This window comes from Pseudoxanthomonas beigongshangi, from assembly GCF_016820515.1.
GTDB lineage: Bacteria > Pseudomonadota > Gammaproteobacteria > Xanthomonadales > Xanthomonadaceae > Pseudoxanthomonas_A > Pseudoxanthomonas_A beigongshangi.
This window is the reverse complement of sequence record NZ_JADHDV010000001.1, coordinates 56910-170896: the sequence shown is the minus strand read 5'-3', so window position 1 is coordinate 170896 and position 113987 is coordinate 56910. Positions and strand designations below refer to the sequence as shown.

At 67.7% G+C, this 113987-nt stretch carries 101 protein-coding genes, 1 tRNA gene and 1 pseudogene (2 of these 103 cut by a window edge); 64 read left to right on the top strand and 39 right to left on the bottom strand.

Annotated features, from left to right (window positions below; genetic code table 11):
• Both uvrA and IQ458_RS00760 read left to right on the top strand, forming a co-directional pair.
• Nucleotides 1-2564, top strand: the 3' portion of a protein-coding gene (uvrA, locus tag IQ458_RS00765; RefSeq protein WP_183643028.1) for an excinuclease ABC subunit UvrA. Its footprint begins 361 nt before the window's first position; the window shows 2564 of its 2925 coding nt (coding positions 362-2925); its start codon lies off the left edge, out of view; it ends in the stop codon at nucleotides 2562-2564.
• Nucleotides 2561-2980 (top strand): acyl-CoA thioesterase, encoded by a 420-nt coding sequence (locus IQ458_RS00760; protein WP_203321603.1) that lies wholly within the window; start codon nucleotides 2561-2563, stop codon nucleotides 2978-2980. Before uvrA ends, IQ458_RS00760 begins: the two co-directional genes overlap by 4 nt.
• A 117-nt stretch (nucleotides 2981-3097) precedes the next feature.
• Here IQ458_RS00760 and IQ458_RS00755 read toward each other — a convergent pair whose 3' ends face one another.
• A complete protein-coding gene (locus tag IQ458_RS00755) occupies nucleotides 3098-3544 on the bottom strand; it encodes a copper chaperone PCu(A)C (protein ID WP_192197553.1) in 447 nt (148 codons plus the stop codon).
• A 38-nt stretch (nucleotides 3545-3582) separates the two neighbouring features.
• Here IQ458_RS00755 and IQ458_RS00750 point away from each other — a divergent pair, with 38 nt between their 5' ends.
• Nucleotides 3583-4359: an enoyl-CoA hydratase/isomerase family protein gene (locus tag IQ458_RS00750; protein ID WP_183643039.1), complete on the top strand. Its 777-nt coding sequence runs from the start codon at nucleotides 3583-3585 to the stop codon at nucleotides 4357-4359.
• A gap of 17 nt (nucleotides 4360-4376) precedes the next feature.
• On the top strand, nucleotides 4377-4679 hold the full coding sequence (locus IQ458_RS00745; RefSeq protein WP_203321602.1) for a YciI-like protein: 303 nt from the start codon (nucleotides 4377-4379) through the stop codon (nucleotides 4677-4679).
• A gap of 19 nt (nucleotides 4680-4698) precedes the next feature.
• Here IQ458_RS00745 and IQ458_RS00740 read toward each other — a convergent pair whose 3' ends face one another.
• From IQ458_RS00740 to IQ458_RS00725, 4 genes are all read right to left on the bottom strand, one after another.
• Complete coding sequence (locus IQ458_RS00740; protein WP_203321601.1) at nucleotides 4699-6036, bottom strand: substrate-binding domain-containing protein; 1338 nt, start codon at nucleotides 6034-6036, stop codon at nucleotides 4699-4701.
• A gap of 111 nt (nucleotides 6037-6147) precedes the next feature.
• The gene (locus tag IQ458_RS00735; RefSeq protein ID WP_203321600.1) at nucleotides 6148-7002 is read right to left on the bottom strand and encodes a sulfurtransferase; all 855 of its coding nucleotides are present in this window, start codon (nucleotides 7000-7002) and stop codon (nucleotides 6148-6150) included.
• Entirely contained in the window at nucleotides 7002-7802 is an 801-nt protein-coding gene (locus tag IQ458_RS00730; RefSeq protein ID WP_203321599.1) for a CoA pyrophosphatase, read from the bottom strand. The genes IQ458_RS00735 and IQ458_RS00730 overlap by 1 nt, the downstream gene beginning before the upstream one ends.
• A 114-nt stretch (nucleotides 7803-7916) precedes the next feature.
• Complete coding sequence (locus tag IQ458_RS00725; protein ID WP_183643050.1) at nucleotides 7917-8618, bottom strand: FKBP-type peptidyl-prolyl cis-trans isomerase N-terminal domain-containing protein; 702 nt, start codon at nucleotides 8616-8618, stop codon at nucleotides 7917-7919.
• Between the two features lie 171 nt (nucleotides 8619-8789).
• Between IQ458_RS00725 and IQ458_RS00720 the strand changes: the two genes are divergently transcribed.
• The 17 genes from IQ458_RS00720 (at nucleotide 8790) to IQ458_RS00640 (ending at nucleotide 23231) form a co-directional block, all read left to right on the top strand.
• Entirely contained in the window at nucleotides 8790-9572 is a 783-nt protein-coding gene (locus tag IQ458_RS00720; RefSeq protein ID WP_203321598.1) for an enoyl-CoA hydratase/isomerase family protein, read from the top strand.
• Between the two features lie 7 nt (nucleotides 9573-9579).
• On the top strand, nucleotides 9580-9954 hold the full coding sequence (locus tag IQ458_RS19815) for a hypothetical protein (RefSeq protein ID WP_203321597.1): 375 nt from the start codon (nucleotides 9580-9582) through the stop codon (nucleotides 9952-9954).
• Between the two features lie 27 nt (nucleotides 9955-9981).
• On the top strand, nucleotides 9982-10653 hold the full coding sequence (gene nth / locus IQ458_RS00710) for an endonuclease III (RefSeq protein WP_203321596.1): 672 nt from the start codon (nucleotides 9982-9984) through the stop codon (nucleotides 10651-10653).
• Between the two features lie 345 nt (nucleotides 10654-10998).
• Nucleotides 10999-12165, top strand: a complete 1167-nt coding sequence (locus tag IQ458_RS00705) for an OprO/OprP family phosphate-selective porin (protein WP_183643062.1) — start codon at nucleotides 10999-11001, stop codon at nucleotides 12163-12165.
• A 282-nt stretch (nucleotides 12166-12447) separates the two neighbouring features.
• Nucleotides 12448-13464, top strand: a complete 1017-nt coding sequence (gene pstS / locus IQ458_RS00700; protein WP_183643065.1) for a phosphate ABC transporter substrate-binding protein PstS — start codon at nucleotides 12448-12450, stop codon at nucleotides 13462-13464.
• A 382-nt stretch (nucleotides 13465-13846) separates the two neighbouring features.
• Nucleotides 13847-14944 carry a phosphate ABC transporter substrate-binding protein PstS gene (gene pstS, locus IQ458_RS00695; RefSeq protein ID WP_225562209.1) on the top strand — a complete coding sequence of 366 codons (1098 nt, stop codon included), beginning with the start codon at nucleotides 13847-13849 and terminating at the stop codon, nucleotides 14942-14944.
• A 76-nt stretch (nucleotides 14945-15020) separates the two neighbouring features.
• On the top strand, nucleotides 15021-15992 hold the full coding sequence (gene pstC / locus IQ458_RS00690; protein WP_183643071.1) for a phosphate ABC transporter permease subunit PstC: 972 nt from the start codon (nucleotides 15021-15023) through the stop codon (nucleotides 15990-15992).
• Between the two features lies 1 nt (nucleotide 15993).
• Entirely contained in the window at nucleotides 15994-16845 is an 852-nt protein-coding gene (pstA, locus tag IQ458_RS00685) for a phosphate ABC transporter permease PstA (RefSeq protein ID WP_183643074.1), read from the top strand.
• On the top strand, nucleotides 16838-17656 hold the full coding sequence (gene pstB, locus IQ458_RS00680) for a phosphate ABC transporter ATP-binding protein PstB (protein ID WP_183643077.1): 819 nt from the start codon (nucleotides 16838-16840) through the stop codon (nucleotides 17654-17656). The genes pstA and pstB overlap by 8 nt, the downstream gene beginning before the upstream one ends.
• A gap of 121 nt (nucleotides 17657-17777) precedes the next feature.
• Nucleotides 17778-18488 carry a phosphate signaling complex protein PhoU gene (phoU, locus tag IQ458_RS00675; protein ID WP_183643080.1) on the top strand — a complete coding sequence of 237 codons (711 nt, stop codon included), beginning with the start codon at nucleotides 17778-17780 and terminating at the stop codon, nucleotides 18486-18488.
• Nucleotides 18489-18620: 132 nt separating this feature from the next.
• On the top strand, nucleotides 18621-19157 hold the full coding sequence (locus tag IQ458_RS00670) for an RNA polymerase sigma factor (RefSeq protein ID WP_192197549.1): 537 nt from the start codon (nucleotides 18621-18623) through the stop codon (nucleotides 19155-19157).
• 66 nt (nucleotides 19158-19223) lie between these two features.
• A complete protein-coding gene (locus IQ458_RS00665) occupies nucleotides 19224-19670 on the top strand; it encodes an HvfA family oxazolone/thioamide-modified RiPP metallophore (RefSeq protein WP_183643086.1) in 447 nt (148 codons plus the stop codon).
• Nucleotides 19671-19747: 77 nt separating this feature from the next.
• Entirely contained in the window at nucleotides 19748-20602 is an 855-nt protein-coding gene (locus IQ458_RS00660) for an HvfB family MNIO-type RiPP peptide maturase (protein WP_425504621.1), read from the top strand.
• Complete coding sequence (locus tag IQ458_RS00655) at nucleotides 20595-21344, top strand: HvfC family RiPP maturation protein (protein ID WP_203321595.1); 750 nt, start codon at nucleotides 20595-20597, stop codon at nucleotides 21342-21344. The genes IQ458_RS00660 and IQ458_RS00655 overlap by 8 nt, the downstream gene beginning before the upstream one ends.
• A gap of 121 nt (nucleotides 21345-21465) precedes the next feature.
• The gene (gene rnt, locus IQ458_RS00650; protein ID WP_183643092.1) at nucleotides 21466-22089 is read left to right on the top strand and encodes a ribonuclease T; all 624 of its coding nucleotides are present in this window, start codon (nucleotides 21466-21468) and stop codon (nucleotides 22087-22089) included.
• Nucleotides 22090-22137: 48 nt separating this feature from the next.
• Nucleotides 22138-22719 (top strand): methyltransferase family protein, encoded by a 582-nt coding sequence (locus IQ458_RS00645; RefSeq protein ID WP_183643095.1) that lies wholly within the window; start codon nucleotides 22138-22140, stop codon nucleotides 22717-22719.
• Complete coding sequence (locus IQ458_RS00640) at nucleotides 22719-23231, top strand: O-acetyl-ADP-ribose deacetylase (RefSeq protein WP_183643098.1); 513 nt, start codon at nucleotides 22719-22721, stop codon at nucleotides 23229-23231. Before IQ458_RS00645 ends, IQ458_RS00640 begins: the two co-directional genes overlap by 1 nt.
• A gap of 21 nt (nucleotides 23232-23252) precedes the next feature.
• On the opposite strand, the gene rhtA is transcribed toward IQ458_RS00640, so the two are convergent.
• A complete protein-coding gene (gene rhtA / locus IQ458_RS00635) occupies nucleotides 23253-24143 on the bottom strand; it encodes a threonine/homoserine exporter RhtA (RefSeq protein WP_328805016.1) in 891 nt (296 codons plus the stop codon).
• A gap of 116 nt (nucleotides 24144-24259) precedes the next feature.
• Here rhtA and IQ458_RS00630 point away from each other — a divergent pair, with 116 nt between their 5' ends.
• Nucleotides 24260-24799, top strand: coding sequence for a helix-turn-helix domain-containing protein (locus tag IQ458_RS00630; RefSeq protein ID WP_183643104.1), 540 nt, complete (start codon nucleotides 24260-24262; stop codon nucleotides 24797-24799).
• A gap of 15 nt (nucleotides 24800-24814) precedes the next feature.
• Here the strand turns inward: IQ458_RS00630 and IQ458_RS00625 are convergent, their stop codons facing one another.
• From IQ458_RS00625 to rnr, 3 genes are all read right to left on the bottom strand, one after another.
• Entirely contained in the window at nucleotides 24815-26008 is a 1194-nt protein-coding gene (locus IQ458_RS00625; RefSeq protein WP_203321594.1) for a DmpA family aminopeptidase, read from the bottom strand.
• A gap of 35 nt (nucleotides 26009-26043) precedes the next feature.
• The gene (gene rlmB / locus IQ458_RS00620) at nucleotides 26044-26790 is read right to left on the bottom strand and encodes a 23S rRNA (guanosine(2251)-2'-O)-methyltransferase RlmB (protein ID WP_183643107.1); all 747 of its coding nucleotides are present in this window, start codon (nucleotides 26788-26790) and stop codon (nucleotides 26044-26046) included.
• Between the two features lie 102 nt (nucleotides 26791-26892).
• The gene (rnr, locus tag IQ458_RS00615) at nucleotides 26893-29322 is read right to left on the bottom strand and encodes a ribonuclease R (protein ID WP_203321593.1); all 2430 of its coding nucleotides are present in this window, start codon (nucleotides 29320-29322) and stop codon (nucleotides 26893-26895) included.
• A 96-nt stretch (nucleotides 29323-29418) separates the two neighbouring features.
• Between rnr and IQ458_RS00610 the strand changes: the two genes are divergently transcribed.
• The 4 genes from IQ458_RS00610 (at nucleotide 29419) to IQ458_RS00595 (ending at nucleotide 33035) form a co-directional block, all read left to right on the top strand.
• Nucleotides 29419-29503, top strand: a tRNA-Leu gene (locus IQ458_RS00610).
• Nucleotides 29504-29637: 134 nt separating this feature from the next.
• Nucleotides 29638-30015: a carboxypeptidase-like regulatory domain-containing protein gene (locus IQ458_RS00605; RefSeq protein ID WP_203321592.1), complete on the top strand. Its 378-nt coding sequence runs from the start codon at nucleotides 29638-29640 to the stop codon at nucleotides 30013-30015.
• A 117-nt stretch (nucleotides 30016-30132) separates the two neighbouring features.
• On the top strand, nucleotides 30133-32376 hold the full coding sequence (gene parC, locus IQ458_RS00600) for a DNA topoisomerase IV subunit A (protein WP_203321591.1): 2244 nt from the start codon (nucleotides 30133-30135) through the stop codon (nucleotides 32374-32376).
• Nucleotides 32376-33035, top strand: a complete 660-nt coding sequence (locus tag IQ458_RS00595; protein ID WP_203321590.1) for a thiopurine S-methyltransferase — start codon at nucleotides 32376-32378, stop codon at nucleotides 33033-33035. Before parC ends, IQ458_RS00595 begins: the two co-directional genes overlap by 1 nt.
• Nucleotides 33036-33084: 49 nt before the next feature.
• Here the strand turns inward: IQ458_RS00595 and bfr are convergent, their stop codons facing one another.
• From bfr to map, 7 genes are all read right to left on the bottom strand, one after another.
• Nucleotides 33085-33570: a bacterioferritin gene (bfr, locus tag IQ458_RS00590; protein ID WP_192197544.1), complete on the bottom strand. Its 486-nt coding sequence runs from the start codon at nucleotides 33568-33570 to the stop codon at nucleotides 33085-33087.
• 96 nt (nucleotides 33571-33666) lie between these two features.
• Nucleotides 33667-35340, bottom strand: coding sequence for an asparagine synthase B (gene asnB, locus IQ458_RS00585; RefSeq protein WP_203321589.1), 1674 nt, complete (start codon nucleotides 35338-35340; stop codon nucleotides 33667-33669).
• A gap of 294 nt (nucleotides 35341-35634) precedes the next feature.
• Nucleotides 35635-36771, bottom strand: coding sequence for a succinyl-diaminopimelate desuccinylase (gene dapE / locus IQ458_RS00580; protein ID WP_203321588.1), 1137 nt, complete (start codon nucleotides 36769-36771; stop codon nucleotides 35635-35637).
• Nucleotides 36768-37139 carry a Spx/MgsR family RNA polymerase-binding regulatory protein gene (locus IQ458_RS00575; RefSeq protein WP_203321587.1) on the bottom strand — a complete coding sequence of 124 codons (372 nt, stop codon included), beginning with the start codon at nucleotides 37137-37139 and terminating at the stop codon, nucleotides 36768-36770. Before IQ458_RS00575 ends, dapE begins: the two co-directional genes overlap by 4 nt.
• Nucleotides 37140-37242: 103 nt before the next feature.
• A complete protein-coding gene (gene dapD, locus IQ458_RS00570; protein WP_141453549.1) occupies nucleotides 37243-38097 on the bottom strand; it encodes a 2,3,4,5-tetrahydropyridine-2,6-dicarboxylate N-succinyltransferase in 855 nt (284 codons plus the stop codon).
• A 28-nt stretch (nucleotides 38098-38125) separates the two neighbouring features.
• A complete protein-coding gene (gene glnD / locus IQ458_RS00565) occupies nucleotides 38126-40732 on the bottom strand; it encodes a [protein-PII] uridylyltransferase (RefSeq protein WP_484573271.1) in 2607 nt (868 codons plus the stop codon).
• Nucleotides 40733-40758: 26 nt separating this feature from the next.
• The gene (map, locus tag IQ458_RS00560) at nucleotides 40759-41553 is read right to left on the bottom strand and encodes a type I methionyl aminopeptidase (protein ID WP_141453551.1); all 795 of its coding nucleotides are present in this window, start codon (nucleotides 41551-41553) and stop codon (nucleotides 40759-40761) included.
• Between the two features lie 319 nt (nucleotides 41554-41872).
• Here map and rpsB point away from each other — a divergent pair, with 319 nt between their 5' ends.
• The 21 genes and pseudogenes from rpsB to IQ458_RS00455 all read left to right on the top strand — a co-directional run bounded on the left by rpsB (nucleotide 41873) and on the right by IQ458_RS00455 (nucleotide 65774).
• Nucleotides 41873-42676 (top strand): 30S ribosomal protein S2, encoded by an 804-nt coding sequence (gene rpsB / locus IQ458_RS00555; RefSeq protein WP_183643140.1) that lies wholly within the window; start codon nucleotides 41873-41875, stop codon nucleotides 42674-42676.
• A 132-nt stretch (nucleotides 42677-42808) separates the two neighbouring features.
• Entirely contained in the window at nucleotides 42809-43687 is an 879-nt protein-coding gene (tsf, locus tag IQ458_RS00550; protein WP_183643143.1) for a translation elongation factor Ts, read from the top strand.
• Nucleotides 43688-43892: 205 nt separating this feature from the next.
• Nucleotides 43893-45383, top strand: a complete 1491-nt coding sequence (locus IQ458_RS00545; protein ID WP_203321585.1) for a sensor domain-containing diguanylate cyclase — start codon at nucleotides 43893-43895, stop codon at nucleotides 45381-45383.
• A gap of 110 nt (nucleotides 45384-45493) precedes the next feature.
• Nucleotides 45494-46219, top strand: coding sequence for a UMP kinase (gene pyrH, locus IQ458_RS00540; protein ID WP_183643147.1), 726 nt, complete (start codon nucleotides 45494-45496; stop codon nucleotides 46217-46219).
• Between the two features lie 77 nt (nucleotides 46220-46296).
• Nucleotides 46297-47214, top strand: coding sequence for a cation diffusion facilitator family transporter (locus IQ458_RS00535; RefSeq protein WP_183643150.1), 918 nt, complete (start codon nucleotides 46297-46299; stop codon nucleotides 47212-47214).
• 87 nt (nucleotides 47215-47301) lie between these two features.
• On the top strand, nucleotides 47302-47859 hold the full coding sequence (frr, locus tag IQ458_RS00530; RefSeq protein ID WP_183643153.1) for a ribosome recycling factor: 558 nt from the start codon (nucleotides 47302-47304) through the stop codon (nucleotides 47857-47859).
• An 8-nt stretch (nucleotides 47860-47867) separates the two neighbouring features.
• Nucleotides 47868-48623: a polyprenyl diphosphate synthase gene (gene uppS / locus IQ458_RS00525; RefSeq protein ID WP_203321584.1), complete on the top strand. Its 756-nt coding sequence runs from the start codon at nucleotides 47868-47870 to the stop codon at nucleotides 48621-48623.
• Nucleotides 48620-49477: a phosphatidate cytidylyltransferase gene (locus tag IQ458_RS00520; protein WP_183643159.1), complete on the top strand. Its 858-nt coding sequence runs from the start codon at nucleotides 48620-48622 to the stop codon at nucleotides 49475-49477. The genes uppS and IQ458_RS00520 overlap by 4 nt, the downstream gene beginning before the upstream one ends.
• A 1-nt stretch (nucleotide 49478) precedes the next feature.
• Nucleotides 49479-50672, top strand: a complete 1194-nt coding sequence (gene dxr, locus IQ458_RS00515; protein WP_203321583.1) for a 1-deoxy-D-xylulose-5-phosphate reductoisomerase — start codon at nucleotides 49479-49481, stop codon at nucleotides 50670-50672.
• A 30-nt stretch (nucleotides 50673-50702) separates the two neighbouring features.
• Entirely contained in the window at nucleotides 50703-52064 is a 1362-nt protein-coding gene (gene rseP, locus IQ458_RS00510) for an RIP metalloprotease RseP (RefSeq protein WP_203321582.1), read from the top strand.
• 107 nt (nucleotides 52065-52171) lie between these two features.
• Nucleotides 52172-54649, top strand: coding sequence for an outer membrane protein assembly factor BamA (bamA, locus tag IQ458_RS00505; RefSeq protein WP_183643168.1), 2478 nt, complete (start codon nucleotides 52172-52174; stop codon nucleotides 54647-54649).
• A gap of 113 nt (nucleotides 54650-54762) precedes the next feature.
• Nucleotides 54763-55779 carry a UDP-3-O-(3-hydroxymyristoyl)glucosamine N-acyltransferase gene (gene lpxD, locus IQ458_RS00500; RefSeq protein WP_203321581.1) on the top strand — a complete coding sequence of 339 codons (1017 nt, stop codon included), beginning with the start codon at nucleotides 54763-54765 and terminating at the stop codon, nucleotides 55777-55779.
• A gap of 2 nt (nucleotides 55780-55781) precedes the next feature.
• Nucleotides 55782-56240: a 3-hydroxyacyl-ACP dehydratase FabZ gene (gene fabZ, locus IQ458_RS00495; RefSeq protein ID WP_183643174.1), complete on the top strand. Its 459-nt coding sequence runs from the start codon at nucleotides 55782-55784 to the stop codon at nucleotides 56238-56240.
• On the top strand, nucleotides 56237-57019 hold the full coding sequence (lpxA, locus tag IQ458_RS00490) for an acyl-ACP--UDP-N-acetylglucosamine O-acyltransferase (protein ID WP_192197533.1): 783 nt from the start codon (nucleotides 56237-56239) through the stop codon (nucleotides 57017-57019). Before fabZ ends, lpxA begins: the two co-directional genes overlap by 4 nt.
• 8 nt (nucleotides 57020-57027) lie before the next feature.
• Nucleotides 57028-58203: pseudogene (lpxB, locus tag IQ458_RS00485) on the top strand (lipid-A-disaccharide synthase); the annotation flags it as partial.
• A 9-nt stretch (nucleotides 58204-58212) separates the two neighbouring features.
• Complete coding sequence (gene rnhB / locus IQ458_RS00480) at nucleotides 58213-58830, top strand: ribonuclease HII (RefSeq protein WP_192197531.1); 618 nt, start codon at nucleotides 58213-58215, stop codon at nucleotides 58828-58830.
• Between the two features lie 193 nt (nucleotides 58831-59023).
• Nucleotides 59024-59539, top strand: a complete 516-nt coding sequence (locus IQ458_RS00475) for a hypothetical protein (protein WP_203321579.1) — start codon at nucleotides 59024-59026, stop codon at nucleotides 59537-59539.
• Between the two features lie 131 nt (nucleotides 59540-59670).
• The gene (dnaE, locus tag IQ458_RS00470; RefSeq protein WP_203321578.1) at nucleotides 59671-63234 is read left to right on the top strand and encodes a DNA polymerase III subunit alpha; all 3564 of its coding nucleotides are present in this window, start codon (nucleotides 59671-59673) and stop codon (nucleotides 63232-63234) included.
• Nucleotides 63235-63328: 94 nt separating this feature from the next.
• Nucleotides 63329-64288 (top strand): acetyl-CoA carboxylase carboxyltransferase subunit alpha, encoded by a 960-nt coding sequence (locus tag IQ458_RS00465; RefSeq protein ID WP_141453570.1) that lies wholly within the window; start codon nucleotides 63329-63331, stop codon nucleotides 64286-64288.
• An 11-nt stretch (nucleotides 64289-64299) separates the two neighbouring features.
• Nucleotides 64300-65025 (top strand): transglycosylase domain-containing protein, encoded by a 726-nt coding sequence (locus tag IQ458_RS00460; protein ID WP_203321577.1) that lies wholly within the window; start codon nucleotides 64300-64302, stop codon nucleotides 65023-65025.
• Nucleotides 65022-65774 (top strand): tetratricopeptide repeat protein, encoded by a 753-nt coding sequence (locus tag IQ458_RS00455; protein ID WP_192197528.1) that lies wholly within the window; start codon nucleotides 65022-65024, stop codon nucleotides 65772-65774. The genes IQ458_RS00460 and IQ458_RS00455 overlap by 4 nt, the downstream gene beginning before the upstream one ends.
• Before the next feature lie 214 nt (nucleotides 65775-65988).
• On the opposite strand, the gene IQ458_RS19735 is transcribed toward IQ458_RS00455, so the two are convergent.
• On the bottom strand, nucleotides 65989-66117 hold the full coding sequence (locus IQ458_RS19735; protein WP_268963361.1) for a hypothetical protein: 129 nt from the start codon (nucleotides 66115-66117) through the stop codon (nucleotides 65989-65991).
• A 121-nt stretch (nucleotides 66118-66238) separates the two neighbouring features.
• Here IQ458_RS19735 and IQ458_RS00450 point away from each other — a divergent pair, with 121 nt between their 5' ends.
• Genes IQ458_RS00450 through IQ458_RS00435 form a run of 4 tightly spaced genes read left to right on the top strand, consistent with a single transcriptional unit; the run spans nucleotide 66239 to nucleotide 68914 of the window.
• Nucleotides 66239-66424: a hypothetical protein gene (locus IQ458_RS00450; RefSeq protein WP_183643201.1), complete on the top strand. Its 186-nt coding sequence runs from the start codon at nucleotides 66239-66241 to the stop codon at nucleotides 66422-66424.
• 30 nt (nucleotides 66425-66454) lie between these two features.
• Nucleotides 66455-67753, top strand: coding sequence for a tRNA lysidine(34) synthetase TilS (gene tilS, locus IQ458_RS00445; protein WP_203321576.1), 1299 nt, complete (start codon nucleotides 66455-66457; stop codon nucleotides 67751-67753).
• 32 nt (nucleotides 67754-67785) lie between these two features.
• Nucleotides 67786-68046, top strand: a complete 261-nt coding sequence (locus tag IQ458_RS00440) for an exodeoxyribonuclease VII small subunit (protein WP_183643207.1) — start codon at nucleotides 67786-67788, stop codon at nucleotides 68044-68046.
• The gene (locus tag IQ458_RS00435; protein ID WP_203321575.1) at nucleotides 68036-68914 is read left to right on the top strand and encodes a polyprenyl synthetase family protein; all 879 of its coding nucleotides are present in this window, start codon (nucleotides 68036-68038) and stop codon (nucleotides 68912-68914) included. Before IQ458_RS00440 ends, IQ458_RS00435 begins: the two co-directional genes overlap by 11 nt.
• A gap of 69 nt (nucleotides 68915-68983) precedes the next feature.
• On the opposite strand, the gene IQ458_RS00430 is transcribed toward IQ458_RS00435, so the two are convergent.
• Nucleotides 68984-69412, bottom strand: coding sequence for a DUF4870 domain-containing protein (locus IQ458_RS00430; RefSeq protein ID WP_183643213.1), 429 nt, complete (start codon nucleotides 69410-69412; stop codon nucleotides 68984-68986).
• Nucleotides 69413-69501: 89 nt separating this feature from the next.
• Nucleotides 69502-70860 carry a metalloprotease PmbA gene (pmbA, locus tag IQ458_RS00425; RefSeq protein WP_235996553.1) on the bottom strand — a complete coding sequence of 453 codons (1359 nt, stop codon included), beginning with the start codon at nucleotides 70858-70860 and terminating at the stop codon, nucleotides 69502-69504.
• Between the two features lie 109 nt (nucleotides 70861-70969).
• On the opposite strand from pmbA, the gene yjgA reads away from it, so the two are divergent.
• Nucleotides 70970-71527 (top strand): ribosome biogenesis factor YjgA, encoded by a 558-nt coding sequence (yjgA, locus tag IQ458_RS00420; RefSeq protein ID WP_203321573.1) that lies wholly within the window; start codon nucleotides 70970-70972, stop codon nucleotides 71525-71527.
• Between the two features lie 44 nt (nucleotides 71528-71571).
• Here the strand turns inward: yjgA and tldD are convergent, their stop codons facing one another.
• From tldD to IQ458_RS00400, 4 genes are all read right to left on the bottom strand, one after another.
• Nucleotides 71572-73014: a metalloprotease TldD gene (tldD, locus tag IQ458_RS00415; RefSeq protein WP_183643220.1), complete on the bottom strand. Its 1443-nt coding sequence runs from the start codon at nucleotides 73012-73014 to the stop codon at nucleotides 71572-71574.
• Nucleotides 73015-73069: 55 nt separating this feature from the next.
• Nucleotides 73070-76954 (bottom strand): YhdP family protein, encoded by a 3885-nt coding sequence (locus tag IQ458_RS00410; protein ID WP_203321572.1) that lies wholly within the window; start codon nucleotides 76952-76954, stop codon nucleotides 73070-73072.
• Between the two features lie 75 nt (nucleotides 76955-77029).
• Entirely contained in the window at nucleotides 77030-78517 is a 1488-nt protein-coding gene (gene rng, locus IQ458_RS00405; protein WP_183643226.1) for a ribonuclease G, read from the bottom strand.
• A gap of 63 nt (nucleotides 78518-78580) precedes the next feature.
• On the bottom strand, nucleotides 78581-79150 hold the full coding sequence (locus IQ458_RS00400; RefSeq protein WP_183643229.1) for a Maf family protein: 570 nt from the start codon (nucleotides 79148-79150) through the stop codon (nucleotides 78581-78583).
• A 151-nt stretch (nucleotides 79151-79301) separates the two neighbouring features.
• Here IQ458_RS00400 and IQ458_RS00395 point away from each other — a divergent pair, with 151 nt between their 5' ends.
• Both IQ458_RS00395 and IQ458_RS00390 read left to right on the top strand, forming a co-directional pair.
• The gene (locus tag IQ458_RS00395; protein WP_183643231.1) at nucleotides 79302-80042 is read left to right on the top strand and encodes an SIMPL domain-containing protein; all 741 of its coding nucleotides are present in this window, start codon (nucleotides 79302-79304) and stop codon (nucleotides 80040-80042) included.
• 173 nt (nucleotides 80043-80215) lie between these two features.
• A complete protein-coding gene (locus IQ458_RS00390; RefSeq protein WP_235996552.1) occupies nucleotides 80216-80914 on the top strand; it encodes an energy transducer TonB in 699 nt (232 codons plus the stop codon).
• Nucleotides 80915-81073: 159 nt separating this feature from the next.
• Here the strand turns inward: IQ458_RS00390 and rlmH are convergent, their stop codons facing one another.
• Complete coding sequence (rlmH, locus tag IQ458_RS00385) at nucleotides 81074-81544, bottom strand: 23S rRNA (pseudouridine(1915)-N(3))-methyltransferase RlmH (RefSeq protein WP_183643237.1); 471 nt, start codon at nucleotides 81542-81544, stop codon at nucleotides 81074-81076.
• 119 nt (nucleotides 81545-81663) lie between these two features.
• On the opposite strand from rlmH, the gene IQ458_RS00380 reads away from it, so the two are divergent.
• On the top strand, nucleotides 81664-83214 hold the full coding sequence (locus IQ458_RS00380; RefSeq protein WP_203321571.1) for an alkaline phosphatase PhoX: 1551 nt from the start codon (nucleotides 81664-81666) through the stop codon (nucleotides 83212-83214).
• A 73-nt stretch (nucleotides 83215-83287) separates the two neighbouring features.
• Here the strand turns inward: IQ458_RS00380 and rsfS are convergent, their stop codons facing one another.
• The 5 genes from rsfS to leuS all read right to left on the bottom strand — a co-directional run bounded on the left by rsfS (nucleotide 83288) and on the right by leuS (nucleotide 89053).
• Nucleotides 83288-83710 carry a ribosome silencing factor gene (gene rsfS, locus IQ458_RS00375; protein WP_203321570.1) on the bottom strand — a complete coding sequence of 141 codons (423 nt, stop codon included), beginning with the start codon at nucleotides 83708-83710 and terminating at the stop codon, nucleotides 83288-83290.
• 31 nt (nucleotides 83711-83741) lie between these two features.
• A complete protein-coding gene (gene nadD / locus IQ458_RS00370) occupies nucleotides 83742-84419 on the bottom strand; it encodes a nicotinate-nucleotide adenylyltransferase (protein WP_183643247.1) in 678 nt (225 codons plus the stop codon).
• Nucleotides 84420-84487: 68 nt separating this feature from the next.
• Nucleotides 84488-85519, bottom strand: coding sequence for a DNA polymerase III subunit delta (holA, locus tag IQ458_RS00365; protein WP_183643250.1), 1032 nt, complete (start codon nucleotides 85517-85519; stop codon nucleotides 84488-84490).
• Nucleotides 85509-86084, bottom strand: a complete 576-nt coding sequence (locus tag IQ458_RS00360) for an LPS-assembly lipoprotein LptE (protein ID WP_203321569.1) — start codon at nucleotides 86082-86084, stop codon at nucleotides 85509-85511. Before IQ458_RS00360 ends, holA begins: the two co-directional genes overlap by 11 nt.
• A gap of 338 nt (nucleotides 86085-86422) precedes the next feature.
• Nucleotides 86423-89053, bottom strand: coding sequence for a leucine--tRNA ligase (gene leuS, locus IQ458_RS00355; RefSeq protein WP_192197522.1), 2631 nt, complete (start codon nucleotides 89051-89053; stop codon nucleotides 86423-86425).
• 148 nt (nucleotides 89054-89201) lie between these two features.
• Between leuS and IQ458_RS00350 the strand changes: the two genes are divergently transcribed.
• A complete protein-coding gene (locus tag IQ458_RS00350) occupies nucleotides 89202-90491 on the top strand; it encodes a metal-dependent hydrolase family protein (RefSeq protein ID WP_203321568.1) in 1290 nt (429 codons plus the stop codon).
• 4 nt (nucleotides 90492-90495) lie between these two features.
• Here IQ458_RS00350 and IQ458_RS00345 read toward each other — a convergent pair whose 3' ends face one another.
• The 4 genes from IQ458_RS00345 to IQ458_RS00330 form a co-directional block, all read right to left on the bottom strand.
• Nucleotides 90496-91104 carry a DUF998 domain-containing protein gene (locus IQ458_RS00345; protein WP_203321567.1) on the bottom strand — a complete coding sequence of 203 codons (609 nt, stop codon included), beginning with the start codon at nucleotides 91102-91104 and terminating at the stop codon, nucleotides 90496-90498.
• Nucleotides 91101-91316 carry a helix-turn-helix transcriptional regulator gene (locus tag IQ458_RS19495; RefSeq protein WP_425504620.1) on the bottom strand — a complete coding sequence of 72 codons (216 nt, stop codon included), beginning with the start codon at nucleotides 91314-91316 and terminating at the stop codon, nucleotides 91101-91103. The genes IQ458_RS00345 and IQ458_RS19495 overlap by 4 nt, the downstream gene beginning before the upstream one ends.
• A complete protein-coding gene (locus tag IQ458_RS00335) occupies nucleotides 91313-91951 on the bottom strand; it encodes a hypothetical protein (protein ID WP_203321565.1) in 639 nt (212 codons plus the stop codon). The genes IQ458_RS19495 and IQ458_RS00335 overlap by 4 nt, the downstream gene beginning before the upstream one ends.
• Before the next feature lie 94 nt (nucleotides 91952-92045).
• A complete protein-coding gene (locus tag IQ458_RS00330; RefSeq protein WP_203321564.1) occupies nucleotides 92046-92633 on the bottom strand; it encodes a hypothetical protein in 588 nt (195 codons plus the stop codon).
• A 115-nt stretch (nucleotides 92634-92748) separates the two neighbouring features.
• Between IQ458_RS00330 and trxA the strand changes: the two genes are divergently transcribed.
• Nucleotides 92749-93606 carry a thioredoxin gene (gene trxA, locus IQ458_RS00325; RefSeq protein WP_203321563.1) on the top strand — a complete coding sequence of 286 codons (858 nt, stop codon included), beginning with the start codon at nucleotides 92749-92751 and terminating at the stop codon, nucleotides 93604-93606.
• A gap of 116 nt (nucleotides 93607-93722) precedes the next feature.
• On the opposite strand, the gene IQ458_RS00320 is transcribed toward trxA, so the two are convergent.
• From IQ458_RS00320 to IQ458_RS00310, 3 genes are all read right to left on the bottom strand, one after another.
• A complete protein-coding gene (locus tag IQ458_RS00320) occupies nucleotides 93723-94790 on the bottom strand; it encodes a helix-turn-helix transcriptional regulator (protein ID WP_203321562.1) in 1068 nt (355 codons plus the stop codon).
• A 173-nt stretch (nucleotides 94791-94963) separates the two neighbouring features.
• Nucleotides 94964-98053, bottom strand: coding sequence for a TonB-dependent receptor (locus tag IQ458_RS00315; RefSeq protein ID WP_183643280.1), 3090 nt, complete (start codon nucleotides 98051-98053; stop codon nucleotides 94964-94966).
• Between the two features lie 513 nt (nucleotides 98054-98566).
• Nucleotides 98567-100726 (bottom strand): TonB-dependent receptor, encoded by a 2160-nt coding sequence (locus tag IQ458_RS00310; protein ID WP_203321561.1) that lies wholly within the window; start codon nucleotides 100724-100726, stop codon nucleotides 98567-98569.
• A 405-nt stretch (nucleotides 100727-101131) separates the two neighbouring features.
• On the opposite strand from IQ458_RS00310, the gene IQ458_RS00305 reads away from it, so the two are divergent.
• Complete coding sequence (locus IQ458_RS00305; RefSeq protein ID WP_203321560.1) at nucleotides 101132-101602, top strand: DUF4442 domain-containing protein; 471 nt, start codon at nucleotides 101132-101134, stop codon at nucleotides 101600-101602.
• A gap of 16 nt (nucleotides 101603-101618) precedes the next feature.
• Here IQ458_RS00305 and IQ458_RS00300 read toward each other — a convergent pair whose 3' ends face one another.
• A complete protein-coding gene (locus IQ458_RS00300; protein ID WP_203321559.1) occupies nucleotides 101619-102974 on the bottom strand; it encodes a hypothetical protein in 1356 nt (451 codons plus the stop codon).
• A gap of 77 nt (nucleotides 102975-103051) precedes the next feature.
• Between IQ458_RS00300 and IQ458_RS00295 the strand changes: the two genes are divergently transcribed.
• The 3 genes from IQ458_RS00295 to IQ458_RS00285 all read left to right on the top strand — a co-directional run bounded on the left by IQ458_RS00295 (nucleotide 103052) and on the right by IQ458_RS00285 (nucleotide 105769).
• On the top strand, nucleotides 103052-103720 hold the full coding sequence (locus IQ458_RS00295) for a DUF502 domain-containing protein (RefSeq protein WP_203321558.1): 669 nt from the start codon (nucleotides 103052-103054) through the stop codon (nucleotides 103718-103720).
• A 12-nt stretch (nucleotides 103721-103732) separates the two neighbouring features.
• Entirely contained in the window at nucleotides 103733-104506 is a 774-nt protein-coding gene (locus IQ458_RS00290; RefSeq protein ID WP_183643292.1) for a queuosine precursor transporter, read from the top strand.
• 231 nt (nucleotides 104507-104737) lie between these two features.
• The gene (locus tag IQ458_RS00285; RefSeq protein WP_203321689.1) at nucleotides 104738-105769 is read left to right on the top strand and encodes a serine hydrolase domain-containing protein; all 1032 of its coding nucleotides are present in this window, start codon (nucleotides 104738-104740) and stop codon (nucleotides 105767-105769) included.
• 3 nt (nucleotides 105770-105772) lie between these two features.
• Here IQ458_RS00285 and IQ458_RS00280 read toward each other — a convergent pair whose 3' ends face one another.
• Nucleotides 105773-107368 carry a phytoene desaturase family protein gene (locus tag IQ458_RS00280; RefSeq protein WP_203321557.1) on the bottom strand — a complete coding sequence of 532 codons (1596 nt, stop codon included), beginning with the start codon at nucleotides 107366-107368 and terminating at the stop codon, nucleotides 105773-105775.
• 165 nt (nucleotides 107369-107533) lie between these two features.
• On the opposite strand from IQ458_RS00280, the gene IQ458_RS00275 reads away from it, so the two are divergent.
• Nucleotides 107534-109141 (top strand): FecR domain-containing protein, encoded by a 1608-nt coding sequence (locus IQ458_RS00275; protein ID WP_203321556.1) that lies wholly within the window; start codon nucleotides 107534-107536, stop codon nucleotides 109139-109141.
• Entirely contained in the window at nucleotides 109138-110808 is a 1671-nt protein-coding gene (locus IQ458_RS00270; RefSeq protein ID WP_192197511.1) for a CHASE2 domain-containing protein, read from the top strand. The genes IQ458_RS00275 and IQ458_RS00270 overlap by 4 nt, the downstream gene beginning before the upstream one ends.
• A gap of 27 nt (nucleotides 110809-110835) precedes the next feature.
• On the opposite strand, the gene IQ458_RS00265 is transcribed toward IQ458_RS00270, so the two are convergent.
• Nucleotides 110836-112209, bottom strand: coding sequence for an MBL fold metallo-hydrolase RNA specificity domain-containing protein (locus IQ458_RS00265; RefSeq protein WP_203321555.1), 1374 nt, complete (start codon nucleotides 112207-112209; stop codon nucleotides 110836-110838).
• A 204-nt stretch (nucleotides 112210-112413) separates the two neighbouring features.
• On the opposite strand from IQ458_RS00265, the gene IQ458_RS00260 reads away from it, so the two are divergent.
• Nucleotides 112414-113987 carry the 5' portion of a M13 family metallopeptidase gene (locus tag IQ458_RS00260; protein WP_203321554.1) on the top strand. The gene runs 514 nt beyond the window's last position, so only the first 1574 of its 2088 coding nucleotides appear in the window; its start codon is at nucleotides 112414-112416; its stop codon lies beyond the right edge, outside the window.

Below are 113987 nucleotides of genomic sequence, written 5' to 3'. Positions count from 1 at the left end.
CGGACCACGGCTACCCGCTGGAGGCGCAGACGGTCAGCCAGATGGTCGACCAGGTCTTGGGCCTGGACGGCGAGCAGCGCTACATGCTGCTGGCACCGGTCATCCGCGAGCGCAAGGGCGAGCATGCGCAGGTGTTCGACCAGTTGCGCGCGCAGGGTTTCGTGCGCGTGCGGGTGGACGGCCAGTTGCATGAAATCGACGCGGTACCGCCGCTGGCGCTGCGCCAGAAGCACACCATCGAGGCGGTCATCGACCGCTTCCGGCCGCGCGATGACATCAAGCAGCGCCTGGCCGAGAGCTTCGAAACCGCGCTGAAGCTCGGCGACGGCATGGCTTCGGTGATGTCGCTGGACAAGCCGGAAACCGATCCGCTGCTGTTCTCGTCCAAGTACTCCTGCCCGGTCTGCGACTACTCGCTGCCGGAACTGGAACCGCGCCTGTTCTCGTTCAACTCGCCGGTCGGCGCCTGCCCGACCTGCGATGGCCTGGGCGTGGCCCAGTTCTTCGATCCGGCGCGGGTGGTGGTGCATCCGGAACTGTCGCTGGCCGCCGGCGCGGTGCGCGGCTGGGACCGCCGCAACGCCTACTATTTCCAGCTGATCGCCTCGCTCGCCAAGCACTATCGCTTCGACGTGGATGCGCCGTGGCAGTCGTTGTCGGAGAAGGCCCGCCAGGCGGTGCTGTACGGCAGCGGCGAGGAAGTCATCACCTTCACCTATCTCACCGAATCGGGCGGGCGCACCCAGCGCAAGCATCGCTTCGAGGGCATCGTGCCGAACCTGGAGCGCCGCTACCGCGAGACCGAATCACCGGCGGTGCGCGAGGAACTGGCCAAGTACATCAGCGAGCAGCCCTGCCCCGACTGCGGCGGCGCCCGCCTGAACAAGGCCGCGCGCAACGTGTTCGTCGCCGATCGGCCGCTGCCGGCGCTGGTGGTGATGCCGGTGGACGAGGCGCTGTCGTTCTTCCGCGGCCTGGCCCTGCCCGGCTGGCGCGGCGAGATCGCGGCCAAGATCGTCAAGGAAATCGGCGAGCGGCTGGGCTTCCTGGTCGATGTCGGCCTGGACTACCTGACCCTGGAACGCAAGGCCGATACCCTGTCCGGCGGCGAGGCGCAGCGCATCCGCCTGGCCTCGCAGATCGGCGCCGGCCTGGTCGGCGTGATGTACGTGCTGGACGAACCCAGCATCGGCCTGCACCAGCGCGACAACGAACGTCTGCTCGGCACCCTCACCCGCCTGCGCGATCTCGGCAACACCGTGATCGTGGTGGAACACGACGAGGACGCCATCCGCGCGGCCGACTACGTGCTGGACATCGGTCCCGGCGCGGGCGTGCATGGCGGCGAGATCGTCGGCGAAGGCAGCCTGCAGGACATCCTCAAGGCACCGCGCTCGCTGACCGGCCAGTACCTGTCCGGCAAGCGCAGCATCGAGGTGCCCAAGGCGCGCCACAAGGCCAACCCGAAGATGATGCTGCATCTGCGCGGCGCCAGCGGGAACAACCTGAAGGACGTGGACCTGGACATCGCCTCGGGCCTGTTCACCTGCGTTACCGGCGTGTCCGGTTCCGGCAAGTCCACCCTGATCAACGACACCCTGTACGCGCTGGCCGCCAATGAAATCAACGGCGCCTCGCACAAGCCGGCGCCGTACCGCGATGTGGTCGGCCTGGACCTGTTCGACAAGGTGGTCGACATCGACCAGTCGCCGATCGGCCGCACCCCGCGCTCCAACCCGGCCACCTACACCGGCCTGTTCACGCCGCTGCGCGAACTGTACGCGCAGGTGCCGGAAGCGCGTGCACGCGGCTATTCGCCGGGCCGCTTCAGCTTCAACGTGCGCGGCGGCCGCTGCGAAGCCTGCCAGGGCGATGGCCTGATCAAGGTCGAGATGCACTTCCTGCCGGACGTGTACGTGCCCTGCGACGTCTGCCACGGCAAGCGCTACAACCGCGAAACGCTGGAGATTCTCTACAAGGGCTTCAACATCAACGACGTGCTGGAGATGACCGTCGAGGACGCATTGAAGCTGTTCGAGCCCGTACCGGCGATCGCCCGCAAGCTGGAAACATTGATGGACGTGGGACTGAGCTACATCAAGCTGGGCCAGAGCGCGACCACGCTGTCCGGCGGCGAGGCGCAGCGCGTCAAGCTGTCCAAGGAACTGTCGCGCCGCGATACCGGCCGTACCCTGTACATCCTGGACGAGCCGACCACCGGCCTGCACTTCCACGACATCGAACACCTGCTGGCGGTGCTGCACAAGCTGCGCGACGAGGGCAACACCATCGTCGTCATCGAGCACAACCTGGACGTGATCAAGACCGCCGACTGGGTGGTGGATCTGGGTCCGGAGGGCGGCCATCGCGGGGGACGCATCCTCGCCAGCGGCACGCCGGAAGACATCGCCGCGCATCCGGATTCGCATACCGGCCGATTCCTGGCCAAGCTGCTGCCGGCCAGCAAGGCACCCAAGGCCAGCAAGCCGGCCGCGGTCGCCAAGCCCGACGTGCTGCCGCCGCGCAAGTCCGAGAAGAAAAAGAAAGCGGTGAAAGCCAAATGACCTCGACGCCCGAGAGTTCCCCCGACCGCAAGATGCTGGCGGCGATTCCGATCAGCGTGCGCTGGCGCGACATGGACAGCATGGGTCACGTCAACAACGCCAAGTACGTGTCCTATCTGGAAGAAGCGCGCGTACGCTGGATCCTCGACATTCCGGGCGTCTCGATGACCGATCGCATCGCGCCCGTGGTCGCCGCCAACAACATCAACTACCGCCGTCCGTTGACCTGGCCGAACGACATCCTGGTAGAACTGTACGTGGATCGGCTGGGCACTAGCAGCGTCACCATCGGTCATCGCATCGTCGACCAGAACGGCGCGCTGTACTGCGACGGCAACGTCGTGGTGGTGTGGATGGATACCCACACAGGCAAGAGCGCGCCGCTGCCGGACGCCGTGCGCAACGCGTCCGTTTGACGACGTCAGGTTCGTCCCTGTGGGAGCGACGTCAGTCGCGAATGCTCTTTGCCGGATCGGAAAGCATCGCGACTGACGTCGCTCCCACAAGCTGCCCTTGGCTTCGAAACGGACAGGCTACGGCGCCGTCCTGCGCACCTCGAAGGTCACCGGCAGGCTGCGGCCGTCCTTCAGCTTGAGCGTGATCACCGGCTTGTCGCCTTCCTTCACCGGGGCGTAGGGCTTGTACAGCATCAGGTGCAGGCCACCGGGCTTGAACTCGACCGATTTGCCGGCGGCGACCGGCAGGGTTTCCAGTTCGCGCATCTTGTTGACGCCATCGACCTGCCGCGATTCATGCAGCGACACCTCGGCGAAGGCCAGGCTGTCGGCGCCGGCGACTTCCACCGCCTTGGCGCAGGTGTTATCGATGCGAAGGAAGCCGGCCATCATCGGCATGGCCGGCGATGGCGGCAGCCGTATCCACGCCTGGCGGGCCGTGGGCAGGCACTCGGCGGCATGGGCGGAGACGCTGCCGGCCAGCAGCGCGACGGGGACGAGAGCGGATACAAGGCGGCGATTCATGCGCCTATCATAGGCCCACACGCCCTTGGAGCAGATGAATGTCCTCGTTGATTGAAACCCGGGACCATGGCAGCGTCCGCGAGATCCGGCTGGCGCGTCCGCCGGTCAACGCCCTCAACACCGAACTGTGCCGCGCCCTGATCCACGCGGTCGATACCGCCGTGGGCGATGGCGTGCGCGGCATCGTGCTGGCCGGCAACCCGAAGATCTTCTCCGCCGGCATGGATGTGCCCTACCTGCTGTCGCTGGGCGAGAACCGGCACGCGCTGATGGACGCCTGGCAGGCGTTCTTCGGCGCGGCGCGCGCGCTGGCCGATTCGCGGGTGCCGGTGGTGGCGGCCATCGGCGGTCACGCGCCCGCGGGCGGCTGCGTGCTGGCGCTGTGCTGCGACTACCGGGTGATGGCCCGCAGCGTGGATCCCGCGCGTCCCTTCGGCATCGGCCTCAACGAAACCCAGGTCGGCCTGGTCGCGCCGGAAGGCATCCAGCGGCTGATGCGGCGACTGGTCGGCCCGCATCGCGCCGAACGCCTGCTGGTGGCCGGCGAGATGGTGCCGGCCGAGCGTGCGCTGGAACTGGGGCTGGTGGACGAACTGGCCGATCAGGAGCAGGTCGATGCGCGTGCGCTGGCCTGGCTGGAGAACCTGCTGCGCCTGCCCCACCACCCGATGCTGCAGACCCGTGCCATCGCCCGCCGCGACGTGGTGGAAGCGATGTCACCGGAGTTCATCCAGCTGGACCGCTTCATCGACGCCTGGGACGCGCCCGACACCCAGACCGCGCTGAAGGCGCTGGTGGACAAGCTGAAGAAGTAACGCCGCGCGAGGCGTCCATGCATTTCCTGCTCTGTTACGACTACGCGCCCGACTATGCACAGCGGCGCGGGCAGTTCCGAGACGAACATTTGCGCCTGGCCTGGGAATCCCAGGCGCGCGGGGAAATGCAGTTGGGCGGCGCGGTCGACGATCCACTGGACATGGCGGTGATGGTGTTCCGCTGCGACTCGTCCGCGCCGGTGGAAGCGTTCGTTGCCGCCGATCCCTATGTCCGCAACGGTATCGTCACGCGATGGCGCATCCGTCGCTGGCACACCGTGGTGGGCATCGAGGCGAGCGAGCCGACCCGGCCCGGTTGAGCCGGGGTCATCGGTTGGCTCATCTCACCCACACTTCCACGCGCTCGTTTCGATAACGCGTGCCGGCGTCGGCGCCGCCGCCCAGCGCACGGGTGGCGCCCATGCCGATGGATCGCTGCACCGGAATGCCCTGCTTGACCAGATGGTCGGCCACCGTGTCGGCATGCTGGTTGCTGCGCACGGTGGCGATCAGGCGGTTGCTGCCATCGTCGTGCGAGAAGCCCACCACCGTGACCTGGCGTCCCTGGTTCTGCGGTAGCCGCATGTAGGCGATCAGGCGTTCCAGATCATTCGCACCCCGGCTGTCGAAGAATGTGGTCAGCGACGCCGCGTTGAAGCGCAGGCTCAGCGGCAGGCGCTCGGTGCCGGCCACCGCCTGCCCGTAGGGTTGCGCGGCATCCGGCGCGCGCGGCTGGCTTGCCGGGCGCAGCGTCATCGCCAGGAATCCCGCCCGTTCCACCGCCTTCTGCGCTTCGCGGCCGACGCTGTACTGGGCGAAGCTGCGACCCAGCGCCGACATCAGCGGCCCCCCGTAGAGCCGGTAGCGCCGCACGAGCGGATAGTCCTCGCTCATCACGTTGATCCGGGTCGGCAGGATGGCCAGGCCGCCATCGGCGATGGCGAGCGTGCGGGTGCCGCGCGGGATCGCGCTGGCCACCCCAACCACCGCGACCGCATCCGGATCCGCCGCGACCGCGCGCGCGGCCTGCGCCAGGGTCGCATGCGTCTGCGCGTTCGCGGCCGCCGGCGCCGCCCCCAGCACACGCTCGCGCAGGAAATCGCGGTTGCCGCTGGGCGCGCGCGCCAGATGCAGGTGGATCGGCGCGTTGCGTCCCCCGAGCCCGGACCAGTCGCCGATGCGACCGGTGACCAGCTCGCGCAACTGCGCGACCGACAGGCGGCGGACCGGATTCCGCTCATTGACCACCACCGCCAGGCCGTCGACGGCGACGACGAATTCCTGATCCGGCGATTCGAGGTCCCCCAATTGCCAGGCGGCCTCGCGTTCCGCCGCGTCCGGCGCGCGCGCCAGCATCGCGATCTCGGCGTTCCCCTCGACCAGATCGCTGAACCCCGCCGCCGAGCCGCGCTTGCCGATTTCCACGATCAGCGGCATCCCGTCGCGGGTCGCGCGGATCTCGGTCTGCTGCGCGGATACGGCCTTGCGGCGGATTCCGGTATAGCCGATGTGATGCAGCCAGGATTCGACCATCGCCGGGACCAGCGCGTCGCCCAGCGTATTGGAGCCATGGATGCGCAGACGCTCGGCGGAGCCATCATCCTGCGCGGACGCCGGCAGACAGGCCGGCAACAACAGGCACATCGCCAGTGCGACGCGCGGCAAACGGTGCAGCATCGATCATCCCCCTATGAAGCGCGGCAGAGTGACCGCGTCCGGTTACAGGGCGATGACGGTGAACGCGACTTCGGAGGGAACGATGACGCCGGAATGATGCCGACAGCGGCGTCAGCGCGCGCCGCGTTCGACCGGACGCGCCGGATCGGCGATCCAGCCGCTCCAGGAACCCGCGTAAACGCGCGCGCCCGACAGGCCGGCGTGTTCGAACGCCAGCAGCAGGTGGCAGGCGGTCACGCCGGAACCACACATGAGCACCAGATCATCCGGCCGCCTTCCGGCCAGCATCGGCGCCAGTTCGGCATGCAGTTCCGCGGCGGGTTTGAACTTGCCGTCGCGCAGGTTGGCGCCGAAAGGACGATTGAGCGCGCCGGGCACGTGGCCGGCCACCGGATCGATGGGCTCAACCTCGCCACGGAAACGCTCGGGCGCGCGGGCGTCGACCAACCAGCCACTGTCCTCGTCGAGGCGCCGGCGCACTTCGTCGGCGTCGGCGATGAGCCGCGCATCGAATCCGGCGGGATACGCCGGGAGGGCGTTGATCCGGGGTGGTTCCGCGGTCTCCGACAAGCCGCGCGCGCGCCACGCGGCGAGGCCGCCATCGAGCACCGCCACCTGACGGTGGCCCAGCAGCCTCAGCATCCACCACAGCCGCGCGGCGGCCATGCTGCCGTCACCGGCGTCGTACACCACGACCTGATGTTGGGGCCCGATGCCCCACTCGCCGAGGCGTCGGGCAAAAGCGGCATCTTCCGGCAGCGGATGCCGGCCCAGGCCGGAACGCGACAGATCGGACAGATCTTCGTTGAGATCGGCATGCACCGCGCCTGGCAGATGCGACTCCGCGTACGCCGTTCGACCGGCGCCGGGATCCATCAGGGCAAAGCGCGCGTCGACGATCCGCAGGCCGGGATCGTCCAGCGCCGCGGCCAATGCATCCACGTCCACCAGCGTCGTCCAGTGCATCACGCGCCCTCCAGTCGTTGCCTCAGGTTGTACAGGATCGCGGCGGTGGCGCCCCAGATGCGCTGGCCGGGCCAACCGTACTCCAGCACCGCACGGCGACGGCCGCGATAGTCCACTTCCACCCGACGCAGATTGGCCGGCGCCATCAGGTAATCGAGCGGTACTTCGAACACGTCTGCCACCTCGCCCGGTTCCGGGGTGGCGACGTAGGCCGGATCGATCACCGCGACCACCGGCACCACCCGGAAACCGCTGATCGTCGTGAAGGGATCCAGGAAACCCAGCGGCGCGATCTGGCTGGCGGGAATGGCCAGTTCCTCCCAGGTCTCGCGCAGCGCGGCGGCAACCACGCCCGCGTCTGCCGCCTCGATGCGGCCCCCGGGAAAGCTCACCTGCCCGGCATGGTGGCGCAGGCCATCGGTCCGCTTGGTCAGGATCACCTGCGTGCCCTGCGGGCGCGGCACCAGGCCGGCCAGTACCGCGGCTTCCGCCGGTTCGCCCGGCGGCAACAGGTCCAGCAATTCCTCGTGGTTCCAGCCGCGCGCGGTGGGTATGTGGTCCAGCGGGTGCAGCACGTGATGCAGGCGCGAGGCCTCGGGCAGGCGCTGCTCGAACGGCAGCTTGCCCTGCTCACGCGCGGGCAGCACCGTTTCCATCAGACGCAGGCGTTCGTCATCGTTCATTCGGGACCAGCGGGCGATCTCGGCGGTCGTGCGCAGACAGCCTTCGCACAGCCCGTCGTCACCCAGGGTACAGACGCCGATGCACGGGCTAAGCACGGCGCGAAAAGCGGAATTCATGAACCTTCATACCTGCGCAGCCTAGCGCGAAAACCGCGCCCGTGCCGCGCAAAACGCACTACGCCGGCCTGGGGCCGGCGTAGCGGGACTGCTGGGAAAAATCGACTGCTGGAATTACTTGGTGCTGAGCAGCTTGATTTCGAAAACCACCGCCACGTTCGGCGGGAAGCCCGTGCGCGGATCCGCGCCGTAGGCCTTGTCCGGCGGCAGCGCGACTTCCCACTTGGCGCCCGACGGCATCTGCAGCAGCACTTCGCGCATGGCCTGCATTTCGATCTCGCTGACCTTCACGTTCGGCATCTGCTGGGCGGGACGCGCCTCGGCCGGCTTCTGGCCGAACGGATACGGACCGGCGACTTCCAGGCTGACCGTGCTGGCCTGGGTCGGCTTGGCGCCGGCGCCGGCTTCGATCACGCGGTACTGCACGCCGCTGGGCAGCGACTGCACGCCCTGCTTGGCCTTGTTCTGGGCCAGGAACTGATCGCTCTTGGTCTTGTTTTCCGCGGCGACCTTGTCGTACTCGGCCTTGGCCTGCTGGGCACGCTGCTGCTCGCGCTTCTGGAACGCTTCCAGCGCGGGCTTGAGCTGATCGGCGGTCAGCGCCGGCTGCTTCTTGGCATACGCATCCTGGAGGCCCTTGATGACGGTGTTGATGTCGAGCTGCTCGCCGCGACCGGTCAGTTCCGCCAGGTTGTTGCCGTAGTCGTAGCCGAAGTAATAGCTCAACTTGCCTTTCTCGGACGTGGTGTCCTGAGCCAGGGCGCTACCGGCCATGGCGAATGCCGCGACAGCGACCACTAACGAACGCAACTTCATCAACGATTTCTCCAGGGTGGTGGTACAGGGCGGACGTACCGCCTCGAATGGACGCGCTAGGATAGCGGCCAGGGCGCTTAACCGCCACTGACAACCGCCGGCTACGACCGACGGGGCGGCCCAAGAGTTCAATTTCACTTAAAATTCACGAATTTACCGGGATTCCCGCGCATGTCCGACACCCCCGTTTCCGTCACCGACCAGGGCGCCATCCGGCGCATCACCGTCAACCGCCCGGACAAACTGAACGCGCTCAACGCGGCCACCCTGGACGCCCTGCTCGTGGCCTTCGAAGCGGCGGCGGCGGACCCGGCGGTACGGGTGGTGGTCCTGACCGGCGCCGGCCCCAAGGCGTTCGTGGCAGGCGCGGACATCGCCGAGATGTCCGCCCTGAGCGCGGTCGAGGGGCGCGACTTCTCCCTGCGCGGCCAACGCCTGATGCGGCGCATCGAAACCCTGCCCAAGCCGGTGATCGCGATGATCAACGGGTTCGCCCTGGGCGGCGGCCTGGAACTGGCGATGGCCTGCCACCTGCGCATCGCCTCGGACAACGCCAAGGTCGGGCAGCCCGAAATCAATCTCGGCCTGATCCCCGGTTTTGGCGGCAGCCAGCGGCTGCTGCGCCTGGCCGGCCGCGCGGCCACGCTGGAACTGTGCCTGCTGGGCGCGCCCATCAACGCCGAACGCGCGTACCAGTTGGGCATCGTCAACAAGGTGGTTGCCGCCGACGCGCTGGAAGCCGAAACCACGCAATGGGCCGAACAGTTGGCGCAGGCCGCGCCGCTGGCGCTGCGCGGCAACCTGGACGTCATCCACGTCGGTGGCGAATGCGCGATCGAGGAAGGCCTGCAGTACGAATCGGCGCAGTTCGGCCTGATGTTCTCGACCGAGGACATGCGCGAAGGCACGCGCGCGTTCCTGGAACGCCGCAAGCCGCAGTTCGCCGGCCGCTGAAACCTTCATGGGCGAGGCATCTTCCTCCATCTGCCGGCAGGCCGCGCGCGGGGAAAGCCTGCTGGCGTTGCTGGCGCGGGACGACCTGGATGCCGCCATCGACGCCGGACTGATGGACATCGCGCCCTGCTCCGCGGACTGCGCGTGCGTCACCCGGCTGGCACCCATCTGGGATGCCCAGCGCCGGCTGCGCACGGCATGGGAGGCGCGCGATCGCCATCGCGCGCGCCAGGCGCGGTTGCTCCGGCGTGCCGCCGAACGCGATGCCCGGCGCGTGCCGGCACCGGCGGCGCCGCAGGCACCCCGCCCGTCACTTCCCCCTTCCGCCGCCGCCATCCTGGCGCGCGCCAAGGCGCGTGCGGCGGGAAAAAGCGGTTCCTAGCCGCCGCACACCAAGCCCCTGGAACGCATGACAGAACGCCGCAAACGCCGCAGCCGCACCCTGAGCAAGGCCGAGGTGCAGGAACTGTTCTCGCGCCTGCGCGAACTCAATCCCAAGCCCACGACCGAACTGGAATACAAGACCCCGTTCGAGCTGCTGGTGGCGGTGACCCTGTCCGCGCAGGCCACCGACGTGGGCGTCAACAAGGCCACCCGGCGCCTGTTCCCGGTCGCCAACACCGCGGAAAAGATCCTGGCCCTCGGCGAGGAGGGGCTGAAGAAGTACATCTCGACGATTGGCCTGTACAACGCCAAGGCGAGGAACGTGCTCGCCACCTGCCGGATCCTGGTCGAGCAGTATGGTGGCGAGGTACCGCGCTCGCGCGAAGCGCTGGAAGCCCTGCCCGGCGTCGGCCGCAAGACCGCCAACGTGGTGCTGAACACCGCGTTCGGCGAACCGACCATGGCGGTGGACACCCATATCTTCCGCGTCGCCAACCGGACCGGCCTGGCGCCGGGCAAGAACGTGCGCGAAGTCGAGGATGGACTGCTGAAGACGGTCCCGGCCGAATTCCTGCACGACGCCCACCACTGGCTGATCCTGCATGGCCGCTATGTCTGCAAGGCGCGCAAGCCGGATTGCCCGCAATGCGTGATCCGCGATATCTGCCGTTATCCGGACAAGACGGTGGCGGATTGAGGGGGAAGGCAACGATGCATCGCGATGGCGACGGCTTGCCGTGTGCGGCAAGCTGCATGACGGCTATCGGAAGCTGACGGGCGCCCCGGGCGACGTTGGGCGCCTGCCGTCTGCCAGGAGCGAGTCCCCCTCGGTCCCCCTTTTTCAAAGGGGGAGGCACAGCCGAGCTTTTACCGAATCCCGGCTTTCAACGGCCGCACGGCCGATCATCCCGAATCCCCAATCCCGGCCCCCAACCGCCATCAAACTGTCATCCCGACGAAATAAGACAGCGTTGTAACAATAACGCAACTTTTACCAACTAGCCTGCGCAGCGTCTTCCACACCTGCCCCAAGGGCTAACCCATGAAACTCTCCCGCAGCACCCTGACTCTCGCACTGCTGGCCGCGGTCGCGGCGCCTGCCGCCCAGGCCGAGATTCCGATCGACGTGATCGGCGGTTCCGAAGTCTCGTTCGAAGGCCTGGTCCAGGCGGACTTCTACAAGTTCGACACCGACACCATCGACTACGGCGCCGATTCGTCTTCGGATCTGGATGGCGACGACTACTTGAACGAACTGCGCCGCGCCGAACTCGTGCTCAAGGGCAAGGGCCCGGGCAACATCGAGTGGGTGCTGGGCTATGACGCCAAGGACGACAAGTTCCTGGACGCCAACGTCAAGTACAAGATCGGCGGCAACGCCAACCACTTCCTGCAGATCGGCCAGTTCAAGCAGCCGGGCGCCACCCTGGAAGAGCTGTCCAGCACCAAGAACAACGACTTCATCTCCAAGTCGTCGATCACCAACTCGCTGGGCACCCCGCGCCGCCTCGGCCTGCAGTACAACATCGGCGACGCCAACTGGGGCGTGACCGCCAGCTTCTTCGGCCGTGAACTGACCCGCAACCGCGAACATGGCGGTGGCTATTCGGCCCGCGGCTACTGGGCGCCGATCAACGAGGCCGGCAGCATCCTGCACCTGGGCCTGTCGTACACCGACAAGGACACCGATGGCGACGTGATCCGCCTGCGCGCCCGTCCGATGGCCGACATGGTCCCGACCCGCTTCGTCGACACCGGCAGCAGCGGCCTGCGCGCCAGCGACCGCAGCAGCGTGCTCGGCGCCGAAGCCATGTGGGTGAACGGTCCGTTCAAGCTGCAGGGCGAATACATGAAGACCGACGTCAAGCGCTACGGCAGCTTCGACGACTACAGCGGCGACGGCTTCTACGTGTCGGGCCTGTGGAACATCACCGGCGAGACCTGGGGCTACAAGGCCGGCGTGCCGACCACCGGCCTGCCGAGCGACCCGACCAAGGGCATGTGGCAGCTGGGCCTGCGCTACGACACCATCGATCTGACCGACGGCGCGGTGGTCGGCGGCGAGATGGACAGCTGGACCGCCGGCGTGAACTGGTACTGGCGCTCCAACTTCAAGTTCATGCTGAACTACGTCGCGGTCAAGCAGGAGAAGGGCGTGCTGAAGGACGACCCGAACGTGGTCGAAGCCCGCCTGCAGTTCTACTGGTAAGCCGGAACGATCCCGAACGGGATTCGCGGAGGGCGCGGCGCAGGCCGCGCCCTCTTTCGTTTTGCGGGAGGGGGGACCGGGGGAGCGCGGGTATTGTCGGGAAAAGCTCGCGCCGGGACGGCGCGAGCTCTTGGCCTCCGTACAAGGGGCTCCCCGACCGGCTGAGGCCCCCGGTCGCCTGTCATCCGGCTGTCATGAAGGCGACATGGCGCTGTCACGCAAACGTCGTGAAATGCACGCCGACGGCACACCGTGCCGCTACGCCACTCCCAGGAGCCATCCGTGTTCAACTCGTTCAAGACCCGCGTCGCCGTGCTGGCCATCGCCGGCGCGCTCTCGGCCCAGGCCGCCGCTGCCGACGTCACCGGCGCCGGCGCGTCGTTCGTCTACCCGGTCATGACCAAGTGGTCGGCCGACTACGCCAAGGCCACCCAGAAGAAGGTCAACTACCAGTCCATCGGTTCCGGTGGCGGTATTGCCCAGATCAAGGCCGGCACGGTCGACTTCGGTTCGTCCGATGCCCCGCTGAAGCCGGACGAGCTGGCCAAGTTCAACCTCGCCCAGTTCCCGTCGGTGATCGGCGGCGTGGTGCCGGTCATCAACGTGCCGGGCGTGCCCTCGGGCGCGCTGAAGCTCGACGGCGACCTGCTGGCCGACATCTTCCTGGGCAAGGTGAAGATGTGGAACGACCCGCGCATCGTCGCGCTCAACGGCGGCGTGCAGCTGCCGGCGCAGAAGATCACCGTCGTCCACCGTTCCGACGGTTCGGGCACCACCTTCAACTTCGTCAACTACCTGTCCAAGGTCAGCGGCGAGTGGAAGAGCCAGGTCGGTGAAGGCACCTCCGTGCAGTGGCCGACCGGCATCGGCGGCAAGGGCAACGAAGGCGTCGCCGCGTACGTCAAGCAGATCAAGGGTGGCATCGGCTACGTCGAACTGTCCTACGCGCTGCAGAACAAGATGGCCTACTCGCGCCTGAAGAACGCCGCCGGCAACTACGTGCTGCCCAGCGACGAGACCTTCTCGGCCGCCGCCGCCAGCGCCGAATGGGGTACCGCCAAGGATTTCTACCTGGTGATGACCAACGCCCCGGGCGCCAATTCCTGGCCGATCACCGCGACCAACTTCATCCTGGTCAGCAAGCAGCCGAAGAACCCGGCCGGCACCAAGGCCACCCAGGAATTCTTCAGCTGGGTCTACGCCAACGGCGACGGCCAGGCCAAGGCGCTGGACTACGTCCCGCTGCCGGATCCGCTGGTCAAGCAGATCGAAACCTACTGGTCGCAGAACCTGAAGTAATCCTCTCCCCGATCCCGGCCGCGTACCCCTCTCTCCCGCGCGGTCGGGATCCCCTCTCTCAAACCAACTGGCATCTTTGTCCAAGCGGGCCTTCTGGCCCGCTTTTTTTATGCCGCGGGAAATCTCCCTTGTCGGCGGCGGGAGCGGCCTCCGGCCGCGAGCTTTTCCGCGCCAATCGGAGGACCCTGCCTCACCCCATCCAGGGTCACCGGGTACCGACCAGGCGGCGGGTCGGAAGAGCTCGCGCCGGGGACGGCGCTCCTACCTCCCGGTCCGTGGCGAGTGCCGGAAATCCGACGCCGGCCACAATGTCATCACGCTGTAACAAAAACATCATTTCATAGCCGGCATGACACAAACCGCCCACGTTATGGAGCCCGCCATGTCCTTCGCTTCGCCGGTCCGCCTCGCGGCCCTCGCCGTCGCCGCCACCCTGTTCGTCGCCGGCTGCAAGCCCGCCTCCGACGCCCCGGCGGCCTCCGGCACCACGCCTGCCGGCCAGGACGCCGGCACCGGCGCGGCCAAGGTGACCGCCGAGATCACCGGCGCGGGCGCCTCGTTCATCTATCCGCTGATGGCCCGCTGGTCCAGCGACTACAACCAGAGCACCGGCGCCAAGATCAACTACCAGTCGATCGGTTCCGGCGGCGGCATCGCCCAGATCAAGGCGGCCACGGTCGATTTCGGTTCCTCCGACAAGCCGCTGTCGCCGGAAGAACTGGCGCAGGCCGGCCTGGGCCAGTTCCCGTCGGTCATCGGCGGCGTGGTTCCGGTCATCAATGTCGCCGGCATCGAGTCCGGCCAGCTCAAGCTGAGCGGCCCGGTCCTGGCCGACATCTTCCTCGGCAAGATCACCACCTGGAACGACCCGGCCATCGTCGCCCTCAACGCCGGCCTGAAGCTGCCGGCCGAGAAGATCAACAGCGTGCACCGCTCCGACGGCTCGGGCACCACCTTCAACTTCGTCAACTACCTGTCCAAGGTCAGCCCGGAGTGGAAGAGCAAGGTGGGCGAAGGCACCTCGGTGAACTGGGCCGGCGGTGTCGGCGGCAAGGGCAACGAGGGCGTGGCCGCCTACGTGCGCCAGCTGAAGAACTCCATCGGCTACGTCGAACTGGCCTACGCCGAGCAGAACAAGATGGCCTACGCCTCGCTGCAGAACGCCGCGGGCAACTTCGTGCAGCCGACCGCGGAAAGCTTCGCCGCCGCCGCCGCCAGCGCCGACTGGGCCGGTGCCAAGGACTTCAACCTGGTGATCACCAACGCGCCGGGCGCGGACGCCTGGCCGATCACCGCGACCAACTTCATCCTGGTCTACAAGCAGCCCAAGGATGCGGCGCGCGCGAAGAACACGCTGGACTTCTTCAAGTGGGCCTACGAACAGGGCAAGCCGCAGGCCGAACAGCTGGACTACGTGCCGCTGCCGCCGGAACTGGTGAAGCAGGTCGAAGCGTACTGGGCGGCGGAAATCAAGCTCTGATCCGTGCCCCGCGCGTGGCCGCCTGACCGCGGCCACGCCTCCCCCCACGCAACGCCGGCCCGGACTTCCCGACCGCATGAATACCGCCGCCCTCCCCGCTTCCCTGGTCGATCTGCGCACCGCCCGCGACGCGCGCGCCGATCGCCTGTTCCGCTGGACGCTCACCGCCGCCGGCCTGTTCGTCCTGATCTCCCTGATCGCCGCCGCCTTGTCGATGCTGTGGGGCGGCCGTGAAGCCCTGCAGACTTTCGGCCTGGGCTTTTTCACCAGCACCGAATGGAACGTGGGCACGCGCGAATTCGGCGCGCTGGTACCGATCTACGGCACCCTGGTCAGCGCCACCATCGCGATGGTGATCGCGGTGCCGGTCAGCTTCGGCATCGCGCTGTTCCTGACCGAGGTCGCGCCCACCTGGATGCGCGGGCCGGTCGGCATGGCGATCGAACTGCTGGCTGGCATCCCCTCGATCATCTACGGCATGTGGGGCCTGTTCGTGCTGGCGCCGCAACTGAGCGAATACGTCTATCCTTGGATTGACGAGAACCTGGGCCAGATTCCCGGCATCGGCCTGCTGTTTTCCGGCCCGCCGCTGGGCATCGGCATGCTGACCGCCGGCCTGGTGCTGGCGATCATGGTCATCCCGTTCGTGTCTTCGGTGATGCGCGAAGTGTTCCTGACCGTGCCCGGCCGGCTGAAGGAATCGGCCTACGCGCTCGGTTCGACCCGCTGGGAAGTGATGTGGGACATCGTGCTGCCCTACACCCGTTCGGCGGTCATCGGCGGCGTGTTCCTCGGCCTGGGCCGCGCGCTCGGCGAGACCATGGCGGTGACCTTCGTCATCGGCAACGCCTACGCGATCAGCGCGGCGCTGCTGGAACCGGGCACCTCGATCGCTGCGACCATCGCCAACGAATTCGCCGAAGCCACCGACCCGCTGCACCGCGGCTCGCTGCTGCTGCTGGGCTTCACCCTGTTCCTGCTGACCTTCATCGTGCTGGCCGCCGCCCGCCTGATGCTGCGCCAGCTCGCCAAGCGCGAGGGCAACTGACATGTCCGCCTCCCTGTACACCTGGCGCAAGGTCAAGAACGTCATCGCGCTGACCCTGTCGATCGCCGCGGCGATCTTCGGCCTGATGTGGCTGGTCTGGATCCTGTGGACCACGATCACCAAGGGCCTTGGCAGCCTGAACCTGGACCTGTTCACCATGATGACGCCGCCGCCGAATGAACCCGGCGGCCTGCTCAACGCCATCTTCGGCAGCGTGGTGATCAGCCTGCTGGCGATCGTGCTCGGCACGCCGATCGGCATCGCCGCCGGCACCTACCTGGCCGAGTACGCCAACAAGCATTGGCTGGGCGAGACCATCCGCTTCGTCAACGACATCCTGCTGTCGGCGCCGTCCATCGTGCTGGGCCTGTTCATCTACACCGTGATGGTGGCGCAGATGGGACACTGGTCCGGCCTGGCGGGCGCGGTCGCGCTCGCCTTCATCGCCCTGCCGGTGATCGTCCGCACCACCGACGAGATGCTGCGGCTGGTGCCGCAGCAGATGCGCGAAGCCGCGCTGTCGCTGGGCGTGCCGCAATGGAAGGTGACCACCCAGGTGCTGCTGCGCTCGGCCCTGCCCGGCGTGGTGACCGGCGTGCTGCTGGCGCTGGCGCGCATCAGCGGCGAAACCGCGCCGCTGCTGTTCACCGCCTTCAACAACCAGTTCTGGAGCACCGACCTGATGCAGCCGATGGCCAACCTGCCCATGGTCATCTACCAGTACGCCATGAGCCCGTACGACTCCTGGAACTCGCTGGCCTGGGCCGGTGCGTTCCTGGTGACCGCGCTGGTGCTGCTGCTCAGTCTGTTGGCCCGGACCATCCTCCTGCGAAACAAGGTGACCCATGAATGACGTGGCCCGTATCTCGGTCGCGACCCCGCAGCGCGAAGTCGAGGCCGGCGCGCCGGCCCGCGTGAAGCTGGCGGCCAAGAACCTGGATTTCTACTACGGCGGTTTCCATGCCCTGAAGGGCATCAACCTGGAGATCCCGGAAAAGCGGGTCACCGCGCTGATCGGCCCGTCCGGCTGCGGCAAGTCGACCCTGCTGCGGATCTTCAATCGCATCTATTCGCTGTACCCGAAGCTGGAAGCCAAGGGCGAGGTGCTGCTGGACGACCAGAACATCCTGGATCCCAAGTACCCGATGAACCGCCTGCGCAGCAAGGTGGGCATGGTGTTCCAGAAGCCGGTGCCGTTCCCGATGACGATCTATGAAAACGTCGCCTACGGCATCCGCCACCACGAGCGCATCGGCCGTGCCGACATGGACGTGCGCGTGGAGCAGGCCCTGCGCCAGGCGGCGCTGTGGGACGAGGCGAAGGACAAGCTGAAGCAGAGCGCGCTGGGCCTGTCCGGCGGCCAGCAGCAGCGCCTGTGCATCGCCCGCGCGGTCGCCCTGCGTCCGGACGTGATCCTGCTGGACGAGCCGACCTCGGCGCTGGATCCGATCTCGACCAGCAAGATCGAACAGCTGATCGAGGAGCTGAAGCAGGACTACACCATCGCGATCGTCACCCACAACATGCAGCAGGCCGCGCGTGTTTCCGACTACACGGCCTTCATGTACCTGGGCGAGCTGATCGAGCACGATGCCACCGCGACGATCTTCTCCAAGCCCAGCAAGCAGCAGACCGAGGATTACATTACGGGACGTTTCGGATGAAACGCCCCGCGGGATTGGGGATTCGGGATTGGGGATTCGCAAGCACGACTCCCCGCCCCTCCCCGCTCCCGTCCGCTCCTGCCAATCCCGAATCCCCAATCACCAATCCCGGCCCTCATCCATGAACACCCAACCGCACGAGCACATTGTGAAAAGTTACGACGAAGAACAGCGCCGGCTGGTGGCCGAGATCGTGCGCATGGGCGAGATCGCCGTGGCGCAACTGGAAGCCGCCCTCGATGTCATCGAACGCCGCGACGACCGCGCCGCCCAGCGCATCATCGCCAACGACGAGGCCATCGATACGCTGGAACAGCAGATCAGCCATGACGTGATGCACCTGGCCCTGCGCGGCCCGATGGCGCGCGACCTGCGCGAGATTCTCGCCGGCCTGCGCATCCCGGCGGACATCGAGCGGATCGGCGACTACGCCGCCAATGTGGCCAAGCGCTCCATCGCCCTCAACGTCTCGCCGCCGATGCCGCAGATCACCGGTCTGCGCGCGCTGGGCAAGCTGGCCGCGCAGCAGGTGCGCGAAGTGCTGGTGGCCTACCAGAACAACGACGACGCCCACGCCCTGCAGGTCCGCGAACGCGACGCCGAACTGGACGCCCATTACACCGCGCTGTTCCGCGAGCTGCTGACCTACATGATGGAAGACCCGCGCAACATCACCCCGTGCACGCACCTGCTGTTCATGGCCAAGAACCTGGAACGCATCGGCGACCACGCGACCAACATCGCCGAGAACGTATGGTTCCTGATCCACGGCGACCAGCCGCTGCCGGCCCGCGACAAGCGTGACGAGACCAGCACCACCGGCGCGATCTGATCCCTGCTCCAGGGCTGAATAGCGGCTGACCCAATCCGGGGGCGGGCGAATCCTTTCGCCCGCCCCCGTTCTCTTTCCAGCTGGCGGACATGGCGCGGACGCGCGATGCTGACCGACGGAGAACGACGACGGATGAGTGGAGCAGCCATCGCAAGCATCGAGGACCTGATGGCCGCGCGCGCCGGCGACGCGGCGGCGTTGCAGCGCGTGCTGGCGATTTCGCGGCAGAACCTGCGCCGCTACGCGGAATACCACTGCGTGGTCAACGACGCCGAGGACGCCGTGCAGGAGAGCCTGCTGCTGGTATCCCGCCGGATCGGCGACCTGCGCGCGGTCGAGGCCTTCACTTCCTGGCTGTTCCGCATCGTCAAGCGGGAGTGCAACCGGCTCAAGCGCGGCCTGCGCCTGTTGACCGGAGAGGCGGTGACCGAGGACCTGCTGCCTCCCATCCATTTCGAACCGGTCGAACTCGGCCATGACGTCGCGCGGGTGCTGGAAACGCTTCCAGCCCACTACCGCCAGATCCTCCTGCTGCGCGACCTGGAAGGCATGACCATCGAAGAGCTTGCCGAACAGCTGCAGCTGACCCCGCAGGCGGTCAAATCCCGCCTGCACCGGGCCCGCGCGCTGGCCCGCGAATACCTCGGCGCAGACCCCACACTTCCCTAACAACGCCGGATTACACTGGCGCCCCCTGCCGTGCGGAACCCCCGCACCTCAACTGGAGAAACTGCAATGTCCAAGTCCAACCAGAAGCCCGTCGCCCTCGCCATGTGCACCGCGCTGGCCGGCGGAATCGTTCTCGCGGGTTCGGCTTTCGCGATGGAACCGCTCTCGCAGGGTTACCTGCTTGCCGCCCAGGATGCCAAGGCCGCCGATGCCAAGACGGCCGAGGGCAAGTGCGGTGAAGGCAAGTGCGGCATCGAGAAGGCCGACACCGACAAGGACGGCAAGGTCTCCAAGGCCGAGTTCGACACCGCCCATCCCGGCAAGAGCGACAAGTTCACCGCCATCGACACCAACAAGGACGGCTTCATCGATGCCGCCGAGGCCAAGGCCCATCACGAGGGCAAGTGTGGTGAAGGCAAGTGCGGCGGCGACAAGAAGGATGGCGCCAAGGCCGACGGCAAGGCCGCGCACGAAGGCAAGTGCGGCGAAGGCAAGTGCGGCGGCGCGGCCTGATCCGACCGGCCCGTGTTCCGTGCCCTCCCCCGTCCGGGGGAGGGTGATGGCCGGGCCACCGCTTCCCCGCTGCCGACGTGGTTTCCTCCCACCTGTCTCCCGCGCCCGTCTCCGCCGGCCTCGGCCTGCGCCGCGCGCTGCTGGATCAATTGCTGGCCGCCGCGCCCGGCGATTTCGATTTCCTCGAATGCGCGCCGGACAACTGGATCGGCGTGGGCGGACGCCTGGGCGAAGCGCTGGAACAACTCACCTCGCGCGTGCCGCTGACCTGCCATGGCCTGTCGCTGTCACTGGGAGGTGTCGAACCGCTGGACGATACCTTCCTGGCGCGCACCCGCCGTTTCCTGGATCGCCACCAGGTCGCGCTGTACAGCGAACACCTGAGCTACTGCGCCGACGATGGCCATCTCTACGATCTGATGCCGATTCCGTTCACCGAGGAAGCGGTGCACCACGTCGCCGCCCGCATCCGCCAGGTGCAGGACGCGCTGGGCCGGCGCATCGCGGTGGAGAACGTGTCCTACTACGCGGCGCCGTACCAGGCCATGGCCGAAGTCGATTTCGTCAACGCGGTGCTGGACGAAGCCGACTGCGATCTGCTGCTGGACGTCAACAACATCTACGTCAACGCGATCAACCACGGCTATGACGCGCGCGGCTTCCTTGCGCGCATGCCGTCGCGGCGCATCGCCTCGTACCATATCGCCGGCCACTACGACGAGGCCGACGATCTGAAGATCGACACCCATGGCGCCGACGTGAAGGAAGACGTCTGGACACTGCTGGCGGACGCCTATCGCCTGCATGGCGTGCGCCCGACATTGCTGGAACGCGACTTCAACTTCCCGCCGCTGGCGATGCTGCTGACCGAACTCGGTCGCATCCGCGACTTGCAGGCGCAGGCCGCGCCACGCGAGAGCGCGCATGGCTGAGCATTTGCGCGAGCAGCAGTTCGCGTTCGCGCGGCACCTGCGTGATCCGCAGCGGTATCCCGCGCCGCCCGGCATCGAGGATCGCCGCATGGCGATCTACCGGGATCTGTTCTTCAACAACATCGAAGGCTTGCTGGCCGGCAATTTCCCGGTCATCCGCCAGACCCTGGGCGATACGGACTGGCGCGCACTGGTACGCGGATTCTATGCGCGGCACCGCAGCCACACGCCGCTGTTTCCGGAGGTGGCGCGGGAATTCATCCGCTTCCTGCAGGATTGTCCGGTCCGCGAAGACGCGCCCTGGCTGGCCGAACTGGCGCATTACGAATGGGTGGAACTGGCCTTGCAGATCAGCGACGAGCCCGCGCCGCGCCATGATCCGGATGGCGATCTGCTGGATGGCATGCCCGTCACTTCGCCATGGGCCTGGGCGCTCGCCTACCAGTGGCCGGTGCCGCGCATCGGGCCGGAGTACCGGCCGTCGGTACCGCCAGCCACACCAACCCTGCTGCTCGTTCGCCGCGACTCGGACCACGCGATCCGTTTCGCGGATCTGTCGCCGCTGGTCTATCGCCTGTTCGAGCTGCTCGGCGAACGTCGCCTGAGCGGCCGCCAGACCCTGCGGCAACTGGCGGTCGAAGCCGGCGTGCCGGCCGATGACGGTTTCATCGCGCAAGGCGAGGCGATGCTGGTGCGGATGCGCCGCGAAGGCAGCCTGCTGGGTACCGCCCTGCCCGGCTGAGTTCGTCGCCGCGCGACCATCGGCTGCCCGCCGGTTTCGATATCGGGTACGACGCGCGGCATCGATCCGCATTCATCCGCGCGCAGCAAAAGCGTCGTCGCGCTCTGCTACCCTGTCGCCCATGAACGCCGCCGAGTTGCCCGCCACCACGCCCATGGCCCGCCGCTTCCGCGGCTACCTGCCGGTGGTGGTGGACGTGGAGACCGGCGGCTTCGACTGGAACCGCCACGCCCTGCTGGAACTGGCGGCGGTGCCGATCGAGCTCGACGAGAACGGCCTGTTCGTGCCCGGCCAGACCACCAGCGCGCACCTGCATCCCGCGCCCGGGCTGGACATCGATCCGAAATCACTGGAAATCACCGGCATCGTCCTGGATCACCCGTTCCGCTTCGCCAAGCCCGAGCGCGAGGCGCTGGATCACGTGTTCGCGCCGGTGCGCGCGGCGGTCAAGCGGCACGGCTGCCAGCGCGCGATCCTGGTCGGCCACAACGCGCATTTCGATCTCAACTTCCTCAATGCCGCGGTGACCCGGGTCGGCCACAAGCGCAACCCGTTCCACCCCTTCAGCGTGTTCGACACGGTGACCCTGGCCGGCGTGGCTTACGGCCAGACCGTGCTGGCGCGCGCGGTGCAGGCCGCCGGTTTCGAGTGGAGCGCCGAAGACGCGCACTCGGCGGTGTACGACGCCGAGCAGACCGCGCGGCTGTTCTGCAAGATCGCCAACGCCTGGCCTTCGCCGGTCTGATTCCTCGCCCGCGATGCGCCCGGCGCTTCTTCCAAGCCGGAGCATGCGATGTACGAAGCAATCCCGGGATGGCTGCATTACCTGCCCTGGCTCGGCTTCCTGCTGTACTGGATTGCCAGCGCGCGCGACACCAAGCCGGTCGTCCGCGCCGAGCCGCTGTGGCTGCGCCTGTGCGCCTACTGGTTGCCGCTGGCGCTCGCCATCGTGCTGCTCGGCCCCGGCGAATGGTTCGGCGACAGCCTGTTGCAGGAGCGGTTCGTCCCGAAGAACGTTTCGGTCAAAACGGTCGGCCTGCTGTTGACGCTGGCCGGGCTTGGCCTGGCGTGTTGGGCGCGGTTCCTGCTCGGCCGCAACTGGAGCAGCGAAGTGCAGATCAAGCGCGACCATGAACTGATCCAGGCGGGGCCATACCGCCATGTGCGCCATCCGATCTACAGCGGGCTCCTGCTCGCCTTCCTCGGCACCGCCATCGCGGTGGGCGACTGGCGCGGCCTGCTGGCCCTGGCCATCGTCGCCGCCTCGTTCTGGTACAAGCTGCGCCACGAGGAGCGCTGGCTGCGCGAACGCTTCGGCGAGCCTTATCTCGCCTACCAGCGTCGTACCCGCGCGCTGATTCCGGGACTGTTCTGATGACCGCTCGCCTGGACGCACGCCACGCCGACATCACCACCCTGGCGATGGACGCGATCGTCAACGCGGCGAACAGCTCGCTGTTGGGGGGCGGTGGCGTGGACGGCGCGATTCATCGCGCCGCCGGGCCGGCGCTGGTCGCCGAATGCCGCCTGCTGGGCGGCTGCAAGACCGGCGACGCGAAGATCACCGGCGGCCATCGCCTGCCGGCGCGGCATGTCATCCACACGGTGGGGCCGGTCTGGCGTGGCGGCGATCACGATGAAGCGGCGTTGCTCGCTTCCTGCTACCGGCGCAGCCTGCAACTGGCGCGCGCGCACCGCCTGCGCAGCATCGCGTTCCCGTGCATCAGCACCGGTATCTTCGGCTTTCCCGCGGAACCGGCCGCGCGCATCGCGGTCGACACCGTGCGGGTGGAACTCGCCGGGGAGGAAATGCCCGACCTCGTGCTTTTCTGCTGTTTCTCCGCGGACGACCTGGCGATCTACCGACGCCTGCTGGCATCCGGCTGATCCGCGCGAAGTCGCGGGTTGTCAGCCCTCGCCCGCGCCGGGCTCATGCACCGGCGCCCGCGCGGTCATCGCGGTGCCGGCGGAGGCCAGGATGATCGCGCCGATCGCCAGCCACTGCATTCCGCTGAGCTGCTCGTGCAGGAACAGCAGGCCGGACATCGCGCCGAACGCGGGCTCCAGGCTCATCAGCATGCCGAAGGTGCGGGTCGGCAGCCGCGTCAGCGCGACCATTTCCAGGCTGTACGGAATCGCCGTCGACAGCAGCGCGACCGCCAGCGCCACCGGCAACAACGCCGGCGACAACAGATCGGTGCCGGCATGGGCGATGCCGAACGGCACCGCGACCGCGGCGGCGATGATCGATCCCAGCGCCACGGTCTGCGGGCCGTGTTCGGCGCCGGCCTTCTGTCCGAACAGGATGTACAGCGCCCAGCACAGGCCCGCGCCCAGCGCATAGGCCATGCCGACCGGATCCAGCGCCTGCTCCTGCCCCTTCGGCAGCAGCATCAGCAGGCCGGCGACCGCCAGCGCGACCCAAGCCACGTCCCGCAGCCGGCGCGAGCCGAACAGCGCGACCGCCAGCGGGCCGGTGAACTCCAGCGAGATCGCGATGCCCAGCGGAATGGTTTCCAGCGCCTTGTAGAACAGCAGGTTCATCAGGCCCAGCGACGCGCCGTAGACCAGCAACGCCGGCCATTGGTCGCGCTGGACCCGTACCCGCCACGGCCGGAACGCCACCGCCAGCAGCACGGTCGCCACGCCCAGTCGCAGCGCGGTCGCGCCAGAGGCGCCCACGGCCGGGAACAGGCTCTTGGCCAGCGAGGCGCCGAGCTGGATGGACGCCATCGCAATCAGCAGCAGGCCAATCGGCAGCCACAGCGAGTGATGGGAGGAGGTACGGACGGTGTTCACGACATGACCTGCGATCGCCGGCCCCGGCTTGGGTCGGCGCTTGAGGAGGAGGATTAGGTGCACTATATTGCACAAGGGCAGCTTAACCGCTGTGCAACATATTGCGCAATTACTTCATGAGCGTTCTGGAACACGTCGCCGAAAATGTCCGCCGCCTGCGCCAGGCCGCGGGCCTGAGCCAGCAGGCCCTGGCCGACGCCTCCGAGGTCAGCCGGCGCATGCTGGTCGGCATCGAGTCGGGCGACGCCAACGTCAGCCTCAACACGCTGGATCGGATCGCCGAGGCGCTGGGGGTGAAGTTCGCGGATCTGGTCCAGGCGCCAGTCGGGGCCAGCCGCGAGCGCATCGAGGCGCTGGCCTGGAGCGGCCGCGATCCCGCCTCGCAGGCGGTCCTGCTGGCCAGCGTTCCGGCCCGCGGCGAAGTCGAATTCTGGTCCTGGACCCTGATGCCGGGCGAGCGTTACACCTCGTTCGCAGATCCGGCCGGCTGGCACGAGATGTTCTACATCATCGAAGGTTGCCTGACCCTGGAATTGCCGGAAGGCGAACAGCGGATCGACGCGGGCGATTTCTTCGTCTTCCCCAGCGATCGCGACTACGCCTACCGCAACGACGGCACCGTTCCGCTGCGTTTCGTCCGCAACGTGGTGCACTGAGCCCGCGGCGGAATCTCAGCGCGGGCGGATGCCGTACTTCGCCAGGATGGCCCGCACGCGGTCCAGCGGAATCGCCTCGACCGTCTGGCCATTGCCGTGCGTGGTGGTGGCCATGAACAGCGAGTTGTAGATCGCTTCCTCCACCGCCTCGGTGGTGGCCTGGAACACCGCGCTCATTTCGTCGTTGGCCAGTTCGGTGGTGGTGCGGCGAGGTTCGCCGAAGCGGCGGCGCACCGATTCGGCGGTGGAGAATGCCAGCGCATAGTCGCCGCTGCCATTGGAGGCCGAACTGCCGGTCCTGCCCAACCCCATCATCGCGCGGGAGGCAACCCGGCCGAGGTTGCGATCGCCCAGCGGCGCATCGGTGGCGATGATGAGGATGATCGACCCGTCACCGCGATCGTCGGCCAGCCCCGGATCCGGCAGCTTGGCGGCGACCGCTTCCTGGAAGGCGAACCGTTCCAGCTCACGGCCGACCGGCGCGCCCTGCACCTGCAACACGCCGCCGAAGTTGCTCTGCACCAGCACGCCCACCGTCCAGCCACCCAGCGAGGCCGGCAACACCCGCGACGAGGTTCCGATGCCGCCTTTCCAGCCGAAGGCGACCGTGCCGGTGCCGGCGCCGACACTGCCTTCCTGCACCGGTCCGTCACGGGCGCCGGTCAAGGCCTCGCGCACCGCCTCGGCCGTCACCGGTCGCGCGCGGATGTCGTTCAGGCCGCCATCGTTGGTCTCGCCCACCACCGGATTGATCGATTGCACCTGCAGCATGTCCGGTTGTTCCAGCAGCCACGCCGCCATCGCGTCGGCGGCCTTCCACACGCACAGCGTGCAGGTCAGCAGGATCGGGGTTTCCAGTTCGCCCAGTTCGTTCACCTGGGTGGCGCCGATGAACTTGCCGAAACCGTTGCCGACATGCAGCGCCGCCGGAACCCGCGAACGGTAGGCGTTGCCGGCATGCGGCAGGATCGCGGTGACGCCGGTGCGCACGCGCTCGCCCTCGCGCAGGGTCACCTGCCCCACCCGTACCCCGGCCACGTCGGTGATGGCGTTATGCGTGCCGGTGGGGAAGATGCCCGGCGCCACGCCCAGATCACGGGCGCGCACGCGTTCGGACGACTGCGCCGACGCGGCACAGGCAGCGGACATCAGCAGGGTGACGGCGAGCAGCCGCGCGAGGACGGAACGGAAGGGGCGCATGGTAGGCATGCGCGCCATCCTATCGTCTTCGCCGCCGACGCGGCTCAGCCCAGGCGCTGGCGAACCGCCTCGAACAGGGTGATGCCGGCGGCCACCGACACGTTGAGGCTTTCAATGTCGCCCGGCATCGGGATCTTCACCAGGCCGTCGCAGTGCTCGCGGGTCAACCGGCGCAGGCCATCGGCCTCGCCACCGAGCACCAGCGCGACGTTGCCACGCAGGTCGGTGGCGTACAGCGACGCGTCGGCTTCGCCGGCCAGGCCGTAGATCCACACGCCCTGCTTCTGCAGATCCCGCAGGCAGCGCGAAAGATTGGTCACCGCCACCACCGGAATCCGATCAGCCGCGCCGGCCGAGGTCTTGCGCACGGTCGCGTTGACCGTGGCCGACTTGTCCTTCGGAATCACCACCGCGGTCACCCCAGCCGCCGCCGCGCTGCGCAGGCAGGCGCCGAGGTTGTGCGGATCCTGCACGCCATCCAGCACCAGCAGCAGCGCCTTGCCTTCGGCCGCCTCGACCAGGCCTTCCAGTTCGTTCTCGTCCCAGGTTCGCGCGGCCGCATAGCGCGCGGCGACGCCTTGATGGCGCACGCTGCCGCCAACGCCGTCCAGCGCCTGCGCGGTCACACGGCGCACCTCGATGCCCTTGCGGCGCGCGTTCTCCTCGATCTCGGTCAGGCGCGCGTTCTTGCTGCCGCCCTCGACCAGGACCTCGCGCACGTTATCGGCATCGTTCTCGATGGCCGAGGCCACCGCGTTGACACCGACAATCCATTGGTTCTGTTTGCTCATTTTGATTGGGGATTCGGGATGAGGGATTCGGGATGGGGACACGTCCTGGAAGATCCGCGGCAAGCCACCAATCCCCAATCCCGAATCCCCAATCCCGGCTATTCAGTACGCCTGCTTCTTGCGCTTCGCCGGCTGGCCGCGCGGCGGGGGCGCCGGCACGCCCTGCTCCGCCTTGTCCTCGACCAGGCGGAAGTCGATCTTGCGCTCTTCCAGGCTGGCCTTGAGCACGATGATGCGCACGCGATCGCCCAGCCGGTACTGCTTGCCGCGGCGTTCGCCGGACAGGGTCTTGCGGATGGGATCGAAGTGGTAATAGTCGTGCGGCAGCTGGGTGACGTGGACCAGGCCGTTGACCTTGGATTCGTCCAGTTCGACGAACAGGCCGAAGCTGGTCACACCGCTGATGACGCCTTCGAACTGGCCGCCGATGTGCTTTTCCATCCACGCCGCGCGGTAGCGCTCGTCGACCTCGCGTTCGGCCTCGTCGGCACGGCGCTCGCGCTCGGAGCATTGCAGCGCCAGCGCGGCCATCTCGTGCGGCGGATACAGGTACTTGTCGGGCTTGCCGCCCTTGAGCGCGTACTTGATCGCACGGTGCACCAGCAAGTCCGGATAGCGCCGGATCGGCGAGGTGAAATGCGCGTACGCCTCCAGCGCCAGGCCGAAGTGGCCGACGTTGTCCGGCGCGTAGACCGCCAGGCTCTGGCTGCGCAGCAGCACCGATTCCAGCAATGCGGCATCCGGACGGTCGCGGATCTTCTTCAGCAGCCTGGTGTAGTCGCGCGGCTGCACCTTGCCCCAGGCCGGCAGGCTCAACTTGAATTCCTTGAGGAACTCCAGCAGATCCTCGAACTTGGATTCCGGCGGCTTCTCGTGGATGCGGTATGGCGCGGGAACGCGTTTCTGCAGCAGGTACTTCGCCGCCTCCACGTTCGCCGCGATCATGCATTCCTCGATCAGCTTGTGCGCGTCGTTGCGCTGGAGCATGCCCGCCTGGGTGACCTCGCCGCGGTTGTCCAGCACGAAGCGGACCTCGGAGGATTCGAACTCGATCGCGCCGCGCTGCTGGCGCGCCTTGGCCAGCACCTGGTACAGCTGGTGCAGGCGCTCGACCTGCGGCAACTGCGCGCCGACCTGGCGCTTCGCCTCCTCGTCGTCCAGGCCGACCGCGTTCCAGACCTGGGTATAGGTCAGGCGCGCATGCGAGTTCATCACCGCTTCGTAGAACTTGGAGCGGGTGACCTGGCCGTCGTGATCGATCTGCATGTCGCAGACGAAACACATGCGATCGACCTTCGGGTTCAGCGAGCAGATGCCGTTGGACAGGGTCTCCGGCAGCATCGGCACCACGAAACCGGGGAAGTACACCGAGGTCGCGCGCTTCTGCGCCTCGTCGTCCAGCGGCGTCCCGGGACGGACGTAATGCGACACGTCGGCGATGGCGACGATCAGGCGGAAGCCGGTACGGCTGGTCTCGCAGTAGACCGCGTCGTCGAAATCCTTGGCGTCCTCGCCATCGATGGTGACCAGCGGCACGGCGCGCAGATCCACGCGTCCGTCCAGCATGCCTTCCTCCACCACCAGCGGCACGGCGGTGGCCTCGGCCAGCACTTCCGGCGGGAACTCGTGGGGAATGTCGTGGCCGTGGATGGCGGCTTCCACCACCAGCGACGGCGTCAGCTTGTCGCCAAGCACCGCCAGAATCCTGCCGATGGGCGGACGCCGCGCGTCCGGCGGCTGGGTCAGTTCGCAGACCACCAACTGGCCGTCGCGCGCACCCTGGGTCGCGTCCGGCGGAATCTGCACGTTGCGTTGCACGCGCTTGTCATCCGGCGCCACGTAGGCGATGCCGGCTTCGAAACCGAAGCGCCCGATCAAGCGGGTCAGGCGGTGTTCGAGCACCCGCGCGATGCTGCCTTCGCGGCGGCCGCGGTGATCGATGCCGGTGACGTTGGCCAGCACGCGATCCCCGTGCATCACCTTGCGCATCTCGTACGGCGGCAGGAACAGATCATCGCCGCCGGCATCCGGGCGCAGGAAACCGAACCCGTCCGGATTGGCGATGACCACGCCGGCGACCAGGTCGGTCTGCTGCACCGGCGCATAGCCGCCGCGGCGGTTCTGCACCACCTGCCCGTCGCGCAGCATGGCCGCCAGGCGCTTGCCCAGCGCCTCGAAACGGTCCGGCGCGGTCAGGCCCAGCCGGGGGGCGATCTCTTCGGCCGTCTGCGGGCCGTCCGACGCTTCCAGCAGGCCGAGGATGGCCTCGCGGCTGGGAATGGGGTTGTCGTAGCGCGCGGCTTCGCGCGCGGCATGGGGATCGGTGAAGGAGGAGCCACGTCCGCCGGGCCGCGGGCCACGCCCGGGGGACGGTTTCGGCGCCGCGGCCTTGCCGCGCGACGGCGGCAGATCCGGCATCCAGGGTGGGAGCGCGGCCTTCTTGCGCGGACCACCCGATGCGGCTCCGGCGCCGCCCCTGCTGCCCTTTCCGGGTGCGGCCTTGCCGCCTTTCCTGCTTGTGTTTTTGCTCATGCGGCCATGTTACACCCCGCCTGAATGCCGGCCGTGAGAAAAACAACCGTTGACAAAGTCCGACGCGACCTCCAGAATTCGCGGCCTGCACACCTCGCCCAGGTGGCGGAATTGGTAGACGCACTAGTTTCAGGTACTAGCGGGTAAAACCGTGGAGGTTCGAGTCCTCTCCTGGGCACCACTGCAAACCGGCGGAATCCGCCGACACGAAACCCCGCTCCGGCGGGTTTTTTTGTATCTGTAACCATGACTTCCGCCACTGTCCCCGCCCTGGGGCGGCGCGTGAATGTGCGCTCTCCTCAGGGAGAGAAGGACATGATCAAGGCATTCGGCAAGAAGGCGGGACTGTTCGCTGCGGCGACGGCACTCCTGCTGGTGGCATTCACGGCGTTTGCGCAGCGCGCCGACGGCAACATCAACGGCGACGCGTCGCCCGGCGACAAGGTGTACGTCGCCAATACCGGCACCGGCCTCAAGCGCGAGACCATGGCCGATGAAGACGGCAAGTACCGGTTTCGCTCGCTCCCGTTGGGCACCTATGAGGTGAAGATTGTCCGTGGCGAGGAGAACGTCCTCAATGCCACGGTCACCCTGCGTCCGGGCGGTACCGCGCGGCCGCCGACCCCGAAGGCCGGCGACGCCGCGACCGGGGCGGATCCCGCGCCGTCACCGGCACCGTCCGCCGGCAATTGAGTTCCACTCGCTTCGCCAGGAAGGCCCCGCATCGCGGGGCCTTTTCTTTTGGGCATGGATCAGGCCGTTGACCGGTAGAATTGCCCGATTGGAACAACCCGCAGACCGACGCAACCGATGAGCGACACCATCCGCACCTCCTTCCACGGCTTCGAACAGATCCCCCTGCGCGAGTACGCCGAACGCGCCTACCTGGACTACTCGATGTACGTGGTGCTGGACCGCGCCCTGCCCTTCATCGGCGATGGCCTCAAGCCGGTGCAGCGCCGGATCATCTATTCGATGAGTGAACAGGGGCTCAGCGCCGCCTCCAAGCCGAAGAAGTCCGCGCGCACCGTCGGCGATGTCATTGGCAAGTACCACCCGCACGGCGACAGCGCCTGCTACGAGGCGATGGTGCTGATGGCGCAGCCGTTCTCGTACCGCTATCCGCTGATCGAGGGCCAGGGCAACTTCGGTTCGCCCGACGATCCCAAGTCGTTCGCGGCCATGCGCTACACCGAGGCCAAGCTGACCCCGATCGCCGAAGTGCTGCTGGGCGAGCTTGGCCAGGGCACGGTGGACTGGACGCCCAACTTCGACGGCACCCTGGAAGAGCCGACCTGGATGCCGGCGCGCTTGCCGCACCTGCTGCTCAACGGCACCACCGGCATCGCCGTGGGCATGGCCACCGACGTGCCGCCGCACAACCTCAACGAGATCGTCAGCGCGTGCATCCGCCTGATCGATGATCCGGACGCCACTGTCGCCGACCTGTGCGAACACGTGCATGGCCCGGACTATCCCACCACCGCGGAGATCATCACGCCGCTGTCGGATCTCCGGGCGATGTATGAAACCGGCAACGGCAGCGTGCGCGCCCGCGCCACCTACGCCAGGGAAAACGGCAACCTGGTCATCAACGCCCTGCCCTACCAGGTCTCGCCCTCGAAGGTGATCGAACAGATCGCCACCCAGATGCGCGCCAAGAAGCTGCCCTGGCTGGAGGACATCCGCGACGAATCCGATCACGCCAACCCGGTGCGGGTGGTGCTGATTCCGCGTTCCAACCGGGTCGACGTCGAACAGTTGATGGGCCATCTGTTCGCCACCACCGACCTGGAAAAGAGCTACCGGGTCAACCTCAACATCATCGGCCTGGACGGGCGTCCGCAGGTCAAGAACCTGAAGATGCTGCTGACCGAATGGCTCAGCTTCCGCTACGAAACCGTCACCCGCCGGCTCAAGCACCGGCTGGAGAAGGTCGATCGCCGCCTGCACCTGTTGGAAGGCTTGTTGATCGCGTTCCTCAACCTGGACGAGGTCATCCGCATCATCCGCACCGAGGATGAGCCCAAGCCCGCGCTGATTGCGCGGTTCAAGCTGACCGAGGATCAGGCCGACTACATCCTCGACACCAAGCTGCGCCAGCTGGCGCGGCTGGAGGAAATGAAAATCCGCGGCGAGCAGGACGAACTGGCCGCCGAACGCGAAAAGCTGCAGTCCATCCTGGAATCCAAGGCCAAGCTCAAGAAGCTGATCAAGGACGAGCTGACCGCCGACGCCAAGAAGTTCGGCGACGCCCGTCGCTCGCCGCTGGTGCAGCGCGATGCCGCGCAGGCGCTGGACGAAACCGATCTGGTGGCCGCCGAGCCGATGACCGTGGTGCTGTCGGAGAAGGGCTGGATCCGCGCGGCCAAGGGCCATGAAGTCGACGCCGCCGGACTGTCCTACCGCGAAGGCGACAGCCTGCTGGCGGCGGTGCGTTCGCGCAGCACCCAGCAGGTGGCGTTCCTGGATTCGGAAGGCCGCAGCTACTCCACCGCCGTGCACACCCTGCCTTCCGCGCGCGGCAACGGTGAACCACTGACGGGCCGATTCTCGCCGGCCGCAGGCGCCTCGTTCCAGGCCCTGGCCAGTGGCGACAACGACACCCGGCTGGTGCTGGCGTCCTCGCATGGCTACGGCTTCGTCACCCGCTTCGAGAACCTGACCGGCCGCCAGAAGGCCGGCAAGGCGATGTTCAACCTGACCACCGGCGCGCGCGTGCTGCAACCGGCCCCGATCGCCAATCCGGACACCGACCGCATCGTCGCGGTGACCACCGCCGGCCACCTGCTGGCGTTCCCGATCAGCGAGCTGCCGGAACTGGACAAGGGCAAGGGCAACAAGATCATCGACATCCCCAAGGCCAAGCTCGGCACCGAACGGGTGGTCGCGATCGCCGCCGTGTCTCCGGGCAACACCCTGCAGGTACGCAGCGGACAGCGCACGATGTCGCTGTCGTTCAAGGATCTGGACGCCTACCTCGGCGCGCGCGCGACCCGTGGCGGCCTGCTGCCGCGCGGCTGGCAGAAGGTCGACGGGCTCGGGGTGGAGTGATGCAGCCGGAGTTCTGGCTGGAACGCTGGCGCGAGGGCCGCATCGGCTTCCATCGGGAAGAGGTGATGCCGCTGCTGGTCCAGCACTGGCCGGCGCTGGCGGTGCCCGCCGGCGGGCGGGTGTTCGTGCCGCTGGCGGGAAAGACGCTGGACATGATCTGGCTGGCCGCGCAGGGCCATCCGGTGCTGGGCGCCGAACTGTCGCCGCTCGCCGTGCGGCAGTTCTTCGAGGAAAACGACCTGCGTCCGCGGGTCACCGACACGCCGGCCGGTCGCCTGCACGCGGTCGATGGCATCGAGCTGATGCTCGGCGACGTGTTCGCGCTGGACGCCGCCACCCTGGCGACATGCGAGGCCGTCTACGATCGCGCCGCGTTGATCGCGCTGCCGCCGGAACTGCGCGCACGCTACGCCAACGAGGTCTACGGCCGGCTGCCCGCGGGCTGCTGCGGCCTGCTGATCACGCTGGAATATCCGCAACCGGAAAAGAACGGCCCGCCGTTCTCGGTCGACGAAGCCGAAGTCCAGCGCCTGTTCGCGAATCGCTGGGACATCGAGCGGCTGGAGCGCCGCGACATCCTCGCCAGCGAGGCCAGCTTCCGCGCCGAGGGCGTCACCGCCCTGCACACGGCGCTCTACCGGCTGCGAAAGCGCGCCTGAAAAAAAACACCCCGGCGTCGCCGCCGGGGAGCTTCATCTTCCAGCGAAGTCACTCGGCCGAGGATTTCTGCGCGAGTCGCGCGGTCAGGTAGTTTTCCAGTCCGATGCGCTTGATCAGGCCCAACTGCTGTTCCAGCCAGTGCGCGTGATCCTCCTCGGTATCCTTCAGCTGGGTCTGCAGGATCTCGCGGCTGACGAAGTCGCCGTGCCGTTCGCACAGCGCCACGCCCTTGGCGAGATTGGCGCGGACCTCGTACTCCACTTCCAGATCCCGCTGCAGCATTTCCTCGACCGTGCGCCCTGAAGTGAACGGCGTCGGGCTCATGTCCGGATCGCCCTCCAGGAACAGGATCCGCCGCAGCAACGCGTCGGCATGCTCGGTCTCCTCCTGCATCTCGTGGTCGATGCGTTCGTAGAGCGCGATCAGTCCCATGTCCTCGTAACGACGGGAATGGATGAAGTACTGGTCACGCGCAGACAGCTCGCCACGCAGCAACTGCTTGAGGTAATCGACAACTTCGGGATGGCCTTTCATGGGTTCAACTCCTTGCAACTGCCGCGCATGATGCCCGAAGCCGGGCGCCGGTGTTCTAATCGGAATCAGTCGCACTCGCAGCCGCTTTCGCGGCCCTCACAGGGCCGCGTTGTGCACCCCCGCCACCGCCCGGCCGGACGGATCGGCGGCCGCCGCGAAACTGGCGTCCCAGGCAATCGCCGCCGGCGAGGAGCACGCAATCGACTTGCCGCCCGGCACCGTCTCGGCGCAGGCCTGGCCGGGGTAGAAGCGCTCGAACAGGCTACGGTAGTAATAGGCTTCCTTGGTCCGGGGCGGGTTGATCGGGAAGCGCTTGTCCGCCGCCGCCAGTTCGCGGTCGCTGACCTGGGCCTCGGCATGCGCCTTCAGGCCATCGATCCAGCCGTAGCCGACGCCATCGCTGAACTGCTCCTTCTGCCGCCACAGGATCGAATCCGGCAGGTAACCCTCGAACGCCTCGCGCAACACCGCCTTCTCGATCCGGCCCTTTCCGGCCATCTTGTACTGCGCGTCCATCCGCATCGCCACGTCGAGGAATTCGACGTCGAGGAACGGCACGCGCGGCTCCACGCCCCAGGCCATCATCGACTTGTTGGCGCGCAGGCAGTCGTAGTTGTAGAGCGCATCCAGCTTGCGCACCAGCTCCTCATGGAACTCGCGTGCGTTCGGCGCCTTGTGGAAGTACAGGTAGCCGCCGAAGATTTCGTCCGAGCCCTCGCCCGACAGCACCATCTTCACGCCCATCGCCTTGATCCGGCGCGCGAGCAGGAACATCGGGGTGGAAGCGCGGATGGTGGTGACGTCGTAGGTCTCGATGTGGCGGATCACTTCAGGCAGCGCGTCCAGGCCTTCCTCGAAGGTGTACTCGAATCCGTGGTGGACGGTGCCCAGCGCCTGCGCGGCAACCTCCGCGGCGGCCAGATCCGGGGAACCCTTCAAGCCGATCGCGAAGGAATGCAGACGCGGCCACCAGGCTTCGGAAGTGTCATCGTCCTCCACCCGGCGCCGCGCGAAACGCGCGGCCACCGCCGCGACCAGCGAGGAATCCAGGCCGCCGGACAACAGCACGCCGTACGGCACGTCGGTCATCAGCTGGCGATGCACGGCGCGCTCGAACGCCTCGCGCAGCTCCTCGCGGGTGACTTCCACGCCCTGCACTGCGTCGTAGCTGCGCCAGGCCTTGCCGTAGTACGGCTTCAGTTCGCCGCTGGCGCTGTCGTAGTAATGCCCCGGCGGGAACTGCGCGACGTCCGCGCACAGATCCGCCAGTGCCTTCATCTCCGAGGCCACGCACAGGCGGCCTTCGCGATCGTGTCCCCAGTACAACGGGCACACGCCGATCGGGTCGCGTGCGATCAGGAAACGGCGCGCGGCCACGTCCCACAGCGCGAACGCGAAGATGCCGTTGAGGCGGTTGAGGAACGACTCCGGGGTGTCTTCGCGGTACAGCGCGTTGATCACTTCGCAGTCCGAACCGGTCTGGAACGCGTAGGGCTGGCGCAGTTCCTTCTTCAGCTCGCGGTGGTTGTAGATCTCGCCGTTCACCGCCAGCACCAGGCCGCCGTCGGCCGAGCGCAGCGGCTGCGAACCGCCGGCGGGATCGACGATCGCCAGGCGCTCGTGGACGAGGATGGCGCCGTCGTCCAGATGCACGCCGCTCCAGTCCGGGCCGCGATGGCGCTGCCGCTGGGAAAGTTCCAGCGCCTGCCGGCGCAGGACGGTGGCGTCGTCACCGGCCTGCAGGCCGAAAATGCCGAAGATGGAACACATGGGGAAACTCCTGGGAAATGGGGTTGGGAGAGGAAGGGCTGGCGAAGGGCGAAAAAAAAACCCGCATCTCGCGATGCGGGTTTTCTGTGTCCGGCTGGTACTTCTATGCCTAGTCGCAGACCCGCAGCGTCCACGCACGATTATTCGCACGCGCATTGTTGCGGCGGTTCGAATTGTTCGCGGCGGCGGTGGCGAGACGAAGCATGGAAGCGACCCTAACCGGTCCCGGCGGGGCTTGGCAAGTACCGGGCGCGTTCCTCGTCATGGTTTCAGCCGCAACCATTCCCGGACCACTCAGGCGGCCGGCAGCAGGAGCCGCTCCAGCAATCGCTGGTAGAGGCCAGGAAGCGCTTCCAGCTCCGCCACCACGATGTTCTCGTCAACCTTGTGGATACTGGCGTTGACCGGGCCGATCTCGATGCACTCGGCCCCGAGCGGGGCGATGAAACGCGCGTCGGAGGTACCGCCCGCCGTACTCTCTTCCGGTGGCGCGCCCGAGAACTCGGCCAGCACCTGGCGCGCGGTGGCGCGCAGATGGCCTTCCGGGGTGTAGAACGGCTCGCCGCCGCGGTGCCAGTGGATGGCGTAGTCCAGTTCGTGCCGGCGCAGCACCGACTCGATCTCCTCTTCCAGGCGCGCGGCGGTCCAGCTGGGATTGAAGCGCAGGTTGAACACCAGCTTCAGCTCGCCCGGAATGACGTTGCTGGCGCCAGTGCCGGCGTTGATGTTGGAAATCTGCAGGCTGGTCGGTGGAAAGGTCTCGTAGCCATCGTCCCAGACCCGCGCGGCGAGTTCGGCGAGCGCCGGCAGCGCCTTGTGGATCGGATTGAGCGCCTTGTGCGGATAGGCCACATGGCCCTGCACCCCGCGCACGCTCAGGGTGCCAGTGAGCGTGCCGCGACGGCCGACGCGCAGCAGGTCGCCCAGCACCTCCTTGGAGGAAGGCTCGCCGGTGATGCACCAGTCGATGCGCTGGCCGCGCTCGCGGAAGGTTTCGGCCACCAGCTTCACGCCATCCAGGGCGTCGCCCTCCTCGTCCGAGGTCACCAGCAGCGCGACCGTGCCGGGATGATCCGGATGCGCGTCGACGAAGCGCTCCAGCGCGATGGTGCAGGCGGCGACACTGCATTTCATGTCGGCCGCGCCGCGCCCGTACAGCACGCCGTCGCGCAACGTCGGGATGAAGGGATCGCTGGTCCAGGCGTCCAGCGGGCCGGGCGGAACCACATCGGTATGGCCGAGCAGCACCAGCACCGGCGCACCGCTGCCGTGGGTGGCCCAGAGATTTTCGACATCGCCGAAGCGCAGGGATTCGCAACGGAATCCGGCGGCGGTCAGGCGCGTGGCCAACACTTGCTGGCAGCCCGCGTCATCGGGAGTCACCGAATGGCGACGGATCAGTTCGCTGGAAAGCTCGACGACATCGCTCACTTGCCGACTCCGAACAGCTTCTTGAAGCCATTGTCACTGAAGCCCTGTGAAAACACGGTTTCACCGCCTTCCTCCCGTACGACCACGGGCCGGCGGATCAACTGCGGGTATTCCTTGAGCAGCAGTTTCCATTCCGCTTCGGAACCGGGCGACTTGCGATTCTCCGGCAACTGCCGCCAGGTGGTGGAGGACTTGTTGATCAGCGCGTCCCAGCCCCCGGCGTGATCGGCCCAGTCCTTCAGCACCTCGGGCGCCTGCCGGTTGTCGCGGTAGTCGATGAAGGCATGGGCGACTTCGAAGCGATCAAGCCACTTGGTGGCCTTCTTGCAGGTGTCGCAGTTCTTGAGTCCGTAGATCGTCGTGGTCATGCTCGAATCCTTTTTCACGGCCACGCGTCCCGCGATGGATCCCGCGTGTCCGTGCGCAACGTCATGCCGATGGGCGCCTTCGCGTCCACCGGCTCGGGAAAAATCAGTCGGCCAGCCCGCGCAGCAGTTCGTTGACGCTGGTCTTGCTGCGGGTCTTCTCGTCGACCTGCTTGACGATCACCGCGCAATACAGCGAGTGCGAACCGTCGGCGGCCGGCAGCGAACCGGATACCACCACGCTGCCCGGCGGCACATAGCCGTAGGTGATTTCCTTGGTCATGCGGTTGTAGATGCGGGTCGACTGGCCCAGGAACACGCCCATGCCGATCACGCTGTGATGGCCGACCACCACGCCTTCCACGACTTCCGAGCGCGCGCCGATGAAGCAGTGGTCCTCGATAATCGTCGGCGAGGCCTGCAGCGGCTCCAGCACGCCGCCGATGCCGGCGCCGCCGGACAGGTGGCAATGCTTGCCGACCTGCGCGCAGGAACCGACCGTGGCCCAGGTATCGACCATGGTGCCCTCGCCCACATAGGCGCCGATATTGACGAAGCTCGGCATCAGCACCACGTCCTTGCCGAAGTGGCTGCCGCGGCGGGCGATCGCGCCCGGCACCACGCGCACGCCCAGCTTGCGGAAATCGGCTTCGTCGAACGCGCCGAAGCGCGCTTCTACCTTGTCCCAGAACGGCGCGGGATAGGCTTCGACCAGTTCCATCTCGTTGACCCGGAAATACAGCAGCACCGCTTTCTTCAGCCACTCGTTGACCTTCCAGCCGCCCTTGCCGTCCGGTTCGGCCACGCGCAGCTTGCCGCTTTCCAGGCCGTCGATGGCGCGCTCGACCGCGGCGCGGGTGGAGCCCTCGATCTCGACGGTGGTCAGTTCGGCGCGGCGTTCGAACGCGCTCTCGATGGTCGACTTCAGTTCTTCAACGGCGGTGGCTTTCTTCGGGCTCATCAATCCGGGTTCCTTGGGGGAGTGTTCGTCAATGGGTTTCGAGCCCCGCGCGCAATGCGTCGCGCAGGGCCTGTTGCTGTTCTTCCGACGCCAGCGGCATGTCGCCTTCGTCGGTGATCTGGAAGATGTCTTCGGCGCGTTCACCGAAGGTCGCGATGCGGGCGTCATGCACCCGCAGGCGTTGCGCGCGCAGCACCTGGGCCACGTCCGACAGCAGGCCCGGGCGATCCGGCGCGATCAGGCTGAGCACGGTGCGTCGGCCATCCGGCGTGCGCCCGAACTCGATGCGCGGCGCGAAGCGAAAATGGCGGAGCTGGCGCGGCAACGCGCGCCGCGAGGTGCGCACCTTGTCCAGCGCGCCGGCCAAGGCGACGCTCAGGCCATGCTCGACGTCGGCCGGATCGCGGGTGGCGTAGCTGTCGGCGGGCAGCACCTCGAAGGTATCGAACACCGTGCCCTGCGGCCCCACCAGCACCCGCGCCTGGTGGATGGCGTAGCCCATGCGATCGAGGGTGGACAGGATCGCGGCGAACAGGCCATCGCGATCAGGCGAATGCACGAATACTTCCATCGCGTTGGCGTCCTCGGCGATCAGCCGCGCACGCACGCGCGTCTCGCCCGGTCCCACGCCTCGCAACGCCTCGGCCTGCCAGGCCAGTTGCTCCGGGCGGAAGCGCAGGAAGCTCTCCTCCGGCATCGCCGCGAACAGCGCGTCGGCGTCCACGTCCCCGATGGCGTGCAGGCGCAGCAGCACCCGCACCGATTCGCGCGCCTCGGCCAGCCGCGCGTCGACGTCGACCGGATGTTCCAGACCCTCGCGCAGCACCCGGCGGGTGGCGAAGTAGAGATCCGCCAGCAGCCGATCCTTCCAGGCATTCCACAGCTTGGGGCTGGTGCCGGCGATGTCGGCGCAGGTCAGCAGGTACAGGTAATCGAGCCGCTCGCGATCGCCAATCAGGCGGGCGAAAGCGTGGATGACGTCCGGATCGGAAATGTCCTGCTTCTGCGCGGTCACCGACATCCGCAGGTGCTGTTCCACCAGCCAGGCCACCAGATCGGTGTCGGAGGCGCTCAGGCCATGCGCGGCGCAGAACTCCCGCGCATCGACCGCCCCGAGTTCGGAATGATCGCCGCCGCGGCCCTTGGCGATGTCGTGGAACAGGCCGCCCAGCAGCAGCAGTTCCGGCTTGCGCAGGCGCGGCCAGACCTCATGGGCGATGGAGAAGCGTTCGTCCGCGCGGCCGGAAGAGAACGTGGCCAGGTTCTTCAACACCATCAGGGTGTGCTGGTCCACGGTGTAGACATGGAACAGATCGAACTGCATGCGCCCGGACACCCGGGCGAACGCGGGCAGCCACTGGCCCAGCGCGCCCAACCGCGCCATCCGGGTCAACGTTTCCACTGCGCGCGGCCCGCGCAGCAGGCCCATGAAGGCATCGCGCTGGGCGCCCGTCGCAGCCGGATACGCGGTCAATTTCGGCAATGACTCGGCCAGCGCGCGCGCGGTGAGCGAATGCAGTCCGCGCACCTGCGGCTGCGCGGCCCACATCGCGAACAGGGCAAATACCTGCGACACGTCATCCTGTGGCCAGGCCGGATCCCGCGCGGCCAGGTAGCCGCGGCGCAGCGCGAACGCGTCGTCCAGCGGCTCCGGCAACGCCTCGCCGTCGAACTGTTCCTCGAACCGCTGCAGCAGCCGATCGCTGATGCGACGGACAATCGCGGCGCTGCGGTAGAAGCCCTGCATCATCTTCTCGACGCCCAGGTTCTCGGCGTCGTCGACGAAGCCCAGGCGGTGCGCGAGCGCTTTCTGGAAATCGAAGCGCAGGCGTTCCTCGGGACGACCGGCGATCAGGTGCAGGCCGTAGCGCAGGCGGCCCAGCGCGCGGCGCTCGCGTGCCAGCGCGGCCGCCTCGTCGGGTCCCAACTGGCCCATGCCGACCAGCGGTTCCAGATCCCGCACGCCGAAGGTACGCAGCGCCATCCAGCCCAGCGTGTGCAGATCGCGCAGACCACCCGGGCCATCCTTGATGTTCGGTTCCAGGTTTTCGGAGGTGTCGCCGAAACGCGCATGGCGGGCACTCATTTCCTCGCGCTTGGCGAGGAAGAAATCGCGCGCGGGCCAGACCCTTGCCGCCGACACCGCATCGATCAGGCGCGCCTCGTCGACCGGTTCGGCCACCACCGGCCGCGCCTCGATGAGCGCGGTCAGCACGGTCTGGTCGGCGGCGGCCTCGGTGCACTCGACGGCCGAACGCACCGCATGGCTGATCGGCAGGCCGGCATCCCACAGCAGCGCGAAGAAACGCGCCAGCGCCTCGTGGTATCGCGCCTGCGCCGGCGCTTCGGCCAGCACCAGCAGGTCCACGTCCGACTGCGGGAACAGTTCACCACGGCCGTAGCCGCCTACCGCGAACAACGCCATCAGGCTGTCGGCGGGGACGCAGCGCTGCCAGGCGTCCCGCAGCAGGTGATCCACGCCGCGCGCGCGCAGCGCGAGGATCCGGTCCATGCCGTCGCCGTGGTCGAAGCGCTTGCCCAGCCGCGCGTCGTTGTGGCCGAGCGCGGCGCGGGCGGCGGCCGACCAGGCCGCGTCATCCGCGATTCCCGGGCCGATCCCGGTCAGCCGCGGCAATGAATCAGTCGCGGCCTGGGGACTGCTCACAGGTCGTTGTCGTCGCCCGGCAGGCGGGTCAGGATCTCGACGCCGTCCTCGGTCACCGCCACGGTGTGCTCCCATTGCGCCGAGAGCTTGCGGTCCTTGGTGACCACGGTCCAGCCATCGGGCAGCACCTTGGAGAAGCGGGTGCCCTCGTTGATCATCGGCTCGATGGTGAAGGTCATGCCCGGCTTCAGCACCACGCCATCACCCGGGCGGCCGTAATGCAGCACCTGCGGCTCGTCGTGGTAGACCTTGCCGATGCCATGGCCGCAGTACTCGCGCACCACGCTGAAGCGCTCTGCCTCGGCGAACTGCTGGATGGCGTGGCCGATGTCGCCCAGGGTCGCGCCCGGACGGACCGCCCTGATGCCGCGGAACATCGCCTCGCGGGTGGTGTCCACCAGCCGCTTCGCCATCACCGAAGGGGTGCCGACGAAGTACATGCGGCTGGTGTCGCCATGCCAGCCATCCTTGATGACGGTCACGTCGATGTTCAGGATGTCGCCGTCCTTCAGCACCTTGCCCTCGCTGGGCATGCCGTGGCAGATGACGTTGTTGACCGAGGTGCACACCGTGGACGGGAACGGAATCCGCCCGTGGCCGCCGCCGTAGCCGATGTTGGCCGGGATGGCTTTCTGCACGTTGACGATATGATCGTGGCAGATGCGGTCCAGTTCGGCGGTGGTCACGCCCGGCTTCACGTGCGGCGCGACGATTTGCAGGACCTCGGCGGCCAGCCGGCCGGCGACGCGCATCTGCTCGAGTTCTTCGGGGGTCTTGAGGGTGATGGCCATGGCCGGGATTATCGCCGATTTCGCCCCCCTTTGAGCGCCCGGCAAGGGGTTTGTTGCCGGCAACTCATTGTTCCCGCTATACTTCCGAAGCTTGGCCGGACCCGTCCGTCCAGGCTGCCCACGCCGGGCGTCACCGGCGAATCCACACCTGCTGCCAACCTCCGTGCCGGGGTGCCTGAAAACTCCTTTGGGATCACTCCCTTAGGGTCGAAGGTTCGGACACGGAAGCCGCAGGGAGGCCCAACCCCGGAACCCTGCCCTCGCGGGCAACCGCCATCCCATTCCCGGCGGCCGGTTCCACGTTCATGGAGTTCAAGCAATGCCCCAAGTCACCATGCGCCAGATGCTGGAAGCCGGCGTCCATTTCGGCCACCAGACCCGCTACTGGAATCCCAAGATGGCGCCGTACATCTTCGGTGCCCGCGGCAAGATCCACATCATCAACCTCGAGAAGACCGTTCCGCTGTTCAACGACGCGATGAACTTCCTCTCGGGCGTGGCCCAGAAGCGCGGCACCGTGCTGTTCGTCGGCACCAAGCGCAGCGCGCGCGAAGCCATCAAGGAAGAAGCCGAGCGCTGCGGCATGCCGTACATGACCCAGCGCTGGCTGGGCGGCACCCTGACCAACTTCGCCACCGTGAAGAAGTCGGTCGCCCGCCTGAAGGAACTGGAAGCCGCCGAAACCGATGGCACCTTCGAGAAGCTGGTCAAGCACGAAGTGCTGGGCCTGCGCCGCGAGCGCGACAAGCTGGAAGCCTCGCTGGGCGGCATCAAGGACATGAACCGCCTGCCGGACGCCCTGTTCGTCATCGACATCGGCCATGAAGACATCGCCATCAAGGAAGCCAAGAAGCTCGGCATCCCGGTGATCGCGGTGGTCGACTCGAACTACGACCCGGCCCTGGTCGACTACGCCATCCCCGGCAACGACGACGCCATCCGCGCCGTGCAGCTGTACGCCCGCGCCGCCGCCGACGCCGTGCTGGAAGGCAAGGCCGCTTCGCCGAACGCCGCGACCGTCCGCGAGGAAGAGTTCGTGGAATCGGACGAGGAAGGCAAGGGCCGCCGCGCCCCGGCCAAGAAGGCTGGCAAGAAGGCCGACGAAGCCGCCGCTGCCGAGTAATCGCGCTGCAATGCCGCCGCGCCACAGTGCGCGGCGGCATCCGATGCCTGCAGGCGGGCCATGGCCCGCCTTGTTCAATCCGTCGGCGGGCTCCCTGCCCGCCCAACGAAATCCGAAATCTGAGGTAATCCCGTGGAAATCACCGCTTCCCTGGTCAAGGAACTGCGCGAGCGCACCGGCGCCGGCATGATGGAGTGCAAGAAGGCGCTCACCGAGAACAACGGCGACATCGACGTGGCCGCCGAATGGCTGCGCAAGTCCGGCCTGGCCAAGGCCGACAAGAAGGCCGGCCGCGTGGCCGCCGAAGGCCGCATCGCGGTCGCCCAGGACGGCGGCAAGGCCGTGCTGGTGGAAATCAACTCCGAAACCGACTTCGTCGCCAAGGACGGTAACTTCGTCGGCTTCACCGACACCGTCGCCCAGGTCGCCCTGGCCTCCGGCGCCGCCGATGTCGAAGCCCTGAAGACCGCCAAGTTCCCGTCCGGTGAAACCGTCGAGGAAGCCCGCGCCGCCGTCATCTCCAAGGTCGGCGAGAACGTGCAGGTCCGTCGCCTGGTCCGCGCCGACAGCAGCAACAACGTCGCGGCCTACGTACACGGCGGCCGCATCGGCGTGCTGATCGAGGTCAAGGGCGGCGACGCCGAACTGGCCCGCGGCCTGGCGATGCACGTGGCGGCGATGAACCCGCCGTACATCAAGGCGTCCGACGTGCCGGCCGACTTCGTCGCCAAGGAAAAGGAAATCGAGCTGGCCAAGATGTCCGACAAGGACAAGGCCAAGCCGGCCGAGATCCTGGAGAAGATCATCAGCGGCAAGATCGCCAAGATCGTCAACGAGGTCACCCTGTACGGCCAGCCGTACGTGCTGGACACCAACCAGACCGTCGAGGCGGTGCTGAAGGCCGCCGGCGCCGAAGTCGTCAGCAGCCAGCGCCTGGCCGTGGGCGAAGGCATCGAGAAGGTGGTCGAAGACTACGCCGCCGAAGTGATGAAGCAGGCCGGCCTGGCCTGATTTCCTTCTCGGAAGGAATCGGAAAAGCCGCGGGAAACCGCGGCTTTTTCGTTTTTCAGAACTACGTTCGAGACCGCTTCCAGCCGCGCTTTCGCCGTTCGTCGGCGGGATTTCGCGGACCGCTAAACTTCCGCGCGTGCCGGCCGATAGCGAGGCGAGGGTGGCAGGAACGCCGCCGCCATACGACAAGGTCCAGCCGCGCGCGATGCGAGCCGAATTCGAAGCCAAGCTATCTTGCTGCCGCGATCTGCCCTCTCCGCCGGGGGTGGCACTGCGGATCCTCGCGCTTGCGCGGGATCCCGACGTCGTGATGGCCACCGCGGCCGACACCATCGGCCTGGACGCGGCGCTGACAGCCCGCATGCTGCGCATAGCCAACTCGCCGCTCTACGCCAGCCGCCGGCGGGTGGAGAACCTGAGCCAGGCACTCACCCTGCTGGGTCTCAATGCCACCCTGACCCTCGCGCTCGGTTTCTCGCTCGCTTCGGGAATGCGCTCGCGTCACCATGCCGACGCGCAATGCGAAGAGAAGGTCTGGCGGCGCAGCGTGATCGCCGCGCTCGCCAGCCGCCTGCTGGGCGAACGGACCGGCCAGCGCCGGCTCGAAGAGCTGATGCTCGCGGGGTTGCTGCAGGAAATCGGCATCCTCGGCCTGCTGCAACTGGATCGCAAAACCTATGCGCCGCTGTTGGCGGCCAGCCCGGACAACGCCAGCCTGCTGGAACGCGAGCGCGAACAGTTCGGCTGCGATCACGCCGAAGTCGGGCACTGGATGGCCCGCCACTGGAACCTGCCCCCGCTGCTGCAGGACGCCATCGGATCCAGCGAGTCGAAACGCGTCCCCACGCCTTTTGACGCCTGCGTGGCCGTTTCCGGCTTCCTCGCGGATCTGTGGATCGAGGAGGACGCCGACGCCGCTCGCCTGCGCGCCATCGATGCCGCGCACAGTCACCTGTCGCTGGACGTGGTCGCCGTGGATGGCGTCATCGAGCAGATTGGCAAGATGCTGCCCGAAATCGCCACCATGTTCGAAGTGCGCATCACCCAGCCGCGCCGCATCGCCGCGCTCCTGCAGGAGGCGCGCGAACTGCTGGTGCTGCGGAACCTGCGCGAGATCCAGGACGCCGCGCGCGCGCGCAAGGACGCGGACGAATTCGAACATCGTGCCCGGCGCCTGGCCGAGGAGGCGCGGCGGGATCCGCTTACCGGCGTCTACAACCGCGCCCAGCTGGAAAGCGTGCTGGAGAAGGAATTCGAAACCTCCTCGCGGCACGGCTGGCCCCTGTCCATCGCCTTCGTCGACCTGGACGATTTCAAGAAGATCAACGACGGCTGGGGCCATCTGGTCGGCGACCAGGTGCTGCGCAGCTTCGCCTCCACCCTGCAGCAGCATCTGCGCGGCAGCGACATCGTCGCCCGCTATGGCGGCGAGGAATTCCTGATTGTCCTGCCCGGCACCGACGAGCGCGCGGCGCTGGGCGTGATGCGCCGGATCCTAGCCGAGGTCGGGCAGGCGCCGATGACCCGGGTGGATGGACGCCCCCTGCACGTGACCTTCTCCGCCGGACTGGCCACGCATGGCGCGCTGGAACAGTTCGCCCACGTCGATCAGCTGCTGCAGGCCGCCGACGAGGCCCTGTATGGCGCCAAGCGCGAGGGGCGCAACCGGGTCGTGGCCGGGCTCGTCGAGGAATGAACCGCGCGCGACCGTGCCGGCTCCCGGCACGCGCGATCGCGCGATTGCGCCTGACGGCCCCGCTCGGCTCGGCTAGAATTGCGGCGTTTGCCCCTTCGCCGAGAGCCCCCATGACCGCACCCCTCGCCTATCGCCGCATCCTGCTCAAACTTTCCGGCGAGGCGCTGATGGGGTCCGAGGACTACGGCATCGACCCGGTCGTGATCGGGCGGATCGCACGTGAAATCATCGAGGCCCGCGACGCGGGCGCCGAAATCGGCCTGGTCATCGGCGGCGGCAACATCTTCCGCGGCGCCGGCCTGGCCGCCGGCGGCATGGATCGGGTGACCGGCGACCAGATGGGCATGCTGGCCACCGTGATCAACGCGCTGGCGATGCAGGACGCCCTGGAAAAACTGGGCGCCAAGGTCCGGGTGATGAGCGCGATCAAGATCAACGACGTGTGCGAGGACTACATCCGCCGCCGCGCCGTCCGCCACCTGGAAAAGGGCCGCATCGCGATCTTCGCCGCCGGCACCGGCAATCCGTTCTTCACCACCGATTCCGGCGCCGCGCTGCGCGCGATCGAGATCGGCGCGGATCTGCTGCTGAAGGCCACCAAGGTCGATGGCGTCTACGACAAGGATCCGAGCAAGCACGCCGACGCCCAGCGCTACGAACAGCTGACCTACGACGAGGTCATCGCCCGCGATCTGCAGGTGATGGATACCGCCGCGTTCGCGCTCTGCCGCGACAGCGATGTGCCGCTGCGCATCTACGACCTGTCGGTCCCCGGCAACCTGATGCGCATCCTGCGCGGCGAAAACATCGGCACCCTGGTGAAGGGCCGGGGCTGAGCTGCCCGTCCCATCCCGAATCCCGAATCCCCTTGCTGTAATAGTGTCCGCGGCATCCACGCGGCACCCTGTGCGGCATGGGACATTCACACGGCTCGCACGGCCACTCGCACGGTTCGGCCACCCGCACCTTCGCGCTGGTCACCCTGATCAACCTGGCCTACACCGCCCTGGAGGCGGGCTACGGCTTCTACACCAATTCGCTGGCGCTCCTGTCCGACGCCCTGCACAACCTGGGCGATGTCCTCGGACTCGGCCTGGCCTGGGCGGCGGCGGCGCTGGCGCGCCGTCCCCCGACCAGCAGCCACACCTACGGATGGCGCCGCGCCACCCTGCTTTCCCCGCTCGCCAACTCGGTCCTGCTGATGGTGTTCTCCGGCGCGCTGGGCTGGGAGGCGATCCGCCGCTTCAGCGCGCCTCCGGCGATTCCCGCCACCCCGGTGATCGTGGTCGCCGCCATCGGCATCGCCATCAATTTGGGCGCCGCCTGGCTGGTCCGGGATGGCCACGCGCATGACCTGAACAAGCGTGGCGCCTTCCTGCACCTGATGGCGGACGCGGCGGTCTCGCTCGCGGCGGTGGTCGCCGGCCTGGGCATGCTGGCGTTCGGCTGGGCCTGGCTCGACCCGCTGACCGCCCTGCTGATCGGCGTGGTCATCGCAATCGGCACCTTCGGCCTGCTGCGCGACAGCTTCAATGCGGCCATGGACGCGGTCCCGCCCAGCATCGACCAGGCCCAGGTCCAGGCCTTCCTGGCCGGCCAGCCCGGCGTGCAGGCGGTCCATCACCTGCACATCTGGCCGCTGGGTGCCGGCGAAATCGCCCTCACCGCGCACCTGGTGCGGCCGGAGGGCGAGGATCACGACGCCTTCATCGATGCCACCCTGCACGCGCTGGACCACCGGTTCGGTATCAACCACGCGACCCTGCAGATCGAGCGCGGCAGCCAGTGCGGGCACGACCTGCACGATGCCGCGCCGCACCATTCGCATTGAGCCCAGCCCGGCCCCGGGGCCGGAACGTCCGCAAAGGTGCCAGGAACGCCTATAATCGGGCGTTTAAGAATTGCCACGGAACCGCTGATGCTCAACGACATCAAGAAAGACGCGCAGGCGCGCATGACCAAGAGCATCGACGCCTTGCGTCACACTCTGGTCAAGGTGCGTACCGGCCGCGCCTCCACCGCCCTGGTCGAACACCTGAAGGTCAACTACTACGGTTCCGATGTGCCGCTGAGCCAGGTCGCCACCGTCGCCGTCTCCGACGCGCGCTCGCTGACCATCACCCCGTGGGAAAAGCAGATCGTCGGCGCGGTCGAGAAGGCCATCCTGGCCTCCGACCTGGGCCTGACCCCGAACACCGCCGGCACCACCATCCGCCTCAACCTGCCCGCGCTCACCGAGGAGCGCCGCCGCGAACTGTCCAAGGTCGTGCATGGCGAAGGCGAGGACACCAAGGTCGCGATCCGCAACATCCGCCGTGACGCCAACCAGCAGGTCAAGGATCTGCTGAAGGACAAGCAGATCACCGAGGACGAGGAGCGTCGCGCGGAAGAAGAGATCCAGAAGCTGACCGACAAGTCGATCAAGGACGTGGACGACGTGGTCAAGGCCAAGGAACAGGAATTGATGGCGGTCTGAGGACTGCCATGTCCACCGCCAGACCCGGTATTCCACGTCATCTGGCCGTCATCATGGACGGCAACGGACGCTGGGCGGAACGCCGCCGGCGTCCGCGCGTGATCGGCCATCGCGCCGGCGCCCGCGCGGTGAACGTGTGCATCGACTTCTGCCTGGAGCGCGGGATCGAGGCGCTGACCCTGTTCGCCTTCTCCAGCGAGAACTGGGGCCGGCCGGAGGAAGAGGTCGGCGCGCTGATGAAGCTGTTCCTCAACGCGCTGGACCGCGAAGTCGACGAACTCGACCGGCGCGGCGTGCGGGTGCGTTTCATCGGCGAGCGCGGACGCTTCCCGCCGGCGATCCGGCAACGCATGGAAGCCGCCGAGGCGCAAACCGGCGTCAATGCCCGGCTGACCCTGGTCATCGCCGCCAGCTACGGCGGCCGCCAGGACATCGCCCAGGCCGCACGCGCGCTGGCCACCGAGGTCGCGGCCGGCCGGCTGCGGCCCGAGGACATCGACGAGGCGGCGATGGGCCGCTGCGTCGCGCTGGCCGATCTGCCGCCGCCGGATCTGTTCATCCGCACCGGCGGCGACCATCGGGTCAGCAACTTCCTGCTGTGGCAACTGGCCTATACCGAACTCTGGTTCACCGAACAGCTGTGGCCGGACATGGACGCGGCGACCCTGCAACGCGCGCTGGACGACTATGCCGGCCGCGAGCGCCGCTTCGGCCTGACCAGCGCCCAGATCGCGCAGAGCGCGACGGAGAACACTTCCGCATGAGCAATCCCGGCGGCACCAAGGTCCGCGTGATCGCGGCATTGACTATGGCGCCGATCGCCATCGCGGCGATCCTACTGCTGTCCACGCCCTGGCTGTCGGCGCTGGCCGCGCTGGTGTTCCTGGTCGGCCTGTGGGAATGGTTCAAGCTGGCGGAAATCGACGACACCCTGCCGCGCACGCTGCTGCTGCTCGCCAACCTGCTGCTGATGGTGCTGCTGGTCTGGGCTTCGGCCGGCTCGCCGGACCTGGTCCCGTTGCGGCTGGTCTCCCTGCTGGGCGTGTTCTGGTGGGTGCTGGCGCTGCTGTGGTTGCGCTTCTTCGATTTCGCCTCGGATCACGAGACCTGGGCCCGCGGTTTCAAGCTGGCCGCCGGAACCCTGGCGATCGTGCCGGCCTGGTGCGCGCTCTGCCTGATCCATGCCGGCCAGCCCTACGGCCATCGCTGGCTGTTCGTGGCCCTGGCGATCGTCTGGGCCGCCGACAGCGGCGCCTACTTCGCCGGCCGCCATTTCGGCGGCCGCCTGTTCAGCCGCAAGCTGGCGCCCCGCATCAGTCCCAACAAGACCATCGAGGGCGTGTTCGGCGGCATCGTGGCCGGCCTGCTGGTCGCCGCGGCCGGCACGTTCTTTGCCGGTGCCGGCCTGGTCGAGCTGCCCTACGTGCTGATCGTCTCGGTGGCGACCGTGCTGTTCTCGGTGGTGGGCGACCTGTTCGAAAGCCTGCTCAAGCGCCACGTCGGCGCCAAGGACTCCGGCGACGTCATCCCGGGCCATGGCGGCGTGCTCGACCGTGTCGACGGCGTGCTGGCCGCGCTGCCGATTTTCGCGCTGGGCAAGGAACTGTTCGGGTTCTGACATGGCAACCGGCAGCACGCTCCAGCGGGTGGCGGTGTTTGGCGCCACCGGTTCCATCGGCGCCTCGGCGCTGGACGTGATCGCGCGCCACCCGCAGCGCCTGCAGGCGACGGTGCTGGCCGCCGGCAGCCAGGTGGAAGCGCTGCTCGAACTGTGCCAGCGCCACCAGCCGCGCCATGCGGTCATCGCCCGCGATGATCTTTATCCCGCCCTGCACGACGGCCTGCGCGAACGCGGGCTGGCCACCGAGGCCCACGCCGGCATGGCCGCGCTGGATCGCCTGGCTGCCGACGGGGAATGCGACACCGTGGTGGCCGCCATCGTCGGCGCGGCCGGCCTTTCCTCGACCCTGGCCGCCGCGCGCGCGGGCAAGCGCCTGCTGCTGGCGAACAAGGAGTCGCTGGTCCTGGCCGGCGAACTGATGACCCGCGCCTGCGACGCCGCCGGCGCCGAAATCATTCCCATCGACAGCGAGCACAACGCCATCTTCCAGTGCCTGCGTTCACGCCAGGCTAAGGACGACGTTCGCCGCATCGTGCTGACCGCTTCCGGCGGGCCGTTCCGCGGCCGTGGCCGTGCCGAGCTGGCCGGGGTCACGCCGGCGCAGGCGGTCGCGCACCCGAAGTGGTCGATGGGACCGAAAATCTCGGTCGACTCGGCGACCCTGATGAACAAGGGCCTGGAACTGATCGAGGCGCATCACCTGTTCGGCCTGTCCGGGGGCCGGCTGGGCGTGCTGGTCCATCCGCAGAGCCTGGTGCACTCGCTGGTGGAATTCGTGGATGGCTCCACCCTCGCGCAACTGGGCCTGCCGGACATGCGGACCGCGCTGGCGGTGGGCCTGGGCTGGCCGGATCGGATCGACTCGGGCGTCGCCGGCCTGGATTTGCTGGCCCACGGACGGCTGGACTTCGAGGCCCCTGATACCGACGCCTTCCCTTGCCTGCGGCTGGCCTGCGAAGCGCTGGATGCCGGCGGCACCGCACCCGCGGTCCTGAACGCGGCCAACGAAGTGGCCGTTTCAGCCTTTCTTCAGGGCAAAATCCGTTTCCTATCCATTCCCGCGCTGGTCGAGGAAGCCCTCGCCGCGCTGCCTGCCGCGCCCGCGGATTCACTGGAGGCGCTGCTGGAAGCCGATGCACGGGCCCGACGCATCACCGAAACCACCATCGCAGGTCGTGCCGCCCGTGCTTGAGTGCCCTTTCACAACCCGTGAGCGGTTCCGATGAGCGAGGTGCTGGGTTCCCTGCTGTGGATGATCGTCGCCATCGGCGTGCTGGTCACGTTCCATGAGTTCGGCCACTACTGGGTGGCCCGTCGTTGTGGGGTCAAGGTACTGCGCTTTTCGGTCGGTTTCGGCCGCCCGCTATGGTCGCGCCGGAACCGCCACGGCACCGAGTTCGCGATCGCCGCCATCCCGCTGGGCGGTTACGTGAAGATGCTGGACGAGGCTGAAGGCGACGTCTCCATCGCCGAACAGCCCCAGGCCTTCAACCGCAAGCCGGTCCTGCAACGGATCGCCATCGTCGCGGCCGGTCCGATCGCCAACCTGGTGCTGTGCGTGGCCCTGCTCTGGGCGATGTTCGTCATCGGCCGTCCGGACTATTCCGCCACCCTGGGACCGACCACCGGTATTGCCGCCGAAGCCGGCCTGCACGGCGGCGACCGTATCGAGGCGGTCGACGACCGGACCATCAACACGTGGATGGAAGCGCTGCAGACCCTGACCATGGCGGCGATGGACGGCCGCGATGCGCGGTTGCGGGTCATCGACGCCGATGGCAACGAGCAGGACCGGACCCTGGCCCTGTCCAGACTGCCGGTCGGCTTCAATCAGGAAAACGTGGGAGGCGCCGCCGGACTCTCCTGGCGCCACCTGCTGCTGCCGGCGACCGTCACCGCGATCAAGCCCGGCAGCGCCGCGGACGGCGTGCTCAAGCCTGGCGACACCATCACCGCGGTGGATGGCCAACCCGTGCACCAGTTTGGCGACCTTTATCCGCTGGTCGACCAGTTGGGCCAGCGCGGCGGCGCGGCCATGATCGAGGTCGACCGCGAGGGTGCGCGGCATGCCTTCGAACTGCAACCCCGGCAAATCCGGGATCCGGAAACCGGCAAGGTGACCTGGGCGCTGGGCCTGGAGCCCCCCAAGTCGCTGCCACCGGCCGAGTACGACGCCCTCCAGCAGTTCGGCCCCCTCGCCGCCGTCCCGGCGGCCCTGCGCGAGACCGGCAAGATGACCGCCGATTCGCTGGGGATGATCCGGCGCATGCTGACCGGGCACGCCTCGGTCAAGAACGTGTCCGGCCCCATCACCATCGCCCGGGTCGCCAACAACACCGCCAAGCGGGGCGTGGCCTGGTTTCTCTACTTCCTGGCGCTGGTGTCGCTGAGCCTGGCCATCCTTAACCTGCTGCCCATCCCCGTCTTGGACGGCGGACACCTGCTGTATTACCTTATTGAGTTGGTCAAGGGCAGTCCGTTGAGCGAACGCAGCATGGTGACCGGGCAGTACATCGGCCTGGCCCTGCTGGCGGGCCTGATGGGTCTGGCGTTCTACAACGACATCCTCCGTCTGGTGACTTGATGCTTTTGAACTTTTTTGTGCCGGTCTGCTCAAAGCCCGCCAGCCCCCAGCATGACTTTTCCCGGCAAACGCCTGCCCTGCAGGCCCGCCACCTACCGGATGTGATGATGACGCGACAGCCCACCCGCCGCCTGCTCGCCCTGGCCCTGGCCTCGGCCCTTACCGCCCCCGCCTGGGCGCAGACGGCCCTGCCCCCCATCGTCGCCCCCGCCGAAGCGGAGGCCGGCAGCTTCACCGCCAGCGACATCCGCATCGATGGCCTGCAGCGCATCTCCGCCGGTACCGTGCTGACCTACCTGCCGATCGAACGTGGCGATACCGTCACCTCCTCGCGCGTGGGCGACGCCATCCGTGCGCTGTACAAGACCGGCTTCTTCCAGGATGTGCGCCTGGACCGCCAGGACAACATCCTGGTGGTCACCGTGGTCGAACGGCCCGCCATCAACAAGCTGACCGTGACCGGCAACAAGGACATCAAGACCGAACAGCTGATGACCGGCCTGAAGGACATCGGCCTGTCCGAGGGCGACACCTTCGATCGCCTGAGCCTGGACCGCGTCACCCAGGAGCTGATCAAGCAGTACAACAACCGCGGCAAGTACAACGTCGAAATCACCCCGACGGTCAGCCCGCTGGACCGCAACCGCGTCGACATCACCATCGCCATCAAGGAAGGCAAGGCCGCCAAGATCCGCCACGTCAACCTGGTTGGCACCGAGAAATTCCAGAACGAGGACATCCTCAAGACCTGGGAATCCAAGGAACACAACTGGCTGTCCTGGTACCGCCGCGACGATCAGTACTCCAAGGAAAAGCTCTCCGGCGACATGGAGAAGCTGAATTCCTGGTACCTGGACCGTGGCTACGTCGACTTCAGCATCGATTCCACCCAGGTGTCGATCAGCCCCGACAAGCGCGACATGTTCCTCACCGCGGGCATCACCGAGGGCGAGCAGTACAAGGTCTCCGAGGTCAAGGTCACCGGCGATACCGTGCTGCCGCAGGAGAACGTCGAGCGCATGGTGATCGTCAAGCCGGGCCAGATTTTCTCGCGCCGGCTGCTGGAAATCACTTCCGACGGCATCACCGCCACCCTCAGCAACATCGGCTACGCATTTGCCCAGGTCAACCCGATTCCGTCGGTGGACCGCGAGAAGCGCACCGTTGCCCTGAACTTCCAGGTCGTGCCCGGCCCGCGCGTCAACGTCCGCCGCATCGTCTTCAAGGGCAACGCACGCACCTCCGACGAGGTCATGCGCCGCGAGATGCGCCAGTTCGAAGGCTCCTGGTATTCGCAGGCGGCGATCGACCGTTCGAAGATCCGCCTGCAGCGCCTGGGCTACTTCGAGACCGTCGACGTCGAGACGCCCGCGGTTCCCGGCACCAACGACCAGGTCGACGTCGTCTATACGGTCAAGGAAACCACCTCGGGCAGCTTCGTGTTCGGCCTGGGCTACTCGCAGTTGTCCGGCATGACCACCTCGATCCAGCTGTCGCAGAACAACTTCCTCGGCAGCGGCAACCGCGTGTCGGTCGAGGCGCAGCGCAGCGACTACCTGCAGCGCTACTCGTTCTCGTTCCTGAATCCGTTCTTCACCGACGAGGGCATGTCGCTCGGCTACAACCTGTGGTGGCGCGAGTATGACTATTCCGACTTCAACACCGCACAGTACTCCAGCACGAGTGCCGCGGCGCAGGCGGTCCTGGGCCTGCCGTTGACCGAAACCGACAGCGTGTCGCTGCTGTTCGGCATCGATCGCAACCAGATCAACTACAACAGTGCGACTCCGAGTTCGATCGTGGATTACATCAACGCGATCGGCCAGCGCACGTTCCACGCCTGGCGCTCGGAAATCGGCTGGGCGCGCGATACCCGCAACGACTACTTCATGCCCACCGCCGGTACCTACCAGCGCGTGTCGGCTGAAATCACCCTGCCCGGCTCGACCGTCGAGTACTACAAGCTCAATTACGAATTCTCCAAGTACTGGCCGCTCACCCCGTCGCTGGTCCTGAACACCCGCTTCGATTTCGGCTACGGCGACAGTTGGGGCAACGACACGTCGCGCAACGTCTGCCGGATGCTGCCCACCGACCCGTCGATTCCCGGCCAGGCCAATCCGGCGGCGGCAGCCGACAGCACCGGCGCCTGCGCACCTGGTTCGGTGCTGGATCGCACCCTGACCGCCACCGGCCTGCCGTTCTTCGAGAACTTCTATGCCGGCGGCGTGCGTTCGGTGCGTGGCTTCAGCGACAACACGCTGGGTCCGCGTTCGGAAGCCAACGGCTACTACTGGCGCGGCCAGCCGCTCGGCGGGTCGCTGAAGACGGTCGGTTCGCTGGAAATGTATTTCCCGCGCCTGTTCGATTCCAACGCCGCGCGCATTTCTGCGTTCTTCGACTTCGGCAACGTGTTCGACGGATACGACAACTTCGACGCCGGCGAACTGCGTGCTTCCGCGGGCGTGGCGCTGCTGTGGCGCGCGCCGGTCGGTCCGATCTCGATCAGCTATGCGTTCCCGCTGAAGAAGAAGGACGGCGACGAAATCGAGCGCCTGCAGTTCACCTTCGGCGGCGGCTTCTGATCGAAGGCGCCGCGTGCGGGGGGCTCCATCGCCCCCCGTATGGTATAGCCCGTATTTCCGGCGTGTCCGGGGGTACGGCGACGAAACTGGGCGAGGCGCTACAATTGCGCCCCATGACCGTTTCCCCCCTTTCCGCCGCCGCGCTCGCCGAGCGCTTCTCGCTGGGCCTGCATGGCGACGGCACCGTGGCCGTCGACGGCGTGGCGACCCTCGCCCGTGCCGGCCGCCACCAGCTCGCCTTCCTTGCCAATTCCCGCTACCGCTCGCAGCTGGCCGAATCGGCCGCGGGCATTGTCGTGCTGCGTGCCGATGACGCGGAGGCGGCACCGGGCACGGCACTCATCGCCAAGGACCCATACACGGCCTTCGCCAAGATCGCGGCGCTGTTCGAACAACGCCCCGCCCGCCCAGCAGGCATCCATCCCAGCGCGGTGATCGACCCCTCGGCCCGGGTATCGCCCGGCGCGCATGTCGGTCCCTTCGTCAGCATCGGCGCCCGTGCCGAAGTCGGCGAGGGTTGCATCATCGGCCCGCACTGCGTCATCGGCGACGATTGCGTCGTCGGGGCCGGCAGCGAGCTGATCGCGCGGGTCACCCTGGTCGTCCGCGTGCGCCTGGGCCAGCGCGTGCTGATTCACCCGGGCGCTGTGCTGGGCGCCGACGGTTTCGGGCTGGCGATGGATGCCGGCCACTGGATCAAGGTACCGCAGCAGGGTGGCGTGGTGGTCGGCGACGACTGCGAGATTGGCGCCAACACCACCATCGATCGCGGCGCGCTCGACGATACCGTGCTGGAAGAGGACGTTCGCCTGGACAACCAGATCCAGATCGGCCACAACGTGCGCATCGGCGCGCATACCGCGATGGCCGGATGCAGCGCCGCCGCCGGCAGCGCGAAGATCGGCCGCTACTGCCTGATTGGCGGCGCCGCCGGCGTCCTCGGCCATCTGGAAATCTGCGATCGCGTGATCATCACCGCGATGTCGCTGGTGACCAGTTCCATCCATGAGCCGGGCGAGTACTCGTCCGGCACCCCGCTTACCGACAACCGGACCTGGCGCAAGAACGCCGCCCGGTTCAAGCAACTCGACGCACTGGCACGCCGCGTGCTGGCCGCGGACAAGGAATGAACATGACCGAACCCGAAGTGAAGCTCCCCATCGACGTCGTCACCATCCAGAAACTGCTGCCGCACCGCTATCCGTTCCTGCTGGTGGACAAGGTGGTGGAGTTCGAAGCGCACAAGCGCATCGTCGGCATCAAGAACGTGACCATCAACGAGCCGTTCTTCCAGGGCCACTTCCCTGGCCATCCCGTGATGCCCGGCGTGCTGGTGATCGAGGCCTTGGCCCAGGCCGGTGGCGTGCTGACCCAGATTTCGCGCGGCCTGTGCGGTGGCGACCGGCTGTTCTACCTGGTCAAGGTCGACAACGTCCGCTTCTCGCGCATGGTGGTGCCTGGCGACGTGCTGGAACTGCACGTGGAAATCAAGCGGGTCATCCGCAACATGACCCTGTATACCTGCGTGGCCAAGGTCGCCGGCAACGAGGTCGCCAGCGCCGAGGTGCTGTGCGCCGAGACCCCGGCATGAGTACCGATATCCATCCGAGCGCGGTCATCGATCCGGGCGCGCGCCTGGGTGCGAACGTGCGCGTCGGTCCGTTCAGCCTGATCGGCGACGGCGTTGAAATCGGCGACGGCACCGTCATCGGCCCGCATTGCAGCGTGACCGGTCCCACCCGGATCGGCCGCGACAACCACCTGGTCGGCCATGTTGCCGCGGGCGGGGATCCGCAGGACAAGAAGTTCGCCGGCGAACGCACCGAACTGGTCATCGGCGATCGCAACATCATCCGCGAGTTCGTCACCCTCAACCGCGGTACCGGCAGCGGCGGCGGCATCACCCGCATCGGCGACGACAACCTGCTGCTGGCCTATACGCACGTCGCGCACGACTGCGTGATCGGCAACCACTGCGTGTTCTCCAACAACTCGACCCTGGCCGGGCACGTCACCGTCGAGGACTGGGTGATCATGAGCGGCTTCTCCGGCGCCCACCAGTTCTGCCGCATCGGCGCGCATGCCTTCATCGGCATGGGCGCGCTGGTCAATGGCGACGTCCCGCCATACACCATGGTCGGCAGCGATTCGCTGGGCCGGCCGCGTGGCATCAACAGCGAGGGACTGAAGCGGCGCGGCTTCGACAGCGAACGCATCTCCGCGATCAAGCGTGCCTACCGCACGTTGTACGTCGCCGGCCTGCCGCTGGCCGAGGCCAAGCAGCAACTGGCGGAACAGGCCCAGTCCAGCGAAGACGTTCGTGCCCTGCTCGATTTCATCGAACGCGGCGAGAGGCCGCTGCTGAGATGAATTCCCCCGCGCGCCGCCCGCGCATCGCGCTGGTGGCCGGCGAGGCCTCCGGCGACGGGCTGGGTGCCGGCCTCATCGCCGCATTGCGCGAACGCTGGCCCGACGCCGAATTCGCCGGCATCGGCGGCGATGGCATGCGCCGCGAAGGTTGCCAGACCTGGTTCGACGCGGGCGAGCTGGCGGTGATGGGCCTGTCCGAGGTACTGCGCCACCTGCCCCGCCTGCTGAAGCTGCGGCGTGCGTTCCGCGAGCGCGTGCTGGCCTGGCGGCCGGATGTGTTCATCGGCATCGATGCCCCCGACTTCAACCTGGGCGTGGAGCGCTGGCTCAAGCAGCGCGGGATCCGCACCGTGCATTACGTCAGCCCCTCCGTCTGGGCCTGGCGCGAGAAGCGCGCGCAGAAGATCGGCGCCAGCGCCGACCGCGTGCTGTGCCTGTTCCCGATGGAACCGCCCATCTACGCCCGCCATGGCGTCGAGGCGCGCTTCGTCGGCCACCCCATGGCGGACGACATGCCGCTGCAGCCGGACCGCGCCGCCGCCCGGCGGGCGCTGGACCTGCCGGCCGACGCGCCGGTGCTGGCCCTGCTGCCCGGCAGCCGGCTGGGTGAAATCCAGCGGCTCGCGCCACCCTTCCTGGAAGCGGCGCAGCGCGTCGCGCGCGCGGTACCGGAACTGCGCGTGTGCGTTCCTGCCGCCAACCCCGCCTGCCGCGAACAACTGGAAACCCTGCTCGCCGATCCGCAACTGGCCGTGCCGAACCTGCATCTGCTCGACGGCCACGCCCGCACCGCGCTGTACGCGGCCGATGTGGTCCTGCTGGCTTCCGGCACGGCGACCCTGGAAACCATGCTCGCCAAGCGCCCGATGGTGGTGGGCTACAAGGTCGCGCCGATGACCTATCGCATCGTCAAGGCGCTGGGCCTGCTGAAGGTGGAGCGCTACGCCCTGCCCAACGTACTGGCAGGTGAGGACCTGGCGCCGGAATTGATGCAGGACGAGTGCACGCCCGACAAACTGGCCGATGCCGTGCTGCACTGGTTCCGCGCGCCGCAGGAAGCCGCCGCCCTGCAACCGAAGTACCTGCACCTGCACGAGCAATTGCGCCAGGATGCTTCCGCGCGCGCCGCCGACGCGGTGTCCGAGCTGCTGGAACCGGCCGCCGCGCCCGCGGGCATCCGCTAGAATCGCGCCATGCTTCCGAACGGTTCGCTGTTTCCCGACCCCGTGTTCCGCCTGATCGCCGGCGTGGACGAAGCCGGCCGCGGCCCGCTGGCCGGACCGGTATCGGTGGCGGCGGTGATCCTGGATCCGGATCGCCCCATCGACGGCCTCAACGATTCCAAGCAACTGACCGAAGTCCAGCGCGAGGCGCTGTATCCGTTGATCATCGAGCGCGCGCTCGCCTGGCGGGTCGAGTTGGTGCAGCGCGAGGAAATCGACACGCTCAACATCCTGCAGGCCACGATGGAAGGCATGCGACGCGCGGTTCGCGCGTTGCAGCCGGCGGCCGAACTCGCGCGCATCGATGGCAACCGGATTCCCACCCGCCTGCCGTGTCCGGCCGAGGCGCTGGTGGGCGGCGATCGGCTCGATGCCGCGATCATGGCCGCATCCATCCTCGCCAAGGTCACCCGCGACCGCGCGATGGTGGCATTGCACGCGCAGTTCCCGCAGTACGGTTTCGCCAACCACAAAGGCTATTCCACGCCCGAGCACCTGGCCGCGCTCACCCTGCATGGCCCCTGCCCGCTGCACCGCCGCAGTTTCGCGCCCGTTCGCGTCGCGCTGGAAGCGCACGGCATGGCCTGAGCGCGGAGTTCCCGCGCCTCCCCGCCGCCGGTCGGATGAACAGGACGCCCTGTCCTTGGTCACGCCGACTTCCAGCAGTCGAAACAATCCTCGCAACCCTGCAGGCTGTTATCGCATCTCCTCCATGAGGAATGCCGTCTTCCAAGGATCACGGTGACACGCCCCGGCCCCCGACGGTCTCGCGAGAACTGCCATGAACCTGCATCCCGACCATGCCGCTCCGGAACCCGGAGCGCCGTCCCCCGAATCCCGTTGCGGCTCCCGCACCGGCAACGGCCCCGCCTCCCATCAACACCTGGCCGCGCTGGTACGCGGGATCTGTCCGGATGCACCGTCGCCGGGCATCGACGGTCCGCAACGCATCGCGGCGCTGCTGGAAGACACCGCCTGGGACTGCGAGCCCGCGATCAGGGCTGGCCTGGCCGCCGTGCTGGCGCGACTCGCCCAGCCTGCCGGACAGCCGATGGACGCCCTGCCATCGGACCTGTCCTGGCCCCGCCTGTGGCGGGAGGTCGAGGCCCACGATGATTTCCTGCGTCTGCGCGATGTCGAGTCGAACCTGCGACATGCGGAGGTTGGCGCCTTCCCGTTCGATCGGCACGACTGGGAACACGCGCGCGAGGAGGAATGCGCCCTGCGCGAACACCATCGGCAGGTCCGTGAAACCAGCTACGCGCCCGCGCAACCGGCGGTGTTCCGGGTGCATTGAGCCGGCCGCCGGGACGCTTCGCGTCCGCCATGCGCCCCGGCAGCCCGGGCTCGCCGGCCCGGGCGCCGATGTCAAGCCTTGCCCCTCCCCACCCCCGCCGGTACCCTGCCCGGACAGTCTTCCGAGCCGGCATGTCCTCCCGCTTCGTTCATCTCCACCTGCACACCGAGTTCTCGATGGCGGATTCGATCATCCGCGTGCCCGAGAAGCCGGATCAGGCCGACCCCAAGAAAGCCAAGCAGGCCAACCTGCTCAGCCGCGCGGTGGAACTGCGCATGCCGGCGCTGGCGGTCACTGATCGCAACAACCTGTTCGCCCTGGTCAAGTTCTACAAGGCCGCCGAAAGCGTCGGCATCAAGCCCATCGCCGGCGCCGACGTGCTGGTGGCCGAGGGCAACGAGACGCCGTGGCCGGTGACCCTGCTGTGCCGGGATCGCGAGGGCTACCTGTCGTTGTCGCGCCTGCTCACCCGCGCGTGGATGGAAGGTCACCGCAACGACGGCGTCGCCATCGATCCGCAGTGGTTGCACGAGGATCGCCAGGGCCTGTTCGCGTTGATGGGCCGCCAGAGCCACGCCGGCCGGCTGGCGCTGAGCGGACGGCATGAACTGGCCGAGCAGCACCTGGCCGAATGGCAGCGCAGTTTCGGCGAGGATCTCCATCTCGAACTGACCCGCACCCAGCGCGATGGCGAGGAGGCGTTCAACGCGTTCGCACTGCACGCTTCGGCCAAGCGCGGCCTGCCGGTCATCGCCAGCAACGACGTGCGGTTCCTGTCGCCGGACGGATTCGACGCGCACGAGGCGCGCGTGTGCATCGCCTCCGGCCGCGTGCTGGACGACCCGAAGCGGCCCCGCGAGTACAGCCCCGAGCAGTACATGAAGTCGGCCGAGGAAATGGCCGCGCTGTTCGCCGACGTGCCCGACGCCATCGACAACACGCTGGCGCTGGCGCAGCGCTGCAACATCGAGATGCGGCTGGGCACCTACTTCCTGCCCGCCTATCCGGTGCCGGAAAACGAGACCCTGGACAGCTGGATCCGCAGCCAGGCCAGGACCGGCCTGGAAGAACGGCTGGAGAAGAACCCGCTCGCCCCCGGCAAGTCCCGCGAGGATTACTTCGAACGGCTGGAGTTCGAGCTGGACACCATCATCAAGATGGGCTTCCCCGGCTACTTCCTGATCGTGGGCGACTTCATCCAGTGGGGCAAGAACCACGGCATCCCGATCGGCCCGGGCCGCGGTTCGGGCGCCGGTTCGCTGGTGGCGTGGGCGCTGAAGATCACCGATCTGGATCCACTGCCCTACAACCTGCTGTTCGAGCGCTTCCTCAACCCGGAACGCGTGTCGATGCCCGACTTCGACATCGACTTCTGCATGGACCGGCGCGACGAGGTGATCGACTACGTCGCGCGCAAGTACGGCCGCGACCGGGTCAGCCAGATCATCACCTACGGCACCATGGCGGCGAAGGCGGTGGTGCGCGACACCGGCCGCGTGCTGGGCTTTCCCTACGGTCTGGTCGATGGCGTCGCCAAGCTGATCCCGAACATCCTCGGCGTGACGCTGAAGGATGCAATGGGCGAAGGCAACAGCGAAATGGCTTCGCAGGAGCTGATCGAACGCTACAACAGCGAGGACGATGTCCGCGATCTGATCGACCTGGCTCGCCAGTTGGAAGACCTGACCCGCAACGCCGGCAAGCACGCCGGCGGCGTGGTCATCGCGCCGTCGCCGCTGTCGGACTTCTGCCCGCTGTTCGCCGAACACGACGAGGGCATGCTGGGCCGGAACCCGGTCACCCAGTTCGACAAGAACGACGTCGAGGAAGTCGGCCTGGTGAAGTTCGACTTCCTGGGCCTGCGCACGCTGACCATCATCGACTGGGCGGTCAAGGCCATCAACCGCCGCCACGAACGCGCGGGCGTGCCGCCGATCGACATCGCGACGATTCCGCTGGACGACGCCGCCACCTATCGCCAGGTGTTCGCTTCCGGCAACACCGGCGCGGTGTTCCAGTTCGAATCCTCCGGCATGCGCCGGCTGCTGAAGGACGCCAAGCCCGACCGCTTCGAGGATCTGATCGCGCTGGTATCGCTGTACCGACCCGGCCCGATGGACCTGATTCCCAGCTTCGTCGACCGCAAGCACGGGCGCGAGGAAGTCGAGTATCCCGATCCGCGCACCGAAGCAATCCTGAAGGACACCTACGGCATCATGGTGTACCAGGAGCAGGTGATGCAGATGGCGCAGATCGTCGGCGCCTACTCGCTCGGTGGCGCCGACCTGCTGCGTCGCGCGATGGGCAAGAAGGTGCCGGCCGAAATGGCCAAGCACCGCGAGATCTTCCGCGAGGGCGCCGGCAAGGGCGGCGTCGACGAGAAGAAGGCCGACGAAATCTTCGACCTGATGGAGAAGTTCGCCGGCTACGGTTTCAACAAGTCGCACGCCGCGGCCTACGCGCTGGTGTCGTACCAGACCGCGTGGCTGAAGTGCCACTATCCGGCCGAGTTCATGGCCGCGGTGCTGTCCTCGGACATGGACAACACCGACAAGGTGGTCGGTTTCCTGGACGAGGCGCGCGGGCTGTCGCTGACCGTGCTGCCGCCGGAGATCAACCACTCGGACTACATGTTCGAGGCGACCGATCCGCGCACCATCCGCTACGGCATCGGCGCCATCAAGGGCGTCGGCCAGGGCCTGTGCGAGACGATCGTCGCCGAACGCCGGCAGGGCGGCGAATTCCGCGACCTGCTGGATTTCTGCAAACGGGTCGACTCCTCCAAGCTCAACCGGCGCGCGCTGGAAGCGATGGTGAATGCCGGCGCGCTTGACGCGCTGGGCCGCAATCGCGCCTCGCTGATGCTGCAGTTGCCCGAAGTGCTGAAGGCCACCGATCAGCTGGCCAAGGAGCGCGCGGCCGGACAAAGCTCGCTGTTCGGCGGCGGCGATGCCGCGCCCGCGCTGGAAGTGGTGCTGACCGAATCGGACGAGTGGCCGCTGAGCCAATTGCTCAATGGCGAGCGCGAGACGCTGGGGCACTACCTCAGCGGCCATCCGATGGATCCCTATCGCGAGGATCTGCGCGCCCTGGTCGGCAGCGACCTGGGTGATCTGGAAAAACTCTGGAGCAACCAGTCGCCGGGCGAAAAGAAGGGCTGGCGCCCGGAAGTCAGCGCGCTGATCGCCGGCCAGGTGGTCGGCGTGCGCCGCAAGGGCGACAGCCAGGTGTTCGTGCAACTGGAGGACGGCCGCGGCCGCATCGAATGCAGTGCGTTCTCCGACGCGATGGCCGAGTTCGGCCCGCTGCTGACCCGCGACCGCATCCTGATCATGAAGGGCGGCCTGCGCGAGGACGAGTTCAACGGCGGCTTCAGCCTGCGCATCCGCCAGTGCTGGGACTACTCGCAGCTGTGCGCGCAGCAGGCGCAGCGGCTGTCGCTGCGGCTGGACCTGCGCGAACCGGGGCTGTGGTCGCGGGTGGAAGCCCTGCTCGCCCGCCACCGCCCCGGCAACACGCCCCTGCGCCTGGATCTGGTGCTGCCCTCCGGCAAGTCGGCCACCGCCGGCATGCTCGACGTCAATGGCAGCCTGTCGGTGCGGGTCGATACCGAACTGGTCGACGCGCTGCGGGCCACCCCTGGCGTGCGCGCGGTCAAGCTGGCGGTGGGCCGCCCCTGGGCGCAGAACCACTGAGGCCCCGATTCCGGGCCCCGGACCGTACTGCACGGCTCGGTATGGAGACCCCGGCTGGGATAAACTCCCCCCTTTCCGGCCCACGGCCCGCTTGATGAACCCGAACTACCTCGATTTCGAACAACCCATCGCCGATCTGGAAGCCAAGATCCAGGAGCTGCGCAACGCCAGCGCGGGACCGGCGGTGAATGTCGATGCCGAAGTCCATGCCCTGCAGGACAAGCTGCGCGTCCGCACCGCCCAGATCTTCCGCGACCTGACCCCGTGGCAGGTATCGCAGCTGGCCCGCCACCCGGCCCGCCCCTACACCCTGGATTACGCGCGCGTGATCTGCGACGAGTTCCAGGAACTGGCCGGCGATCGCGCCTTCGCCGACGACAAGGCGATCGTTGGCGGCCTGGCCCGCATCAACGGGCGCTCGCTGGTGATCATCGGCCACCAGAAAGGCCGCGATACCAAGGAAAAGATCAAGCGCAACTTCGGCATGCCCAAGCCGGAGGGTTACCGCAAGGCCCTGCGGCTGATGAAGCTGGCCGAACGCTTCCGCCTGCCGGTGCTGACCTTCATCGACACCGCCGGCGCCTGGCCGGGCATCGATGCCGAGGAACGCGGTCAGTCCGAGGCCATCGCGCGCAACCTGCTGGAGATGTCGGAACTGAAAGTCCCGGTGATCTGCACCGTGATCGGCGAAGGCGGCTCCGGCGGCGCGCTCGCCATCGGCGTGGGTGATCGCACCCTGATGCTGGAATACAGCACCTACTCGGTGATCACCCCGGAAGGCTGCGCCTCGATCCTGTGGAAGTCGGCCGACAAGGCCAAGGACGCCGCCGAGCAGCTCGGCCTGACCGCCAAGCGCCTGCATTCGCTCGGCCTGGTGGACAAGGTGGTGCGCGAACCCATCGGCGGCGCCCACCGCAATCCGCGCCAGATGGCGACCCGGCTGAAGGCGGTCCTGCTCAACGAACTGGACGCGCTGGAACAGATTCCGGTCGAACAACTGCTGCAGCGCCGTTACGAGCGCCTGCGCAGCTACGGGGCCTACGAGGCCGCCTGAGGGCAAACGCGATGAGCTGGCAGAAATGGATATCTGCCCTGCTGCTGGTGCCGGTGGTCGGCTATGTGGTGCTGTGCCTGGGCGTGTATCTGTGGGGAGCCGGCGCGCTTCCCGCCGATCGCCAGCCAAATACCGGCGCTTTGCCGCCCTCGATGCGAGTGCAGTTTCAGGCCATCCATGGCGTACACAGTGACGGGGCCGTCCGCCTGCATCCGTTGACGGTGCCCTGGTACTTTTTTCGACAGTCCGCAGGAACGGATGAATTGCGGCTTCCCGCCTGGGCCGGCCGCACCCTCCTGCAGCGCTCGGATCGCCCTGTGGGTGGCACGCGTCGCGTCGCCGCCGACATCGCCGCGACGATATTCGTCAGCCGCGCATGGTCGATCGACGAACAGGTCAACACGGTGTTGAACGAAGGATTCTACGGGCGAGGCGCACACGGCCTGCCCGCCGCCGCCAAGGCCTGGTATGGCCAGTCCCCGGAAACCCTGTGGCCAGAAGAATTCCTGGCGCTGCAGGTTCTGGATCGAGGGCCGTCCTTCTATGATCCGGTGTGCTATCCGAAACGCTTCGAAGAACGTTTCCGCTTCGTATCCGCGCATCTGAACATCCCGGATATCGACGCCGCGTTGGCACGTGCACGCGAACGGTTGCGAGCCCATCCCTCCGCCTGCAACAGCGCCTCAGCACCCGCCACCACCCTGCTTCCCTTCCCGGTATCCAATCAAGCCGCATGAGCCCGTTCATCATCCTGTCGCTGATTCTCCAGGTCGCCTGCTGCGTGCACGTCGTACGCACCGGACGGCCGCTGTACTGGGTCTTCATCCTGCTGCTGTTTTCGTACATCGCGGTGCTGGTGTATTTCATCGCCGAAGTGCTGCCGGATCTGCGCCACAACCCGTCGGCGCGCCGGGCCGCGCGCAGCGTGCGCTCGCGCATCGATCCCGAGCACGAGAAGCGCAAGGCGGATCGCAAGCTGGGGCTTTCCGATACACCGGAAACCCGTCGCCAACTGGCCGAGGAATGCCTGCGCAGCGGGGATTTCGCCCGCGCCGAGGATCTGTTCGGCAACGCGCTCAAGGGCCTGTACCGCACGGATCCGGACCTGATGCTCGGCCTGGCCAAGGCCCAGTACGGACAGGGCAAGGCACGCGAGACGCGCACGACCCTGGACGCACTCATCGCCGCCAATCCGAACTTCCGCTCCTCAGACGGGCACCTGTTGTATGCGCGCGCCGTGGAAGACCTGGGCGATGCGGCCGCCGCCCTGCACGAATACGAAGCCGTCGTGCAGGGCCATCCCGGCGAGGAGGCGCGTGCCCGCTATGGCCTGCTGCTCAAGCGCCAGGGCGATCTGGTTCGCGCCCGCGCGGTATTCCAGGAAATCCTGACCCGCTCCGACGCCCTGCCGAAGTACTACCAGCGCGATCAGCGCGAGTGGATCGCGTTGGCCCGCAACGAACTGGCCAACCTGCCCTCGTCCTGATTCGAGCAAAGAACGGCAGTCCTGGCTGTCTTACCGCGAGTACTGCTAGCAAGCACTGCGTTGGAATGCCCTGGCGTTCGGGCCGAACCAACAAACGGAGTCATTTCCGCTCAGAGCTGCCGGGTGTTCAATGATCGTTGCCCCTCAACGACGTGGATACACCCATGTTCGAAGCCATCGCCCAACTTCTGGCACATTAGCTTGACTTGTTCGGTCAGGCGGGCAGCCGCCGCGCATGGCCGATCATGGTCGGATTGCTCCTGTTGATTTCAATCTTGTGCGCGGTGGCATTCTGGACAAATTCCTGAGCCATGCCCACCGCTTCACTTCCGGCGGCGCACATGGTGGCGTCCCGGATCTAAGCCTTGTCTTCCTCCTCCCGCGACGATTCGCCGCAGGCGCGGACGCGCCGACGGCGCTAGGATGAGATCGCCGGCACCGGCCGGCTCACGGGGGAAAACGTGATGGACCTGTTGCATCCATGGTGGCTGGTTCCGCTCATCCTGTTCGTCCTGCCGATGGTGGTGGGCCTGTTCTACAACCGCCTGCGCTGGCACCGGAACGGGGTCAACCAGAACTGGGTTCTGGGCCTGTTCGTCGGTGTCTGCTGGCTGGCCGCCATCATCGTCATCCTGAACAAGCTGCGCTGAGTCGCGGGCCTGCCGGCTAGACTGGGCGGCATGTTCGCCCTGCCGCCCGCGCCCGCCGTCGTGCCGTCCCTGCTGATCGGCTTCAGCGGTGGCCTGGATTCGACGGTCCTGCTGCACCGCCTCCATGCGGAACCGGCATTCCAGGGCGTCCTTCGCGCCATCCACGTCCATCACGGCCTGCAGCCGGCGGCCGACGACTGGGCCGCGCACTGCCAACGCACCTGCGATGCCTGGGAAGTTCCGTTGCGGATCGTGCAGGTACGGGTTTCCGCCGACGCCGGCCAGGGTATGGAGGCGGCCGCCCGCCACGCGCGCTATGCGGCGTTCGCCGAGGCGATGTCGTCCGGCGAAGTGCTGGTGACCGCGCATCACCTGCAGGACCAGGCGGAAACCTTCCTGCTGCGTGCCCTGCGTGCTTCGGGCGTGGACGGGCTGGCGGCGATGCGCGACTGGCGCGCCTTTGCCGGTGGATGGCATTGGCGACCGCTGCTGGACACCTCGCGTGCCGTGCTTGAAAGCCATGCCAGCCAGCATGGTCTGGCGTGGATCGATGATCCGAGCAACCTGCACACCGCGCACGACCGCAACTTCCTGCGCCGGCAGGTCATGCCGCTGCTGGAACAGCGTTGGCCGCATGCCGCGGCCGCATTCGCGCGCAGCGCTTCGTTGGCGCGGGAAAGTGCCGAGCTGCTCGATCGCGAAGACGCGCAGGCGCTGGCGGTGAGCCGCACGCTGGATCCGGCGGCACTGTCGGTGACCGCCCTGCTCGCGCTTCCGCCCGCGCGGCGCGCCCGCGTGCTGCGCCACTGGCTGTGCCAGCTGGATCTGCCGTCCCTCCCTACCGAAGGTGTGCGCCACATCGAGCGGGATCTGCTGGCCGCGGCGGCGGACGACGAAGCCGAATTCAGCTGGCAGGGCGCGGTCGTACGCCGCTGGCGCGATCTGTTGCATGCCGAGTCGATGCGACCTCCGCTGCCGGCCGACTGGCAAGTCGAATGGGACACGCACCAGCCCCTGCGGCTGCCGACCGGCGACCGGCTGGTCATGGAAGGCGCGGCCTGGCCGACGCCGCTGCGGGTCGGCGCGCGCCTGGGCGGCGAGCGCCTGCGCCAGCCCGGTCGCGCGCACAGCCAGGCGCTGAAGAAGCTGCTGCAGGCCGACGGCATTCCCCCATGGGAACGCCGCCTGCTGCCGCTGCTGCGGGACGCCGACGGTGAACTGCTCGCGGCCGGCGACCTGCTGCTGGATGCGCGCCTGGACGATTGGCTGCGCCGGCATGGGGCGAGCCTGCGCTGGGAACGGGCAGCCACCCTGACCGCCGCGCGTTGACCTTCACGCGGCGGCTCCGCACACTTTCCCGCATGGCCAAGAAAAACACCCCCGACGCGTCCCCGGTGGCGAACTTCGAACAGTCGCTGGAAGAACTCGAACGCCTGGTCGACCGCATGGAACACGGCGACCTCAGCCTGGAGGACTCGCTGGCCGCCTATGAGCGCGGTGTCGGCCTGTACCGCCAGTGCCAGGCCGCGCTGGAACAGGCGGAACTGCGGGTCCGGCTGCTCAGCGATCCCGCCAATCCGGAAAGCGCCGAGCCGTTCGCGCCGCTGCCCGATGGCAACTGAGGCCCGCTTCGCGGCCTGGGCCGCGCGTACCGAAGCCACCCTCGATCAGGCCCTTCCGTCCCCCGACCAGGCACCCGGACGTCTCCACGCGGCCATGCGCCACGCCGTGCTCGGCGGCGGCAAACGCATGCGCCCCCTGCTGGTCTATGCCGCCGGTGCCGTTTCCGGCGCGCCGGAAGCCATGCTGGACGCGCCCGCCGCCGCGGTCGAACTGATCCACGCCTATTCGCTGGTCCACGACGATCTGCCGGCCATGGATGACGACGATCTGCGCCGGGGCCGGCCGACGGTGCACGTCGCCTTCGACGAGGCCACCGCCATCCTCGCCGGCGACGCCTTGCAGACGCGTGCTTTCGAAGTGCTGGCGCAGGCACCCGCCGACGCCGATATCCGGCTGGCCTGGGTGCAGGCGCTGGCCGGCGCCTCCGGCGTGGCCGGCATGTGCGGCGGGCAGGCCCTGGACATCGACGCCACCGGGCGCCAGCAGAGCCTGGAAGAACTGGCCCGCATGCACGCCTGGAAAACCGGCGCGCTCATCCGTGCGGCGGTCCGCCTCGGAGCCCTGGCCGGCCGCGCCGCGCCGGATGTCGTGGAACGCCTGGACGGATTCGCCTCGTCGCTGGGCCTGGCTTTCCAGATCCGCGACGACATCCTGGACGTGGAAGGCAGCTCCGAACAGCTCGGCAAGACCGCCGGCAAGGATGCGGCCCAGTCCAAGTCCACCTATCCGGCCCTGCTCGGCACGGACGGCGCCAAGGCGCGATTGAACGAACTCGACGCGTCGATGCGCGAAGCGCTGTCGCCATTCGGCGAGGCCGCCGATGCGCTGCGCGCGTTGGGCGAACTGGCGGTCCGCCGCGATCATTGATCGCGGCAATCCGCGCACAAAAAAAGGCCCGGTTTTACCGGGCCTTTTTCATTGACTCGCGAACTTCGCTTACTTGATCAGGCGCAGCGTCAACGGATAGCGATAGGCTTCGCCGTTGTTGGCCTTGATCGCGGCGATGATGGTGAACACCAGCCAGGCGATGCCGACGATCACCATCAGCGGCAGCGTGATCAGCGCGCCGATGCCCAGGGTCACGATCGTCAGCAGGAACAGCGCCAGGAAGATGATGCCGACCGTGATGTTGAAGTTCAGCGCTTCCTTGCCCTGGTCATTGACGAAGGGCATGGTGTCCTTCTTGACCAGCCAGATGATCAGCGGACCGATGAAGCAGCCGAGGCTGCCGGCCCAACCCGAGGTGAGGATGCCGCCGACCAGCGCGGACAGGTGTGCGAACAGGGCCCACTGACGCTCTTCCGCACTCGGGCTTCCCGAAGTCGGCGGCGGCGGCGGTGCGGTGACGTTCTCGAACTCGCTCATGCGTGTATCCCCATTCCTTGTTGACGTTGATGGTATGGAACAACCCCGGCGGCCACTTTCGGGGCCCCGGGGGATCCTGTCAAGACACGTCAATCGGATCCGGCAACGGTCATGCGCCCGAGCAGGATGGAACCGCAGGCCACGTGCGAACGCGGATCGACATCGTTTCCGACCGCCTCCACGCCCGCGAACATCTGCTTGAGGTTGCCGGCGATGGTGATGCCGTCGACCGGATGGGCGAGTTCGCCGTTCGCCACCCAGAACCCGGCCGCACCGCGCGAATAGTCGCCGGTCACCGGATTGACGCCCTGCCCCATCAGCTCGGTGATGACCAGGCCGCGTCCCATGCCGCGCACCAGTTCATCGAAGCCACCGGCATTGGCCGAGACCTGCAGGTTGTGCACGCCACCGGCGTTGCCGGTGCTCTGCAACCCCAGCTTGCGCGCCGAATAGCTGCCCAGCAGGTAGCGCTCCAGCACGCCGTCGCGCACCAGTGGCGCATCGCGGGTGGCGACGCCCTCGGCGTCGAAGGCGGCCGAGCGCCAGCCATGGCGCAGGAACGGACGTTCCTCGATCGAGAACCATTCCGGGAAAACCCGCTGGCCGGCGTGATCCAGCAGGAAGCTGGCCCGCCGGTACAGCGCCGAACCGGCCACCGCGCCCAGCAGGTGGCCCACCAGCGATCGCGCCACCTCGGCGGCGAACAGGACCGGGTACTGGCCGGTGGCGACCGTGCGCGGTTCCAGCCGGGCGACGGTTCGCTCGGCCGCCTTGCGTCCGACCACCTGCGCCGCTTCCAGCGCGGACGCCGCCAGCGCCGTCGTGTACCAGCCGTCGCGCTGCATGCCGTCGCCCTCGCCCGCGATCAGCGCGCAGCCCAGGGTGTGCTGGGTGCTGCGTTCACGTCCGACGAACCCGTGCGAATTCGCATACACCGAAAGACTCTCCGAACTGCCCACCGAGGCGCCGTCGGAATTGCCGATGCGCGAATCCGCTTCGCGCCCGGCGTTCTCGCAGGCCAGGGCCAGATCCAGCGCCTCGTCGGCCTGCACCGGCCAGGGATGCCAGAGGTCGAAATCGGGGAACTCCGCCGCCATCCGGTCCACGTCGGCCAGCCCTGCGGCTTCGTCGTCCTCGGTGTAGCGGGCGATGGCGCAGGCCTGCTCGACCGTGGCCTCCAGGCTTTCCTCGCGCAGATCCGCGGTGCTGGCGCTGCCCTTGCGCCGGCCGAAGTAGACGGTCACGCCGATGCCGCGATCACGGGTCGATTCGACCGTCTCGACCTCGCCCAGGCGCACGTTGACGTTCAGCCCGCGCTCCTCGCTGCAACTGACCTCGGCCTGGCTGGCGCCACGCGCGCGGGCGGCCGCCAGCAGGCGCTGCGACAGCTCGGCGAGGGTATCCAGCCGGGCCAGACTGTCGTCGGCGGAAACGGTGATGGCGTTCAATGGCTTATCCTTATGCAATGCAGGAAGCCGGACGTCCCGGCCTCCCCCGTGAAAGATGTCCCGGCGCGCCGTGCAGGCACCGCCGCGTGACCGGCAACCGAGATCGACCATGCGCGGACGCGACCCCGAAACCGGCGAATTTTTTAGCCCCAGCCGTACCCAGCAGCGCGAGGAAGCGCTGGAGGTGCGCAGCCTGGCCGAACAACTGGTGGCGCTGACGCCGGCCCGCCTGGCGAAGCTGCCGATTCCCGAAGACCTGATGCCGCATATCCTGGAAACCCAGCGCATCACCTCGCACATCGCGCACAAGCGCCAGTTGCAGTACCTGGCCAAGCAGATGCGCCGCGAGGATGACGACGTCCTGGCCGCGATCCGCGACGCGATGGACGAAGGCGGCGACGCGGCCCGGCGCGAGGCGGCGCAACTGCACCGTGCCGAGCAGTGGCGCGAACGCCTGCTCGCCGACGGCGACAGTGCGCTGGGCGAGCTGCTGGAGGAGTTCCCGCAGGCCGACCGCCAGCGCCTGCGCCAGCTGATTCGCAACGCCGGCGAGGAACGCGCGAAGAACAAGCCGCTGCATGCGTTCCGCGAACTGTTCCGCGAGATCCGCGAACTGCTCGCCGACGGCGACGACGCTCCCGGCGATACGGACACCGACGAAGACTGAGCCGCGTGCCGGCGCCCGCGCGGCGCCGTCCACCCGCCCGCGGTTCACGCGCGGGTGCCGCCAACCGTCAGGCCCTCGATCAGCAACGATGGCTGGCCGACGCCCACCGGCACGCTCTGTCCGTCCTTGCCGCACACGCCCACTCCGGCGTCCAGCGCGAGATCGTGGCCGACCATGCTGACCTTCTGCATGGTTTCCGGTCCGTTGCCGATCAGGGTGGCGCCCTTGACCGGCGCGGTGACCTTGCCGTCCTCGATCAGGTAGGCCTCGGTGGCCGAGAACACGTACTTGCCGCTGGTGATGTCGACCTGCCCGCCGCCGAAGTTGACCGCATACAGGCCCTTCTTCACCGAGCGGATCATCTCTTCCGGATCGTGCTGTCCGGCGAGCATGTAGGTGTTGGTCATGCGCGGCATCGGCAGGTGCGCGAACGATTCGCGGCGACCGTTGCCGGTCGGCGCCATGCCCATCAGGCGCGCGTTGAGCGTGTCCTGCATGTAACCGACCAGCACGCCATCTTCGATCAGCGTGGTGCAGTTGGTGGGCGTGCCTTCGTCGTCGATGTTGAGCGATCCGCGCCGGCCCGGCAGGGTGCCGTCATCGACGATGGTCACGCCCGGCGAGGCGACCCGCTGGCCCATGCGGCCGGCGTAGACGCTGGTGCCCTTGCGGTTGAAATCGCCTTCCAGGCCGTGGCCGACGGCCTCGTGCAGCAGCACGCCGGGCCAGCCGGACGCCAGCACCACCGGCATGACGCCGGCCGGCGCATCGATGGCGTCCAGGTTCACCAGCGCCTGCCGCAGCGCCTCGCGCGCCAGTTCCTCGGGGCGGCCGCCACCCAGCAGTTCGGCATAGGAATAGCGACCGCCCATGCCGGCGTAACCGGACTCGCGACGGCCGTTCTGCTCCACCAGCACCTGCACGTTCAGGCGCACCAGCGGACGCACGTCGGCGGCCAGCACGCCGTCGCTGCGCGCCACCAGCACGGTATCCAGGCCGCCTGAGAGGCTCACGGTCACCTGCTGCACGCGCGGATCGGCCGCGCGCAGGAAACGGTCCACCGTGCGCAGCGCCTCGACCTTGGCGGCATTGTCCATCGCGTCGATGGGATCGTCCGCGCCGTAGAGCGCGCGTCCACCGCCCCGCACCAGCGCGCGTGGCGCGTGCGCCGCGCCGTCACGGGCGATCGCGCGCGCCGAGCGCGCGGCGTCCAGCAAGGCGACCGAATTGATATCGTCGGAATAGGCGAAGCCGGTCTTCTCGCCCGAAATCGCCCGTACGCCGACACCCTGCTCGATCGAGTGCGCACCGTCCTTGACGATGCCGTCCTCCACCGTCCAGCTCTCGCGCCGGGCATGCTGGAAATAGAGATCGCCGAAATCGATACCCGGTCCCAGCAGCGCCCCGAAGGTGCGGTCCAAGCCGTGCTGGTCGAGGCCGGCAGGCAGCAGAAGGCGGGTTTCGGCGAGCGTCAGGGAAGCAGTCATGGCAGCAAGGTGGGGGTTGGGACGGGCCAGCGCAAGGCGGTGCGGGCGCCGCGGTTCATGGCAGGCCGGCGCGCGCGGCCGAGGATGGCGCCTGTTCGCGTGATTGCTCGCGCGAAATGGCCTCCACCTTGGGTTCCTTCCAAGGACCAGTCACCCGATAGGTCTTGGCACCCATTTCGCCCAGCGGGCGCTTGAGCACCGCGTTGGCGACCGCGCCGACCGCCGCGCCCAACGGTCCGGCGGCCACCGCGCCGACCGCGGTCAGCACGTTGGCCGACTTGGGCAGCACATCCACCACCTGGTCGAACTGTTCGGCGCGCAGATCGGTCGTGCCGCCGATCCGGATCTCGGCGGCGGGACCGTCGATCACCAGCGCGTCGGTGCGGGCCAGGCCGTTGCCCAGGGCCACCTCGCCTTCCATCCGGTTGAACGCGAATCCCTTGGAAAAGAAGTCGCTGAAATCCAGGGTCAGCCGGCGACGCAATTCGGCCACGCTCAACAGACCGAGCACGCGGCCCGCACCGGGCTCCAGTTCCAGCAGATGGCCATCGCGCGCATCCACGCCGACCTTGCCTTCCAGTTCGCTCAGCCGGAACGCGCCGGGACTGCCACGCCAGCCCGCGGTGGCCTGGACGGTGCCGTGGCCGCCGCGAATGCGGCCACCGTAGCCGGCATCGGCCAGCAGCGCGCCGAAATCGCGGCTCGCCACCTTGGCCTGCAGTTGGGTCCGCGCATGCGCGCCCTTCCCCAGCCAGGTACCTGCCACGTCGATGTCGTGCTGCGGGGAACGCAGCTGCAGCTGTTCGATCTGCATGCCGGCGGGCAACTGGCGCGTACGCAGGCGGGCGTTGCCGAGTTTCGCGCTGCCGACGCGCAGTTCATCGACGTCCAGCGACAGCGGCGGAATCGCCGACGGATCCAGGCCATCGTCGGCGGGTACCGGCGGCGCGCCGGGCATGCCGATCGGCGCGCCAGCGACCGCCCTGGTCGGGACCGTGGCCGCCGCGGTGGCGGTGCCGGCGGGCGACGCGTTCTGCCAATACAGGCGCGACAGCCGCCCGACGATCGCGGCGCCCCGCGTCTCCGGCACCAGCAGGCCACCGGACAGCGCGGGACCTTCCAGGGTCACCGCCAGTGCATTGGGGGCCGGCGCCAGTTGCAGACGCGTATCGGGGAACACCGATCCGATCATCAGCAGGCGCGTAGCGGTGACATCGACATGGCGCAACTTCAGGCCATCGTCGCCCCCCTCGTCTTCGCCGCCCTTGAACAGCGCGATCCAGTCCATCGCATCCAGTTGCCGCGTGCGGCCGCTGACGATCAACCCGGACGCGGGCGGAGCCTCGGCGACATTGTCGCTGCCCAGCACCACCCGCACGCCGGTCTGCTGGCCGTTGTTGCGCGCGCGCAACGCCAGGCGCTGGCCGAACGCGACTTCGATCTGCCCGCTGCCCAGCGGCATCGAGGTGCGTACCACCGTCGGCAGCGCGGCGAATGCCGGTTTTTCCAGCGGTGCCGGCAGGCTCAGGGCGGTGCCGACCAGCTGCGAACGCAGCTGCAGCTGGCTGGGCGCGTTGCTGGCCGCGCCCTTGGGAATGGTGACCGCGACGTTCCAGTCCGAACGCCCTTCGATGTATGGCTTCAACCAGGCCATTTCCGGCGCGCGATCCAGCAGTTCCTTCGCCTCCAGGCGCGCAGCGAGCTCGGCCTCGAACGCCTGCTGCGGATCCCGCGCGCCGCTGCCCGCGCGCAGCGACAACACGCCGGGCTGGCCCTGCAACATCACCTTCATCGGTTCGGAAGCGAATCCGCCGTTGTCGTAGCGCGCCTTGCCGGTGACGTCGGTGAAGGCGAGGTTCCAGCGCTTTTCGGCCAGCTTCGCCGCGGTCAGTTCCACCTCGCCTTCCATCCGCTGACGGGTGGGCGAATCCTTCTTCAGCGGCTGCAGCAGATGGAAGCTGGCACGGGTGGCGCCGGAGGCTTCCAGATTGGCGAAGGTGTCGGCATGGGTTTTCTGCAACGGACTCTGCCGCAGCATCGCCAGCAGTTTCCCCGCATCGGTGTGCGTGTCGGCGTCGACACGCAGGTTGGATTCGCGGAAGTCCGCGATGCCGGCGCTGAAATGCTCGACCGCCACGCCGGCCAGGCTGCCGTGCCCGTCCAGCGAGAATCCGTTGCCGATGAAGGCGACATCCGCGTCCACCTGCTCCAGCGCCGGCCAGTCGCGCTGGAACTTGAACTGCCCGCCGTTGATGCGCGCGACCGCCTCGAAGCGGCCGTTGTTGCGGACGAAGGGCCAATCGTCGAGATCGCCCGAGACGATGGCGCGGCCATTGTTCACCTGGCCGCCGACCAGCGCCGCGTTGAGCCAGTCCACCGCCGCCTTGGGCATCTGGTGGTGAACCCAGAAGCGCTGCGCGGCGGGCACCGGCGCCTGATCGAGATCGGCGGCCAGATCGATCCTCGGCCGGGTGCCGTCGTTCTGGAACCACAGGCCGCCACGCACCCGCGCGCCGTAATCCTTGCCACGCACGCGCAACGCCGCAGTGCCGACGCGCCAGCCGGCGCCTTCGCGCCAACCGACGATTTCGCCATCGAGGGTGACGTCATGCACCACGCCGAATCCGCTGGGCCAATTGAACTGCAGGCGCGATGCCGGTTTCAGGCGCAGGCGCAGGCCTTCGGCGTCGCCCTCGAAATCGCCCGCCAGCCCGCTCATTCCCGGCGCGCGGCCGACCGGCGCGAAGCCGACTTCCAGCAGTTCGCCGCTGGCGCGCAGGCCGCCCTGGCGATTGCCGGCGACCTCCACCCGTGCCAGCCGCGCGGTCGGACGTGCCTGGCCCAGCCAGCGGCGCATGTCGTCGCCCACCCGATCGCTCAACCCCAGCACCGCGAACAGCGGCGCCGCATCCAGTTGGCGCGCGACCAGCGCGGTCTCGCGACCACCGGCCAGCAGCAGGCCGTCCAGTGTCTGCGTGCTTTCGCCACTGCCGACCCGCAGCAGCGGCGCATCCAGTCGCCAGCCGCTCCGGACCAGGCGCCAACGCAACCTGCCGTCCAGTTGTTCGAAGGCCGCGCGCGGCAGCGCCCCGCCCCCCACCAGCGGCGCACCGCGCAAGCCCAGCTTCTGCACGTGCGCCTCGGCGGTGACCATCACCACGCGATGCCGGTACAGGGACATCCAGCCTTGCAGCCGCCCGCTGCCGGAATCGGCCACCACGCCCGCGTAGCGCAGCAGCGGCGACCACACGCCGATGTCGGCGGCGGTCACCTCGGCGTAAGCCTGGCCGTCGCCCTTGCGACGATTGAAATCGACGGCAACGTTGAGCGGCGCGCTGTCGGCGCGGATGCGCGCACGCGCACCGACCCGCACGCGATCGCCGTTCACCCGCAGGCGCATGTCGATATCGGGCACCCGCAATTGCCAGCCAATGGACGGCGCGTCGATGTCCAGGCGGCCGTCGATGATCTGCAGTTCGCCCAACCCCTCCAGGCTCGACAGCGGATCCCCGCCCGGCTGCTGCTGCCCGGGCAAGCCGCGCACCGACCAGGTGCCGTCGTCGGCGCGCTGCAGGGTCAGCGACAGGCCGCGCAGGCGCAGTTCGGTGAACGACCGGCCCGGCAGCAGGCCACCGTACATCGACACCAGCACCTCGGCCTGGCCGATACGGACGCCACCCTCACCCTCGCCGATCCGCAGCCCGTCCAGTTGCAGCAGCGGCCCGCGCCGGGTCCACTGGGTCTGCACCCGATCGAATGCCACCGGCCGCCCGGCCCGCTCGCTCAACCACGCGGCGACACGCTCGGGATGACGTTCGGCCAGCGGCAGCACCTGGCTGGCGATGCCCAGCACCACGGCCATGCACACCAGCACGATCGCGATGCCGTAAACGGCACCACGTCGGGCAAGGCGCAGGCGGCGGCGCATCGGGGTGGGCATCAGCGGCGAGCCGGGATTGGAGATTGGGGATTGGGGACGGGGCGAAGCACGATTCCCCAATCCCGAATCCCGGCCTCAAAGCAGCACGACATCGAACTGCTCCTGCAGGTATTGCTCGTCGGCCTGGAAGCGGATCGACTTGCCGAGGAATTCCTCCAGTTCCGCCACCGACTGCGATTCCTCGTCGGTGATGCGCGCCACCACCTTGGGCGATGCGATCACCAGCAGGCGCGCGGCCTCGAACTGGCGCACGGCGCGGGTGATTTCGCGGAAGATCTCGTAGGTGACGGTTTCGGCGGTCTTGATGCTGCCGCGGCCGCCGCATTCCGGGCACGGCTCGGACAGCTGCCGCTCCAGGCTCTCGACCGTGCGCTTGCGGGTCATCTCCACCAGCCCCAGCGGCGAGAACTCGTACACCGTGGTCTTGGCGTGATCGCGCGAGAGCGCCTTCTCCAGCGTGCGCAGCACCTGGCGGCGATGCTCGGGATCGTCCATGTCGATGAAATCGATGATGATGATGCCGCCGAGATTGCGCAGGCGCAGTTGCCGCGCGACCGCCTGCGCCGCCTCCAGGTTGGTGCGGTAGACGGTTTCCTCCAGGTTGCGCTGGCCGAGGAAGGAACCGGTGTTCACATCGATGGTGGTCATCGCCTCGGTCTGGTCGATGACCAGGTAGCCACCGGATTTCAGCGGCACTTCCTTGTCCAGCGCGCGACCGATTTCGTCTTCCACCCCATACAGATCGAAGATGGGACGTTCACCGCTGTAATGCTCGATGCGCTCGGCCAGGACCGGCATGTACTTGGCCGCGAACGCCTGCAGGCGCTCGCTGGTCTCGCGCGAATCCACCCGTACCTTCTCGACATCGCGCCGCATCAGGTCGCGCACCGCGCGCAGCGGCAGGGTCAGGTCCTCGTAGATGCAGGTACCCACCGCGGCATCGCGGCTGCGCTGTTCCACCAGCGCCCAGACCCGCGCCAGATAGGAAATGTCCTCGGCCAGCGCCTCGGCCGGCTGGCCCTCGGCATTGGTGCGGATGATGTAGCCATGACCGCCATGCGCCGCCGCAAGATCGCTCACCAGCGATTTCAGGCGCTGGCGTTCGGCCTCGTCCTCGATGCGTGCCGACACCCCGACCACCTTCGACTGGGGCAGCAGCACCAGGTAGCGCGAGGGAATGCTGATCTGGGTGGTCAGGCGCGCGCCCTTGCTGCCGATGGGATCCTTGACCACCTGCACCACCACGTCCTGGCCGTCGCGCAGCAGGTCCATGATCGGCACCGACGGCGGCGGCGGCAGCGGCGTCTCCACCGCCTCGCCGTTGGCGACCGGCGCCGGGCGCACGATGTCGTTGGCATGCAGGAACGCCGCGCGATCCAGGCCGACTTCGACGAACGCCGCCTGCATGCCCGGCATCACCCGCTGCACCTTGCCCTTGTACAGGTTGCCGACCACGCCCCGGCGCCAGCCGCGCTCGATGTGCAGTTCCTGCAGCATGCCGTTCTCGATGACGGCCACGCGGGTTTCGCGGGGGGTGACATTGACCAGGATTTCTTCGCTCATGTCACCGTCCGTTGGAAGGAAAAGAAGGGGAGCGACGGCGGGCGGCCAGCGCCGCGCCTGCCGTCATGCCAGCACTCCGAACGCGCGCAGCAGGCGGGCGGTCTCGTGCAGGGGCAGCCCCATCACGCCCGAGAAGCTGCCCGAGAGGCGGGTCACGTACTGTTCGGCGCGGCCCTGGATGCCGTAGGCCCCGGCCTTGCCCATCGCCTCGCCGCTGCCGACATAGGCGGCGATGTCCGCGTCCGAAAGCTCGGCGAAGCTCACCTCGGAAATGGATACCGCCTGCTCCTCGCGGCCGGCGTCGACCACCGAGACCGCCGAGATCACCTGGTGGGTCCGGCCCGACAGCCGGCGCAGCATGGCGGCCGCGTCGTCGGCATCGGCCGGCTTGCCGAACACCTCGTCGTCCAGGATCACCTCGGTGTCCGCCCCCAGCACCACCGCGCCCGGCACGGTCATCACCTTCAGCAGTCCGGCCCCGGCCTTTTCGCGCGCCACCCGACGCACGTAATCTTCGGCGGACTCGCCCGGCTGGCGATGTTCGGGGATATCCAGATCAATGCGCCCGAAGGTCAGCCCCAGGCGGGTCAGGAGTTCGGCGCGGCGGGGGGATTGGGAGGCCAGATGCAGCATCGGGAAAGAATAACCTGAGGCGACTGACTGAACGCCGGTTGAGTGTTCCCGTGGACGGCGAAACCCGATTCGACTCACAACGCGTTCATCGTGTACTGAACACGCTTCACTCCCACTGGCCCCCGGCCACCGACGCATACAAGGAGATCCCATGCGCCACCACCCGTTCCGCCCGCTGCTGCTCGCCCTGTCCCTGGCCCTAGGAACCGTCACGATGACCGCCCAAGCCCAGACCGCCCCCGCTTACACCGTGCCCGCCGACGGCACCCTGCTGAACGTGTCGGCGCAGGCCGAGGCCTCGCGCGTGCCCGACGTGGCGACCCTGTCCGCCGGCGTGGTCACCCAGGCTGCCGACGGCAACGCCGCCATGCGCCAGAACGCCGAGCAGATGGCCAAGGTGGTCGCTGCCATCAAGGCCGCGGGCATCCCCGAGAAGGACGTCCAGACCAGCGGCATCAGCCTCAACCCGCAGTACCGCTACGCCGAGAACGAACCGCCGAAGATCACCGGCTACCAGGCCAGCAACACGGTCAGCCTGAAGGTCCGCGACATCGCCAAGCTGGGCAAGGTGCTGGACGCGCTGGCCGCGGTCGGCGCCAACCAGATCAACGGCCCCAGCTTCGAAATCGACCAGCCCGAGCCGGTCTACGACGAAGCCCGCCTGGCCGCGCTGAAGAAGGCACAGGCCCGCGCCGAGACCTACGCCAAGGCGTTGGGCCTGCGGGTCCGCCGCATCGTCAGCATCTCCGAGGGCGGCGGCGGTTTCCGCCCGGTGCCGATGATGGCGATGGCGATGGACGCCAAGGCCGGCCGGATGGAGTCCACCCCGGTGTCCCCGGGCGAGACCACCCTCTCGGTGAACCTGGACGTGGTGTTCGAACTGGGCCGCTGAGCCCCGCCACCCCGCTCCAAGCAACGGCGCCTCCGGGCGCCGTTGCCGTTTCCGGCGTCCGGAACGGCATTCATTCGACCTTGGTCGCCCCCCTCTTGCGGCCACCACACGGCGGAGTACAGTCTGGAACTGCGGCGCGGGGGCGTTGCAACCCCACTCCTCGCGGCCGAGCGTTGTTCCTGTCACAGCCCTTCAGGAGGTGGACCATGGTTCGCGCACTACCCTTCCGCACCCCGACCCGTCTGGACATCGGCCGCATCCTGGCCATCGCCGCGGCCATCGCCCTGCACGTGTTCGCCCTCCTCCTGCTGCTGATGCCGATGGCGGCGCCGCAGATCGCGCAGATTGTCGAACAGCGGATACCGGTACCGCTGCAGGCGGATCCCATTCCGCCGCCGCCGTTGCCGCCGCAACCGGTGGAGCCAACCCCCCAGGACAAGCGCGTTCCCACTCCGGTAACCCCTCCGGCCGTGACAACGCCGGCCAACGTCCCCGATACCGCACCGATCATCGATCAGGGCACGATCGCTGCCACCAGCGATACGATTGATTCCGCGCCAACCAGCGATATCGGTTCGCCGGACACCTCGCCGATGGTCGGTTCGCAACTCCAGTATGTGACAGCGCCTGCTCCTCCCTATCCGCGGGTCGAAGCACGCGCCGGCATCGAAGGCACCGTCGTACTGAAAGTGCTGGTGGATGTCGATGGCGCACCGCTGGAAGTGGTGATCGAGACCAGTAGCGGCAACCACAACCTTGATCGCGAAGCCCGTCAGCATGTGCTGAAACACTGGCGCTTCAAGCCCGCGGTTCGCGACGGCATCGCTGTGCAGGCCTACGGTTTGGTCCCGATCGATTTTGTACTGCGTTGATTCGTTCGGGTTGATCCGCTCGATCACAGGTATCAAGAGGCCCGCTTCGGCGGGCCTCCACTTTTCCGCGATCGCTTGGCAAGGATGCTGAACGCCATTCGGCGGATTGCCCGAGCGATTACTCGCGGCAGCGTGTCTCGAAGATTCAATGAATCCGACTCAAGCGCGATGGTAAGGATGATTCGCCAGCATCGCCGCCGCCCGGTAGATCTGCTCGGCCACCACCAGCCGCACCAGCATGTGCGGCAGGGTCAGCGGGCTCAGTGACCACTTCTCGTGCGCGGCGGCCAGCACGTCGGCGGCGTGGCCTTCCGGACCGCCGATCAGGAAGGCGAGATCCCGGCCCTGCCCACGCCAGTGTTCCAGGCGTTGCGCCAGTTGTTCCGAGGAATACGGCTTTCCGGTGACTTCCAGCGCGATGATGTGCGCGTTCTTCGGCACCGCCGCCAGCACCCGCTTGCCCTCGTCCTCGATGGCGCGCTGCGGGTCCCGGCCCTTGCCGCGCAGGCCGGGCTCGATTTCCACCAGTTCGAACGGCAGCCAGTGCGAAAGGCGCTTCTGGTATTCGGCGAAGCCCTGCGCCACCCAGGCCGGGGCGCGTTCGCCGGTGGCGATCAACCTGCTCTTCATGCCGCAATGATACCGGCGCCACGCTTTCGTCGGACCGCATGCAAGCGTCATGCCTTTGTCATCCGGCGGTTACACGCAGTGCCTAGCGTCACCGGCTCCCCGCCAGCTGGAGTCGCATGATGACCGTCTTCGATCCTGCCCGCCGCAACGTCCTCAAGGGCAGTGCCGCCGCCATGGCCATGGGCGCCATGGGCAGCCTGGGCGCGCTGTATTCGCGCCAGGCCCTCGCCGCCACCGAATCGGTGCGGCTGTCCCCCGTTCCCAGTCGCTACGGGCCCATCGCGCCCGTCGCCGACCGCACCACCGGCCTGCCGCTGCTGCAATTGCCGCGCGGCTTCAGCTATCGCTCGTTCGGCTGGACCGGCGATCGCATGGACGACGGCCAGCCCTGCCCGGATCGCCATGACGGCATGGCCGTGGTCGCCACCCGGATCGCACGCCCGGGTCGCGGGCACGGATACGGACGTGGCCATGGCCACGGTGGGCTGGAATACGTGCTGATCCGCAACCACGAACGTGGCGCGGGCGCCCCCATCCAGGCGCCTGGCATGTACGACACCGGCCTCGTCGACGGCAGCCAGGTGGCCGGTGGCGGCACCACCACCCTCACCTACCGTGCCGGTACCGGCTGGAACGCGCTGGAGCCCAGCCTGGGCGGCACCCTGGTGAATTGCGCCGGCGGCCTGACCCCGTGGGGCACCTGGCTGAGCTGCGAGGAAATCAAGACCGATGCCACCTCCAGCGCCGGCCGCAAGCACGGCTACGTGTTCGAGGTGGATCCGGACAACGAGCGCACCACCGGCCGTCCGCTGGTCGGCCTGGGCCGTTTCAGCCACGAGGCGGTCGCGGTGGACCCGCGCACCGGCATCGTCTACCTGACCGAAGACGACCGCAACAAGGCCGGGCTGTACCGTTTCGTCCCCAACGATCGGCGAGGCCGCAACGGCTCGCTGGAAAATGGCGGCCGCCTGCAGGCCGCGCGCGTGCGCGGCAAGCGCAACGCCGACCTCACCGTGGCCAGCATCGGCGACCGCTACCAGTTGGAATGGGTCGACGTGCCGGAACCGGATCTGGACACCATCGCCGCTCCGGCCGGCTTCCCCGACATCTCCGCCGGCGAGACCCTCAGCGGTCCGTTCGCCCAGGCCTGGAGCGAGGGCGCGCTGCGCATGAGCCGCGGCGAGGGCATCTGGTACAGCTACGGCAAGATGTTCATCGTCGACACCAGCACCGGCGTCGATGCGCAGGGCCGCAAGGGACGTGGCAACGGCGCGGTATGGGTGCTGGATCTGTTCACCCAGCAGATCAAGGCGCTGTTCGTCAGTGGCCACCAGCTGGCCGCGCACAATCCGGACAACATTACCGTTAGCGCGCGCGGCGGCGTGGTGCTGTGCGAGGACGGCGGCGAGAGTCCGGACGAGTACGGTCCCGGCGCGCGCCTGATCGGCCTGACCCGGGCCGGCGAATCGTTCTACCTGTGCAAGAACAACATACAGGTGACCTCGACCCAGATCGCCAACGCCGGCAAGACGATCGAGGAAGGCGACTACCGTGAAAGCGAGTTCTGCGGTGCCTGCTGGGATCCGCTGTCACGCACGCTGTTCGTCAACATCCAGACCCCGGGTATCACCTTCGCGATTACCGGGCCGTGGGAGCGCGGGCCGCTCTAAGGCGCAACGCACGCCACGTAAACGACAACGGCGCCTTTCGGCGCCGTTGTTTCATCGCGGAACCGAAAGCCGCTTACAGGCGATCTTCCGCACTGGTTTCGACTTCGTCCTGCTCCGGCGGCTGGTCGCCCACCGTCCACAGCCGCTCCAGCGCGTAGAACTCGCGCACGCGCGGCAGCATGATGTGGACGATCACGTCGCCCAGGTCCACCAGCACCCACTCGGCCTCGCGCTCGCCTTCCACGCCCAGCGGCATGACGTCGAGCTTCTTGGCGAACTTGACCACTTCGTCGGCGATCGACTTGACGTGGCGGGTGGAGGTGCCGGACGCAATCACCAGGAAATCGGCGACGCTGGATTTGCCGCGCACATCGATTTCAACGACATCCTTGGCTTTCAGTTCTTCCACCGCCGCGTGCACGTGGGCGAGCAGGACCGGCACGGCCGGCGGGGGACTGGGAAGACGGGTCTTGATGACTTGCGCTTGGCTGGACAAAGGTCTGGTGACTCCGGGAACTCGGCACCGATTATACCGGACCGTCCGCCGCCGCCGACGTGAAGTAGAGCCGTTCGTCCGCGATATAGGCGGACACGGCGGGCGGGACCAGGTCTTCCCAGGGCCAGCCTTCGGCGATCCGCCGGCGCACGTCGCTGGCCGACTCCGGCTGCAGCGGCTGGTGCAGCCGGTGTATCCGCCCCGCGGGAGACGCACGCAGGTCGCCGGCGTCGGTGGTCCAGCGACCGGCAATCGTGGCGGCGAGTTCAACCGGCAACTCGCCGTCCAGCGGACTGCCCGGGCGCTCGGCCACCACGAAATGCGCCAGTTCGAACAGGTCCCGCCATTCGTGCCAGGTGGGCAGTCCGACCAGGCTGTCGGCTCCCACCAGCCAGGCAATCGGCGTGCGCGCGCCGAGCTCGCCACGCAGTTCGCGCAGGGTGTCGACGGTGTACGAGCGGCGCTCGGGCTGGCGCAGCGCGCGGCGCAGTTCGCGGCGATCGACATGCAGGCCGACCTCACCGTCGATGGCCAGTTCCAGCATCCGCGCGCGCTGCGCCGCGTTGGCGCCCGGCGGGGCGCGATGCGGCGGATCCGCCGCGGGCGTGAGCGCGACCAGGGTATCGAGTTCGTCGCGGGCCGCCCGCGCAATGGCCAGATGCCCGTTGTGGACGGGATCGAACGTGCCGCCGTAGAAAAGGTGGAGCATGCGGTGTCAGGGCCGTCGCGGAGACCGTGGCAGTGTGCGGGGATTGCCGGCGCGGGAAAAGATCCGCCTCAGGCCACCAGCAGGCGCACCGCGCGCGCCTCGGCCACGGCCAGCAGCAGCCGTTCCATCGCCACCCAGGCGTCGCCCGGCGCGCGGCCCTTGGCGATGCGGTCGATGCGCGAGGCCTCGGCGACGAAACGCTCCCAGCGCTGCGGTGCGGCGTGCCGCTGCAAGGCCCGCTTGAACGGCGCCTGTTTGGATTCCCAGATGCCCTGCGATTTCATTTCCGCGGCCAGGTTGCCGCCGGACGCCTGCACCCTCGCCAGATGGGCGGTGCGCAGCAATTCCTTGACCACCATCGGCATCAGTCCGGCGACCACGTCGCCCTCGGCGCGCAGGCCGGCCAGCATCCGCGACACCTGCGGTCCCTGCCCGGCCAGCATGGCGTCGGTCAGGCGGAACACGTCGTAGCGCGCGGCGTCGGCCACCAGCGATTGCATGGTTTCCGCCGACAGGCTTCCGCCCTGCGCCAGCAGCGCCAGCTTGTCGATCTCCTGCGCCGCGGCCAGCAGGTTGCCTTCCACCCGCTCGGCCAGCGCCTGCACCGCGTCGCGGTCGGCCCGCAGCCCGCGCGCGCGCAGCCGGCTCTCGATCCAGCCAGGCAGTTCGTGCGGCTTGATGGCCCAGGCGACGGCGAGGACGCCGATCTGCGCGACGGCGTCGGCCCATTTGCCTTGATGGGCCTTCGACCATTCACCGGCGGTGATCAGCAGGACCACGTCGGGCGGCGGATTCGCGCAGAACCGGCTGATGACCTCGGCGCCCTCCTTGCCCGGCTTGCCGCCTGGCAGGCGTACCTCGACCAGGCGCCGCGCGCTGAACAGGCTCGGGGCGTGGAAGCTGGCGTCGAGCTCGTTCCAGTCGAAATCGCGCCCGTCGGCGTCGAATACCTCGCGCTCGCCGATGCCCTGCGCACGTGCCTGCGCGCGCACCGCATCGGCGGCTTCCAGCACCCGCAGCATTTCCGGCCCGGCGATCAGGTACGCCGGGAGCAGCGGCTCATCGGCGCGTGCGGCGATCTGTTCGGGCTTAAGTTCCATCGGCCGGCTTGACCATCTGGCCGGCGCGCACCACGCCGTCGACCCGGCGCAGGATCGAGGCGGACATCTCGCGCCGCAGTTCGTCGGCCAGGATCTCGCGCTCGGTCGTGGTACCGGTGGCGTTCTCCGGCGGCGACACGTAGTCGCGCGAAAGCTCCACCACCTGCTGCGGCACCAGATCGGTGCCGTCGGCCTTGCGGAACACGAACACGACGGCGTAGCGCAGGCTGAATTCCTGCGCGCGTCCCAAACCATCGACCGCGATAGGCAGATTGCCCCACCGCTCGGAAACGATGACGAGCTCGGCCTTCTTTGGGACCGGCTCACCTGTGGCGGCCGCCGCTTTCTGCGCCTCCCGATCTTCGATGGTCGGAGTGCGAGCCTCGGCACCGGCCGCCTGCAACCCGCGCACCAGCTTGTAAGCCAGGTCGCTGTAGGTCGCGGCAGAGCGGACCAGGACCGGTCCCAGATCGGAAGGGAGCGCGATGCGGCTGCGCAGGTGGAATCCGCAGCCGGCCAGCAACAGGGCCAAGGCGGCGGCGGCAAGGAATCGGGTTCGGATCATGGGCGAAGTCTGGACGAGGCCGCGAAAGGCGGCAATAGCCTAGCCGGCCCGCAGGTGAATACGGGGATTCGGGATTCGGGACTCGGGATGTCGATGCGGCAATGCGCGGCTTCCACTGTCATGCGCATCTTCATCCAGCGGCCTTCGACGGCCAGATGGCAAGCCAAGCCGGAATCGGGTGGGGCGTGGCATTCACCCTTTCGGGGAAACGGATCCCGGCCTTCGCCGGGATGACGGCGAAGGGGAGATGACGCCGCGCACGTCGGGAACGGTCCTCCCGCGAACGGCGGCGATCGCGGGGGTTGGACGACGCGGGTCGCCCACGCGTCCAAGCCGGCTCAGCCGGCGACGATATTGACGATCTTGCCCGGCACGATGATCACCTTGCGGATGGTCGCGCCTTCCAGGAACTTGGCGGTGTTCGGTTCGGCCCGGGCCAGCCCCTCGATGTGCTCGCGGGCGGCGTCGGCGGCGACCTCGATGGTGCCGCGCAGCTTGCCGTTGACCTGCACCGCCAGGGTCACCGAATCGCGCACCAGCGCGGCCGGGTCGACCTGCGGGAAGGCGACGTCTTCCAGCAGCGTTTCCGGATGGCCCAGCGCCTGCCACAGCGCGTGGCTGGCATGCGGCGTGATCGGGTTGAGCAGCAGCACCGCCGCTTCCAGCGCTTCCTGGCGCACCGCGCGGCCACTGTCGCTGGCGTCGTCGAATTTCGACACCGCGTTGGACAGTTCCATCACCGCGGCGATCGCGGTGTTGAAGCTGTGGCGCTTGCCATAGTCGTTGCCGACCTTGTCGATGGTCTCGTGGGTCTTGCGGCGCAGCGCCTTCTGCCCGGCGCTCAGCGTGGCCGGATCCACCGCGGGCGCCGGACCGTCAGCCGCATGCTTCTGCACCTGCGTCCACAGGCGGCGCAGGAACCGCGCCATGCCTTCCACGCCGGCCTCGTTCCACTCCAGCGACTGCTCCGGCGGCGCGGCGAACATCGAGAACAGGCGTACGGTGTCGGCGCCGAACCGCTCCACCATCGCCTGCGGGTCCACGCCGTTGTTCTTCGACTTGGACATCTTCTCGACCGCGCCAATCTGCACCGGCGCGCCGTCCGCGCGCAGGGTCGCGCCGGTGATGCGGCCGCGCTCGTCGCGCTGCACGTCCACGTCGGCCGGGTTGATCCAGTCCTTGGAGCCATCCGGATTGTCGCGATAGAAGGTCTCGGCGATGACCATGCCCTGGGTCAGCAGGTTGGTCGCCGGTTCGTCGCTGTCCACCAGCCGCGCGTCGCGCAGCAGCTTGTGGTAGAAGCGGAAATACATCAGGTGCAGGATCGCGTGCTCGATGCCGCCGATGTACTGATCCACCGGCAGCCAGTAGTTGCCGCGCTTGTCGACCATGTCCCTGGCGCCCGGCGAGGTGTAGCGCGCGTAGTACCAGCTCGACTCCATGAAGGTGTCGAAGGTGTCGGTCTCGCGCTCGGCCGCGCCGCCGCATTCCGGGCAGGTGGTCTTGCGCCATTCCGGATCCGCCTTGATCGGCGATTTCACCCCGTCCAGGGTGACGTCTTCCGGCAGCACCACCGGCAGTTGCGAATCCGGCACCGGCACCGCGCCGCACTTGTCGCAGTAGATCACCGGAATCGGACAGCCCCAGTAGCGCTGGCGGCTGACGCCCCAGTCACGCAGGCGGTAGTTGACCCGGCGCTGGCCGCGGCCCTGGCGTTCGAAGCGCTCGGCCAGCGCCTCGAAGGCGCCCTGGTAGCCCAGGCCGTCGAACTCGCCCGAGTTCACCAGTTCCAGGTCCTCGCGGGTCTTGTCGCCATACCAATCGCGCCAGATCGTCGGGTCGTAGCTGGCCTCCTCGTCATTGCGCGGCGACTTCAGCGCGATGACCTGCTGGATCGGCAACTGGTACTTGGTGGCGAACTCGAAATCGCGCTGGTCGTGGCCGGGCACCGCCATCACCGCGCCGGTGCCGTAGCCCATCAGCACGAAGTTGGCCACCCACACCGGCAGCTTTTCGCCGGTGATCGGATGCACGGCGCGCAGGCCCGTGTCCATGCCGCGCTTTTCCTGGGTTTCCAGCTCGGCCTCGGAGACGCCGCCCTGCTTCAGTTCGGCCAGGAACGTGGCCAGCGCGGGATTGGACGCGGCGGCCTTCAGCGCCAGCGGATGCTCGCCGGCGATCGACACGAAGGTCACGCCCATCAGCGTGTCGGGACGGGTGGTGAATACGGTCAGCGGATCATTGCCTTCGACCGCGAACTGGATCTCCAGGCCCTCCGAACGGCCAATCCAGTTGCGTTGCATGGTCTTGACCGCGTCGGGCCAGCCCGGCAGTTCGTCCAGGCCATCCAGCAGTTCCTGGGCGTAGTCGGTGATGCGCAGGAACCATTGCGGAATCTCGCGCTTCTCGACCACGGCGCCCGAGCGCCAGCCGCGGCCGTCGATGACCTGCTCGTTGGCCAGCACGGTCTGGTCGACCGGATCCCAGTTCACGACCGAATTCTTGCGGTAGGCCAGGCCCTTGCGCAGCAGGCGGGTGAACATGCGCTGTTCGTGGACGTAATAGTCCGGACGGCAGGTGGCGAACTCGCGCGACCAGTCGATGGCGTAACCCAGCAGTTTCAGCTGGCTCCGCATGTGGTCGATGTTGGCGTAGGTCCACTTGGCCGGCGCGGTGCGGTTCTTGATCGCCGCGTTCTCGGCCGGCAGGCCGAACGCGTCCCAGCCCATGGGCTGCAGCACGTTGTGGCCGGTCATGCGCTTGTAGCGGCTGATCACGTCGCCGATGGTGTAGTTACGCACATGGCCCATGTGCAGCGCGCCGGACGGATACGGCAGCATCGACAGGCAGTAGTACTTGGGCTTGTCGGACTGTTCGTCGACCTCGAAGGCCCGGCGCGTCTCCCAGAACGATTGGGCGGCGGATTCGACGGATTTCGGCTCGTAGGCGACGGGTTCGGCAGCGGACATGGCAGGCGTAGGCGGGAAAGGCGACGGCAAAGTCGGCAAGGGTACCGCAGTGCAGCAGAGGGCTCCACTCCGGAAGGTCACGGGCCGACTGCCGGATCCACGCCGGGACGCTCGGCTACCATGGCCCGGACCCGCTCCGGAGACCCGCATGTCCCGTCCCGCCCTGCCGCTGGCCCTGGCCGTCCTGCTTGTCCCGCTGTCCGTCCGCGCCGCGGAACCGCTGGCGCTCCAATGCGAACGGCTGTTCGAGTCACGCAGCGGCAAGCTGCTCCCGGCGCGTACGGTGGTGGTCCGCGAGGGCCGCGTCGCCGAGGTGCTGGAAGGCCGGGTCGAAGTGCCCGGCGCCCGCACGGTGGACCTGGCCGGTCACACCTGCCTGCCCGGCTGGACCGATCTGCACGTCCATCTGGGCAGCCAGTCCAATCCGCAGAGCTATTCGGAGGGATTCCGCCTGGATCCGGTGGATTTCGCCTACCGCTCGGTGGGTTTCGCCGAAAAGACCCTGCTGGCCGGCTTCACCAGCGTGCGCGACCTGGGCGGCGAAATCGCCCCGCACCTGCGCGATGCGATCAACCAGGGCCTGGTGAAGGGGCCGCGCATCTTCGCGGCCGGCAAATCCATCGCCACCACCGGCGGCCACGCCGATCCCAGCAACGGCTACAACGATCACCTGTCGCACCTGATCGGTCCGCCGGGCCCCACCGAAGGCGTGATCAACTCCGTCGACGACGCGCGCCAGGCGGTGCGGCAGCGCTACAAGGACGGCAGCGATGTCATCAAGATCACCGCCACCGGCGGCGTGCTCAGTTACGCCAAATCCGGCGACGCGCCACAGTTCACCGTGGACGAGGTCAAGGCGATCGTCGAGACCGCGCGCGACTACGGTTACAAGGTCGCCGCGCACGCGCACGGCACCGAAGGCATGAAGCGCGCCGTGCTCGGCGGGGTGACCAGCATCGAGCACGGTACCTACATGAGCGACGAGGTGATGCGGCTGATGAAGCAGCACGGCACCTGGTACGTGCCGACCCTCTACGCCGGCCGCTTCGTCGCCGAGAAGGCCAAGGTGGACGGCTACTTCCCGGAAGTCGTGCGCCCCAAGGCCGCCCGCATCGGCGCGCAGATCCAGGACACCGCCGCCAAGGCGTATCGCAGCGGAGTGAAGATCGCCTTCGGCACCGACATGGGCGTGGGGCCGCACGGCGACAACGCGCGCGAGTTCGTTTACATGGTGGAAGCCGGCATTCCCGCCGCCGAGGCACTGCAGGCGGCGACGGTACGCGCGGCGGAAGTGCTGGGGGTGGACGATCAGGGCGTGATCGAGGCCGGCAAGCGCGCCGACATCGTGGCCGTGCCCGGGGATCCGGTCGCCGACATCCAGCGCGTGCTCGAAGTCGCGCTGGTGATGAAGGACGGCGTGCTGTTCAAGCAGCCCTGAGGGGTCAGGCGCCCCTGGCGGCGGCGCGCCACGCGGCCCAGCCCGCCCAGGCGACCCAGATCCACCAGATCCCGAAGCCCAGCCGCTGGGCGACGCCGGCCGGCAGCGTATCGACCGCGAACAGCACCGCGTACAGCATTCCCACCGCCGCCAGCACGCTGGCGCGGCCGACGCCCCACCAGCCCGCGCGGCCGCGCAGGCCCATCGCCAGCAGCAGCGCGCCGGGCACGAAGGCGACCCACCACAGCATCCACGCGGTGGCGTGGTAACTGCTGCTGGCGTTGTGCAGATCCTCCGGATCCAGCGGCAGCAGTCCCAGCGCGACCACGCCCAGCGTGGACAGGAACAGCAACTGCGCGCCGATCCGCACCGGCCAGCCGGCGTCGCGCGGCAGCCGCTGGCGCATTGACAGCATCGCCGCCGAGGCCAGCAGCCCCGGCAGCATCAGGCCCAGCAGGTTGAAGGCATTGGCGTGCGGGATGCCCTTGGCGCCCAGCACCGCGATCGGGTGGGTCACGTGCGAATACCCCGGCAGGGCCCATCCGAAACCCACCGCGGCGGCGGCGAACACGACCGCGCCGGCGATGCCGGCCAGCGGCAGCCAGCGATTCATTGCATTTCCCAACGGAACACCTCTTCAACACCCATGCCAAACGTCCGGGCGATGCGGAACGCGAGTTCCAGCGACGGCGCATAGCGCCCCGCCTCCAGCGCAATGATAGTTTGCCGGGTGACCCCGCAGGCGTCGGCCAGCGCCTGCTGGGTCATGTCGCCGCGTTCGATCCGCAGGCGGCGGATGTCGTTGGCGATCGGCGTTCCGTTCACCGGCGATCGCGCCAGTAGTAGACGGCGGTGGCGGCGTACTCGCACAGCCACCCCAGCATCAGGACCAGTACCAGCAGGTTGGCGAGCAGGAAGTGGCTGGCCCATTGCAGCCGGTGCGCGGGTGAAAAGCCCAGCGTGACGGCCAGCGCGATCACGCAGAACACCAGCGCGCCGTATCCCCAATGAGCGGCCCGGCGCGCGATCTCGCGATCCCGTTCGTCTTCCTGGATCTGGCCCTTCCAGCGTGCCGCCAGCACCTGTCCCAGCACCGACCAGGCGATGCCCAGCATCATCAGGTTGCGGGCGACCGCGCGGGCATGTGCGCTGCCCATGCCTTCCGGTCCGGTGAACAGGTCCAGCCTGGCCAGGAAATAGGCCACCGCCACCGCCATGAACCCGACACCGATCCAGGCGCGCCATTCGCCCGGCGAAACCGTCTGTCCGCGCTCGTCGCGGGACGCGTGGCGTACGAAGTACAACGCGATCCATGTCGTGGCGACCAGCAGCGCCATGCCGATCTGGCCGGGGTCCAAGCCCAGCACCCGGCCCGGCCCGGCCAGCAGCAGCCAAAGCGCCAGTCCCGCCGCCGCCAGCAATCCGTAGCGGACCGCCCTGTTTCCCGGATATCCCTTCATTGATGACGTCCCGGCCGAATGTAAAGTTAACCTTACATCGGCCGACCGGCATGTCAAGTCTTTTTTACATCAGGGCGACCCGGGGATGGCGGCCCTATTCTTCCCACCCCGTCGGTCCTCCCGCCTGCGCGGTGTAGTTGGCCGTCACGTAGTCCCCGGCGAGGCTGGCGACCCGCGCCAGCATGGCGTTGTCGGCGCCGCCCACGGTCCAGGCGCCGGCCATGCCACGCGCATGCTGGTAGAACTCGGGCTGGGCCACCAGCTCGCCGGATGCCGCGTCGGTCAGGCGCAGCCGCAGGAGGATGCGCGAGCTGCCGGCGAAGGCGCCGGCGAAGAATCGCTTGCCACCGCTGATGAAACGTACTTTCTCGATCACCGGCTCGATCACCAGCGTCTGCGCCGGCTCGGCCTTCACCGCTTCGGCGTTGCGCTGCGCCACCCATTGCCCCAGTCCCTGCCGGAGGTTTTCCTGCACCGCGTTGCGGGCCCTCTCGTTGGTCTCCTGGCCCGCATAGGGCGCATCCATCCGCACCGGCTTGAGTTCGAAGCGGGCGTAGTGGTCCAGTTGCACGGACGGTGCGGCATTGCGCTCGACCGAGGGCCGGATTTCCTCGCCCGCCCAGGATGGACGGAACGCGAACAGCAGCAGGCCGGCGGCGGCCACGCGGGACAGCGGGTTCATGCGGTGAATCTCCAGGCGGAAGGGGGGCGGCAGCGACGACCCGCTGCCCGTGCTTGAAAGCAACGGCAATCGCCGCCATCTCAGGCCGCATCCGTCCACGACCGCCCTCTTCCCCATGACCGACCTGCCCCACGTATTCGACGCCACCGCCGAAACCTTCGAAACCGACGTCCTGCGCAAATCGCTGGATGTTCCGGTGCTGGTCGACTTCTGGGCGACCTGGTGCGGTCCCTGCAAGACCCTGGGCCCGATCCTGGAAAAGCTGGCCGGCGAGTACAACGGCGCATTCCTGCTGGCCAAGGTCGATGTCGACAAGGAGCAGCAGATCGCGGCGGCCTTCCAGATCCGCTCGGTGCCGACCGTGTTCCTGGTCAAGGACGGGCAACTGGTCGACGGTTTCCCCGGCGCCCTGCCCGAGGGCCAGTTGCGTGAATTCCTCAAGCAGCACGGCATCGAACCGGCGGCCGCCGACGAAGCGGAGGCCGCCACCGAGATCGCAGTGGACCCGCATGCCGCGGTGGTCGCGCTGCGCCATGCGGTGGAAGCCGAGCCGGACAAGGACGAATTGAAGCTGGACCTGGCGCTGGCACTGCTGAAGACCGGTGCCGCCCACGAAGCCGAACAATTGCTGGACGCCCTGCCCGCCAATCTCGCCACCGACGACCGCGCCGTGCGCGCCCGCGCCCGGCTGGGATTCGTATCGGCGCTCAAGGATGCGCCGCCGGTGGAGGTGCTGGAAGCCGCGGTCGCCGCCAGCCCGGACGATCTGCGCGCGCGCCATCTGCTGGGCGTGCACCGCCTGATCGCTGGCGACGACGAAGCCGCGCTGACGCAGTTCATCGAAATGCTCGCCCGCGATCGTGGCTACCAGGAAGGCCTGCCCAAGAAGACGCTGATCGACGCCTTCCGCGTCATCGAGGACGAGGAGCTGGTCGGCCGCTACCGCCGCCGGATGTCGTCGCTGCTGTTCTGAACCACGTAGAGCGGAGCTTGCTCCGCTACCGGCCATCCTCTCGCCGAGCAAGCTCGGCGCTACACGTAGAGCGGAGCTTGCTCCGCTGCGGGCGCCCCCACCGAGCAAGCTCGGCGCTACACGTGGAGCGGAGCTTGCTCCGCTGGCCGGACACCGCCTCGCCGGGTTTGCTCGGCGCCACAGCCCGCGTCGCGACTGCGCGCACGCGCCTGCGTGGGCGTCACGCCATGACGGCCTTTGAAGGCGCGACTGAAGGAGCTCTGGCTGTCGAAGCCGGTGTATTCGGCGATATCGCAGAAGGCCAGCCCGGTCTGCTCCACCAGCCATAACGCACGCTGCAAGCGCATCCGGATTGCGCATTCGCTGGGAGTCTCGCTGAAGACGCTGTGGTAGACCCGCGCCAGGTGTCCGCGGGAATAGCTGACCTGGCGGGACAGCCGATCCAGGCTCATCCGCCCGTCGTGATGACCGCTGACGATCGCGTGACGGATGCGCAGCAGGCGCTGCATCGACCAGCGCTTGCGGCGATGGCTGCGTCCCGGGCAACGATCAATCAGCGCGCGCAGTCCCTGCTGCTGCGCGTGCATGCTTTCCGCGACACCGAACACGCTGCGGACGATCGCCGCTTTCCCGCGATGTCCCATGCCCTGTCCTCGCGCGACATCCCGCGTGTGTTCCGGTGCGGCCAACATCGCCCTGAGCGCCACGAGCCGCGTCACCAGATCCGGAGGGCACGCCATTTCATCCGCCAGCAAATCCGCCATCACCCGCGATTCGCAGCCTCCCCGGATCCAGGCTTCCATCGGGCCGCACAGGCACAGCCAGCGGCCGTCCGACCGACATCCCATCATCCGCAAGGGGCGATCCCAGAGCAGGCATCGGCCCGCGTCGATGTCCCAGCGCAACCGCTCGCCGGCGGCGCTGACCGTACCCGCAAGCGGCACCAGCACCGACCACCAGCCCGCCGGCAGTTCGACGAAGGCGCCGGGCCGGGCCGCGTGGATCAGATACAGCGCGCTATTGCCGACGCCAGCGCGCGGCAGGAGGATGTCGGCGCCTTCCGCGTCCATCAGTACGACGTCGCATGCGTGACCGGGAAACTCCCGTTCCCCGTCGTCTTCCCGCAGCGGCAACACTCCCGTTTCCCAGTCCTGCTTGCCGGCTGACACCGTGTCGTCGCGCATGACGCATCCCCTTCAAGACGGGACCATGCTGTCCCCCGCCCTGTCCCCCCTCAACCCGGTCGTGACGAATCGCCGTTCGCAGGTGATGAACGTCATCCCGACATGGGCGGAAACGACGATGGCCGCCGGGAAGGCGGCCATCGAAACGGCATGGAATGCAAATCGTACGCGGGTCAGAAGTCGTATTGCACCATGAAGCGCACCGAGCGCGGCGGCTGGTAGGCGGTGGGCAGCAGGTAGGCGTCCGACGGCAGGCCGGTGTCCGGATCCTCCGCCTGCTCGACCACCGACACGACCCGCTGCTTGTTGAGCACGTTGAACACGTCCACCTTGAACGACAGTCCCTTGGCCCAGGCGGGCGCGTAACGCAGGTTCAGATCCAGCGAATAGGTCCAAGGCAGGCGGCCTTTGGTGCCGCGCGGCACCGCCTCGACCGGACCGTTCAGTTCACCGGTGTCGGGGTTGACCGACTGTCCCGCGGACGTCGTGCCGCAACGCATGAACGACGATCCGTAGACGTGGAAGTCGCCGTGGTAGGGATAGAGCACGCCCAGGCAGTTGATCGGCCGCCCCGACTGCACCAGCAGGTTGCCGCCCACCGACCATTCGTCGCTGATCTCGTAGTTGCCGAACAGCTTCAGGCTGTGCCGCCGATCATTGGGCAGGTAACCAAAGGTATCGGCGGTCAGTTCGATGTAGTCGAAGTCCTGGGTGACGCTGGTGTTGACCTGGCCGATATCCGACTTGACGCCGCCTTCGGTGTTGCCCTTGCTCTTGGCGTAGGTGTACGAACCCTGCAGGAACACCTTGTCCCAGTTGCCGTCGAGGAAGATCTCGACCGCCTGGTACGAGCGCTTGGCCTTCGGCGCAAGACGATCGCCCTTGACCTTCACTTCGGTCAGATTGCCGTCGCCGTACAGGTCGGTCAGGAACACCGCGTCCTTGCCCGGGTTGAACATGCGGCAGTACGGGAAGCCGGCGCTCGGCAGCGCCGGGCTGCGACCCTGTCCGTCCAGCCAGCCGTCGTCCTCGTCCAGATGGAAGCCCGCCGCCTCCAGGATCGCCGTGTAGTCGCAGTTGTCGTCGATCGCGGCCTTCAACTTGCGGTAGATGCCGCGCACGCCCAGCGACAGGTGATCGCTGAGTGCGGCCTGGAAGCCCAGGATGAATTCGTCCTGGTACATCGGGTCAAGATCCTTGGCGGCCACCGTCAACGGATTCTTGGGCTCGCCGAACTCGCCATTGATGTATTGCAGTTGGCCCGGGGGACCTTCGCGGGGCACCAGCCCGGTCGGCGCGCCGGTGTCCGGATTCACGCCGGTGAAGGTGAACTGCTGACGGGTGAAGATCGAAGCCGACGCGCCGCGGGTCGCCACGTCCGAAGTCAGCGGCAGCGCATAGCGGCCCGCGTTGCCGAACAGCTTGAAGCTCGAATCGCCGTTCACATCCCAGGCGAAGCCCAGACGCGGGCCGAACTGGTTGCTCACCTTCACGAAGGTGTTGCCGAAACCATCGCGGTTGTCGAAGGTGTCCCAGCGACCACCCAGGTAGGCGATGAAATTCTCGGTGACGTTCCAGCTGTCCTGGACATAGAGGGCGCGCTGCTTGACCTCGTTCACCGATCCCTGGTTGACGATCTGCTCGCGCACGATGTCGGTGCCGTCGGCCAGGGTCGAATAGCGCCACACGCGTCCGCCCTCGGTGGAAGTGCCCGACACCGACTCGAAGTTGTCGATGTCCACGCCGAACTGCAGGCGGTGGTTGCCCAGCAGCCATTCCGCATCGAGGCGGAACTGATCGCGGGTGTCGCCGGAATCCGAACGCGGGATCGCGCCGCCGGTCAGGTTGCACTTGCTGGCGTACACACCGGTGGCCTGCTGGCGCGAGGACGGTCGCGCATCGACGATGATCGGGCAGCCGGTGGCCGGCGTGTGCAGATCGCCGTTGTAACGCACGTCCACGCCCGAGGCCGTGCGCAGGTACTGGCCGCGCGAGAACTCGCCATGCCCGTACAGTGCGGACAAGGTGAAGTTGTCGGTCAGGTAGCCGGTGTACTTCAGCACGTAGTTCTCGCCACCCTGCTCGCCGTACGAGGTACCAATCAGGGCCTGCCTATCCAGCACGCCGATGGTGTTGCCGTAGACCGCCGTCTCGGTGTCGGCCTTGTCGGAGAAACCGGTGAATTCCAGCAGATGGTTGTCGCTGATCTGCCAGTCCATCTTCAGCAGCCAGGTCGGCGTCTTGACCGAGTTGTCGACGTTGGTGCTGGACAGCACGTTGCCCCACAGCTCCTGTTCCTGCCGCTTGTAGCCGATCAGGCCGTAGGCGAACAGGCGGTCCTGGATCAGCGCGCCGCTGGCCCAGACCGAACCTTCGACGTCCCAGGTGCTGTCGCGGCTGCTGTCCTGGCGCAACTGGCCTTTCGTGCACGCGGTGTAGGGCGCCGGGCCGCAGGCCAGCGGGTTGGCAAGATAAGTGTTGCGGGTCTTCTCGCGCAGCGAATCGGGCGTGTAGTAGATGCTCGCGCCCGCATGGAAGTCGTTGCTGCCGCGCTTGGTCACCTGGTTGATCACGCCGCCCAGCGAACGCCCGAACTCCGCGCCGTAACCACCTGTCTTGACCTGCTGCTCGGCGATCGCCTCGAACGGCACCTGCGAGAAGTTGAGGCTGCGGAACGAATTGGTGATGTTGAATCCGTTGACGAAGTACTGGTTCTCGGCCACCGACGATCCACCGAACGATGCCAGGTTGCCGAACGCCACGTCACCGCGCACGGTACCCGGCGCCAGCAAGGCGACGCTGGTCGCGTCGCGCGCCACCGGCACCTTGGCGATCTGCTCGGCGGTCAGGATGGTGGTGGACTCGACCGAGGACACGTCGATCGGATTGATCGACGAGCCACCGACCACCGTGATGGTGTCCAGGGTCGAGGCGTCGCGCGCGGCGAAGTCGACGGTGGAGGCGGTGCCGACGCTGACGTTCACCGTGCGGTTGCCGCCGCTGCTGGAGGTGATGGTGTATTGCCCGGTGGGCAGCGCGGAGAACCGGTAGCTGCCATCGCTGCCGGCAGTGATCGCGCGGCTGAAGCCGGTGGCGGGATTGGTGATGGTGATCGTTTCGCCGGCGGCGGCGCGACCCACGATCGCGCCGGACGAATTGGACTGCGCGTGCACGCCGCCGGCGAAGCACAGGCCAAGCGCGGCACACAGGGCGGTACGGCGCAGTCCTTTGGAGAGATGTTTCGGGTTCCGTTGGTTGGTCATTGGCGCTCTCGGCAGTGAATCGGTGGATGAGATGGACGTTGTCGGACCGCGCTGCGGACAGGCATGCGACGGCCCGGCGTCCTGCCGAGAAAACTAACGGGAACTTCACATTGACGTTGTGCAAGAAAAACGAATTGGCACGGCAGATTCCGTCAGGAACTTCGTGCGGGAATCCCTGCGGGGGAACGGAGACGGATCCGGTGGCGGAAAGAAGGGCATGCGCTGCGAATTCCCTTTCGCGGATAACCCAACACGCAAATCATGCACAGCCGGATCGTTATTCCCGGGGCAAAGTATCTCCACCCCGACCACTCTCTCTCGGTCACCCATGTACCTGACGGACGCAACGCCACAAGCGTCCGCAAGAGGGGCTGCCCGGCCACGCCGGGCTCTTTTTTTGGAAAATTTCTGGATGGCGGCGATGCCTTCCCATCGCGGCCATCGGCAAGTCCACCACCGGCAAGATCCGGTGGTGGCCCGATCCACCGTCCGCTCCGGCGATCGATGGCTCGCTCAGAACAGGTAGTTCACGCTCAGCAGCAGGCTGCGCGGCGTTCCCGGCATGCTGGTGGAACGCCAGTACCGGCTGTTGGCGAGATTGGTGGCCGCCAGCGTGATCGTCCACGGTTGCGTCCGCCAGCCCACCGAAGCGTCCCAGCGCGCATATCCCGGACGCCTGCTGGTGTTGGCAAGGTCGTTGTAGATCGGACCGCGGAAGGTCACGCCCGTTTCACCGTACCAGGCGCCGGCCGGCGCGTAGCGCATGAACAGGTTCCCGGTCTTTTGCGCCGAGCCCTGGCGATGACGGCCTTCGTTGGCGGGGTTGGCCCGGTCCTGCACGATCCGCACTTCCTGCAGACCAACGCCGCCACGCACGTACCACGCCTGGCCCAAACGCCCGGTGAGGCTGCCTTCGATACCGCGCGAACGTTCGCGTCCCCGTACCGCCCAATGGAAGGGATCGTTCTCGGGGTCGGGCTGATAACGAACGTTGTAGAGCTCGAGTTCGTAGATCGACCAGTGCGAGGACAGGCGTCCCTGCGACCAGTCATTGCGGCTGCCGACTTCGTACTGGCGTGAATACTGCGGCCTGGCGTCGAACACCGCCTCTTCGCTGACGGCAACGCCCATCAATCCGCGCCCGCCATAGGGGGCGAAGTTGCGGCTGTAGGAGGCGTACAGGCTGTGCGCGTCGGCGGGCTGCCAGATCACGCCCAGCCGCGGGCTGGTGGTCGAACCTTCATAGCGCCGCTGCTTGCCATTGATGCGATTGTGCGACCGGAACATGAAGCGATCGAACCGGAGCCCGGCCATCATCTTCCACTGCGGCGCCAGGGCCACGAGATCCTGCACGTAGAGGGCCCGCGCCTCGGCGGCATGCCGATTGGACGTGGTGGCCCGTCCGCGCGGCGTCTTCGGCCCCGGCCAGATCGGATGAAACGGATCCACGCCATGCGGATAGCGCAGTGACGGGTCCGAACGCGGCGTCGACATCGCCAGATCCGGGTTGCGTTGTTCGCGGCTGTATTCCACGCCCACCAGCAGGTCGTGGGCAATCCTGCCGGTGGAGAATTTTCCGATCACGTCGATCATGCCGGTCGCGGTGGTGTTGTCTGTTTCCTGCCAGGCGCGGGTGAAGGTCATGGCGGCCGGCGTCGGGCAAGGCCGGCCGTTGGCCAGGAGGGTACCGTCCGGCCGGCAATAGCTTCCGGCGTAGAGGTGATCGAAATCCTGGCTCGACCGGTTCCAGGCGGCAGTGACGCGCGCCGTCCAGTCATCGGACAGGCGCTGGTTCAGCACGGTCCGCAAGGTGCGCGTCCTGTCCGCGACGAAATCGTCCGGATGCGCATACGCCGTGCGGGTGGATACGCCGGCCGGCAGGCTGTCGTGGGCCGGCGCGCGATCCGGCCGGCGCCAGATCCGTTCGTCCGTGTACTGAAGCAGCCAGTCCAGGCCGTCGCCGTTGTCGAACAGGACACTGGGCGACAGCATCCGGCTGTGGCTGGAGATGCCGCGACGGAAGCTGTCCGCGTGTTCGTGATCGGCGGTCAGGCGCACGGCGAACCTCGGTGACAGCACCCGGTTGATGTCCACGGTCGCGGCCCGGCTGTCCCAGGATCCGGCGCGCGTATTGACGCTGCTGACGGCATCGAAGCTGGCCTGCTTGCTGATCAGGTTGACCACGCCGCCGCCCAGCCCGCGCCCGTACAGCACCGATGCGGGCCCCTTGACGATCTCGATACGCTCCACGTTCGCGGTACCGCGCCGAATCTGCCCGGCGTTGCGGATGCCGTCGCGGTATATGTCGTTGGAGTCCGCCGCAAACCCACGAATCATGATGCCGTCGCCGCGCATGTCGTAGGAGGTGTCCACGCCCGGGGTGCCGTCCAGCAGGACGTTCAGGTCGTTGAGGCCATACACCTTGAACTTGCTCATCTCCAGGACGTTGACCGTCTGCGGGACATCGCGGGGATCCATCGCGATGCGGGTTGCGCTGCTGACGGTTTTCGCCCTGCTGTCATCGGGATCGATGGCGTCGGCGGTGACCTTGATCGTGTCCAGCGTGGTCGCGCCGGACACATCCTCGGCGGCGCAAGCAGGAAACACGCCGAACAGCGCGATGCCGGCAAGAAGCGGGAGACGATCGGAAGTAAAGCGGAACTGCGCGAACATGAACTGCTCCATCGGTGTGGGGAACGTCGTGAACCCCATCCGGAGCCGCACGCCAATGGAAATGATAATCATTACCAAATATGAGTCGTCGCGGATTGGCGCGCGTTGCGACGCGTCGCACGTCGTTTCTGCAACCGCCTGTGGGATTTCCGGAGACGACGCCTCCACCGCCCTGTGTGAGCGGTGCGGGTCGCCATCCGGCGCGCTGCATTGGCGCTGCGGGTCGCGGGTTGATCACCTGGCGTCATGGAGATGTCGTCGTTCCACGCCACGTCCCGGCCCGCCACCGCTGCGGTGCCTGCGAATGACCCGGCCCAGCAAGCGACAACCGTCATTTCTGGCCAACAACAAAACCATACCAGTGCGTATGGTAGGCTGTCCGCCGGTTTCCCCCGCCGCCCCCGCATGAAAGCCTCCACGCTCCGCCACATCTTCAATGTCTGGCCGCCATTCCTTTTCAGCGGCATCCACGTCACCCGCATGGCCGACGACTGGCGCAGCGCGCGGGTGGAGATGCGGATGCGGCCCTGGAACCGCAACTACGTCGGCACCCACTTCGGCGGCAGCCTGTTCTCGATGACCGATCCGTTCTGGATGATTCTGGTGAAGGAATGTCTGGGCGCCGATTACTTCGTCTGGGACAAGGCCGGCGAAATCGAATTCGTCAAACCCGGCAAGGGCACCGTGCATGCCGAGTTCCGCGTGGACGAAGCCATGCTCGACGCCATCCGCGCCGAGGCCGCCAACGGCGAGAAGCACCTGCGCTGGCTGCCGGTGGACGTGATCGACGCGCAAGGCGACGTGGTCGCGCGGATCCGCAAGCAGATCTACGTGCGGCTGAAACCAAGGGCACGCAACGGCGAGGCGGCGGCGTGATGCACCACGTCAGCGGTCAGCGCAGTTCCGCGTGCACCGCCAGTTCCCAGTAGGCCGCGTTCCGCCGTTCGAACAAGGGCATGCGCAGGTGCCCGTCGATCACCCGGATATCGCGCCCCTGTTTCAGCGCGAGCGGGCGGGCCGCCACGCGTTGCGCCAGCGAGCGACCCTCGCGAGGCTGTTCGCGCAACCACAGCAAGGTGGCCATCAGGTTCTGCCTGGCGCGCAGGTCCTGCATGCGGTGCTGATACTCCGTCATGCCGGCGTGATCCATCGCGGCCAGTTGGCAACCGAACCAGTTCGCCGCGCATTCCAGCCGCCACGGAGAAGGCGGCGCAGGCGCACTCACCGGCTGGTCCGCAAGCAGGTCGCGCCGCACGACCGCGCCGCAGTGCCAGGCCCGCGCCTCCGCCATCATCGCCAGCGTCGCGTCCTTTCGATAAGCCAGCGAGGTGAGCCATCCCGGTTCACCCGGCTGCATCACCGCCCCGTCGCCGGCCAGTTCGATCAACGAGCGGGTGAACTCGAACTCCCGCTGGACCACCCGGCAGAACGAACGTTCGTCCAGCGACGGCGGATCGCGCAGCGAGGCGCATGCCGCCGGCAAGGGAGCATTGGCGGGCAGTGATGCCAGCATCTGTCCCTGCAAGGCCAGCCAGCCCGTCAGCGCCGAGTCGCCCATCATCAGATCGATCAGCAGATCGGGCTCGCGCATCCAGCGCCGCCACGCGTCCGCCGCCCGGCATGCCCGGGTCAATCCAGCATCATGATCACCCTGTACGAACAACCGCGCGGCGTCCGTCCGCATCAGGCGCATTCCGTCGCTCATCGCAGTGATCGCGAAAGGCGTTTCGTAGGTCAGGCGAAACGGCATCCTCAGGTAGTCGCTGTTTTCCAGCGCGTCCCGGGTCCGCTGCAGCAAACCCGCATGCGCATCCAGCAATGCGCGCACCTGTTCCGGCTTCGCGCGCACCTTGTCGAGGCAGTCGACTTCGGTGCTTTCGCACAACACACGATCCGGGTCCTGCAATCTCTCCGCCGGGTATCGTCCTGCCGCCGCGGAGGCGAATCCCGGCGTTTCCGCCGCAACGGTGCCGTCGGCTCCGAACGCCGGCGCTCCACGTCGATTGAACCGCTCCACATCGCCGGCGGTGATGCGGGCGCGCTCGGCAGGCGTCAGGTCATAGCGCAGCAGCCACACGTCGGCGAACGCGTTGCGTCCCGCGGGCACCGGCAAGGGGGCGGTCATCTCCGCCAGCGCCTGTTCCTGTGCCCGGGTCGGCCACAACAGCCACGACGCGGCGTACAAGGCTCCCGTCAGGATTCCCAGCGCCAGCACGATCCCCGACAACGTCCGCAACATCCGTTTCATATCGCTCCCCACAGCGTTCCCCCGCCCAGCCTAGCAAAGCCCGCACGCCGGCCCGGGCAGGTCCTACAATAGCCGCCATGCCCCCCGATGCCTCCTCCCGCCCTTCCCTGCAGCGCCTGTTCCTGACCGGACTGCTCACCCTGCTGCCGATCTGGCTGACCTGGGTGGTGGTCAAGTTCGTTTTCGTGCTGCTGTCCGACATCAGCAAGCCCTTCGTCGGCCCCATCTCGCACCAGATCGCCGCTTCGTTCCCGCAGGCGCTGGGCTGGTTCAACGCGCAGTGGGTGCAGAACACGATCGCGCTGGCCGCCACCCTGCTGGCGATCCTCGCGGTCGGCATCCTCGCCCGCCGCGTGATCGGCCAGCAGTTGCTGCGCTGGTTCGAACTGCTGGTGCTGCGCATCCCGCTGGCCAGCACCATCTACACCAGCGCGCGCCAGTTGCTCGACATCCTGCAGACCAAGCCCGGCAGCACCCAGCGCGTTGTGCTGATCGACTTCCCGCATCGCGACATGAAATCGGTGGGCCTGGTGACCCGGGTGATCCGCGAGGAAGGCACCGGCCGCGAACTGGCGGCGGTATACGTGCCGACCACGCCCAATCCCACCTCCGGCTATCTGGAAATCGTGCCGGTGGAACTGCTGACCCCGACCGACTGGACGGTCGATCAGGCGATGAGCTTCATCATCTCCGGCGGCGCGGTTTCGCCGGAATCCATGCCCTTCACCCGCGCGGGAGAGCGCTGACCGATGGCAGTGATGAGTGGCCGTACCCTCGACGATCGCGCGGTACGGCTGTTCATCGCACTGGCGGCGTTCTTCTGCGTCAACGCGGTGCTGGCGGAGTTCATCGGGGTCAAGATCTTCGCCCTCGAGGACACCCTCGGCATCGCGCCGCTGGAATGGAACCTGTTCGGCCAGACCGGCTCGCTCAATTTCACGGTCGGTACCTTGCTGTGGCCGTTCGTGTTCATCCTCACCGACACCATCAACGAGTTCTTCGGCCGCCGCGGCGTGCGTTTCATCTCGTGGATGGCGGTGGCGTTGATCGTCTACGGCTTCGTGTTCGCCTTCCTCGCGATCGCCACCGCGCCGGCGGGCTGGTGGGTCAAGGCGGCCGAGCAGCAGGGCGTGCCGGACTACCAGGCCGCATTCGCGGCCATCTTCGGCCAGGGCATGTGGTCGATCGTCGGCTCGATCATCGCCTTCCTGATCGGGCAGCTGATCGACGTGGCGGTGTTCCATCGGATCCGGGTCGCCACCGGCGAGCGCATGGTCTGGCTGCGCGCGACCGGCTCGACCGCGATCTCGCAGCTGGTCGACAGCTTCGTGGTCATCTGGATCGCGTTCGTGCTGGGCCCGCAGAAGTGGCCGACGTCGCTGTTCCTGGCGGTCAGTTCGGTCAACTACGTCTACAAGATGCTCGCCGCGATCGCCCTGATCCCGTTGCTGTACCTGATGCGGTACGCCATCCGCCGCTACCTGGGCGAGGACCGCGAACGGCAGCTGCGGCAGGAAGCGGCGGCGGACTGAGCGGCTCGAACGCGGGCGGTGCCAGCGGAGCAAGCTCCGCTCTACGTGGAGCCGGATGCCGTATCGCGTGGAGCGGAGCTTGCTCCGCTTCGCCATCCGGACCTCGCGCTGCGCGCGCCACCCCAACCCGCTATGCTCCGGCTTCCATTCAAACCGGGGAGAGGCTGGATGAATCTGTCGCGGACCGCGTGCGTGCTGCCCCTGTTGCTGGTGGCGGCGCTGTTCCCGTCGATGACCGTGCATGCGCAGGCGGACGCGGCCGGTGACGCAAAGGCCCGCCGTGATGCCGCCATCGCCAGCCTGATGCAGCGCTACGACGGCCAGGTGCCGGGCGCCTCCCTGCTGGTCCTGAAGGACGGCCAGCCGGTGGTCGTTCGCGGCTTCGGCCTGGCCAACCTGGAAGATCGCGTGCCCGCCGCGCCGGAGACCAACTACCGACTGGCCTCGATCAGCAAGCAGTTCACCGCCGCCAGCATCCTGCTGCTGGCCGAGGACGGCAAGCTGCGGCTGGACGATCCGGTCAAGCGCTGGCTGCCTTCCCTGCCGGCCGCCGCCGACGCCATCACCATCCGCCAGCTGCTCAGCCATACCTCCGGACTGATCGACTACGAAGACGTGATGCCCGCCGATCTGAAGGGCCAGCTGCACGACATCGACGTACTGCACATCCTGGAAGGACAGGACCGCACCTATTTCGCGCCCGGCAGTTCGTACCGCTACAGCAACAGCGGCTACGCGTTGCTGGCGCTGATCGTCGGCAAGGCCTCGGGGCAGGATTTCGCCAGCTTCCTGCGCCAGCGCATCTTCCTGCCGCTGGGCATGGCCGACACGGTGGCGCTGGAGGAAGGCGTCTCCACCGTGGTCAACCGCGCCTACGGCTACAGCGAAACCGATGGCCGCTGGGAGCGTACCGACCAGAGCCCGACCAGCGCGGTGCTGGGCGACGGCGGCATCTATTCCTCGATCCGGGATCTGGCGCGTTGGGACGCGGCGCTCTACGACGAGCGCCTGTTGAAGAAGACATCGCTGGACCTGGCCTTCAGCCACGCCACGCCCACACCGGAACCGGACGTGCCGTACTACGGCTTCGGCTGGCGCATCAACGGCGACGCGGTCTGGCATTCCGGCGAGAGCATCGGCTTCCGCAACGTGATCGTGCGCTATCCGAAGGAGAAGCTCACCGTCATCCTGCTGAGCAACCGCAACGATCCGGAGCCCTATCGCACCGCCGTCGCCATCGCGGATCTGTTCCGCCAGCGCTGAGCCTCACTTCAGATCGGCCAGGATTACCTGCGCCGCGTTGTGCCCGGGCGCGCCGGTGACGCCACCGCCCGGATGGGTGCCCGCGCCGCACAGGTACAGGCCGGGAATCGCACCGCGATAGCCCGCCTGCCCCAGCATCGGCCGGGCACTGAACAACTGGTTGAGCGAGAGCGCACCGTGGAAGATGTCGCCGCCGATCAGCCCAAAGGTGCGTTCCAGGTCCAGCGGGCTCAAAACCTGCCGGCCCAGCACCGAAGCGTCGAACCCGGGCGCGAAGCGATCCACCGTGGCGATCATGAGATCGGCGACTTCCTCGCGGTGATCGTCCCAGCTGCGTTCCCCCGGCAACACCGGCGCCACGTGCTGGCAGAACAGGCTGGCGACGTGCTGGCCCGGCGGCGCGAGTGAATCGTCCAGCGTGGAGGGAATCAGCATCTCCACGATCGGCTCGCGCGACCAGCCGTGCGCCAGCGCGTCGCGATAGGCGCGATCCATGTAATCCAGGCTCGGCGCCAGGATGATGCCGGCGGTCAGGTGATCGCCGTCGCCCGGCAGCGCTGTGAAATCCGGCAGTCGCGACAGCGCCACGTTCATGCGGAAGGTCCCGGAGCCGCAGCGCCAGTTCGCCATCCGCTCGCGGGTGGGCGCGGGTACGTCGTCCGCGCGCATCAGTTGTTCGTACAACAGCTTGGGATTGACGTTGGCGACCACCGCGCGGGCGCGCAGCGTCTCGCCGTCGGAGGTCACCACGCCGACCGCGCGGCCCCGTTCCACCAGCACCTCGCGCACGCCGGCACCGGTGCGCAGTTCCACCCCGGCCGCGCGCGCGGCGCCGACCATCGCCTGGGTGATCGCGCCCATGCCGCCTATGGCGTGGCCCCACGCGCCCTTGACCCCGTTCACCTCGCCGAACACATGGTGCAGCAGCACGTACGCCGAACCGGGCGTGTACGGACTGGCGTAGTTGCCGACCACGCCGTCGAAACCGAACAGCGCCTTGACCGGTTCGCTCTCGAACCAGCGGTCCAGGTATTCGCCGGCGGAGATGGTGAACAGATCCAGCAGTTCCTGCCGCAAGGTCTCGTCCAGCGCATGCAGCTTCCGGCCCAGGCGCGCGGTGCGCAGCAGTTCCGGCAATGCTTTCCACCAACCGCCATCGGTCAGGTTGGGCGGCGGCTCCAGCGCCAGCGCGCGCAGCACGTCGGCGATCGCGTCCAGGCGGGCCTCGTAGGCCGGCAGCCGCTCGGCGTCGCGGGCGGAGAACTTGGCGAACTCGGCCCGGGTCTGGCCGCCGCCGGTCAGCAGGTAGCCGCCGTCCGGCAGCGGCAGGAAGTTGTTGCGTCGGCGCTCGACCACCCGCAGGCCATGGCGGGCAAGCTCCAGCTCGGCGATGACCCGGGGCTGCAGCAGCGAGACCGTATAGGAAGCCACCGAATTGCGGAAACCGGGGTGGAATTCCTCCGTGACCGCGGCGCCACCCAGCACCGCGCGGCGTTCCAGCACGGTCACCCCCAGGCCCGCCCTGGCCAGATAGGTCGCGCAGACCAGGCCGTTGTGGCCTCCACCGACCAGCAGGACGTCCCGGGAGGAGTCGCTCATGCCCCCGCTCCGGCCGGAACGCCTAAACGGAAGCCGGGGCCCGCAGCGGCCACAGCCGGGAGGCCGGCTCGCCTATAATTGTGATTCAGCACGCAAACTGGATGGCAGGGAACAGGCTTGGCGATCACGACGTTGGTCCGGGGAATGGGATTCCGCGCGGGGCTCTTGCTGGTCCTGGCGTTGGCCTGCGTCCCCGCGTTCGCCGAAGACTGGGTCTACCGGGTCCGCCCGGGCGACACCCTGTGGGATCTGGGCGGCGCCTATCTCAAACCCGGAGTCGACTGGCATCGGCTTCAACAGCATAACCGCATCGCCGATCCCTACCGGCTGGCGCCGGGCACCCGCCTGCGCATTCCCCTGACCTGGCTGCGCCAGCAGCCGGCGCGGGCGCGGGTGGTGGCGTTGATCGGCAAGGCCACCACCGTGACCAGCGCCGGCACCTCGCAAGCAGTGAACGAAGGCATGGAACTGGGAGCAGGCAGCCGCCTGCTGACCGCCGCGGGCGCATCGCTGAGCCTGCAGTTCGCCGATGGCTCCCGCCTGCGCCTGCGCGAGGGCAGCGAACTGGTGCTGGACCGGCTGACCCGCTACGGCCGCACCGGCATGGTCGACACCCGCCTGCGCCTGCAGCGCGGCCACGTCCACAACGAAGTCCGCCATCTGCGTGGTCCGGGTTCCCGCTTCATCGTCGACACGCCCACTGCTTCCTCCGCCGTGCGCGGCACCCGTTTCCGCATCCACAGCGGTGACCAGGGTACCCAGGCGGAGGTGCTGGACGGACGCGTCGCGGTGACCGTCGGGCGTCACGCGACCTTGCTCAAGCCCGGCTTCGGCACGCACGCGCAAACCGGGGGTGGCGATTCGCTGCAGCCGATCGCGCTGCTGCCCGCGCCGGACCTTTCGTCGATCGCCGCGCACCAGGACAGCGTGCGCCCGCAGTTCGCCTGGCCCGCGGTCGCCGGCGCCGCGGGCTATCGTGTCCTGATCAGCCCGCACCCGGATTTCGCGGCGCTCGTCGCCGATCTCGCCAGCGGCACGCCGTCGGTCACCGCCCCGGTGCTGGAGCCGGGCCAGTACCACCTTCGGGTCAGCGCGATTGATGGCGGCGGCCTGGAAGGCCGCGATGCCGACGCCGCGTTCGCCATCGAAGGCCGGCCCGTGCCGCCGTATGCCATCACTCCCTCGGCCGGCGGCCTGGTCCGCCAGAACCGTCCGGCATTGCGCTGGACCCAGGCGCCGGAAGCCCACCGCTACCGCTACGAAGTGGCGGACAACCCCGAGTTCCGCGCCCCGGTCGCACGAGGGGACGAGGTGCGCGGAGAAGCGATCACCGTCGCAGAGCCGTTGCCGCCCGGCGCGTACTATTGGCGGGTGGGCAGCATCGATGCCCAGGGGAAGAAGGGGCCATTTGGAGACGCCATCGAGTTCACGGTCCGCCCGCTGGATCCGATCGACGACATCGATCTGGACAAGGATGGCGCACGCGCCGGAGGCATCAGTTTCAACTGGCGCGCGGGCCAGCCGGGCCAGCGCTACCGCTTCCAGATGTCGCGTTCGCCGTCGTTTGACAAGCTGCGCGTCGACGAGGTCGTCGAACAGCCCGAAATCACCGTGTCCAAGCTGGCCGGCGGAACCTGGTACCTGCGCGCGCAGGCCATCGACACCGACGGGGAAACCGGCGAGTTCGCGCCGGCGCAGAAGGTCAAGCTGCCCTGTCGGCTGTGCCGGATCGGTGCCGGAGCGGGCGCGGTCCTGCTCCTGCTGAGCCTATGATCCCCCCGCCCTCGACCTCCAAGCCCAGGAGCCGCCTGCTGATCGCGCTGGGCGCATCGGCAATCGTGGCCTGCCTGATCCTGACCGGCCTGGTCGCGCGGATGGATCAGTGGCTGTACGACCGGCTCGGCCCGCTGGTCTCGCAGGAAGCGGACAATCGCATCGTCGTCGTCGCCATCGACGAAAAGAGCCTGGGCGAACTGGGTCGCTGGCCGTGGTCGCGGCGCCAGCATGCGCGCCTGATCGACGAACTCGGACGCATCGGCGTGCGTGGCATCGGCCTGGATCTGCTGCTGTCCGAACCGGCGCTGTTCGACCCCGAGGGCGATGCGTTGCTGGCGCGTGCCATGAGTCGCCACGGCAAGGTGGTGTTGCCGGTGCTGGCCGAGGCGACCCAGGCCAACGGGCCGCTGGTGGAACTGCTGCCAATCCCGGAATTCTCCGCATCGGTCGCTTCACTGGGTCACGTGGACCTGGCGGCGGACGACGATGGCGTGGTGCGCAGCGCCTATCTGCGCGCCGGCCAGGGTTCTCCGCGCTGGCCGGCCCTGGCGCTGGCGCTGAGCCAGTTGGATCAGCCGCTGGCCCAGAACGATGATCTGCCCGGCGAACGCCTGTCGGATCAGGACCAGGCCTCGCCGCAGCGCTGGGTGCGCGATCACCGCGTGCTGGTTCCCTACGCCAGTCCTCCGGGCGGATTCGCCCAGGTTTCCTACACCGACGTCATCCACCAGCGCGTGCCGGCCTCGCTGTTGCAGGGACGCTGGGTGCTGGTGGGCACCACCGCGATGGGAATGGGCGACACCGTCAACGTGCCGGGCCAGCGCGGCGGACGCGGACTGACCGGCGTTGAGTACGAGGCCAACGTGCTCAACATGCTGATCCAGGGCACCGCCATCACCCCGATGTCGCTGGGCGCGCAATTGCTGCTGTCGATCCTGCTGGTATCGCTGCCGATGGTGTTGTGCGGCTTCCCGGCGTTCCGCCAGATCTGGCGGCCGGCGCTGGCCACGATTGCCCTGACCTTGCTGCTGTCCCTGCTGCTGCTGCAGTTCGCGCGGCTGTGGTTCCCCGCCTCGGCCACCCTGCTGGTGCTGGCGACCGGCGCGTCGGTATGGGTATACCGCCTGATTCGCCGCACCCAGCGCGCCGCCCAGACCGACCCGTTGACCGGGCTGGCCAACCGCAACAAGTTCAACCATGCGCTGGAACAGGAACTGCGCGCGATCCAGCGCACCCACCTGCCGATGTCGCTGCTGCTGCTGGACATCGATCACTTCAAGCAGCTCAATGACAGCCAGGGACACGCCAGCGGCGACGCGGTGCTGCGGCTGCTGGCGCGCGTGCTGCGCGGACGCGCGCGCCGCCCGCGCGACGTGATCGCGCGATTGGGCGGCGACGAATTCGCGGTGCTGCTGCCGGAAACCTCCGCGCAGGCGGCCGCCACCATCGCCACCACCATCCATGTCGATCTGGCCAATCTCGCCGCCCGCACCGAGCGTGCCCTCGATGCGCCGCCATTCACCGCCAGCATCGGCATCCACACCACCCAGGCCGGCGACAACCTGGATTCGGCGGAAGTGTTCGAACGCGCCGACGCGGCGCTGTACCAGGCCAAGCAGGCCGGTCGCAACCGCAGTGTGAGCCACGCCGCCGCGACGCCCTGACGACCGGCGCACCGGTCGCGAGTGTTTTCAGACGTCCAGTTGCATGCCCGGCCGCGCCAGTTCCGCGGTCACTCCGAAGCGTTCGCCGATTTCGCCGGCCAGCGCCTCGCGCGCGCGGTCCTCGCCATGCACCAGCACCACCGGAGGCGAAGGTTCGAAGCCGCCGTACCACGCCAGCAATCCGGCCTGATCCGCATGCGCGGACAGGCCGCCGATGGTGTGGCACCGCGCATTGACCCGGTGATCGCGACCGTGGATGCGTACCCAGCGCGCGCCATCGACCAGCCGCCGTCCCAGCGTGCCCTCGGCCTGGTAACCGACAAACACCACGTGCGTGCGCTGCCGATCCAGGTTGTGGGCCAGGTGGTGCTGGATGCGACCGCCGTTGGCCATGCCCGAGCCGGCGATGATGATCGCGCCATTGGTGATCTGGTTGATCGCCATCGATTCGGCGGTGCTTTCGGTGATGTGCAGGTTGGGCAGCCGGAACGGATTGGGCGAGCCGCGCCAGACTTCCTGCGCTTCCATGTCGAACAGTTCGTGGTGGCGTCCGTATATCTGCACGACCTTGCCCGCCATCGGACTGTCCAGGAACACGCGCCAGCGCGACAGGTTCCACTCGTCCCAATGGCGCGCGAACCAGTACAGCAGTTCCTGGCTGCGGCCGACCGCGAACGCGGGTATCAGCACATTGCCGCGATCGGCCCAGGCCTGCTCGAGGACATCGCCCAGCTCGCGTACCGTGGCCGGACGATCGCGATGGTTGCGATCGCCATAGGTGGACTCCATCAGCACCAGGTCCGCGTCGCGCACCGGCGAAGGATCGCGCAGGATCGGCGTGCCCTTCTGGCCCAGATCGCCGGAGAACACCAGCTTGCGATCATCGGCCCAGATCTCGACGATGCTGGAACCGAGGATATGGCCGGCATCGCGGAAGGCGATGTCCACGCCCGCCAGGATCGGCTGTCGCTGGTCGTATGCAAGCGGCCGTACCTGCGCCATCGCCGCCTGCACGTCCTCGCGTCCGTACAGCGGCTGGATCTCGGGCTCGCCGTCGCGGCGGCGCCGGTTGGCGCGTTCGGCGTCCGCTTCGGCCAACGAGGCCGAGTCCATCAGCATCACCGGCATCAGTTCGGCGGTGGCCGCCTGCGCATGGATCGGCCCGCGGAATCCGCGCCGCACCAGCAGCGGAATCCGACCGATGTGATCGATGTGGGCATGGCTTACCACCAGCGCGTCCAGCGACGACGGTTCGAACGGGAACGGATCGGCATTGCGGGCCTCGGCCTCGCGGCTGCCCTGGAGCATCCCGCAGTCCAGCAGGATCCGCCTGCCGCCGGCGTGCACCAGATGCATCGAGCCGGTCACCTCGCCGGCCGCGCCATGGAATTCGATCCGCATTCTCGGCTCTCGCAATGTCCGCCCAACCCTAGCATGACCGGCCACCGTGGCCATGACGCCCCGGCAATGGCCGGCCCCGTACCATGACCTTCGACACCCCCCGCCTTTCCGGGCGGGGAGTAGAGTCCGCGCACGTCCGTCTGGACAGACCTATCCCAATGCCCACCCGGGCCGGAGTTGAAAGTGACCTTCCGTAAACCGCAGATGCTTCTCTTGTCCCTGGCCGTCACCGCGGCCCTCGCCGGCTGTTCCAAGCCCAACGAAGCCGCCTCCCCCGACGCCGCCGCCAAGGCCGGCGCCGACAGCGGCGAACTTCAGCTGAAGCTGGACGAGAGCAAGTTGCCGCCGGTGAACCGCTTCCTGGTCTCGGATCTGGACACCAGCAAGAACGCCTGCGCCGATTTCACCGGCTACGCCAACGGCAAGTGGCTGGCCGCCAACGCCATCCCGGGCGATCGCACCAGCTGGGGCGCGTTCGAAATGCTGGATGAGCGTTCCACCGCCGTGCAACGTCAGCTGGCCGAACAGGCCGCCGCGCATGCCAACGCCACCGGCGTGGAGAAGATCGTCGGCGACCTGTGGGCCACCGGCATGGACGAAGCCAAGGTCAACGCCCAGGGCATCGAGCCGATCAAGGCCGATCTGGCCGCGATCGACGGCCTGGCCGGCAAGGAAGCGATTGTCGAATACCTGAGCGCCAATGCCGCCAAGGGCCGCAACTTCCTGTTCGGCTTCGGCGGCGAAGCCGATTTCAAGGATTCCTCGATGGTGCTGGCCTACGCCTCCCAGGGCGGCCTGGGCCTGCCGGATCCGGAGTACTACACCAACGCCGAGAACAAGGAAAAGCTGCAGGCGTACGAGGCCCACATCGCCAAGGTGCTGGAACTGTCCGGCGTGGCCGTCGCCGACGCCGCCAAGCAGGCCAAGGACGTGGTCGCGTTCGAAACCCGCCTGGCGAAAGCGTCCAAGACCAGCGAGGAACTCTCGCGCGACGTCTCGCTGTACTACAACCCGGTCACCCTGGCCGACGCCGACAAGCTGACCCCGAATTTCTCCTGGACCCGGTTCTTCGAATCGCAGGGCGTGAAGGCGGACAAGTTCTCGCTGGCGATGCCGGGCTTCCACCAGGAAGTGAGCAAGATGCTGGGCGACACCGACCCGGCGATCTGGCGCGCCTACCTGCGCTTCCACACCGTCGACGGCGCCTCGCCGTACCTGAGCGACGCCTTCGCCAACGAGAACTTCAACTTCTACGCCAAGACCCTGCGCGGGCAGAAGGAAATCAAGCCGCGCTGGAAGCGCGTGCTCGACACCGTGGAAGGCGAGGCCGGCGAAGCGCTGGGCCAGATGTACGTGAAGGTCGCCTTCCCGGCCGAGTCCAAGGCCAAGATGGAAACCCTGGTCGGCAACCTGCGCACCGCGCTGAAGACCCGCCTGGAAAACCTGCCGTGGATGAGCGCGGAGACCAAGCAGAAGGCCATCGCCAAGTGGGAAACCTTCACCCCGAAGATCGGCTATCCCGACAAGTGGCGCGAGTGGACCGGCCTGGCCACCAGCCGCGACAGCTACATCGGCAACGTGCTGGCCGCGCAGGAATTCAACTACAAGTGGAACCTCGGCAAGATCGGCAAGCCCGTGGACAAGACCGAATGGGGCATGCCGCCGCAGATGGTCAACGCCTACTACAACCCGCTGCAGAACGAGATCGTGTTCCCGGCCGCCATCCTGCAGCCGCCGTTCTTCGATCCCAATGCCTCGGATGAAATGAACTACGGCGG

Bases quoted from the DNA above. Each gene is read 5' to 3' on its own strand.
- IQ458_RS00760 (WP_203321603.1), top strand. From the start codon at position 2,561: ATGACCTCGACGCCCGAGAGTTCCCCCGACCGCAAGATGCTGGCGGCG.
- IQ458_RS00755 (WP_192197553.1), bottom strand. From the start codon at position 3,544: ATGAATCGCCGCCTTGTATCCGCTCTCGTCCCCGTCGCGCTGCTGGCC.
- IQ458_RS00750 (WP_183643039.1), top strand. From the start codon at position 3,583: ATGTCCTCGTTGATTGAAACCCGGGACCATGGCAGCGTCCGCGAGATC.
- IQ458_RS00745 (WP_203321602.1), top strand. From the start codon at position 4,377: ATGCATTTCCTGCTCTGTTACGACTACGCGCCCGACTATGCACAGCGG.
- IQ458_RS00740 (WP_203321601.1), bottom strand. From the start codon at position 6,036: ATGCTGCACCGTTTGCCGCGCGTCGCACTGGCGATGTGCCTGTTGTTG.
- IQ458_RS00735 (WP_203321600.1), bottom strand. From the start codon at position 7,002: ATGCACTGGACGACGCTGGTGGACGTGGATGCATTGGCCGCGGCGCTG.
- IQ458_RS00730 (WP_203321599.1), bottom strand. From the start codon at position 7,802: ATGAATTCCGCTTTTCGCGCCGTGCTTAGCCCGTGCATCGGCGTCTGT.
- IQ458_RS00725 (WP_183643050.1), bottom strand. From the start codon at position 8,618: ATGAAGTTGCGTTCGTTAGTGGTCGCTGTCGCGGCATTCGCCATGGCC.
- IQ458_RS00720 (WP_203321598.1), top strand. From the start codon at position 8,790: ATGTCCGACACCCCCGTTTCCGTCACCGACCAGGGCGCCATCCGGCGC.
- IQ458_RS19815 (WP_203321597.1), top strand. From the start codon at position 9,580: ATGGGCGAGGCATCTTCCTCCATCTGCCGGCAGGCCGCGCGCGGGGAA.
- nth (WP_203321596.1), top strand. From the start codon at position 9,982: ATGACAGAACGCCGCAAACGCCGCAGCCGCACCCTGAGCAAGGCCGAG.
- IQ458_RS00705 (WP_183643062.1), top strand. From the start codon at position 10,999: ATGAAACTCTCCCGCAGCACCCTGACTCTCGCACTGCTGGCCGCGGTC.
- pstS (WP_225562209.1), top strand. From the start codon at position 13,847: ATGTCCTTCGCTTCGCCGGTCCGCCTCGCGGCCCTCGCCGTCGCCGCC.
- pstC (WP_183643071.1), top strand. From the start codon at position 15,021: ATGAATACCGCCGCCCTCCCCGCTTCCCTGGTCGATCTGCGCACCGCC.
- pstA (WP_183643074.1), top strand. From the start codon at position 15,994: ATGTCCGCCTCCCTGTACACCTGGCGCAAGGTCAAGAACGTCATCGCG.
- pstB (WP_183643077.1), top strand. From the start codon at position 16,838: ATGAATGACGTGGCCCGTATCTCGGTCGCGACCCCGCAGCGCGAAGTC.
- phoU (WP_183643080.1), top strand. From the start codon at position 17,778: ATGAACACCCAACCGCACGAGCACATTGTGAAAAGTTACGACGAAGAA.
- IQ458_RS00670 (WP_192197549.1), top strand. From the start codon at position 18,621: ATGAGTGGAGCAGCCATCGCAAGCATCGAGGACCTGATGGCCGCGCGC.
- IQ458_RS00665 (WP_183643086.1), top strand. From the start codon at position 19,224: ATGTCCAAGTCCAACCAGAAGCCCGTCGCCCTCGCCATGTGCACCGCG.
- IQ458_RS00655 (WP_203321595.1), top strand. From the start codon at position 20,595: ATGGCTGAGCATTTGCGCGAGCAGCAGTTCGCGTTCGCGCGGCACCTG.
- rnt (WP_183643092.1), top strand. From the start codon at position 21,466: ATGAACGCCGCCGAGTTGCCCGCCACCACGCCCATGGCCCGCCGCTTC.
- IQ458_RS00645 (WP_183643095.1), top strand. From the start codon at position 22,138: ATGTACGAAGCAATCCCGGGATGGCTGCATTACCTGCCCTGGCTCGGC.
- IQ458_RS00640 (WP_183643098.1), top strand. From the start codon at position 22,719: ATGACCGCTCGCCTGGACGCACGCCACGCCGACATCACCACCCTGGCG.
- IQ458_RS00630 (WP_183643104.1), top strand. From the start codon at position 24,260: ATGAGCGTTCTGGAACACGTCGCCGAAAATGTCCGCCGCCTGCGCCAG.
- IQ458_RS00625 (WP_203321594.1), bottom strand. From the start codon at position 26,008: ATGCCTACCATGCGCCCCTTCCGTTCCGTCCTCGCGCGGCTGCTCGCC.
- rlmB (WP_183643107.1), bottom strand. From the start codon at position 26,790: ATGAGCAAACAGAACCAATGGATTGTCGGTGTCAACGCGGTGGCCTCG.
- rnr (WP_203321593.1), bottom strand. From the start codon at position 29,322: ATGAGCAAAAACACAAGCAGGAAAGGCGGCAAGGCCGCACCCGGAAAG.
- IQ458_RS00605 (WP_203321592.1), top strand. From the start codon at position 29,638: ATGATCAAGGCATTCGGCAAGAAGGCGGGACTGTTCGCTGCGGCGACG.
- parC (WP_203321591.1), top strand. From the start codon at position 30,133: ATGAGCGACACCATCCGCACCTCCTTCCACGGCTTCGAACAGATCCCC.
- IQ458_RS00595 (WP_203321590.1), top strand. From the start codon at position 32,376: ATGCAGCCGGAGTTCTGGCTGGAACGCTGGCGCGAGGGCCGCATCGGC.
- bfr (WP_192197544.1), bottom strand. From the start codon at position 33,570: ATGAAAGGCCATCCCGAAGTTGTCGATTACCTCAAGCAGTTGCTGCGT.
- asnB (WP_203321589.1), bottom strand. From the start codon at position 35,340: ATGTGTTCCATCTTCGGCATTTTCGGCCTGCAGGCCGGTGACGACGCC.
- IQ458_RS00575 (WP_203321587.1), bottom strand. From the start codon at position 37,139: ATGACCACGACGATCTACGGACTCAAGAACTGCGACACCTGCAAGAAG.
- dapD (WP_141453549.1), bottom strand. From the start codon at position 38,097: ATGAGCCCGAAGAAAGCCACCGCCGTTGAAGAACTGAAGTCGACCATC.
- map (WP_141453551.1), bottom strand. From the start codon at position 41,553: ATGGCCATCACCCTCAAGACCCCCGAAGAACTCGAGCAGATGCGCGTC.
- rpsB (WP_183643140.1), top strand. From the start codon at position 41,873: ATGCCCCAAGTCACCATGCGCCAGATGCTGGAAGCCGGCGTCCATTTC.
- IQ458_RS00545 (WP_203321585.1), top strand. From the start codon at position 43,893: ATGCGAGCCGAATTCGAAGCCAAGCTATCTTGCTGCCGCGATCTGCCC.
- pyrH (WP_183643147.1), top strand. From the start codon at position 45,494: ATGACCGCACCCCTCGCCTATCGCCGCATCCTGCTCAAACTTTCCGGC.
- IQ458_RS00535 (WP_183643150.1), top strand. From the start codon at position 46,297: ATGGGACATTCACACGGCTCGCACGGCCACTCGCACGGTTCGGCCACC.
- frr (WP_183643153.1), top strand. From the start codon at position 47,302: ATGCTCAACGACATCAAGAAAGACGCGCAGGCGCGCATGACCAAGAGC.
- uppS (WP_203321584.1), top strand. From the start codon at position 47,868: ATGTCCACCGCCAGACCCGGTATTCCACGTCATCTGGCCGTCATCATG.
- IQ458_RS00520 (WP_183643159.1), top strand. From the start codon at position 48,620: ATGAGCAATCCCGGCGGCACCAAGGTCCGCGTGATCGCGGCATTGACT.
- dxr (WP_203321583.1), top strand. From the start codon at position 49,479: ATGGCAACCGGCAGCACGCTCCAGCGGGTGGCGGTGTTTGGCGCCACC.
- rseP (WP_203321582.1), top strand. From the start codon at position 50,703: ATGAGCGAGGTGCTGGGTTCCCTGCTGTGGATGATCGTCGCCATCGGC.
- bamA (WP_183643168.1), top strand. From the start codon at position 52,172: ATGACGCGACAGCCCACCCGCCGCCTGCTCGCCCTGGCCCTGGCCTCG.
- lpxD (WP_203321581.1), top strand. From the start codon at position 54,763: ATGACCGTTTCCCCCCTTTCCGCCGCCGCGCTCGCCGAGCGCTTCTCG.
- fabZ (WP_183643174.1), top strand. From the start codon at position 55,782: ATGACCGAACCCGAAGTGAAGCTCCCCATCGACGTCGTCACCATCCAG.
- lpxA (WP_192197533.1), top strand. From the start codon at position 56,237: ATGAGTACCGATATCCATCCGAGCGCGGTCATCGATCCGGGCGCGCGC.
- rnhB (WP_192197531.1), top strand. From the start codon at position 58,213: ATGCTTCCGAACGGTTCGCTGTTTCCCGACCCCGTGTTCCGCCTGATC.
- IQ458_RS00475 (WP_203321579.1), top strand. From the start codon at position 59,024: ATGAACCTGCATCCCGACCATGCCGCTCCGGAACCCGGAGCGCCGTCC.
- dnaE (WP_203321578.1), top strand. From the start codon at position 59,671: ATGTCCTCCCGCTTCGTTCATCTCCACCTGCACACCGAGTTCTCGATG.
- IQ458_RS00465 (WP_141453570.1), top strand. From the start codon at position 63,329: ATGAACCCGAACTACCTCGATTTCGAACAACCCATCGCCGATCTGGAA.
- IQ458_RS00460 (WP_203321577.1), top strand. From the start codon at position 64,300: ATGAGCTGGCAGAAATGGATATCTGCCCTGCTGCTGGTGCCGGTGGTC.
- IQ458_RS00455 (WP_192197528.1), top strand. From the start codon at position 65,022: ATGAGCCCGTTCATCATCCTGTCGCTGATTCTCCAGGTCGCCTGCTGC.
- IQ458_RS19735 (WP_268963361.1), bottom strand. From the start codon at position 66,117: ATGTGCGCCGCCGGAAGTGAAGCGGTGGGCATGGCTCAGGAATTTGTC.
- IQ458_RS00450 (WP_183643201.1), top strand. From the start codon at position 66,239: ATGGACCTGTTGCATCCATGGTGGCTGGTTCCGCTCATCCTGTTCGTC.
- tilS (WP_203321576.1), top strand. From the start codon at position 66,455: ATGTTCGCCCTGCCGCCCGCGCCCGCCGTCGTGCCGTCCCTGCTGATC.
- IQ458_RS00440 (WP_183643207.1), top strand. From the start codon at position 67,786: ATGGCCAAGAAAAACACCCCCGACGCGTCCCCGGTGGCGAACTTCGAA.
- IQ458_RS00435 (WP_203321575.1), top strand. From the start codon at position 68,036: ATGGCAACTGAGGCCCGCTTCGCGGCCTGGGCCGCGCGTACCGAAGCC.
- IQ458_RS00430 (WP_183643213.1), bottom strand. From the start codon at position 69,412: ATGAGCGAGTTCGAGAACGTCACCGCACCGCCGCCGCCGCCGACTTCG.
- yjgA (WP_203321573.1), top strand. From the start codon at position 70,970: ATGCGCGGACGCGACCCCGAAACCGGCGAATTTTTTAGCCCCAGCCGT.
- tldD (WP_183643220.1), bottom strand. From the start codon at position 73,014: ATGACTGCTTCCCTGACGCTCGCCGAAACCCGCCTTCTGCTGCCTGCC.
- IQ458_RS00410 (WP_203321572.1), bottom strand. From the start codon at position 76,954: ATGCCCACCCCGATGCGCCGCCGCCTGCGCCTTGCCCGACGTGGTGCC.
- rng (WP_183643226.1), bottom strand. From the start codon at position 78,517: ATGAGCGAAGAAATCCTGGTCAATGTCACCCCCCGCGAAACCCGCGTG.
- IQ458_RS00400 (WP_183643229.1), bottom strand. From the start codon at position 79,150: ATGCTGCATCTGGCCTCCCAATCCCCCCGCCGCGCCGAACTCCTGACC.
- IQ458_RS00395 (WP_183643231.1), top strand. From the start codon at position 79,302: ATGCGCCACCACCCGTTCCGCCCGCTGCTGCTCGCCCTGTCCCTGGCC.
- rlmH (WP_183643237.1), bottom strand. From the start codon at position 81,544: ATGAAGAGCAGGTTGATCGCCACCGGCGAACGCGCCCCGGCCTGGGTG.
- IQ458_RS00380 (WP_203321571.1), top strand. From the start codon at position 81,664: ATGACCGTCTTCGATCCTGCCCGCCGCAACGTCCTCAAGGGCAGTGCC.
- nadD (WP_183643247.1), bottom strand. From the start codon at position 84,419: ATGCTCCACCTTTTCTACGGCGGCACGTTCGATCCCGTCCACAACGGG.
- holA (WP_183643250.1), bottom strand. From the start codon at position 85,519: ATGGAACTTAAGCCCGAACAGATCGCCGCACGCGCCGATGAGCCGCTG.
- IQ458_RS00360 (WP_203321569.1), bottom strand. From the start codon at position 86,084: ATGATCCGAACCCGATTCCTTGCCGCCGCCGCCTTGGCCCTGTTGCTG.
- leuS (WP_192197522.1), bottom strand. From the start codon at position 89,053: ATGTCCGCTGCCGAACCCGTCGCCTACGAGCCGAAATCCGTCGAATCC.
- IQ458_RS00350 (WP_203321568.1), top strand. From the start codon at position 89,202: ATGTCCCGTCCCGCCCTGCCGCTGGCCCTGGCCGTCCTGCTTGTCCCG.
- IQ458_RS00345 (WP_203321567.1), bottom strand. From the start codon at position 91,104: ATGAATCGCTGGCTGCCGCTGGCCGGCATCGCCGGCGCGGTCGTGTTC.
- IQ458_RS00335 (WP_203321565.1), bottom strand. From the start codon at position 91,951: ATGAAGGGATATCCGGGAAACAGGGCGGTCCGCTACGGATTGCTGGCG.
- IQ458_RS00330 (WP_203321564.1), bottom strand. From the start codon at position 92,633: ATGAACCCGCTGTCCCGCGTGGCCGCCGCCGGCCTGCTGCTGTTCGCG.
- trxA (WP_203321563.1), top strand. From the start codon at position 92,749: ATGACCGACCTGCCCCACGTATTCGACGCCACCGCCGAAACCTTCGAA.
- IQ458_RS00320 (WP_203321562.1), bottom strand. From the start codon at position 94,790: ATGCGCGACGACACGGTGTCAGCCGGCAAGCAGGACTGGGAAACGGGA.
- IQ458_RS00315 (WP_183643280.1), bottom strand. From the start codon at position 98,053: ATGACCAACCAACGGAACCCGAAACATCTCTCCAAAGGACTGCGCCGT.
- IQ458_RS00310 (WP_203321561.1), bottom strand. From the start codon at position 100,726: ATGTTCGCGCAGTTCCGCTTTACTTCCGATCGTCTCCCGCTTCTTGCC.
- IQ458_RS00305 (WP_203321560.1), top strand. From the start codon at position 101,132: ATGAAAGCCTCCACGCTCCGCCACATCTTCAATGTCTGGCCGCCATTC.
- IQ458_RS00300 (WP_203321559.1), bottom strand. From the start codon at position 102,974: ATGAAACGGATGTTGCGGACGTTGTCGGGGATCGTGCTGGCGCTGGGA.
- IQ458_RS00295 (WP_203321558.1), top strand. From the start codon at position 103,052: ATGCCCCCCGATGCCTCCTCCCGCCCTTCCCTGCAGCGCCTGTTCCTG.
- IQ458_RS00290 (WP_183643292.1), top strand. From the start codon at position 103,733: ATGAGTGGCCGTACCCTCGACGATCGCGCGGTACGGCTGTTCATCGCA.
- IQ458_RS00285 (WP_203321689.1), top strand. From the start codon at position 104,738: ATGACCGTGCATGCGCAGGCGGACGCGGCCGGTGACGCAAAGGCCCGC.
- IQ458_RS00280 (WP_203321557.1), bottom strand. From the start codon at position 107,368: ATGAGCGACTCCTCCCGGGACGTCCTGCTGGTCGGTGGAGGCCACAAC.
- IQ458_RS00270 (WP_192197511.1), top strand. From the start codon at position 109,138: ATGATCCCCCCGCCCTCGACCTCCAAGCCCAGGAGCCGCCTGCTGATC.
- IQ458_RS00265 (WP_203321555.1), bottom strand. From the start codon at position 112,209: ATGCGGATCGAATTCCATGGCGCGGCCGGCGAGGTGACCGGCTCGATG.